Source organism: Nocardia sp. GP40, assembly GCF_050434125.1.
GTDB lineage: Bacteria > Actinomycetota > Actinomycetes > Mycobacteriales > Mycobacteriaceae > Nocardia > Nocardia albiluteola.
In genome coordinates, this window is the sequence record NZ_JBNPVW010000010.1 from 1 (window position 1) to 115343 (window position 115343).

Annotated in this window: 95 protein-coding genes, 3 tRNA genes and 2 pseudogenes; 60 read left to right on the top strand and 40 right to left on the bottom strand. The window is 68.6% G+C overall.

Features of this window, described 5'->3' with window-relative positions; all coding sequences use genetic code 11:
- A partial coding sequence (locus ABH933_RS27540) for a transposase (RefSeq protein ID WP_429412871.1) occupies window positions 1–396 on the top strand: 396 nt, incomplete at its 5' end.
- Between the two features lie 1045 nt (window positions 397–1441).
- Here ABH933_RS27540 and ABH933_RS27545 read toward each other — a convergent pair.
- A complete protein-coding gene (locus ABH933_RS27545; RefSeq protein ID WP_429412873.1) occupies window positions 1442–1804 on the bottom strand; it encodes a hypothetical protein in 363 nt (120 codons plus the stop codon).
- Window positions 1805–2156: 352 nt separating this feature from the next.
- On the opposite strand from ABH933_RS27545, the gene ABH933_RS27550 reads away from it, so the two are divergent.
- The 7 genes from ABH933_RS27550 to ABH933_RS27580 all read left to right on the top strand — a co-directional run bounded on the left by ABH933_RS27550 (window position 2157) and on the right by ABH933_RS27580 (window position 10867).
- A complete protein-coding gene (locus tag ABH933_RS27550) occupies window positions 2157–4031 on the top strand; it encodes a DUF2235 domain-containing protein (RefSeq protein ID WP_429455143.1) in 1875 nt (624 codons plus the stop codon).
- Window positions 4032–4673: 642 nt separating this feature from the next.
- Window positions 4674–5960 carry a PucR family transcriptional regulator gene (locus ABH933_RS27555; RefSeq protein ID WP_429412877.1) on the top strand — a complete coding sequence of 429 codons (1287 nt, stop codon included), beginning with the start codon at window positions 4674–4676 and terminating at the stop codon, window positions 5958–5960.
- 268 nt (window positions 5961–6228) lie between these two features.
- Window positions 6229–6378 carry a hypothetical protein gene (locus tag ABH933_RS27560; RefSeq protein WP_429412879.1) on the top strand — a complete coding sequence of 50 codons (150 nt, stop codon included), beginning with the start codon at window positions 6229–6231 and terminating at the stop codon, window positions 6376–6378.
- 50 nt (window positions 6379–6428) lie between these two features.
- A complete protein-coding gene (locus tag ABH933_RS27565) occupies window positions 6429–7382 on the top strand; it encodes a 3-hydroxyacyl-CoA dehydrogenase (RefSeq protein WP_429412881.1) in 954 nt (317 codons plus the stop codon).
- A gap of 266 nt (window positions 7383–7648) precedes the next feature.
- Entirely contained in the window at window positions 7649–9037 is a 1389-nt protein-coding gene (locus tag ABH933_RS27570) for a DUF1254 domain-containing protein (protein ID WP_429415525.1), read from the top strand.
- 172 nt (window positions 9038–9209) lie between these two features.
- Complete coding sequence (locus ABH933_RS27575) at window positions 9210–10121, top strand: hypothetical protein (protein WP_429412883.1); 912 nt, start codon at window positions 9210–9212, stop codon at window positions 10119–10121.
- Between the two features lie 155 nt (window positions 10122–10276).
- Window positions 10277–10867, top strand: a complete 591-nt coding sequence (locus ABH933_RS27580; RefSeq protein ID WP_429412885.1) for a hypothetical protein — start codon at window positions 10277–10279, stop codon at window positions 10865–10867.
- A gap of 144 nt (window positions 10868–11011) precedes the next feature.
- Here ABH933_RS27580 and ABH933_RS27585 read toward each other — a convergent pair.
- A tRNA-Arg gene (locus ABH933_RS27585) sits at window positions 11012–11085 on the bottom strand.
- 184 nt (window positions 11086–11269) lie between these two features.
- Here ABH933_RS27585 and ABH933_RS27590 point away from each other — a divergent pair.
- The 5 genes from ABH933_RS27590 to ABH933_RS27610 all read left to right on the top strand — a co-directional run bounded on the left by ABH933_RS27590 (window position 11270) and on the right by ABH933_RS27610 (window position 21779).
- Window positions 11270–13309: a cytochrome c oxidase assembly protein gene (locus ABH933_RS27590; protein ID WP_429412887.1), complete on the top strand. Its 2040-nt coding sequence runs from the start codon at window positions 11270–11272 to the stop codon at window positions 13307–13309.
- Window positions 13306–14250, top strand: coding sequence for a threonine/serine dehydratase (locus tag ABH933_RS27595; protein WP_429412889.1), 945 nt, complete (start codon window positions 13306–13308; stop codon window positions 14248–14250). The genes ABH933_RS27590 and ABH933_RS27595 overlap by 4 nt, the downstream gene beginning before the upstream one ends.
- Window positions 14251–14423: 173 nt before the next feature.
- Complete coding sequence (locus ABH933_RS27600) at window positions 14424–14918, top strand: single-stranded DNA-binding protein (protein WP_429412891.1); 495 nt, start codon at window positions 14424–14426, stop codon at window positions 14916–14918.
- A 10-nt stretch (window positions 14919–14928) separates the two neighbouring features.
- Window positions 14929–16605 carry an energy-dependent translational throttle protein EttA gene (gene ettA, locus ABH933_RS27605; RefSeq protein ID WP_429412894.1) on the top strand — a complete coding sequence of 559 codons (1677 nt, stop codon included), beginning with the start codon at window positions 14929–14931 and terminating at the stop codon, window positions 16603–16605.
- A gap of 281 nt (window positions 16606–16886) precedes the next feature.
- Entirely contained in the window at window positions 16887–21779 is a 4893-nt protein-coding gene (locus tag ABH933_RS27610; RefSeq protein ID WP_429412896.1) for an NAD-glutamate dehydrogenase, read from the top strand.
- 451 nt (window positions 21780–22230) lie between these two features.
- On the opposite strand, the gene ABH933_RS27615 is transcribed toward ABH933_RS27610, so the two are convergent.
- Both ABH933_RS27615 and ABH933_RS27620 read right to left on the bottom strand, forming a co-directional pair.
- Complete coding sequence (locus tag ABH933_RS27615) at window positions 22231–23028, bottom strand: alpha/beta fold hydrolase (protein ID WP_429412898.1); 798 nt, start codon at window positions 23026–23028, stop codon at window positions 22231–22233.
- An 8-nt stretch (window positions 23029–23036) separates the two neighbouring features.
- Entirely contained in the window at window positions 23037–23447 is a 411-nt protein-coding gene (locus ABH933_RS27620; protein ID WP_429412900.1) for a hypothetical protein, read from the bottom strand.
- 119 nt (window positions 23448–23566) lie between these two features.
- Here ABH933_RS27620 and ABH933_RS27625 point away from each other — a divergent pair, with 119 nt between their 5' ends.
- The 3 genes from ABH933_RS27625 (at window position 23567) to ABH933_RS27635 (ending at window position 25728) form a co-directional block, all read left to right on the top strand.
- Window positions 23567–24424 carry a MerR family transcriptional regulator gene (locus ABH933_RS27625; protein ID WP_429412902.1) on the top strand — a complete coding sequence of 286 codons (858 nt, stop codon included), beginning with the start codon at window positions 23567–23569 and terminating at the stop codon, window positions 24422–24424.
- A gap of 127 nt (window positions 24425–24551) precedes the next feature.
- The gene (locus ABH933_RS27630) at window positions 24552–25013 is read left to right on the top strand and encodes an acyl-CoA thioesterase (RefSeq protein WP_308166606.1); all 462 of its coding nucleotides are present in this window, start codon (window positions 24552–24554) and stop codon (window positions 25011–25013) included.
- A 13-nt stretch (window positions 25014–25026) separates the two neighbouring features.
- Window positions 25027–25728: a hypothetical protein gene (locus ABH933_RS27635; RefSeq protein WP_429412905.1), complete on the top strand. Its 702-nt coding sequence runs from the start codon at window positions 25027–25029 to the stop codon at window positions 25726–25728.
- Between the two features lie 22 nt (window positions 25729–25750).
- Here the strand turns inward: ABH933_RS27635 and ABH933_RS27640 are convergent, their stop codons facing one another.
- From ABH933_RS27640 to ABH933_RS27650, 3 genes and pseudogenes are all read right to left on the bottom strand, one after another.
- Complete coding sequence (locus ABH933_RS27640; RefSeq protein WP_429412907.1) at window positions 25751–26512, bottom strand: phosphatase PAP2 family protein; 762 nt, start codon at window positions 26510–26512, stop codon at window positions 25751–25753.
- Window positions 26513–26589: 77 nt separating this feature from the next.
- Window positions 26590–26904, bottom strand: coding sequence for an AzlD domain-containing protein (locus ABH933_RS27645; RefSeq protein ID WP_429412909.1), 315 nt, complete (start codon window positions 26902–26904; stop codon window positions 26590–26592).
- Between the two features lie 356 nt (window positions 26905–27260).
- Window positions 27261–27923 (bottom strand): annotated as a pseudogene (locus ABH933_RS27650) (AzlC family ABC transporter permease); the annotation flags it as partial.
- A gap of 76 nt (window positions 27924–27999) precedes the next feature.
- Between ABH933_RS27650 and ABH933_RS27655 the strand changes: the two are divergent.
- A complete protein-coding gene (locus ABH933_RS27655; RefSeq protein ID WP_429415528.1) occupies window positions 28000–28572 on the top strand; it encodes a helix-turn-helix domain-containing protein in 573 nt (190 codons plus the stop codon).
- 161 nt (window positions 28573–28733) lie between these two features.
- On the opposite strand, the gene ABH933_RS27660 is transcribed toward ABH933_RS27655, so the two are convergent.
- Together ABH933_RS27660 and ABH933_RS27665 are read right to left on the bottom strand one after the other, a co-directional pair.
- On the bottom strand, window positions 28734–29675 hold the full coding sequence (locus ABH933_RS27660; RefSeq protein ID WP_429412911.1) for an NAD-dependent epimerase/dehydratase family protein: 942 nt from the start codon (window positions 29673–29675) through the stop codon (window positions 28734–28736).
- Window positions 29676–30220: 545 nt separating this feature from the next.
- Window positions 30221–30928, bottom strand: coding sequence for an HNH endonuclease (locus ABH933_RS27665; protein ID WP_429412913.1), 708 nt, complete (start codon window positions 30926–30928; stop codon window positions 30221–30223).
- Between the two features lie 461 nt (window positions 30929–31389).
- Here ABH933_RS27665 and ABH933_RS27670 point away from each other — a divergent pair, with 461 nt between their 5' ends.
- From ABH933_RS27670 to ABH933_RS27695, 6 genes are all read left to right on the top strand, one after another.
- Window positions 31390–31758 carry a globin gene (locus ABH933_RS27670; protein WP_429415531.1) on the top strand — a complete coding sequence of 123 codons (369 nt, stop codon included), beginning with the start codon at window positions 31390–31392 and terminating at the stop codon, window positions 31756–31758.
- A gap of 232 nt (window positions 31759–31990) precedes the next feature.
- Entirely contained in the window at window positions 31991–33529 is a 1539-nt protein-coding gene (locus tag ABH933_RS27675) for a glycoside hydrolase family 13 protein (protein WP_429415534.1), read from the top strand.
- 78 nt (window positions 33530–33607) lie between these two features.
- Window positions 33608–33880: an aa3-type cytochrome oxidase subunit CtaJ gene (gene ctaJ / locus ABH933_RS27680; RefSeq protein WP_429412915.1), complete on the top strand. Its 273-nt coding sequence runs from the start codon at window positions 33608–33610 to the stop codon at window positions 33878–33880.
- The gene (locus ABH933_RS27685; RefSeq protein ID WP_308166607.1) at window positions 33867–34343 is read left to right on the top strand and encodes a DUF5130 family protein; all 477 of its coding nucleotides are present in this window, start codon (window positions 33867–33869) and stop codon (window positions 34341–34343) included. Before ctaJ ends, ABH933_RS27685 begins: the two co-directional genes overlap by 14 nt.
- A gap of 646 nt (window positions 34344–34989) precedes the next feature.
- A complete protein-coding gene (locus tag ABH933_RS27690; protein ID WP_429415537.1) occupies window positions 34990–35286 on the top strand; it encodes a helix-turn-helix domain-containing protein in 297 nt (98 codons plus the stop codon).
- Between the two features lie 419 nt (window positions 35287–35705).
- A complete protein-coding gene (locus ABH933_RS27695) occupies window positions 35706–36155 on the top strand; it encodes a hypothetical protein (RefSeq protein WP_429412918.1) in 450 nt (149 codons plus the stop codon).
- A 433-nt stretch (window positions 36156–36588) separates the two neighbouring features.
- On the opposite strand, the gene ABH933_RS27700 is transcribed toward ABH933_RS27695, so the two are convergent.
- The 3 genes from ABH933_RS27700 to pepN all read right to left on the bottom strand — a co-directional run bounded on the left by ABH933_RS27700 (window position 36589) and on the right by pepN (window position 40694).
- Entirely contained in the window at window positions 36589–37179 is a 591-nt protein-coding gene (locus ABH933_RS27700; RefSeq protein WP_429415540.1) for a ClpP family protease, read from the bottom strand.
- On the bottom strand, window positions 37176–37781 hold the full coding sequence (locus ABH933_RS27705; RefSeq protein ID WP_215917645.1) for a ClpP family protease: 606 nt from the start codon (window positions 37779–37781) through the stop codon (window positions 37176–37178). The genes ABH933_RS27700 and ABH933_RS27705 overlap by 4 nt, the downstream gene beginning before the upstream one ends.
- 282 nt (window positions 37782–38063) lie before the next feature.
- Entirely contained in the window at window positions 38064–40694 is a 2631-nt protein-coding gene (gene pepN, locus ABH933_RS27710; RefSeq protein ID WP_429412920.1) for an aminopeptidase N, read from the bottom strand.
- A 499-nt stretch (window positions 40695–41193) separates the two neighbouring features.
- Between pepN and ABH933_RS27715 the strand changes: the two genes are divergently transcribed.
- Window positions 41194–42051, top strand: coding sequence for a phosphoribosylaminoimidazolesuccinocarboxamide synthase (locus ABH933_RS27715; protein ID WP_429412922.1), 858 nt, complete (start codon window positions 41194–41196; stop codon window positions 42049–42051).
- A 6-nt stretch (window positions 42052–42057) separates the two neighbouring features.
- Here the strand turns inward: ABH933_RS27715 and ABH933_RS27720 are convergent, their stop codons facing one another.
- The 4 genes from ABH933_RS27720 to ABH933_RS27735 form a co-directional block, all read right to left on the bottom strand.
- Entirely contained in the window at window positions 42058–42453 is a 396-nt protein-coding gene (locus tag ABH933_RS27720; protein WP_429412924.1) for a DUF1801 domain-containing protein, read from the bottom strand.
- Entirely contained in the window at window positions 42450–44000 is a 1551-nt protein-coding gene (locus ABH933_RS27725; protein ID WP_429412926.1) for a sigma-70 family RNA polymerase sigma factor, read from the bottom strand. Before ABH933_RS27725 ends, ABH933_RS27720 begins: the two co-directional genes overlap by 4 nt.
- Window positions 43993–44394, bottom strand: coding sequence for a YciI family protein (locus ABH933_RS27730; protein WP_215917650.1), 402 nt, complete (start codon window positions 44392–44394; stop codon window positions 43993–43995). The genes ABH933_RS27725 and ABH933_RS27730 overlap by 8 nt, the downstream gene beginning before the upstream one ends.
- A gap of 124 nt (window positions 44395–44518) precedes the next feature.
- The gene (locus ABH933_RS27735) at window positions 44519–45739 is read right to left on the bottom strand and encodes an NAD(P)/FAD-dependent oxidoreductase (protein WP_429412928.1); all 1221 of its coding nucleotides are present in this window, start codon (window positions 45737–45739) and stop codon (window positions 44519–44521) included.
- A gap of 148 nt (window positions 45740–45887) precedes the next feature.
- Here ABH933_RS27735 and ABH933_RS27740 point away from each other — a divergent pair, with 148 nt between their 5' ends.
- The 3 genes from ABH933_RS27740 to ABH933_RS27750 all read left to right on the top strand — a co-directional run bounded on the left by ABH933_RS27740 (window position 45888) and on the right by ABH933_RS27750 (window position 48007).
- Window positions 45888–46535, top strand: a complete 648-nt coding sequence (locus ABH933_RS27740) for a DsbA family protein (protein WP_429412930.1) — start codon at window positions 45888–45890, stop codon at window positions 46533–46535.
- Window positions 46536–46614: 79 nt separating this feature from the next.
- On the top strand, window positions 46615–47088 hold the full coding sequence (locus tag ABH933_RS27745; RefSeq protein ID WP_215917653.1) for a ribose-5-phosphate isomerase: 474 nt from the start codon (window positions 46615–46617) through the stop codon (window positions 47086–47088).
- Window positions 47089–47191: 103 nt separating this feature from the next.
- Entirely contained in the window at window positions 47192–48007 is an 816-nt protein-coding gene (locus ABH933_RS27750) for an Fpg/Nei family DNA glycosylase (protein ID WP_429412932.1), read from the top strand.
- Here the strand turns inward: ABH933_RS27750 and ABH933_RS27755 are convergent.
- A complete protein-coding gene (locus ABH933_RS27755) occupies window positions 47995–48975 on the bottom strand; it encodes a helix-turn-helix transcriptional regulator (protein WP_429412934.1) in 981 nt (326 codons plus the stop codon). The two genes, ABH933_RS27750 and ABH933_RS27755, sit on opposite strands and share 13 nt — an antisense overlap.
- A 63-nt stretch (window positions 48976–49038) precedes the next feature.
- On the opposite strand from ABH933_RS27755, the gene ABH933_RS27760 reads away from it, so the two are divergent.
- From ABH933_RS27760 to ABH933_RS27770, 3 genes and pseudogenes are all read left to right on the top strand, one after another.
- Window positions 49039–50199 carry an epoxide hydrolase family protein gene (locus tag ABH933_RS27760; protein ID WP_429412936.1) on the top strand — a complete coding sequence of 387 codons (1161 nt, stop codon included), beginning with the start codon at window positions 49039–49041 and terminating at the stop codon, window positions 50197–50199.
- A gap of 21 nt (window positions 50200–50220) precedes the next feature.
- On the top strand, window positions 50221–51333 hold the full coding sequence (locus ABH933_RS27765) for a winged helix DNA-binding domain-containing protein (protein ID WP_429412938.1): 1113 nt from the start codon (window positions 50221–50223) through the stop codon (window positions 51331–51333).
- A gap of 76 nt (window positions 51334–51409) precedes the next feature.
- A pseudogene (locus ABH933_RS27770) lies at window positions 51410–51742 on the top strand (zinc finger domain-containing protein); the annotation flags it as partial.
- A 23-nt stretch (window positions 51743–51765) separates the two neighbouring features.
- Here the strand turns inward: ABH933_RS27770 and ABH933_RS27775 are convergent.
- The 3 genes from ABH933_RS27775 to ABH933_RS27785 all read right to left on the bottom strand — a co-directional run bounded on the left by ABH933_RS27775 (window position 51766) and on the right by ABH933_RS27785 (window position 54289).
- Entirely contained in the window at window positions 51766–52368 is a 603-nt protein-coding gene (locus tag ABH933_RS27775) for a class I SAM-dependent methyltransferase (protein ID WP_429412940.1), read from the bottom strand.
- Between the two features lie 25 nt (window positions 52369–52393).
- A complete protein-coding gene (locus ABH933_RS27780) occupies window positions 52394–53194 on the bottom strand; it encodes a DUF1542 domain-containing protein (protein WP_429415543.1) in 801 nt (266 codons plus the stop codon).
- Between the two features lie 90 nt (window positions 53195–53284).
- Window positions 53285–54289 (bottom strand): diguanylate cyclase domain-containing protein, encoded by a 1005-nt coding sequence (locus ABH933_RS27785; RefSeq protein WP_429412941.1) that lies wholly within the window; start codon window positions 54287–54289, stop codon window positions 53285–53287.
- A gap of 476 nt (window positions 54290–54765) precedes the next feature.
- On the opposite strand from ABH933_RS27785, the gene ABH933_RS27790 reads away from it, so the two are divergent.
- The 7 genes from ABH933_RS27790 to ABH933_RS27820 all read left to right on the top strand — a co-directional run bounded on the left by ABH933_RS27790 (window position 54766) and on the right by ABH933_RS27820 (window position 61866).
- A tRNA-Gly gene (locus tag ABH933_RS27790) sits at window positions 54766–54836 on the top strand.
- A gap of 44 nt (window positions 54837–54880) precedes the next feature.
- Window positions 54881–54957: transfer RNA gene (locus ABH933_RS27795), tRNA-Pro, on the top strand.
- 119 nt (window positions 54958–55076) lie between these two features.
- Window positions 55077–55571: a VOC family protein gene (locus tag ABH933_RS27800; RefSeq protein ID WP_429412943.1), complete on the top strand. Its 495-nt coding sequence runs from the start codon at window positions 55077–55079 to the stop codon at window positions 55569–55571.
- On the top strand, window positions 55568–56041 hold the full coding sequence (locus ABH933_RS27805) for an NUDIX domain-containing protein (protein ID WP_429412945.1): 474 nt from the start codon (window positions 55568–55570) through the stop codon (window positions 56039–56041). The genes ABH933_RS27800 and ABH933_RS27805 overlap by 4 nt, the downstream gene beginning before the upstream one ends.
- 489 nt (window positions 56042–56530) lie before the next feature.
- Entirely contained in the window at window positions 56531–57973 is a 1443-nt protein-coding gene (locus ABH933_RS27810) for a sensor histidine kinase (protein WP_429415546.1), read from the top strand.
- Window positions 57974–58091: 118 nt separating this feature from the next.
- Complete coding sequence (locus ABH933_RS27815; protein ID WP_429412947.1) at window positions 58092–59420, top strand: glycosyltransferase; 1329 nt, start codon at window positions 58092–58094, stop codon at window positions 59418–59420.
- Window positions 59421–59883: 463 nt separating this feature from the next.
- The gene (locus tag ABH933_RS27820; protein WP_429412949.1) at window positions 59884–61866 is read left to right on the top strand and encodes an ArnT family glycosyltransferase; all 1983 of its coding nucleotides are present in this window, start codon (window positions 59884–59886) and stop codon (window positions 61864–61866) included.
- Between the two features lie 40 nt (window positions 61867–61906).
- Here ABH933_RS27820 and ABH933_RS27825 read toward each other — a convergent pair whose 3' ends face one another.
- The gene (locus ABH933_RS27825; protein WP_429412951.1) at window positions 61907–62599 is read right to left on the bottom strand and encodes a TetR/AcrR family transcriptional regulator; all 693 of its coding nucleotides are present in this window, start codon (window positions 62597–62599) and stop codon (window positions 61907–61909) included.
- A 98-nt stretch (window positions 62600–62697) separates the two neighbouring features.
- On the opposite strand from ABH933_RS27825, the gene ABH933_RS27830 reads away from it, so the two are divergent.
- Entirely contained in the window at window positions 62698–63399 is a 702-nt protein-coding gene (locus tag ABH933_RS27830; RefSeq protein WP_429412953.1) for an NAD(P)-dependent oxidoreductase, read from the top strand.
- A 1-nt stretch (window position 63400) separates the two neighbouring features.
- Here the strand turns inward: ABH933_RS27830 and ABH933_RS27835 are convergent, their stop codons facing one another.
- Entirely contained in the window at window positions 63401–65884 is a 2484-nt protein-coding gene (locus tag ABH933_RS27835) for a phosphoketolase family protein (protein WP_429412955.1), read from the bottom strand.
- Window positions 65885–66000: 116 nt separating this feature from the next.
- On the opposite strand from ABH933_RS27835, the gene ABH933_RS27840 reads away from it, so the two are divergent.
- From ABH933_RS27840 to clpX, 4 genes are all read left to right on the top strand, one after another.
- A complete protein-coding gene (locus ABH933_RS27840) occupies window positions 66001–66579 on the top strand; it encodes an FKBP-type peptidyl-prolyl cis-trans isomerase (RefSeq protein ID WP_429412957.1) in 579 nt (192 codons plus the stop codon).
- A 129-nt stretch (window positions 66580–66708) separates the two neighbouring features.
- On the top strand, window positions 66709–68094 hold the full coding sequence (tig, locus tag ABH933_RS27845; RefSeq protein WP_429412959.1) for a trigger factor: 1386 nt from the start codon (window positions 66709–66711) through the stop codon (window positions 68092–68094).
- A 382-nt stretch (window positions 68095–68476) separates the two neighbouring features.
- Window positions 68477–69145: an ATP-dependent Clp protease proteolytic subunit gene (locus tag ABH933_RS27850; protein ID WP_215917910.1), complete on the top strand. Its 669-nt coding sequence runs from the start codon at window positions 68477–68479 to the stop codon at window positions 69143–69145.
- 324 nt (window positions 69146–69469) lie between these two features.
- Window positions 69470–70750, top strand: a complete 1281-nt coding sequence (clpX, locus tag ABH933_RS27855; protein ID WP_215917668.1) for an ATP-dependent Clp protease ATP-binding subunit ClpX — start codon at window positions 69470–69472, stop codon at window positions 70748–70750.
- Window positions 70751–70820: 70 nt separating this feature from the next.
- On the opposite strand, the gene ABH933_RS27860 is transcribed toward clpX, so the two are convergent.
- From ABH933_RS27860 to ABH933_RS27875, 4 genes are all read right to left on the bottom strand, one after another.
- Entirely contained in the window at window positions 70821–71420 is a 600-nt protein-coding gene (locus tag ABH933_RS27860; RefSeq protein WP_429412962.1) for a TIGR03086 family metal-binding protein, read from the bottom strand.
- 875 nt (window positions 71421–72295) lie between these two features.
- Window positions 72296–72667 carry a nuclear transport factor 2 family protein gene (locus ABH933_RS27865; protein WP_215917670.1) on the bottom strand — a complete coding sequence of 124 codons (372 nt, stop codon included), beginning with the start codon at window positions 72665–72667 and terminating at the stop codon, window positions 72296–72298.
- Window positions 72668–72784: 117 nt separating this feature from the next.
- On the bottom strand, window positions 72785–73651 hold the full coding sequence (gene fdhD, locus ABH933_RS27870; protein WP_429412964.1) for a formate dehydrogenase accessory sulfurtransferase FdhD: 867 nt from the start codon (window positions 73649–73651) through the stop codon (window positions 72785–72787).
- A gap of 219 nt (window positions 73652–73870) precedes the next feature.
- A complete protein-coding gene (locus ABH933_RS27875; protein ID WP_429412966.1) occupies window positions 73871–76174 on the bottom strand; it encodes an FdhF/YdeP family oxidoreductase in 2304 nt (767 codons plus the stop codon).
- A 161-nt stretch (window positions 76175–76335) separates the two neighbouring features.
- On the opposite strand from ABH933_RS27875, the gene ABH933_RS27880 reads away from it, so the two are divergent.
- Complete coding sequence (locus ABH933_RS27880; protein ID WP_429412968.1) at window positions 76336–76797, top strand: Ig-like domain-containing protein; 462 nt, start codon at window positions 76336–76338, stop codon at window positions 76795–76797.
- A gap of 76 nt (window positions 76798–76873) precedes the next feature.
- Here ABH933_RS27880 and ABH933_RS27885 read toward each other — a convergent pair whose 3' ends face one another.
- Together ABH933_RS27885 and ABH933_RS27890 are read right to left on the bottom strand one after the other, a co-directional pair.
- Window positions 76874–80188, bottom strand: a complete 3315-nt coding sequence (locus tag ABH933_RS27885) for an arabinosyltransferase domain-containing protein (RefSeq protein ID WP_429412970.1) — start codon at window positions 80186–80188, stop codon at window positions 76874–76876.
- Between the two features lie 128 nt (window positions 80189–80316).
- Window positions 80317–81750, bottom strand: a complete 1434-nt coding sequence (locus ABH933_RS27890) for an MFS transporter (RefSeq protein WP_429412972.1) — start codon at window positions 81748–81750, stop codon at window positions 80317–80319.
- 100 nt (window positions 81751–81850) lie between these two features.
- On the opposite strand from ABH933_RS27890, the gene ABH933_RS27895 reads away from it, so the two are divergent.
- Window positions 81851–82288, top strand: a complete 438-nt coding sequence (locus tag ABH933_RS27895) for a MarR family winged helix-turn-helix transcriptional regulator (RefSeq protein WP_215917676.1) — start codon at window positions 81851–81853, stop codon at window positions 82286–82288.
- A 30-nt stretch (window positions 82289–82318) separates the two neighbouring features.
- Here the strand turns inward: ABH933_RS27895 and ABH933_RS27900 are convergent, their stop codons facing one another.
- Both ABH933_RS27900 and ABH933_RS27905 read right to left on the bottom strand, forming a co-directional pair.
- Window positions 82319–83365, bottom strand: coding sequence for an S-adenosylmethionine:tRNA ribosyltransferase-isomerase (locus tag ABH933_RS27900; RefSeq protein ID WP_429412975.1), 1047 nt, complete (start codon window positions 83363–83365; stop codon window positions 82319–82321).
- Between the two features lie 54 nt (window positions 83366–83419).
- Entirely contained in the window at window positions 83420–84109 is a 690-nt protein-coding gene (locus ABH933_RS27905; RefSeq protein WP_429412977.1) for an SDR family NAD(P)-dependent oxidoreductase, read from the bottom strand.
- A gap of 152 nt (window positions 84110–84261) precedes the next feature.
- Here ABH933_RS27905 and ABH933_RS27910 point away from each other — a divergent pair, with 152 nt between their 5' ends.
- Window positions 84262–85059: a VOC family protein gene (locus ABH933_RS27910; RefSeq protein WP_429412979.1), complete on the top strand. Its 798-nt coding sequence runs from the start codon at window positions 84262–84264 to the stop codon at window positions 85057–85059.
- Between the two features lie 57 nt (window positions 85060–85116).
- Here the strand turns inward: ABH933_RS27910 and ABH933_RS27915 are convergent, their stop codons facing one another.
- The 3 genes from ABH933_RS27915 to ABH933_RS27925 form a co-directional block, all read right to left on the bottom strand.
- On the bottom strand, window positions 85117–85686 hold the full coding sequence (locus tag ABH933_RS27915) for a DinB family protein (RefSeq protein WP_429412981.1): 570 nt from the start codon (window positions 85684–85686) through the stop codon (window positions 85117–85119).
- 228 nt (window positions 85687–85914) lie between these two features.
- Window positions 85915–87456, bottom strand: coding sequence for a glycerol-3-phosphate dehydrogenase/oxidase (locus tag ABH933_RS27920; RefSeq protein ID WP_429412983.1), 1542 nt, complete (start codon window positions 87454–87456; stop codon window positions 85915–85917).
- 28 nt (window positions 87457–87484) lie between these two features.
- Complete coding sequence (locus tag ABH933_RS27925) at window positions 87485–88123, bottom strand: TetR/AcrR family transcriptional regulator (RefSeq protein ID WP_429412985.1); 639 nt, start codon at window positions 88121–88123, stop codon at window positions 87485–87487.
- 151 nt (window positions 88124–88274) lie between these two features.
- On the opposite strand from ABH933_RS27925, the gene ABH933_RS27930 reads away from it, so the two are divergent.
- Both ABH933_RS27930 and ABH933_RS27935 read left to right on the top strand, forming a co-directional pair.
- Complete coding sequence (locus ABH933_RS27930; protein WP_429415549.1) at window positions 88275–89852, top strand: FAD-binding oxidoreductase; 1578 nt, start codon at window positions 88275–88277, stop codon at window positions 89850–89852.
- Complete coding sequence (locus ABH933_RS27935) at window positions 89849–90736, top strand: YegS/Rv2252/BmrU family lipid kinase (protein ID WP_429412987.1); 888 nt, start codon at window positions 89849–89851, stop codon at window positions 90734–90736. The genes ABH933_RS27930 and ABH933_RS27935 overlap by 4 nt, the downstream gene beginning before the upstream one ends.
- Before the next feature lie 12 nt (window positions 90737–90748).
- Here ABH933_RS27935 and ABH933_RS27940 read toward each other — a convergent pair whose 3' ends face one another.
- Window positions 90749–91111, bottom strand: a complete 363-nt coding sequence (locus tag ABH933_RS27940; RefSeq protein WP_429412989.1) for a hypothetical protein — start codon at window positions 91109–91111, stop codon at window positions 90749–90751.
- A gap of 340 nt (window positions 91112–91451) precedes the next feature.
- On the opposite strand from ABH933_RS27940, the gene ABH933_RS27945 reads away from it, so the two are divergent.
- The 9 genes from ABH933_RS27945 (at window position 91452) to proB (ending at window position 104342) form a co-directional block, all read left to right on the top strand.
- Window positions 91452–94154 (top strand): valine--tRNA ligase, encoded by a 2703-nt coding sequence (locus tag ABH933_RS27945; protein WP_429412991.1) that lies wholly within the window; start codon window positions 91452–91454, stop codon window positions 94152–94154.
- Between the two features lie 11 nt (window positions 94155–94165).
- Window positions 94166–95608 carry a bifunctional tetrahydrofolate synthase/dihydrofolate synthase gene (gene folC / locus ABH933_RS27950; protein ID WP_429412993.1) on the top strand — a complete coding sequence of 481 codons (1443 nt, stop codon included), beginning with the start codon at window positions 94166–94168 and terminating at the stop codon, window positions 95606–95608.
- A 2-nt stretch (window positions 95609–95610) separates the two neighbouring features.
- Entirely contained in the window at window positions 95611–96018 is a 408-nt protein-coding gene (locus tag ABH933_RS27955) for a DUF4233 domain-containing protein (RefSeq protein WP_429412995.1), read from the top strand.
- 84 nt (window positions 96019–96102) lie between these two features.
- Complete coding sequence (gene ndk, locus ABH933_RS27960) at window positions 96103–96519, top strand: nucleoside-diphosphate kinase (protein ID WP_215917686.1); 417 nt, start codon at window positions 96103–96105, stop codon at window positions 96517–96519.
- Window positions 96520–97003: 484 nt separating this feature from the next.
- Entirely contained in the window at window positions 97004–100336 is a 3333-nt protein-coding gene (locus tag ABH933_RS27965) for a translation initiation factor IF-2 N-terminal domain-containing protein (RefSeq protein ID WP_429412997.1), read from the top strand.
- A gap of 404 nt (window positions 100337–100740) precedes the next feature.
- Window positions 100741–101052 carry a 50S ribosomal protein L21 gene (gene rplU / locus ABH933_RS27970; protein WP_215917688.1) on the top strand — a complete coding sequence of 104 codons (312 nt, stop codon included), beginning with the start codon at window positions 100741–100743 and terminating at the stop codon, window positions 101050–101052.
- 40 nt (window positions 101053–101092) lie between these two features.
- Window positions 101093–101359 carry a 50S ribosomal protein L27 gene (gene rpmA, locus ABH933_RS27975; RefSeq protein WP_215917689.1) on the top strand — a complete coding sequence of 89 codons (267 nt, stop codon included), beginning with the start codon at window positions 101093–101095 and terminating at the stop codon, window positions 101357–101359.
- A gap of 144 nt (window positions 101360–101503) precedes the next feature.
- Window positions 101504–102964 carry a GTPase ObgE gene (gene obgE / locus ABH933_RS27980; RefSeq protein ID WP_429413000.1) on the top strand — a complete coding sequence of 487 codons (1461 nt, stop codon included), beginning with the start codon at window positions 101504–101506 and terminating at the stop codon, window positions 102962–102964.
- A 250-nt stretch (window positions 102965–103214) separates the two neighbouring features.
- The gene (gene proB, locus ABH933_RS27985) at window positions 103215–104342 is read left to right on the top strand and encodes a glutamate 5-kinase (RefSeq protein WP_429413002.1); all 1128 of its coding nucleotides are present in this window, start codon (window positions 103215–103217) and stop codon (window positions 104340–104342) included.
- A gap of 261 nt (window positions 104343–104603) precedes the next feature.
- Here proB and ABH933_RS27990 read toward each other — a convergent pair whose 3' ends face one another.
- The 3 genes from ABH933_RS27990 to ABH933_RS28000 form a co-directional block, all read right to left on the bottom strand.
- On the bottom strand, window positions 104604–105578 hold the full coding sequence (locus ABH933_RS27990) for a hypothetical protein (RefSeq protein WP_429413004.1): 975 nt from the start codon (window positions 105576–105578) through the stop codon (window positions 104604–104606).
- Window positions 105575–105949: a hypothetical protein gene (locus tag ABH933_RS27995; RefSeq protein WP_429413006.1), complete on the bottom strand. Its 375-nt coding sequence runs from the start codon at window positions 105947–105949 to the stop codon at window positions 105575–105577. Before ABH933_RS27995 ends, ABH933_RS27990 begins: the two co-directional genes overlap by 4 nt.
- 202 nt (window positions 105950–106151) lie before the next feature.
- The gene (locus ABH933_RS28000; protein ID WP_429413008.1) at window positions 106152–106856 is read right to left on the bottom strand and encodes an ESX secretion-associated protein EspG; all 705 of its coding nucleotides are present in this window, start codon (window positions 106854–106856) and stop codon (window positions 106152–106154) included.
- A 362-nt stretch (window positions 106857–107218) separates the two neighbouring features.
- Between ABH933_RS28000 and ABH933_RS28005 the strand changes: the two genes are divergently transcribed.
- The gene (locus ABH933_RS28005; RefSeq protein ID WP_429413010.1) at window positions 107219–107698 is read left to right on the top strand and encodes a DUF4254 domain-containing protein; all 480 of its coding nucleotides are present in this window, start codon (window positions 107219–107221) and stop codon (window positions 107696–107698) included.
- 190 nt (window positions 107699–107888) lie between these two features.
- A complete protein-coding gene (locus ABH933_RS28010; RefSeq protein WP_429413012.1) occupies window positions 107889–108317 on the top strand; it encodes a pyridoxamine 5'-phosphate oxidase family protein in 429 nt (142 codons plus the stop codon).
- 6 nt (window positions 108318–108323) lie between these two features.
- On the opposite strand, the gene ABH933_RS28015 is transcribed toward ABH933_RS28010, so the two are convergent.
- Together ABH933_RS28015 and ligD are read right to left on the bottom strand one after the other, a co-directional pair.
- Window positions 108324–109253: a D-isomer specific 2-hydroxyacid dehydrogenase family protein gene (locus ABH933_RS28015; RefSeq protein WP_429413015.1), complete on the bottom strand. Its 930-nt coding sequence runs from the start codon at window positions 109251–109253 to the stop codon at window positions 108324–108326.
- 725 nt (window positions 109254–109978) lie between these two features.
- Window positions 109979–110956: a non-homologous end-joining DNA ligase gene (ligD, locus tag ABH933_RS28020; protein WP_429413017.1), complete on the bottom strand. Its 978-nt coding sequence runs from the start codon at window positions 110954–110956 to the stop codon at window positions 109979–109981.
- Between the two features lie 440 nt (window positions 110957–111396).
- Between ligD and ABH933_RS28025 the strand changes: the two genes are divergently transcribed.
- Together ABH933_RS28025 and ABH933_RS28030 are read left to right on the top strand one after the other, a co-directional pair.
- Window positions 111397–112032, top strand: a complete 636-nt coding sequence (locus ABH933_RS28025) for a maleylpyruvate isomerase family mycothiol-dependent enzyme (RefSeq protein ID WP_429413019.1) — start codon at window positions 111397–111399, stop codon at window positions 112030–112032.
- 167 nt (window positions 112033–112199) lie between these two features.
- Window positions 112200–112679, top strand: coding sequence for a DinB family protein (locus tag ABH933_RS28030; protein WP_429413021.1), 480 nt, complete (start codon window positions 112200–112202; stop codon window positions 112677–112679).
- Between the two features lie 16 nt (window positions 112680–112695).
- Here the strand turns inward: ABH933_RS28030 and ABH933_RS28035 are convergent, their stop codons facing one another.
- A complete protein-coding gene (locus tag ABH933_RS28035) occupies window positions 112696–114783 on the bottom strand; it encodes a RecQ family ATP-dependent DNA helicase (RefSeq protein ID WP_429415552.1) in 2088 nt (695 codons plus the stop codon).
- Window positions 114784–115343: the final 560 nt, after the last annotated feature.

The window sequence follows — 115343 nt, forward strand, 5'->3', positions numbered from 1 at the left end:
TCGCAGCGAGCCACGCGAGGGCAGAGACCGCATAAGCTACACCCCGCCGTCCTGGGTGTCCGGACATCAGCCCCGGACAAAGATGACCTTAGGGAAGACCGCATCCGCACCGCCAAAGACACCGGTCTACGCAACCTCCCGTTCCATGGTTTCAACGCCAACCGGATCTGGCTGGCCATCGTCACCCTCGCGCTCGACCTGATCGCCTGGCTACAGACGATCGCCCTGCACGACCAGCCCGCCCGCCGATGGGAACCGAAAACCCTTCGCCTGCACCTGTTCTCGATCCCCGCCCGGATCGCCCGCCACGCCCGCCGGGTCCACCTACGACTATCGCGCACAGCATCGGCCACCAACCTCGCGCTCACCGCGATCGACCGGCTACAGGCCACCTGACCAGGCCGAACCCGCCCCAACAACCAACGAAAGGACCACCCCCGGGCCCGTGGAACCCGGCAGCCAACCCGCGGCACGGGCCGACCCTTCACACCGTTCTGCGGCCACACCGGCCACAGACGCGCCACCAAACCCCATCAGGCCAGCACGTCACCGCCGCGAAATATTGAGGTTAGCTGTCAGCAACCCCATAGGGCGCGAACCCGCGCGGCGTGACCTGCAATTTTCTGATGCCCGGATAACAGCTGTGGTGGCGTATTGCCTTTGACCTGCGCAAACGCGGCGCAGGTAAAGCGCCTCCGGCTGGCCTGGTATCGCCTGTACCAGATGCGGCCACGGCGGCGCGGCGCCCGCCTCGCCCAGATGTGAGCCTGCTCGCTGAGCACACCCGCAGGAGCCCCTGCTCGCCTGCAATTCCGCAGATTACGGAAAGTACCGGTACCGTGAGGCGATATACTCGATGTTGATTATTGGGGTTTTCAGTGCCCTGAAACTGAACCCGCCAACGGTGGTGGAAAGTACATTGCGCATACTGACCGGGTCGTCGCCCCGGACGCAATTGCTGGCCCAGTTCGACCAGTATTGCTCGACGTTCCAGCTCCGGTACCCGAATGTCGTGCAGCAGTTGGTGCCACATTTACCTCCGGTCTCGCACAGGTCACTGATCTCGCAGCCCTGCGTTCCCGGGCAGCTTCGGCTTCAGTCAATGTCGCCGGTGGGTTGACGTTCAGTTGTACGGCTTGTACGACGGAGCCGTGCCCGACGCCATACTGCGACAGTTGGTTAACGTATTGCCCTGCGAGGAGGTCTTGGCAAAGCCGCTTCGCGGCATCCAGGCCGGCGTTGATCGGTGTACCGGCGCCGAGACGAATCACCGGGTGGTAGTAAGTGCCCCAGCAGATGACGGCGACTGCAGGGTGGGCGATGACAAATTTGGTGTTTTCGTCGGCGGCAACTCCACTCGTGTCGCAGTGGCATACGGCGTTCGTGCTCCCAGCATCAGTAGATCCGAGTGCCGAGGACACCCGTGCCCGCGAAAGACTGGTCAGGTGATCGTTATCGGGGCCGCGTCGGCGTCGACCTTGCAGTAAACTCGGCCGATCAATGCAATATCCGCTCGTTTGGCGTCGGAGATCTGCTTATCGAGCACAATGCCCGGCCTGCAGTCGCCCGCGCCCGAGATCACACCCGCGACCTTTGTGTCGTATGGTCTGCAGCTTGGTTCCAAAGTCTTCCCGCTAGAGCTGATAACCATCACCGTTCCGGGTTCTGATTGCCCAACTGCGGAAATCTCGAACTGCTCGGCGCAGTCTCCGCCGGTCAGATAAACATCGCCGGTGACCCGAATGTCACCTTGAAATAATCCCGCTAGGATGCCGCCGGTCGAGACCAGGCCGATCCCGTTCACGCTTTCCGCACTTACACCTATGCCCCCGTTACCTGCGCTCTGGTTCTTTCCGTAAACGCCGCTGGCCGTTGTGTTGTCGACCTGACCGAAAACGCCTTCTCCTCCGGCGATTCCGCCTCTCCCAAATACGCCGATACCTGTTCCGGTATGCTCGCCGTAGACCGCACTGTCACTCGGACTCGTTGTAGTCGCGTGTACCGCGTTACTACCAGGGCCGGCACCAGTGGCCGTAGCCAAAACCGGAAACTGTCAAGGGGTATGCAGGCCGCAGTTCAATTTCCCCGGATACCGGTGGTGGCGACCACCGGCCGATTTCCGGGCCCGGGCGGAGTCGCGGCCCTCCCGCGCGGTCGTGGTCTTCACCGGGGCGAGGTTGGTGAGCCGCCGCAGTACCGCAGTGCGTGACGGTGGCGAAAGCCTGCTTACCGTGCATTCCCGATCGATTCCCCGGCAGATCGATGCCCACCCCAACTCGCGCCGCGTCTCGATTGCGTCGTTTCGAAGCCTAATGACCAGTGACAACCGCCCACCCTCGAGAGCAGCATGGATGGACCGCCCGTGCAGGGCTGTCATCGACACGGATGGATCCAACACGCGTTGGCTGGGGTTTCACCGCTTCATGAAAGTTATCCGCCTGGTCGAGGGAGGTTCAACGATGCGTCGTCTCATCATGTGCTGTGACGGCACGTGGGATACACCTAGCCAGTTGGCGGTCACGAATGTGCGCCGCATGTACAACGCTCTGGCAGATTCCATGAGCAACGGGGAGGAGCAGCTCGCGCAGTATCAGTCTGGGGTGGGTACCGAGAGCGGTGAGCTGCTCGGCTGGCTGCTGGGAGGGACCACCGGGGCGGGATTATCGAGCAACGTGATGGCCGCCTATCACTGGCTGACCTCTAAGTACCGACCCGGAGACAAAATCGCCCTATTCGGTTTCAGTCGTGGCGCGTACACGGCGCGCAGCACCGCGGGCATGATCGCCGCGTGCGGATTGATCGATACCCGATGCGTGGATGAAGACACGGTCCGGCGTCAGATCCGGCAGGTCTACCAGCGGAGGTACCACCTAGGGCAGGCCGCAGATCCCAGGTGGAGCGACGGTCTCCGATTCAGCTACGCCCCTGAGCGGGATCCGATGCCGGTGGACTTCATCGGCGTGTGGGACACCGTCGGGTCACTGGGCATCCCGGACACCCTCGGCGGGCTCAGCCTGCTGGACCCCGCCCGTCGCTATGCGTTCCTCGACGTGAAGCTCAACCCAGCCGTGCGTCACGGCCGCCACGCGATAGCGCTCGATGAGCAGCGGAGTGAGTTCACCCCGACGTTGTGGTCCGAGCCGGAGCCGGATCAGGACGTCAAGCAGGTCTGGTTCCCGGGAAGCCACACCGACGTGGGCGGCGGCCATCAGGAGAAGGGGCTGAGCGATGGCGCGCTGAAGTGGATGATCGAGGAGGCGCGTGCCGCGATCGGAGTCGAATTCCGCAAGCAGGTGGAGGACCAGATCCGGCCCAACGCGCTCGATACACTGCACGACGACAACCAGGGGATCTACGGCCTGTTCGAGCCGTTGTACGAGCCGCTGCTGCGCCCACTTCTCGAACCGATTTTCCAACCGCGGCCCCGTGCCACCCCGATGATCGACAACGACGGGAACAATCCCTTGCTGCACTCGTCGGTGTACGAGCGTCACCAAACTCCACCGATCGTCACCGGACCGTACCGGCCCACCAAGATGCTGACGCCGGGCGAGTCCAGCACCGTCACCGTGTCCGCCCGTGATCCGTTGAACTGGACGGGCCTCTACCTCGAAGCCGGCGACTACACCTTCGCCGCGACCGGTGAGTGGACCGATCTCGGCATCCGGTCCGGGCCCGCGGGCCCGGTGGGCTGGAGGCGGTTCCAGCCGGGAGGGGCCATCCATTTGGTCGGCACGCTGATCGGCCAGGCGGAGCGACTTTTCCGGCGCGTGACCCGGAACCCGAGTGCGTACTTCCCGCTGTCCCGCCGCGACGAGGATATGCCGTGGATGTCGCTCGTCGGCCTCGTCGCCAACGACGCGATCCCGCTCGAAGGAGCACAGGCCCTGCACGAGCAGATCGCCATCGGCGCCGGCACGAACCACCGGGTATGCCGCCCCGGGTACCTGTACGCCTTCGCCAACAACGCGTGGGGCTTCTACGGCAACAACCAGGGCAGTGTGCAACTCGAAGTGACCAGGAACAGCTGAGCGATCAGAGCCGCTCCCTCGGTCCGACGGTCACCCGCCGGTTGCGACCACAAGAAAGTTGGGCTGGCGCGCGCATACCTCGACACCGGGCGCGGTGCGAGGAACCCGCTCGGCCGCGGCGGCGTCCAGATATCGCCACACCGTCGCCGTGTTTGCGCGAGGTAGCCCAAAGCTGTTCGAACACCGGATGATCGACCGAAAACACGAACCGCCCCGAACCGGTCCGCAGCATGTAGCGAAGCCTGCGGCGTCGTTAGAGGTCCGTCTCGTGTGGGGCGGGTGAAGAGAGTGCCGAGCCGCCGAAGAGAGGGCCTGATGAGTGTCGTTGATGGCTAGTTCCACCACGTCGGGGTCCGGTCTGGACCAGGTTCGAGCTTTGCAGCATGCGCTTTACCGGGCGGCCGAAGCCGATCCTCGGCGACGGTTTCATGCGTTGCGGGACAAGGTCTTCCGCAGAGACGTCCTGTGGCGGGCGTGGGTCGCGGTGCGCGCAGTACGGGGTTGACCGGCTGACCGGATGAATTGGCCGTCGAACTGCGGGCAGGACGGATGACCGGACCGTAGGTGTGGGCGCCTCCACCCGCTCGTACGACGGCGCCAGCACCCGGGCAGTTGTCGTCCCGCGACAGTAAGGTGCGCGGTATGGAGTCGGGTTGGCCACCTCTACAGGAACCGGAGTCGAAGCGCATCTGGGACGACGTGGTCACCGGAGTCGCCACCGACCTGGGTGCCCATGCCGCCGACCTTGCCGTCCGGGTGGCTGACCTGATGCTTGCGGAGCTACCGGAGTTCATCTCCGACGCCGAGGCTTACACACAGGAGGTCGCTTCGGTGGAGGCGTCCCTGCGCGCGATCTCGGGTCAGCTCCAGCGCGGGGGTGACCCCCGAGCGGTGATCCTGCCCGAGGCTACGGTGGCGGTAGCGAGAACTGGGGTGCACCGGCTGGTGGCGCTGACCCCGATGCTGCGCTCGTACCGGCTGGGCCACCAGGTCGTGTGGCAGTGGTTGCTGGCGCGGATCTCTGAGCGGACCCTGGAGCCTGTTGTGCTGGCCAGGGCTGCAGATCTGCTCTCGGCATGGTTGTTCGCTTTCATCGATGCCTCTTCGAGCCTGGGGGAGCAGCTGTACGAGACCGAGCGTGACCAGTGGATGCGCAGCGCGATGGCGGCGCGGGTCGAGGCGGTCGAGGCGATCCTGTCCGGTCGTGAGCGTGACGCGCGACGGGCCTCCGCGCGGCTCGGCTACGAGCTGGGGCGCCACCACGTCGGCGTGGTCGCGTGGGTGGAGTCGGCACCGGAGGGATCGGATCCGCAGCCGGCGCTCAACCGGCTTCTGCAGCAGCTGGGCCGGCTGGTCGGTGCCGATGCCGTGCTGGTGTGTCCTCGCGGTGCGAAGAGCAGCGTTGCCTGGATCAGTCGGGCTCGCGCGTTCGACGACGGCGATCTCGGCGGGATCGCCGTCTCGGTTGAGGCGACCACGAACGAGTTCGCCCCTCTGCTGGCGGTGGGCAACCCGGGCCACGGGTTGTCGGGCTTCCGGCTCAGTCAGGTGCAGGCCGGCCATGCCCGGCGCGTGGCGACCATGACCGGTGCAGCGACCGGCTCGGTGACCCGGTACGACGAGGTCGCGGTGGTCGCGATGGCCACGGTGGACCCTGAGCAGGCCAGGGCGCACGTTGTAGGTGTGCTGGGCGGTCTGGCCGCCGACGACGAGGCGACTTATCGGGTAGCCGAGACGCTGGCGGTCTATCTCGAGGAGAACCACAGTCGCAACCGTGCCGCCGCGCGGCTGCACATCCACCCGAACACGGTCAACTACCGGGTCCGGCAGGCCGAGAGCATCCTCGGTCACGTGATCGGGGGTAGCGATCTCGATCTCCGCGTGGCGCTGGCCCTGCTGCCTGCCATGCGCGGGCTCCTCTCCAGCTGACCCCACCTGTGAGTTGCCGACTGTTGCGGCTGCACAGTGAGGCGACCGAAATCTGTCGCGGCTGACCGAGACGGCACATGCCTGCGGTTCGTAGTGTCCTGCATCACAGGGCCACATGGCCCACCGAAGATTGCCCAGGAGACTGCCATGACCATTGAGTTATCCGTGTAATTCGAGCCCGACCGACGTCGCCCTGCGCGAGGACGCCCGCGCCGATGCGCCCGCGCCGCGCAGCCATCTGGGAACCGAGTTCGCCAAGCCACCGTAAATGGCGTTGACCTTCTTCCCCGCCGCCGCGACCACAGGCCGGCCCCACCCGACCCAGGAGGCGATGGCTGCCGAGCACGGCAAATACGACAAGAAGCGCCTGCGACGTACCCACGCCGACGGAGGACTCGACGTCATCGAGCTGGCCTGACGGCGCCCCGCCACGGTGGAAGCACACCCATTCAATCGAAGGAGATCTTCATGTCCACTCTCGACAAGGTCGCGGTGCTCGGCGCCGGAGTGCTCGGCGGGCAGATCGCTTGGCACTCGGCTGTCAAAGGGAAAACCGTCACCGTCTATGACATTTCAGTGGAGGCCCTGGATCGCTGCCGGGCCGCTCATGAGCAGTACGCGGCTATCTACCTCGCCGAGGTCGGCGTGTCGGTTCACGACATCGCTGACACTCGCGCGCGGCTGACCTACGCGACCAGCCTCGCCTCAGCGGTATCGGGCAAGGATCTGGTAATCGAGGCCGTCCCCGAGATTCCCGAGGTCAAGACCCAGGTCTATCGGGAAATGGCGCCACTGCTTTCCCCGCGCACGCTCATCGCCACCAACTCCTCGACGCTGCTGCCCCGCGACTTCGCGGAAGTTACCGGACGTCCAGCCAAGTATTGCGCGATGCACTTCGCCAACATGATCTGGGCGATGAACGTTGTCGAAATCATGGCCCATCCCGGAACAGCGGACGACGCCCTCGCCGCGGTGACCGAGTACGCCATCGAGATCGGCATGATCCCGATTCCGGTCCGCAAAGAACAGAACGGCTACATCCTCAACACCTGGTTCGTGCAACTGCTCAACGCGAGTCAGACCCTCGTCACGAACGGCATCGCCACACCCGAGGACATCGACCGCACCTATTTGATCGTCAATCCCGGTGCACCCCGCGGCCCGATGGGAGCCTTCGACATGGTGGGCATGCAAACGGCGTATAACGTTGTCGCCCATTGGGGTTCGGTGACCGGCGACGAGCAGATGCTCGCCAACGCCCGTTACATCAAGGAGAACTTCCTCGACAAGGGCAAGCTGGGCATGCAAACCGGCGAGGGCTACTACACCTACCCCGATCCCGCTTACGCCGACCCCGGATTCCTTGCGGTGCCCGCCATTTCCCAGGCAGCCGAGATCGCCGCGTTGGCGCGGCTCACCTAGAGAAGCGACCCAGGCAGGGCGGCTACGGCGACCCGCACCTACCGGCGCCCTTCACCTCGGACCGACCCCGTTCGATCGAAAGGTACTCCGACGATGTCAACCCATCCAGCACCAAATATCGCACCACCCGATGAGCGTGTCGCGCACCCGAATCGGTTCGCCGCGTCCCACGACGACAGGCGCGGCACATCACGAGGACAGAGGTGAACCGAGTGAAGAGCAGAACCCTGGCGAGCGTAGTTGCCATCCTCGCTCTGGTCGTCGGCATGCTCGCCGCATGCGGCCGTGACAACACCGAGACAGGCGGGCAATCCGCTACCGAGCTCGCGGCCACCGCAGTCGATGCCTACACCTACGCGTACCCGCTGGTGACAATGGAATACACGCGGCGGGCGTTCACCAACGTCGCATCGCCCGACGCCGGCCACGCCCCGCAGGGGCAGTTCGTCCGCAAACGCGAATACCCGGACGCACAATTCAGGGCCGTTACCGCACCCAATGCCGACACCCTTTACACGACGGCATGGTTCGATGTCGCCAAGGAACCGTGGATCGTCAGCGTGCCCGACATGGGAAATCGCTACTACCTGTTGCCGATGCTCGACGGCTGGACCAACGTGTTCGCCTCTCCGGGCAGCCGCACCACCGGCACCAAGGCCCAAACATTCGCGATTACCGGCCCCGGTTGGAAGGGCACGCTGCCCGCCGGTGTCACCGAATACAAGTCGGACACCGACATGGTGTGGCTACTCGGCCGGATCTATTCCACCGGCACCCCCGAAGACTACGCAGCCGTGCACACGTTGCAAGACCAGATCACCGCAGTGCCGCTGTCGTCCTACGGCAAGCCCTACACCCCCACACCCGGCACGGTCGACCCGTCGATCGACATGAAGACCGCCGTCCGCGATCAGGTCAATGCACTGGACGGGGCGTCCTTCTTCAAGCTGTTCGCGAGCTTGCTCGCGACCAACCCGCCGTCCGCCGCCGACGCCCCGATGCGCGCCCAAGTGGGCAAACTGGGCATCGTGCCCGGCCGGGACTTCGGCGCGACCACGCTCGATCCGGTGGTGACCAAAGCCATTGCCGACGCACCGAAAACTGCGCAGAGCAGGATCATGGCCTGGGCGAAGGCCGGTGTGGCCGCCGGTGACAATTCGTTGCAGGACGGCTGGCTGTTCACCACCAAGACCGGCCAGTACGGCACGAACTACATCCAACGCGCCTACATCACCGCCGTCGGGCTGGGCGCCAACCTGCCACAGGACGCCATCTATCCGATGTCCCAGGGGACGAGCCCGACACAGACATACAGCGGCGCCAACAAATACGTCATGCACTTCGACAAAGGACATATGCCGCCGGTCAAGGCCTTCTGGTCGCTGACAATGTACGACGCCGACTACTTCTTCGTCGCCAATCCACTCAAGCGATACACCCTGAGCCAACGCAACCCGCTGAAGGAGAACCCCGACGGTTCGGTCGACCTGTACATCCAGGCCGACTCCCCGGGTGCGGACAAGGAATCGAACTGGCTACCGGCACCCAAGGACCGGTTCAACCTCATGCTGCGCATGTACTGGCCGACAGACAATCCGCCATCGCTTCTCGACGGAAGCTGGAAAATCCCAGCGGTCAAACAAACCCCCGCCTGACCACTCGCCACACATTCGATCGTCCCCTCCTCAGTAACTGGATGCTCCACCGCTGAGCGGGGTACGTGGCTTCGGCCTGCACCCCCCGCTGGCAGGCCGCCGCTCAACCTTGGCCGAACTGGTCTCGCACACAAAGCCTTCCACCACGGAAGTACAACCGAGGAAACAACCGATGAGGAAAACCGCCACCGCCGTGCTCGCCGCGACCGCCCTCGCGCTGACCGCGGCGACCGCCGACGCGACCCCACTACCCCACTACACCGAAAATGCCGGCGTCCACTACGAAGTCACTCGGCTAGGCGATGCCGCGCAACTGACCATCAGCGGCGGAGCCCTGAGAGTCGCCGCAGGCCAACTCGTCCTCACCGATCCCACCAACCAGCCGATCGCGGCGATCCCGCTCACGTACCGCGTCGACAACACCGCCTACCCGATCGCTGCCCGAATCGACGGTGACACAGCAACACTCACCCCCGACAAGACCGCCGGACAACCCGTGCCAGCAGCACAGGCCGTCACCAGCGACCAGACCATCACCACCGATCGGGCCGCCGACCAGATCGCTGAATCCTTCAACCCCCGTGACGCCCAAGCCCTCGGCGTGTTCGCCCAGCGCGCCGCCGTCGCAGCCGCCGTCAGCGCGGTCCTGGGCGCTGTACTCGGCGCGGGCGCCGGGTGCCTGGTCGGTGCGGCTGCCGGTGCCGCGCTCACCAGTCCCGTTCTGGCACTACTGGTCCCCTTCGTCGGCGCCACCATCGCGGGCTGTGTCTTGGGTGCCGCCACCCTCGGCGCCGTCGGAGCGATGGCCGGCCTCGTCGTCAAGAATCTGCGGCCGAACCGCCTGTCGCCGATCGTTGCCGGCGGCGCCGGCAGGCGGCGCCCGCTGCATAAGGTCACCGCCACCGATGCCTGTGCCGGGCAAGGCCCTGCGGATGGCTTCGGCATAGGTGGCCGACCCATCGCGGACGACACGTCGACACCGGGGCTGGTCCGTAGCCAGGCTGCGAGAGTTTCGGAATTCCGGTCGGCCAGGGTCGTCATCCACATCGCATGGCAAGCACTCGTTACCTCCGCGACGAGGTGATGCCGGTCCGCCCCGCGGGATCGAACAGACCCGGCCACCGCTGCGGACCTTCCCCTGCCCGTATCGAGGCACTGCCCGGCTCGAACAGCCGCCGAGATCACACGGACACAACCCATTTCGCAACGCCAACTGCAACAGAAAGAGAAGGAACCATCGTGGACCGATTCGACATCACCATGACCAACATCGCCGTGCGGCGCTTGATCGAGACCACCGACAACCCGCGGCACCGATACCTGCTGCAAGCCTACGACCGGCATCGCAATCTGGAGATGGCTGGACGATGGAAGGAGATCTTCGCCCCGGACATGACCATCGAACATCCCGTCTACCACTTCAACGTATTCGGAATGAACACCGTCCTCGATGGCGCCGAGGCGGTGCAGGCCGTCTACAGCGAGTGGACTGGCACCGGCCAGTGCATCTTCTATGCCGCTGACGAGACGCTCGCGGTCGGCGACAACATGATCTGCTCGACCGCGGCGATCTACCAGCAGACACCCGGTTCGATCCTCGCCGCAGGCGGAGTCGACGTCGACCCGGACGCGACCTACCTCGTCAAGAACGTCGAGCACATGATCTGGCCCTACGACGACCAGGGCCGACTGGTCGGCGAGGACGTGTGGGAGATCGACGAATCCCAGCGCGAGATCATCACGCTGGATCCCGCGCAGGTCCTCACCGTCGAGCGTTCGGGGGAACTGCTCGCCCCGCTCATCAAGCCGCTGCCGCCCCGCCCCTTCTGATCCCCCAGCCTTCCGGACGCTCACCGAACCGGTGAGCGTCCGGAAGCTGAGCGCACTCTCTGGAAGAGTTCCTTGGTGTTTGAACGTTGTGCGGGCGGGGAATCTCTGAACCCGACGACGTTGTCGCAGTTCAGAGCCCTAAAGCGCCCCCGGCAGGAATCGAACCTGCGACCTAGGGATTAGAAGGCCCTTGCTCTATCCAACTGAGCTACGGAGGCAGTGCGGCACCAAACACCATGCCTGGTCGGAGGCATGCTGTCCAGCGGGTTGATTATAGCGACCGTCCAGGTCCATCCGAGTTGATGGTGAGCAACCAACGGGCCTGTCAGCCACGTCACAGCGGTTGCCGCCGGGGTCGGGGCGGGGGCGCCGGGGCCCTCGAACGGCATTAGGCTCGACGGCATGTCGTCGCCGCAAGACCCGTCCGCCGAACCTGTCAGCCAGGCCACCCGGTCGGATTCCGCGGCGATGTTCCCGGTACTCACCACCATGGCGGTGGCGCTGGCGGCATTCGTCGCACCGCTGGTCGTGGGTCTGTCCGCGGCGCAGGCGCTGACCCTGCTCGGCATTCCCGATCCCGGGCCGCTGACCACCTACGGGCTGCCCGCGCTGCGGGCGATCACCGATCTGTGCGCGGCTCTGACGATCGGATCGTTGCTGTTCGCCGCGTTCCTGACCCCGCCGCAGCGCGACGGCCTGCTCGATGTGGGCGGGTACCGCGCGCTGCGGCGCGCCGGGATCTGCGCGCTGGTCTGGGCGGGCGCCTCGGCGCTGCTGGTGCCCCTGACGCTCTCGGACACCACCGGGCAACCCGTGCGCACCATCTGGCGCCCCGACCAGGTGTGGCATGCGATCGGTCAGGTCGAGGTCGCCGGGGCGTGGCGGTTCACCGCCGTCATGGCGTTGGTGCTCGCGATCGGGTGCCGCCTGGCACTGCGCTGGGGATGGACGCCGCCGCTGTTCGGCTTGTCGCTGCTGTGCCTGCTGCCGATCGCGCTCACCGGGCACTCGTCGGCAGGCGGGGCACACGACGTCGCGACCAACAGTCTGATCCTGCATCTGGCGGGGGTCACGGTGTGGACCGGCGGGCTGTTCGCGGTGCTCGCGCACGCGGTCCGCGGCGGCGCGCACACCGATCTGGCCGCGCGCCGGTTCTCCGCCGTCGCGGCCTGGGCCTTCGGCATCGTCGCGATCAGCGGCGTGATCAACGCCTGGGTGCGGGTGCCGTTGAGCGATCTGTTCACGACCACCTACGGACAGTTGGTCGTCGCGAAGACCGCGGCGCTGTGCGTGCTGGGCGTCATCGGATTCGTGCAGCGGCGCAAGGCGATTCCCGCGCTGGCCGCCGATCCGTCCGATCGGGGCGCGCTGATTCGCTTCGCCGGTGTCGAGGCGCTGATCTTCGCGGCCACCATCGGGCTCGCGGTGGGGCTGGGCCGCACGCCGCCGCCGGATCTGAAGACGGTGCCGACCCCCGTCGAGGTGGAGATCGGGTATTCGTTGCCCGGGCCGCCGACGATCACGCGGGTCCTGTTCGACTGGCGCTTCGACCTGATCTTCGGAACGCTTGCGATCGTGCTGGCGACGCTGTACCTCGTCGGGGTCCGGCGGCTGCGGGCCCGCGGCGACGCGTGGCCGGTCGGGCGCACCGTCTCCTGGATGTGCGGGTGCGCGGTGCTGCTGTTCGCCACCAGCTCCGGCGTCGGCCGGTACGCCCCCGCCATGTTCAGCGTGCACATGGCCCAGCACATGATGCTGGCCATGCTGGCGCCGATCCTGTTCGCGCTCGGCGGCCCGGTGCTGCTGGCGCTGCGGGTGTTGCCCCCGGCAGGCAAGGACGGCGCGCCCGGGCCGCGCGAGTGGATCCTCGCGGCGGTGCACAATCCGGTGTCGCGGTTCCTGACCCAGCCGGTCATCGCGGCGGTCATTTTCGTCGCTGGTTTCTACGCGCTGTACCTCGGCGGGATCTTCGACGCCTCGCTGAATCTGCACGGCGCGCACCTGGCGATGAATCTGCACTTCCTGCTCTCGGGCTACCTGTTCTACTGGGTGGTGCTCGGGATCGACCCGAAGCCGCGCCAGGTGCAGCCGATGACCAAGGTCGGCATGGTGTTCGGTTCATTGCCCTTCCATGCCTTCTTCGGCCTGGCGCTGATGAGCCTGACGACCACGGCCATGGGCGGCTGGTTCTATCGAGGTCTGGGGCTGAGCTGGGATCACGATCTGCTCGGCGATCAGCACACCGGCGGCGGCATCGCGTGGGCCAGCGGTGAGATCCCGCTGGTGGTGGTGATGCTCGCGTTGCTGATCCAGTGGTCGCGCAGTGATTCGCGCGAGGCCAAGCGCATCGACCGGGCCGCCGAACGCGATCACGACGCCGAATTGGCCGCGCACAACGCCATGTTCGCCGAATTGGCCCGGCAGGACCGGGAGCAGCGGTGACGATCAGCGGGGTGGCGCGCCTGTATCGCTCCGACGTGCGCGCGGCGCGGATGCGCCTCGGCGATCACATCCGAGTGACGCCGGTGTTCCACACCGAGATCCTCGGGCCGCACGGGCCGGTCAAGGTGACGCTCAAGCTGGAGCATCTGCAGCACGGCGGCACCTTCAAGGTGCGCGGCAGCCTCAACGCCCTGCTGTCGGCCGGTGCCGACGAGCGTCCGGTGATCATCGCCTCGGGCGGCAATGCGGGCATCGCGGCGGCGCTGTCCTGCGCGATTCTGGGCCGCCCGTGCACGGCCGTGGTGCCCGAGTCCGCACCCCACACCAAGGTGGCCGCCATGTGGGCCTACGGCGCCGAAGTGCTCTGGTACGGAACGACATACGCGGACGCCCACCGCCACGCCGACGAACTCGCCGCCGAGCGCGGCGCGGTGCAGCTGCACGCCTACGACCTGCCCGCGGTGGTTGCCGGGGCGGGCACGCTCGGGCTGGAGATCGAGCGGCAGGTGCGGGGGCGGCCGCCGGTCTTGGTGGCGGTGGGGGGCGGGGGCCTGGCCGGGGGCATGGCCGCCGCGCTGGGCCCGCGCGGGCGGGTGATCGGTGTCGAACCCAAGGGCGCGCCGACGTTGCACGCCGCACTCGCCGCGGGCCGCCCGGTCGACGTGCATGTCAGCAGTATTGCCGCGGATGCGTTGGGCGCCACCAGGATCGGTGCCATCGCGATGGAGCTCGCGCAGCGGTACGCCATCGGTTCGGTCCTGGTCGGCGACGACGCGATCGCGATGGCGCGGGAGTATCTGTGGCGGGAGTTCCGGATCGTGGTCGAGGCGGCGGGTGCGACAGCGCTGGCCGCGATTCAGAGCGGGGTCTACGTGCCCGAACCGGGGGAGCGGCCGGTGGTGGTGCTGTGCGGTGCCAATACCGATCCGACGACGCTGTAGGCGAGATCATCCGGAACAGTGGATGTTCACATCCGGAAAGTTATCCACAATTTCGGATTCTCGGTGGCGGGACGGTCCGGGATCGACAACGCTGGGTTTCGTCTCCAGGGCCGCAGGGCTCGCGGAGTGGGGGCTGAATTCGCGTGCAATGTCGAACATCGAGGGGTGGAATCATGTACGAGGCATATACGGCCCTGATCGGCAATGTGGTGACACATCCGGTGCGGCGCACGCTGGCCAGCGGGGAACAGATGGTGACGTTCCGGATGGCCAGCAATGCCCGCCGGCTCGACCGCGACCGTGGCGAATGGGTCGACGGCGGCTCGCTGTTCGTCACCATCAACTGCTGGCGGCGGCTCGTCGACGGAGTCGACGCCTCGCTGCGGCTGGGCGACCCGATCATCGCCTACGGGCAATTGCGCTCGAACGAGTACCACAGCAAGGACGGCGTCGCCAGGCATGATCTGGAGCTGCGGGCCAGCGCCCTCGGGCCGGATCTGGGCCGCTGCACCGCGACGGTGCAGCGCCGCAACCGGAACTCCCCGCAGGTCGCGAGCGTTACCCCTGCGGCTGTCCCGTACGCTGCCCCACTCGATGCCGAAGGCGTCGTGCAGGCGCCCCCCGATACCCCCACCACCCTCGACGAAGACGCTCCGCGTCACCGATAGGATCCCGAGCATGGCTGAGTTCATTTACCAGATGAGGAAAGTTCGTAAGGCACACGGCGACAAGGTCGTCCTGGACGATGTGACCTTGAACTTCCTGCCCGGCGCCAAGATCGGTGTCGTCGGTCCGAACGGCGCCGGTAAATCGAGCGTGCTGAAGATCATGGCCGGACTGGATCAGCCGAACAACGGCGAGGCCTGGATCGCGCCGGGCTCGACGGTCGGCATCCTGCAGCAGGAGCCGCTGCTGAACGAGGAGAAGACCGTTCGCGGCAACGTCGAGGAGGGCCTCGGCGAGGTCAAGGTGAAGCTGGACCGCTTCAACGAGATCGCCGAGCTCATGGCCACCGACTACTCCGACGAGCTCATGGACGAGATGGGCAAGCTGCAGGAGTACCTGGACCACGCCGACGCGTGGGACGTCGACTCCCAGCTCGAGCAGGCCATGGACGCGCTGCGCTGCCCGCCGCCGGACGAGCCGGTCACCAACCTGTCCGGTGGTGAGCGCCGCCGCGTCGCGCTGTGCAAGCTGCTGCTGAGCAAGCCCGATCTGCTGCTGCTGGACGAGCCGACCAACCACCTGGACGCCGAGAGCGTGCTCTGGCTCGAGCAGCACCTGGCCTCCTATGCGGGCGCCGTGCTGGCCGTCACCCACGACCGGTACTTCCTGGACAACGTCGCGGAATGGATCCTCGAGCTGGACCGCGGCCGCACCTACCCGTACGAGGGCAACTACTCCACCTATCTGGAGAAGAAGGCCGAGCGGCTCGAGGTCCAGGGCAAGAAGGACCAGAAGCTACAGAAGCGCCTCAAGGAGGAGCTGGCCTGGGTGCGTTCGGGCGCCAAGGCCCGTCAGGCCAAGAACAAGGCCCGCCTGGGCCGCTACGAGGAGATGGCGGCCGAGGCCGAGAAGCACCGCAAGTTGGACTTCGAGGAGATCCAGATTCCCGCGGGTCCCCGCCTGGGCAACGTGGTGGTCGAGGTGGGGCACCTGGACAAGGGCTTCGGCGACCGCCAGCTCATCAAGGATCTGTCGTTCACGTTGCCGCGCAACGGAATCGTCGGCGTGATCGGCCCCAACGGCGTTGGTAAGACCACGCTGTTCAAGACCATCGTCGGACTGGAGTCGCCCGACAGCGGCACCGTCACCGTCGGCGAGACGGTCAAGCTGAGCTACGTCGACCAGAACCGCGCCGGCATCGACCCGAACAAGAACGTGTGGCAGGTCGTGTCGGAGGGGCTGGACTTCATTCAGGTCGGCAGCCAGGAAATGCCCTCGCGCGCGTACGTCAGCGCGTTCGGCTTCAAGGGGCCCGATCAGCAGAAGCCCGCCGGGGTGCTCTCCGGTGGTGAGCGCAACCGCCTGAACCTGGCGATGACCCTCAAGCAGGGCGGCAACCTGATCCTTCTCGACGAGCCGACCAACGACCTCGACGTGGAAACTCTCGGCTCGCTCGAGAACGCGCTCGAGCAGTTCCCCGGTTGCGCCGTGGTCATCTCCCACGACCGCTGGTTCCTCGACCGCACCTGCACCCACATCCTCGCGTGGGAGGGCGACGACGACAGCGAGGCCAAGTGGTTCTGGTTCGAGGGCAACTTCGAGGCATACGAGGCCAACAAGATCGAGCGGCTCGGACCGGAGGCGGCCCGTCCGCATCGGGTCACGCACCGCAAGCTCACCCGGGATTGATACCCGGCAAGGCTTCGGCTACCAAGGAGTAACAATCCGGCGAAACGTGTGATTCGCCACATTTCGTCGAGGCGCCAAATGATCTCCGGCGCAACATTTGTCGGGCTTCACCTGCTTTTTCGGTGACGCCCGGGCGTGGTCGTACCAACCGGGCCGTTCTGGTGGTTGGGCGCCGTCCTCGCATTGGGAGTAAATCCGCCCCCGACGCGTACGGCGCCCAGCTACTCTCGACTCCGGCGTCACTTTGTTACGGAACCGAGTCCGAGGAGTTGGCGAAGAAAATGACCGTCTCGTCCGAATTGTCCAGTGCCGCGTGGGCGGCGGGTTTGCCGGAGCCGCTGCGAAGTGAACTCGCGGCGCTCGAAGAGGCGTACTTCCGCCACGTGGACGCCGGCGATGTGGACTGCGCTATCACAGGAAGCTCGAGCCAGGTGTTCCGCCGACACCTCGAGCTGGGTATGCAACGCCGTGCCGGGGAGCGCCGGGTACTGGTGCACAATCCGGACGACGGTTCCGGACTGGGTGCCGCGGTGCAGCTGGTCACCGACGACATGCCCCTGCTGGTCGAATCGGTGACCGCCGCCCTGACCCGCATCGGGGTCAGCGTCAGCGAGGTGATCCATCCGATCTTCGAGGTCATCCGCGATGCCGATGGCCGGCTCGAATCCGCCGCCGCTCACGAGGTCGACAGGAACGGCGTGTCCGGGCTGCGTGAATCGTGGATGCACGTGCAGTTGCACCCGTCGACCAGCCGCGAGCTACTGACCCGGGTCGAGAACGAGATTCCCGACGTACTCACCGACGTGCGCCAGGTCATCGGCGATACCGAGGCCATGCGCGCCATGCAGGACAGCCTGGCCAACGAGCTGAGCCGCGCGGCCAAGAAGGGCACGCCGCCCTTCTCTCCGACCGATCTGGTCGACTGCGCGAATCTGCTGCGATGGCTCGCCGCCGGCAATTTCACCGTGCTCGGCTACGCCCGCTACGAACGCGACGCCTCGGACTCGAAATCGGTTGTGGTGCCGGATAGTTGCCTCGGCGTGCTGCGCCCGGATGTCGGCACGGACTTCCGGGTACCCGTCAACGGGGCCGACAAGCCGCTGCTGCTGCTGACCCAGGGCCTGGTCCCGGCGACGGTGCACCGGTCGGTCTATCCGTACTTCGTGGGCGTCGCCGACTTCGACGACGCGGGCAAGCTCATCGGCAAGCACGTGTTCATCGGCGTCTTCACCGTGAGCGCCCTGCACGCGAACGTGCTGGACATCCCGGTCATCGAGCGCCGCGTGCGGTCGGTCATCGAGGCCAGCGGGTTCGACCTGGATTCGTTCTCCGGCCAGGGCATGCTCGAGGTGATCCAGTCCTTCCCGCGCACCGAGCTGTTCTCCTCCGACGTGGACACGATGCGCCGCACCGCCAGCGCGGTGCTCAACGTCAGCATGCGCCGTCAGGTGCGACTGTTCATGCGCTCGGACTCCTATGGCAGATTCGTGGCCTGCCAGGTCTACCTGCCGCGCGACCGCTACACCACCAGGGTCCGTCTCGAGATGCAGGACATTCTGGTCCGCGAACTGGGCGGCGTCTCGATCGACTATTCGGCACGCGTGTCCGAAAACGAGCTCGCCAGTGTGTATTTCACGGTGCGTCTCGCGCAGCCCGGCACCCCGGTGGATTCCTCCGAGGCGAACCGCGTGCGCATCCAGGATCTGCTCGCGCGGGCCAGCCGCACCTGGGACGACGATCTGCGCGAGGAGGTTTCCACCTCCGCCGTGCTCGATCCCGCTGTCGTGCAACGGTATTCGTCCGCACTGCCCGAGGCGTACAAGGAGGATTTCGAGCCCGTCCGCGCGCTGGCCGATATCGTCCGGCTCGAGCGCCTGGGCGAGGGTCGCATCGACCAGCATCTGTACCGGCGTCCCGAATCCGAGCCCGGCTCATGGCGTTTCACCCTCTATGTCAGCGGTGGGATCTCGCTGAGCCAGGTACTCCCGCTGCTGCAGAGCCTCGGCGTGGAGGTGGTCGACGAGCGCCCCTATCAGCTGACGTTCGAGGACGAACAGGTCTGCTGGATCTACGATTTCGGCCTCCAGGCACGTCCCGACCTGCTGCGGCTGTCACTGGACCGCAACATGGACGCGCAGCTCGTCGAGACCTCCGCCCGGCTCGACGAGCTCGAGGCTCGGGAACGCGGGCTGCGCGAGCGGTTCACCGACGCGTTCCGCGCGCTGTGGTATGAGCGCGCCGAGGCAGACGCGCTGGACGAACTGGTGCTGCGCGCGGCGCTGGACTGGCGCACGGTGTCGATCCTGCGGGCGTACTCGAAGTACCTGCAGCAGGCCGATTTCCCCTACAGCCAGGCCAACATCGCGCGCGTGCTGCTGGGCGCGCCCGATGTGGCGCGGCTGTTCGTGGAGCTGTTCGCGGCGATGTTCGACCCGGACTCGGCCTCGGCGGAGCGCGCGGCCGAGCTCGAGGCCGCGGTGGCCGAGCGGATCAACGAGGTGGTGAGCCTGGATGCGGACCGCATCCTGCGCGCCATCCTGAGCCTGGTGAAGGCGACGCTGCGGACCAACTACTACCGCACCGACGACAACGGCGATTCGCGGCCGTATCTGTCGATGAAGGTGGAGCCGCGCGAGATCACCGAATTGCCCAAGCCCAGGCCGCAATTCGAGATCTTCGTGTATTCGCCCCGGGTCGAGGGCGTCCACCTGCGGTTCGGCCCCGTGGCGCGTGGCGGGTTGCGCTGGTCCGACCGCCTGGAGGATTTCCGCACCGAGATTCTGGGCCTGGTGAAGGCACAGGCGGTGAAGAACGCGGTGATCGTGCCCGTGGGCGCCAAGGGCGGATTCGTGGTCAAGCACCCGCCGGCCACCACCGGGGATCCGGCGGCCGATCGCCAGGCGCTGCAGGCCGAGGGCATCGCGTGCTATCGCACATTCATCTCGGGTCTGCTCGATGTGACCGACAATGTCGATCACGCCTCGGGCACGGTGGTGCCTCCAGCGCGGGTGGTGCGCCGCGACGGCGACGACACCTACCTGGTGGTCGCTGCCGACAAGGGCACCGCGACGTTCTCCGACATCGCCAATGATGTTGCGCAGCAGTACGGTTTCTGGCTCGGTGACGCATTCGCCTCGGGCGGTTCGGCGGGCTACGACCACAAGGCGATGGGCATCACCGCCAAGGGCGCCTGGGAGAGCGTGAAGCGTCACTTCGCCGAGATGGACATCGACACGCAGGCACAGGATTTCACCGTGGTCGGCGTCGGCGACATGTCCGGCGACGTCTTCGGCAACGGCATGCTGCTGTCCCGCCATATCCGCCTGGTGGCCGCGTTCGATCACCGGCACATCTTCCTGGATCCGAACCCGGACGCCGCGACCTCCTATGTCGAGCGGGAGCGGATGTTCGCCCTGCCCCGGTCGTCGTGGGCCGATTACGACGCCTCGCTGATCAGCGAGGGCGGCGGGGTCTGGGACCGCACGGTCAAGGCCGTGCCTATCAGCGCCCAGGCGCGCGCGGTGCTGGGCCTGGGCGACGGGATCACCTCGTTGTCCCCGCCGGAGCTGATGCGGGCGATCCTGCTGTCCCCGGTGGACCTGCTGTGGAACGGCGGTATCGGCACGTACGTCAAGGCCAGCACCGAATCGAATGCCGACGTCGGCGACAAGGCCAACGACGCGATCCGCGTGAATGCGAACGCGATGCGGGTCAAGGTGATCGGCGAGGGCGGTAATCTCGGCGCCACCGCGCACGGCCGGATCGAGTTCTGCGCCAACGGCGGCAAGATGAACACCGACGCGCTGGACAACTCGGCGGGCGTGGACTGCTCGGACCATGAGGTCAACATCAAGGTTCTGCTCGACGGCGTGGTGACCAGTGGCGAGCTCGCGGCCGCCGATCGCAACCCGCTGCTGGCCTCGATGACCGACGATGTGTCCGCGATGGTGCTGGCGGACAATGTCTCCCAGAACTTCCTGATGGGCATGTCCCGCGCCGAGGCGTGCCGGATGCTGAACGTGCACATGCGCGTCATCGACGAGCTCGAGGCGCAGCGCGGCCTGGACCGCGAGCTCGAGGCGCTGCCCACGGACGCGCAGATGAAGCGCCGCGCCGAGGAGGGTCGCGGACTCACCTCGCCCGAACTGGCGAACCTGATGGCGCACGTGAAGCTTTCGCTCAAGGCCGACCTGCACCAGACCGATCTGCCCGACAGTCCCTACTTCTCCGCGCGGCTGCCGCAGTACTTCCCGGCTCCGTTGCGCGAGCGGTTCGGGGCGGCGATCAAGCGGCATCGACTCAGCAGTGAGATCGTCACGACGATGGTGGTGAACGAGATGGTCGATCTCGGCGGCATCACCTACGCGCATCGCCTGAACGAGGAGATCGGCGCCAGCGCCAGCGATGCGGTGCGGGCGTTCGCCGCGGCCGGTCAGATCTTCGATCTGCAGTCGATCTGGGATCGCATCCGCACCGCGGACACCTCCATCGCGGTCAAGGACGAGCTGGAGCTCGAGACCAAGCGCACCCTGGACCGTGCCTCGCGCTGGCTGCTGACCAACCGCCCGCAGCCGATCGCTGTGGGCTCGGAGATCCACCGCTACAGCGATGGGGTGCGTGAGCTGGCGCCGAAGGTGCCCGGCTGGCTGCGCGGCCACCACATCGACACGCTGCAGGAGCAGTCGACGACGCTGATCTCGCGCGGCGCGCCGGAGGAGCTGGCGACCGAGGTGTTCGGCCTGCTGAACCTGTTCCCGCTGCTGGACGTGATCGACATCGCCGACATCACCGAACGCGACGGAGCCGAGGTGGGTGCGCTCTATTACGCGCTCAACGAGCACCTCAAGATCGACTGGTTGCTGCAGGCGGTCAGCCATCTCGAACGCGGTGACCGCTGGCACGCACTGGCCAGGCTCGCGCTGCGCGACGATATGTACTCATCGCTGCGCTCGCTCACCCTGGACGTGCTCTCCGGCGGCGAACCGGAGGAGACTGCCGAGGAGAAGATCGCGTACTGGGAGTCGAAGAACCAGGCCCGCCTCGGCCGCGCCCGCGCGGCCCTGTCGGAACTGTTCGAATCGGGCACCCATGATCTGGCCACCCTCTCGGTGGCCGCTCGCCAGGTTCGCAGCATGGTCAGCGGCGTCGGCGCGCAGTCGGAGACCATGCGCTGAGTGATCCGTGCCGGTGCCTTCACGCGAGGCACCGGCACGGACCGGACTTCCCGGTCCGGGGTACCGACTCTGCTGCTCCAGGCCATGGCTCGGGTATCCGGGGTTGTCCCGGCGATCGCGCGAGTCGAGTTCACAGGGCCCGTCCACCCCGGCGGTCGGACCTCGGCGTGCTCCGTGTATCAATGCTGCCGCGGCGCAGCGCGATTCCTGTCGATGGGGCGCAAGTCCACTACCAGCGGGGTACCGCCCTCGAACCAGGTACGATGCAGCTCCAGGATTCTGGTGCGGTTCGGGACGCCCCCGCGGTGAAAGACATTCTCCGGCAGGACATCACAATCCCCGCGCCGAATCCACTGCAAACACCCGCCGTCGCCCGGCCTGATCGTGCCCCTGTACCCGCGTGCCGTAGCCGGTTGTGGTGGCACGCGGCTACTCGGCGGCAAACAGCCGCCTATGAGGCTGCGAAGTCCAGCAGGTCCCGGCCTAGTCGGGGGCGATGGGAGAGATGGAGCATGTGGGATCCGTTCTCGTAGATCAGCAGTTTGCTGTCTGCGATGAGGTCCGCGGAGCGCTGTCCGCAGGTGTGCAGCGGGGCGAATACATCGTGGTCACCGTGGATCACCAGCGCCGGCAGCGTAATTCGGCGAGCCTCGGTACGGAAGTCGGCCGCCACATTCGCCCGCATGCATTCGACGGCGGCGTGCAGCGACACTCGCATCCAGTCGCGGACAGTGGCCTCCCGCTCGAGCTGTGAAATGGTGCAGCCGGGTAGGTGGTCGCCGAACGACAGCCCGGCGTTGTCGGCGACCCAGTCGCCGTACTCGGTGCGGATCCTTTCCACCTGTGCCGCCGCGGCACTCGCGTCGACATCGAGGTACGGGGCCGTCGCGCCGACCAGCGCGATGCGTGAGACGCGCTGGTTGCCATGGCGGGTGAGATACCGGATGACCTCGCCGCCCCCCATCGAGTGGCCGACGAGCATGACGTCGGTCAACTCCAGCTGGTCCAGCAGCGCGGCCAGATCGTCTGCGAGAGTGTCGAATTCGTATCCGGTACCGGGATCGTCGGAACGCCCGTGCCCACGTCGGTCGTAGGCGACGGTCCGGTAGCCGTGCTCGGCCAGGTGCAGCATCGAGTGCTGCCACATGTCGCTGCTCATCAGCATGCTGTGCACGAATACGATCGGCCGGCCGGCGCCGTAGTCTCGATAGAACAGATCGGTTCCGTCGGGCGTGGTCAGGTAAGACATCAGCGGGCCTACGCGGCAGCCAGGGGGCGTGTGGTGAGCTGGTAGTCTTCCCGGATCCGGCCGTCACCGTCGAGGATCAGGAAAACGCGTGCCGCCCAATCGATCTCACCGGTACCGGTGACCAGCTGAATGGTGAAGCTGACGATGTCGCCGGAGCGGCGCGCGTCATCGGCGTGGGTCACCCTGTACTTCCCGCTGCCCACGAACTCGTCGTAGGCCTCGGTGATCCGGGTGTCGAGCTCGGCGAGCCCCTCGAAGCGAGCACCCTCGACGTACTCCACGCCGTTGTCGACCCACAATTCGGCGATTCCCTGACGGCGCACCAGCGCGTCGCGCTGGTTCCAGACCGCCGTGTAGCGGGCGACGACCGCGGTGTCTTCGTCGCCGGTGCGCTCGGTCGATTCGATCATGTGCCTCATGGCTGCGAGTGTCCTTTCCGCGACCCCCGATGAGCCGCTGACACCAGCCTCGGTGCTGCCGCCGCGGGACGGTCAAGTCGCAAAGAGGTGCGAACTCTCCCGTAGGGGGAGGTTGCACAATGGTGCTCGTGTCCGCCTACATGTCGATCGGGGATTTCTCCCGTGCCACCCATCTGACGGTCAAGACGCTGCGTCACTATCACCAGATCGGACTCCTCGCACCCGCCGATGTCGATCCGCACACCGGTTACCGCAAGTACTCCACCGACCAGCTGGCCACCGCGCAGATCGTGCGGCGATTCCGCGATCTGGACATGCCGCTCGAGCAGATCCAGGAGGTTCTCGAGGCGCCCGATCCCGGCACACGCAACGCACGCATCGAGACGCACCTGGAACGCCTGCACCAGCAGCTCGACCGCACCCGTCGCGCCGTGGACCAGTTGCGAAATCTACTGGGTGCAAACCCATCCGACGATGTCCCGATCGAGCTGCGTGCCACTCCGGTGACCACAGCCGCGGCCGTCACCGAGACCGTCTCCGCCGAGGATGGCCCGGCATGGTTGCAGGGCGCGCTGGGGGAACTCCATGCCACGCTCACCGCGCAGAAACTGGCACCGTCCGGTCCCGCCGGTGGCATCTACTCCGACGAGGTGTTCACCGACCATCGTGGTGAAACGACAGTGTTCGTACCGTGTACCGGCACCGTCCGCCCCATCGGCCGGGTGCGTCCGGCCGTGATTCCCGCGGCCGAACTGGCGGTGATATGCCATCCGGGCTCGCCGGTCGACGTCGACCGCACCTATGCGAACCTGGCCGACTACGTTGCCCGCAGTGCGCTCGGAGTGCCGGGGCCGATCAGGGAGTACTACGTCGTCGGCCCGCGCGAGACCATGGACGCTTCCCGATGGCGCACCGAAATCGGCTGGCCGGTATTTCTCACCAACACCGCGACAACCACCGCCGTTCCGGAGCGGTGACGCGACACAGGCATACTGGATAGCCGGATCGGTCCGAACGCAGCGGCGCGGCGGGTCGGCCGAGCCCATGCTCATCGCGCCCGCGCTGCCGTGGCGGGTGGGCGGTAGCCCGATCGGGAGGTATTGCGTGACGAGTATCGGTTCGCCCAGCGGCGAGGGAGCGCAGGATGCCGTGCTACCCCGGCGTTTCCACACCAAGGTGGAGGTTCGCTGGTCCGATATGGATGTCTTCCAGCACATCAACCACGCCCGAATGGTGACGCTGCTCGAAGAGGCGCGGATTCCCTGGCTGTTCGAGGACGACCGGCCGACCAAGGGCCTGCGCGCCGGCTGCGTGCTGGCCGATCTGCACGTGCAGTACAAGGGCCAGCTCCGGCACGAGGACACCCCGCTGGACGTGGCGATGTGGATCGAACGGCTGCGCGCGGTGGACTTCACGATCGGCTACGAGGTGCGCGCCGCGGGCGCGGCGCCGGATTCCCCGGCCGCGGTGCTGGCCACCACTCAGATGGCCGCCTTCGATATCGACACCCAGCGCCTGCGCCGCCTGACGTCGGTCGAGCGCGACTATCTGGCGCTCTGGAAGTGAATCGCGTACGTCCATGATGCCCGGATCACCGACACCCGAACCGCTCGCGCCCGGGCAGGGGACGCTGCGGATCCCCGATCCCGCCGAACGAGAGAATCTGGCCACCTTCGTCGCACGCGCTGTGCGCCTGGATCCGGCTGCCGTGATCCGGCTGCGTCGGCGCGGTGATCGATACGTATCGGCGTGGGCGGCGACGGGCTTCGAGGCGCTCGCGGTGCGCACGGTGGTCGGCGAGCTGGGCGTCGACGACGTCACCGCCGCGGGCGACGTCCTGCTGTCGGGTCTGCAGGGGCCCGCCGCGAACGGCCGCGTAGACCTGGGATTCTCGATGGACTCGGCCTGGCGCACCGCGCTTCCGCCGACGTCGGGATTCGCTCACATCGACGATGTTCCGGCCCGCACGCTCGTCGAATTGGCCGAGCGCGGTGCGGAATTGGCCAGCGAGCACGGCAGCGGTCACGGCCCGCCGGCCTCGTTGCTGGATCAGACGGTGCTCACGGTCACCGGCGAGGGGGACCGGGTCGAGGTCCCGATGCGGGTCGTATTCGCGCTGACCGCAATGGATTTCATTCCGCATGCGGGTGAACGCGCGGAAGCGCGGCGTATTGCCCCGGGCGAGATCGTCCGCGTGCGCGCCACCCGCACCTGGCTCCGCCTGGACGCCCGCTACGGCTCGGTGGCCCGCCGCCGCGGTCCCGCGCTGCTCGCGCGCTGACATTCGGGCGCGGCATCGACGTTCATGCCCGACCGATGTGGTCCGGAACGGTTCCGGCGTGATCCTCGGCGCTGTTCCGACCGGACGAGGTCGTCGTGAGCAGGGGCCGCAGGGGACCCGTCGAGAGCTTGGCGACCAGGGGAGTGGCGTACCGGCGGAGCAGGACCGCGGACACATAGCCGACGACGAGTCCCACGACGGCACCCACGGCGACATCGTGCGGGTAGTGCGCGCCGACGTAGACGCGCGAGACGCCCATGACCGCCGCGGCGATCAGCGCCCAGATCCCGAGCGCGCGGCTGACCAGTAGCAGCGCCGCGGCCATGGCGAAGACCACCACGGTGTGATTGCTGGGGAACGAGTAGTCGTCGATGGCGGGGCACTTCTCGAGCAGGAATGCGTGCGGGAAGCGGTAGCACGGCCGATGTTCGGCGAATATCAGCTTGATGGAGTCGTTCACCAGGTACGCGATGACCGCCGCGGCGGGCACGGCCAGCGCGGCGGTCATCGCCGTCGCGTCGCGTCGCCGGGCGATCCACCAGCCGATGAGGATGAGCACCACGAACAACCCGAATCCGAGGGTGCTGTACGCCGTCATCGGCGTGTTCAGCCACGTGGTGTCCCGCGCGAACCGGGTCATGTCGACATACCAGGATCCGTCGATGTTCGATACGTCCAGGCTCAGGATGGAGCCTGGCGACGGTGCTGCGGGCGCGGTCATATCCTCGATTCCTCGGTCGGGGCGCAGGTCCGCGCCGTCGTGGCCGACAAACCACAGTGACATACCGTCGCTGAGAATTCACTGAGCGATGTGGTGCCCTTGGCTTGACCTACGGCGCAGTTGTGTGCCCGAGTCTCGGCTCAGGCGACGCCGAGTAGCCGAAGCAGCGCGGTGGTGGCGGCCGCGGCCAGTGCCACAACGACAAGCGGGGCGCGCCGCCAGGCCAGGATCAAGGCGACCAGGACTCCGGCAGGGAGCGCGAAGTCGGTCCTGTGATGAGCGGGGACGAGCGTGGTGACCGCCAGCGCGATCAGCAGCACCACCGAGCCGATCTCCAGCAGTTGGGCGATGCGCGGCGCGAAGGTGATGCGACGGCGCAGCGCCGGACCCGCGAAACGAATTGCGTACGTACCGGTGGCGAGTGCGACCGCACCGGCGATCAGCGTGACATTCACGACGCCACCTCGCCGGTGCCGGACCTCACGGTCAGCACCGCATGTGGTGTTGCGGATTCGCGGATGCGCCCGCCATCCGTCGACGATTCGTGCGGCGTCGACGGCCCATGCTGTGTTGATGGCACACACTGCGTGGACACACGGCGCTCGGTCGACGATTCCCGCCGGGACGAAGGCCCGCACTGTGTTGACGGCCTGTGCCGTGTCGATGATCCGCCCGCGGTGCTGAGCGACGCCACGGACACCTCGGTCTGGACGCGCTGCACCGCTGGCATGCCGGAGGTTTCGGGCTGCGCCGACGCGTCGTTGTCCTGACTGCTCCGCCGACGCCTGTCCCGCAGTCTGCCGATGACGTCCCCCGCGGTCAGCGCCACATACGCGGCGGGCAATGCCAGCAGTACCGGCAGCCCCGCCGGCAGGAACGGTGTGGCGATCGCGGCGGCAGCGGCGCCCGCCAGGGCTGCGCGCCGTGTGTCCGGCTGGCGTAGGGCGGGGAGCGCCAACGCGATCAGAATCGCGGGGAAGATCGCGTCCAGGCCGAATTTGCCGGGATTCGGCACTGCGGTCCCGATGCCGACACCGAGCAGCGCGCCCAGCGGCCAGGCCAGCAGCACGCCCAGGCCGCACATCCAATACGCGGCGCGGCTGCGGGTAGGGTCGGATTCGCCCATGGCCAGTGCCACCGACTCGTCGTTCATCACGTGCGTGCCGATCAGGCGCCGCCAGCCGGTGCCCAGCACGTCGGGCAACGACAGCCCGTACGGCAGGTGCCGGGCATTGACCAGCAGCCCGGCCAGCACCGCGGGTGCGAGCCCACCACCGGCGGCAACGATGCCGACGAACAGGAATTCCGATCCGCCCGCGAGCACCAGCACGCTCAGCACGATGGGCAGCCAGGCCGGCAGGCCCGAGGTGACCGCGGTCGCGCCGTAAGACGCGCCGGTGACACCGACCGCCAGGCAGACGGTCGCGATACCGGTGAGGTCACCCCGATCCAGTGTTCGCCATATCGAACGCATGATTTCTATAATGAACACGGTCGGGACGGTTCGTCAACTGGGTGCCGGGCCCGCCCGGGTACCCTCTGAAGTCACCATGATCGAGCAGGGAAGTATCCAGGAGCCGGCACCGCAGGAAGTAATTGCCGCGGCCTTGCGCCGCGAACGCGGTCGATCCGGGCTGTCACTGACCGAGGTCGCCCGCCGGGCCGGGGTCGCGAAATCGACTCTGTCGCAACTGGAATCGGGCACCGGCAATCCGAGTATCGAGACCCTGTGGGCGCTGTGCACCGCCCTGGGCATTCCGTTCTCCAGTCTGCTGGAGCAGCCGCAGCCGCAGGTCAAGGTGATCCGGGCGGACGAGGGGCCGGTGCTCGCATCCGCGCGCTCGGAGTACACCGCGACGCTGCTGGCGGCCTGCCCGCCCAGTCCCCGTCACGACATCTATCGGATCGCCGCGGAGCCCGGGCAACCGCGCGATTCGGATCCGCATCAGCGTGGCGTCGTCGAGCATGTGGTGCTGGCCGCCGGCCGCGCCCTGGTCGGTCTCGCCGAGTCGCCCGTGGAGCTGAATCCCGGTGATTACATCAGCTATCCGGGAGATGCCCGGCATGTGTTCAAGGCGCTGGAGCCGGGTACGTGGGGGACGATGATCAGCGATTACATCTGATTCTCAACGGATTCGAGACGATAGACCCGTATTCGTTCGAGTGGCAAAGGATTCCGGAGATGTCAGCGATGACTGTCCGGGCCGCCCCATCCGCCCGGCGTCGGTGACGGGCGGTGTTGGGTCGGTGATGCGCTGTGCTTCAAGGATTTCCGGCAACGGTCTCAGTTCGACTCGGCGACAACGGTTTTCCACCAGGCGACTGTCCCGGCCGCAACCTCCGGCAGCGGGGTCGGCTTCAGGCCCAGCCGGGCCTCGCTCGCGGTGGAGTCGAAGAGGAACGGCCGTGCGAACTGGTAGTTCATCTCGGCCAGTTCGCGCATCGGCTCGTTGAACACGCCCATCCCACGCAGCGCCCAGCCCGGGATCCCCATGACCTTCGGCGCGGGCTTGCCCGCCGCGTCGGCCAGCAGCTGCACCAGCTCGCGGATCGACACCGCCGGTGCGGTCGGCGCGTGCAGGAAGCTGTTCCACAGTGTGCGGTCCTGCGCCGCGCGGATCATCGCGGCCGCGAGGTCGGGCATGTAGGTGAACGAGTGCGGCAGATTCACGTTGCCGAGGGCCTGAACGGACTTGCCGGTCAAGATGTTCGGCACCATGCGCTCACCGGCGTGTGAGTTCCGCACGTGCGGGCCGATGAAGTCCGCGGCGGCGACGCTGATCGTCGGGGTGGCCGACTCCTCGCGGGCCTTCAGCAGCGCCACTCGCACCGCAGGCTTGCCGAAATCGGCCTCGCGGGGTGTGTTTTCGGTCATCGGCCCGTCGACGGGGCCGTAGGCGTAGAGGCTCTCCGGGAACACGACCACGGCCCCGGCCTCCCCGGCGACCTCCATGACGGTCTTCTCGGTGGAGGGAAGTTCCGCCCACCAGGTGCTCGCGGCATACTTCGAGCCGTGAGTGCAGTGGTACACGGCCACCGCGCCGTCGACGGCGGCGGCCAGCTGCTCGCGCTGGGTCACATCCACGCGCCGGCGCTCGACCAGCGGGTGCTCGGGGCCGCTGCCGGAGCGGGTCAGGATGCGGACGCTCTTGCCCTCGGCGGCCAGTTGCTCGGCGACGGTGGTGCCGACGGGGCCTGCGCCGGTGACTACGTGCAGTTCGGACATTGTGCTCTCCATTTTGTTTTAGAGAGCGTTGCTCTCTGCTGATGAAGAGCATGCTCCTCTCGTGCCCGCTTGTCAAGAGCAGTGCTCTCATTTGTGAGCGCCGATCTGGAAGATGGCCTACCGGTCGCCAGGAAATGTGGTCCCACCAGCGGAAAGTTTCTCCTGCCGCGCAGCTGGGACGGCCGACCAGCCCCGCCCACGGACATCGCCGCGACATCACAGCTCGCGATTCGGAGCGGGCTGACGACTCTGTGCCGAGTGCCGATCCGCGGTGCGGTGCCATGCGGACGTGCGGCCCCGGCATCGGCAACTCCACCGTTCCCACGCGGCAACGTCGCAGCCTTGCGCCCAACCGGGGTACGACCGCAGGCGCGGACGGGTCGGCCCGTTCGCATCCGGTGCCTGGAATCATTCCGCCCGGCGAGCCGCAACCCCTCGCGGACCCCGGGTACGGCGATCGACCCGCTACCGCCACGACGTCGGGCTGTCATGGTGGGTGTCTTCGAGATGCCGGCCGCTCGGCAGCGGGGCGAGTCACCGCCCGATCAGGCGGCACCCTCCCCGAGATACTGCAACCACACCGGATCCAGGTCCGAGCTGGTCGACAGCAGCCGCCAATGCGGTCCCTTGGGTGCCACCATCGGATGATGCAGCGTCCAGCCCAGCTCGCTGAGCAGCTTGTCGGCCTTGCGGTGGTTGCACGGGGCGCAGGAGGCCACGCAGTTCTCCCACGAGTGCGCGCCGCCGCGGCTGCGCGGAATCACGTGGTCGATGGTCTCGGCCTTGCCGCCGCAGTACGCGCAGCGATTGCGGTCGCGGTGCATGAGTGCCGCGCGGGTCATCGGCACCCGCGCGCGATACGGCACATGGACGTAGTTGCGCAGGCGGATCACCGATGGCAGCGCGACGGACGCCTCGGCGGAATGTACGACGGGTCCCTCGGCATTGTGGTGGACGGCATCGGCCTTGTCGCAGATCAGCAGCACGATGGCGCGGCGTGCGGACAGGGCGGTCAGCGGCTCGTAGGTGGCATTCAGAAGCAACACCCGGCGCTTGACCCACGCGGCCGGTGGGGGATTTTCCAGGGTTCGATGCACGGGCGCATCGGGATGGGGGTGGTGATGGTCTGGTGTCGAATTGGCGGACAAGATGTGCAGCGGAGTAGCCCCCGACCCACGATTGTGGACGTCGGCGGGCTGGAGTTGTCGGTGCGCTCTCACCTCGTGTGACCGGGCGCCGTGCCGCTGCTTCATGGGGACCCCGAGTTCGTATAGTCCGGTTCATGTGGTATCTGGGCAGACACTGCCACCCAGTTGACCATGGAACTCGTACGAATGCACGGTGATTTCGCACATTGTCGGGCACGTTCGGGTTAACGGCAGATGTTGGGGTGGTGGTAGGCCCCGAGTCCCGGTCGGTACTCCCAGGATCCCGGAGCGGCGCCGGACCGTGGGATACGGTCCGATCTCGATTGCGTGCCGTGTTGGCGGGGGCGCCCGCGGCTCCGCGAGCGCGACCGGGGCGGACCGGGGCGGCGACTATGCTGCGAGTACGGCAGGTATTGCGCCGCGGCGGGGCTGTCGGCGCGTGCGCCACCGGGGTGATCCCGGAACCAATGCGATGAAGGAGCGAGTACGTGGCGGTTGAGCGTGGAGCCCTCGGGGCGGCGAGCACATCGAGCCAGGCGTCCCCGGCCGAGCCGGCGTCGTTCTACGTGGCGGTCGGCGGGGCCGAGACGTTCCACAAGCTCGTGGCGACGTTCTATCGCGAGGTGGCCCGCGACGAGGTGCTGCGGCCCCTGTATCCCGAGCAGGATCTCGGCCCGGCCGAGCGCCGGCTGCGGATGTTCCTCGAGCAGTACTGGGGCGGCCCGCGGACCTATTCCGACCAGCGCGGGCATCCGCGATTGCGGATGCGGCACATGCCGTTCCGGATCGGTCCCGTCGAGCGTGACGCGTGGCTGCGCTGCATGCACATCGCCGTGGGCGAGATCGATTCCGCGGCCATGGATGATGCGCATCGCCGCGCGCTGCTGGATTATCTGGAAATGGCGGCAAATTCGCTGGTCAACTCCCCGATCTAACGGTCGACGCGCAGAATCCGCTGCAACTCGGAGCTTTTCCGTATGACGGTCGGCGTCTGCCGATGATTTGCCAAAACTGGTCAACACTGCCGTGTTCGGGACCGGCCACCGGAAACCTTTGGCAGTATTGCAGGTTGTGACACCTTCATCACCTGGAGATCCGGCCGCGGCAGCGCCGGAATCGGGGGCCTGCGAGGTTGCGGACGCGGACGGGGAGTGGTGGCGGTCGGCGGTGTTCTACCAGGTCTATCCGCGCTCGTTCGCCGATTCCAACGGTGACGGCGTCGGCGATCTGGGCGGGCTCGTCGATCGGCTCGGCTATCTGGAACTGCTCGGCATCGACGCGTTGTGGATCTGCCCGGTGATGCGCTCACCGATGGCCGACGGCGGATACGACGTCGACGATCCACGCGATATCGACCCGCTGTTCGGCGATCTCGCGGTGTTCGACGAGCTGATCGCCGAGGCGCACGACCGTGGGATCCGGGTCACGATGGACCTGGTTCCGAACCACACCAGTTCGCGACATCCCTGGTTCACCGCGGCCTTGGCCGCCGGGCCGGACAGCCCCGAACGTGCCCGCTACATCTTCCGCGACGGACGCGGGCCCGGCGGCGACCAGCCGCCCAACAACTGGCCGAGCATCTTCGGCGGCCCGGCCTGGACCCGGGTGACCGAGGCGGACGGCAGGCCGGGGCAGTGGTACCTGCACATCTTCGCCGCCGAGCAACCGGATCTGAACTGGGACAATCCGGAGGTCATCGCGGATTTCGAGCAGACCATGCGGTTCTGGCTGGACCGCGGTGTCGACGGATTCCGTATCGACGTCGCGCACGGCATGGCCAAGCCGTCCGGCCTACCGGATATGGAGCGCGTCGAGACCAAGATGCTGGTGCACGACGACACCGATCCCCGGTTCAACAATCCCGCGGTGCACGACATCCATCGCCGGCTGCGCAAGGTGCTCGACGAATATCCCGGCGCGGTGTCCATCGGCGAGGTCTGGGTCGACGACAACACCCGCTTCGGGGAGTACGTGCGCCCGGACGAGCTGCATCTGGCGTTCAACTTCCGGCTCGCCGAGGCCGCCTACGATGCCGCGGAAATCCGTGCCGCGGTGAACAATTCGATCGAGGCGGTGCACGCCGTCGGCGCCGGTCCCACCTGGACGCTGTCCAATCACGACATCGAGCGCGAGGTCACCCGTTATGGCGGCGGCGCGGTCGGGCCGGCCCGCGCGCGGGCGATGATGCTGCTGGAGCTGGCGCTGCCCGGCGCGGTATTCGTGTACAACGGCTCGGAGCTGGGGCTGCCGAACGTCGACGATCTGCCCGACGAGGTGCTGCAGGATCCGGTGTGGGAGCGCTCCGGGCACACCGAGCGTGGGCGCGACGGCTGCCGGGTCCCGATGCCCTGGGAGGGAAAGCGGCCGCCGTTCGGCTTCACCACCGGCGAGCGGTCCTGGCTGCCGATGCCGGCGCAGTGGGCCGAGCTCACCGTGGAGGCCCAGCTCGAACGGCTGGATTCGATGCTGTCGCTGTATCGGATGGCCATCGAGTTGCGAAGTTCGCGACCGGAATTCGCCGGTTCGGGGCTGGACTGGTACGGCAGTCCGGCGGACTGCCTGGCGTTCCGGCGCACGGGCGGGCTGGTGTGCGCACTGAATGCCTCGGGCGCGCCGATCCCGCTGCCGCCCGGGGAGGTGTTGCTGGCCAGCGCGCCGATCGAGGGGAACATGCTGCCGGTCGACGCGGCCGCGTGGCTCGTGTAGGCGCGCGCACCCCGACACGGACCCACCACATGCTCACCAGTCGAACCGTCGCTCGGACGCATCGTCTACCGTTGGGCCGTGAGCATTCTCGAGACAGTGCTGATCTTTGTCGGCATCCCACTGGTGATCTACGGGGTGATCGCGGGGTTGTCGTTCCTCGGCAAGCCGTTCCCCGGGGAGAAGCCGGCCCACTACAACCTCGGTGAGAAGTGGACCGCGGATCCGGTGCTGTGGAGCGCGACCGACGAGGTGACCGGTTCCGGACACCACGAGACCTCGCACGGCACCCACGCGGCGATCGAAGCCGCCGAGTCGGACCTGATCGGAGGCCGGGCAAGTGGCAAGTTCTAACTGGAATTGGCCCGCGGTGGTCGAGGCCGACCTCCCGCACGGATACGTCGTGACGACGAGTGGACGCGTTTCCGGAGTCCACGAATCCGGCGACATGTTCCGGGAGGCGCCGTTCAGCGACACCGAGCGGCTGATCATGGACAACACGCTGACCGAGGTCACGCGCTCCACCAAGGTCAGGTTCAACATCTACATCGGCGACCTCGGCGCGGATGCCGCCGCCGGCGCGGACGCGATCTTCCCGGGTACCCCCGAGGCGGCGCGTTCGGTGCTCATCGCCGTCTCCCCGAACGACAACGCCGTCGAGGTCCGTTCGGGCCGCGACGTCGCCGATCGGGTCAACGACCGCATCTGTGAGCTCGGCGCGTCCGCCCTGCTCAGCTCGCTGCGCCAGGGCCAGCTGATCGACGGCCTGGTCTCCGCGGTCCGCGTCATGGGCGCGGCCATCGGCCGCCCGAGCTGACGTAGCGCCCGGCACAACCGAACAGCGTCGTGCACCCCGTGCGCCGATCGGCGCTCGCTCCAGTGACATGAGACGAGCGCAGGTCCGGGCACAGGGTGCGCGTGTGTTCTGCGACTGTTCCTCGAAGGTCGCCGAACCGGGTGCCGGGACACCTGGTCTCGCCGTGCAGGCGGAACCAGGTGCGCGCACCTGGGCCCGGGCGGCACGACCCGGTGGTACCGATGAGCGCCAACAGGATCACTCGGGCGACGGCCAGGCCTGGGCGCGGTCCCGCGCCGAGCCGGATGCGCGTTTCAGCGCTATCTGCTGTGAGCAGAATCGGGCCGTGAATCCGCTGGCGTGCTCGTAGGCTCAGGGCATGGCCCAGCACCCGCGACTCCATGCGATCCCCGGCGGACGGGACGATCGTCCGCGGCCGGACTCGGCTCGGCTCGGTGCGGAACCGGCATCGCCGCGGCCGGAATCGCCGCAACCGGATTCGGTGCGCGAGGCCCGGCCGGGTTCGGAACGGCCGCGGTTGCGTCTGGAACCCGCACAGCCGCAGTCCGATTCAGCCCACCGTGACTCGGCGCGGTCGCGGTCGGAGTCGGTCCGGCAGGCCCCAGCCCGGTTTCGAGCCGAGCCGGCGTCGGCCCAGTCGGAGCCGCTGTGGCGGGAGGCGCTGGGGCGCAGGCTGCGGGCGCTGCGGGCCGAACAGCGCGAGACGCTGGTCGAGACGGCGGGACGGGCTGGAGTCTCGCCGCAGTACCTGTCCGAGGTTGAGCGCGGGCGCAAGGACCCGTCGAGCGAGATGATCGCCGCCTTGGCCGGCGCCCTCGGCACCACCCTGATCGGCCTCACCGAACAGGTGGTCCGAGACCTGCACCAGCAGGGCCCCACCCCATTCGCCACCCCGGCTCCCCCACGCCGCTCCGGCCCGACGATGCTGGCCCTCGCCGCCTGATCGCTGTACACCCCGGTCGCTGCCCGCTGCCCGCTGCCCGCTGCCCGCTGCAACTGAGCCCGGGAATCCTGAAGCTGGCCCCAGCCCCAAAGTAGAACTGTCATGGTCCTGGATGGCGAGCGACAGCCACACGATGAAATGGCCGAACCAGACGCTGTATGTGATGGTCCGGCGCCGGGCACTGTCACGACCGGCGTCGACCTGGCGGCGGGCCAAGGTGGTTCCAGCGATGCCCACCCAGTTGAGACTGCTTAACAGCCGAGATCGATCAGCGTCGCAGGATGATGTGGACGGCGGCCATGCCGAAGCAGGCGAGTCCGAGGTCGGCGTTGCGATCGGCACAGAGATACGCCACCGGGCATATGATCCAGGCAGTGCTCTTGCCGCGATGTTGATGGGGTGGCTGAGGAGACGGAAGCATGCCCGCTTTGGTTGACCTTGCCATGGGGATCGCGCCCATCGCTGGTGGATTGGCTCTCGGTGCAGCGGCGGGATATCTGAAGGGCCCGGACGTCCGCAAGACGATCAAGCAGGATATGGAACTGCTGGACCGCATACCTCCGGAGGAAGTGGAGCGGCGCGCCGAACTCCAACGGACCATCGATAATCGCATCGACGACCTGGTCGCGATCGTCAATCGATACCGGCCGCTGCGCAGAGCGGCCGCCTCCTATCGCGGCGGCTTGCGCGACATCCTGCTGTTCATCTGCACGATTCTGTTTACGGCGGTCTGGTGGGGTGTCGATCATCATAAGAGCAGCTGGCTACCGATGTTCGTTGTGCTCGTTTTGATTTCAGTGTGGGCGGCCGTCTATGCATTCAGCAGTCTGCGCAGATCCCTACTCGCTTACCGGCGCATGAAGGACTGATCGACAGTGTGCGTGCCAGCCGGCGCCCCTGAGTCGCGCAGTTCCTTCCAGACAGCGACTCCTGCCAACGAGCCGCGTCAATCAGACCAAGGATGCACCTATGCCCGCTGATGACATGTCGATGCCCGATCCGATGGATGCTGCCGCGGCAGGCGACGCGGCGGCATATGCGTGCCGCGCTTGCGGCTGGAGCGACGCGCTCGGAAATACTGTTCGTGATCAAGAGCGCGCGAAGCTACTTTGGGGCTGGGGCCAGCTTCAGGATTCCAGGGCCAACTGGTCGTGTGGACTATCGCCGCGGCGGGTGACGAGCGGCCGTGGCGGGTGCTCCTGGCCCTGGACGAGAGCTCACCCGGATCGCCGGCGCCGACGGGCGGCTCGCCTTCCAGGCGGCCCACCCCGTCGGCGGCTGGGCGGATCGGGCCCGCGCCGATCAATCGGTTGCGGCGAGAATCTGATCGGCCAGGCCGTATTCCACGGCCGTGCGGGCGGTGAAGACGCGGTCGCGGTCAGTGTCGTGGCGCAGGGTTTCCACCGGTTGGCCGGTGTGTTCGGACAGGATCGCCTCGATTTCCGCCCGCATCCGGACCAGCTCGTCGGCCTGCAGGATCAGGTCGGGGATGGCGCCCTGACCGCGGCCCGCGGGCTGGTGCAGGACGGCGCGGGCGTGCGGGAGCATCGAACGCCGTCCCTTCGCGCCGCCCGCCAGCAGCACCGCGCCGACCGCGATGGCCTGGCCCACGCACGTGGTCACCACGGGGGAGTGCACGTGCTGCATGGTGTCGTACACCGCGAGCATGGCGGGCAGATCGCCACCCTCGCAATTGATGTAGAGGTGGATGTCCTGCCCGGGGCTGTCCGCGTCCAGGTGCAGCAGCTGCGCGATGAGCGCGTTGGCAACCCCGGAATCGATCGGCGTGCCCAGGTAGACAATGCGTTCGGTGAGTAGATGCGAGTAGACGTCCATGATCCGCTCGCCCCGCGGATGCTGGGCGATGACATTGGGAATCGTGTACGTCATCAGCTGATCCCCACTCGCTGGCGCTGCGGCACGACCTGACCGAACGACTCCACGATGTGATCGATGAAGCCGTACTCCCGAGCCTGCTCCGCGGTGAACCAGCGGTCGTGCAGGGAATCCTCGTAGATGCGGTCGAAGGGCTGCCCGGTGTCCGCGGAGATCAGGCCGAGCACGGTGTTGACCGTGTGCCGCAGGTCGTCGGCCTGCACCTCGACCTCGCCCGCGCTGCCCCCGATGCCCGCCGAACCCTGGTGCATCAGGATGCGCGCGTGCGGCAGGGCGAACCGCCGCCCCGGCTCGCCCGCCGACAGCAGGAACTGCCCGGCGCTGCACGCCAGTCCCAGCGCCAGCGTGGACACCTCGCACGGCACCAGCCGCATGGTGTCCCGGATGGCGAGCATCGAGGGCACCGAGCCGCCCGGCGAGTGGATCCACAGCGAGACCGCCCCGTCGGGATCCTCGGCGGCGAGCGTGAGCAGCTGCGTCATGAGCAGCGTGCCGTTGTCGTCGTCGAGCGCCCCGTCGAGCACCAGAATGCGCCGGCTGAGTAATTGCTCGCGCATTCGCCAGCTGAACATCGGAATCTTGTTGTCGTCGTGAGCCATACGTCCACGGTGCGCCGGGACCGTGCCCATTGTCGTCCGACGCTGCTCACGGCAGATCTGCCCACAGCAGCGAGACTCGCCGGAACCAGTGCCGCATGGTGTGATTCGGATCCTTTGCGCACAACCGCCCGTACTACAGGTTCGTGCGGACGGGTACCGGTGCGGTGCGGCGGTTCGGCGAGTCATTGTGACACTGCGCTCGTTTTGTACTGGTGCGCAATGCAATACGGCCGCATTCCCCCGGGTCCCGGAGGGAATGCGGCCGATTGTGCGGTCCCTGGGCTAGCGGGCGTCGAAAGCCCTTGCACGCAAGGAGCGTTCGACACCCGCCTTGCCCTCACTCACCAGGCGGTGCAGGGCCGGGGGATGACCGCCCGCGAGGAACTTGTCGGCCACGGCGACCGCCTCGTCGGTGATCGCCCAGTGCGGGTAGAGGCCGACGACGACGGTCTGAGCGACCTCGCTCGACCGGCGCTCCCACACCGCCGGAATGTCGGCGAAGTAGCGGTCCACGTACGGGGCCAGGAGATCAGCCTGACCGATGGGGGCGAAACCGGCGACGATCGCGCGGGTGGTGATGTTCGGCAGCGTGTCGTCGTTGATCACCGAGTTCCAGGCGTTCTCCTTCACCGCGGCCTGCGGGCGGGTCGTGGCGGCCGCGGCCGCCTGACGACGGCCCGCGGCGGTCGGATCGCGATCCAGCTCGGCATCGATGACCGGCGTGGCGATCCCGTCGGCGTCGATCACGCCGGCCGCGGCCAGCGCCTGCACGACCCGCCAGCGCAGATCGGTGTCGACCACCAGCCCGGCCAGGCCCACCTGCGCCGGATCGCCTTCGAGCAGCGCGCCCAGCACCTCGGTGTGCGCGGGCGAGAGGCGCGCGCCGGTCAGGGCGTTGACGAAGGCCAGCTGATGGTCCGACCCCGGCTCGGCCGCCCGGGCCAGCTCGATCAGGCGATCGGCGAACTCGGCCCAGCCCTGCGACTGCGCCCAGCCGGGATCGGCGTAACTGCCCAGCGCGGTCTGGGCCTGCATCAGAAGGCGCTGCACCACACCGATTTCCGACTCCGCGCCGACACCGCGCTGCACCAGCGCGACGAAATCGCGGGCCCGCAGCTCGGCCTGGCGGGTCATCTCCCAGGCCGCCGACCAGCACAGCGTGCGGGGCAGCGATTCGGCGATGTCGGCGATGCGCGTCGTGACCGTCGTCAGCGATTCCGGATCCAGGCGGACCGAGCAGTAGGTGAGATCGTCGTCGTTGACCAGCACCAGCTTGCCGCGCTCGACGCCGACCAGCTCGGGCACCTCGGTGCGCTCGGCGGCCGCGAGGTCGATCTCGACGCGCTTGGTGCGCACCAGCTTTCCGTCCTGCTCGTCGTACACGCCGATGGCCAGGCGGTGCACCCGGTACTCGCCGGCACCCGGCTGCGCACCGGATTGCACCACCGAGAACGAGGTGAACTTCCCATCGGACACCTCGAACTCCGGCCGCAGGATGTTCAGGCCCGTCGTCTTGAGCCACTGCGCACCCCAGCCGGAAAGGTCACGGCCCGAGGACTTTTCGAGGGCGCCCACGAGGTCGTCGAAGGTGGCGTTCCCGTAGGCGTGCTCGGTGAAGTAGTCCCGCAGACCCGCCAGGAACGGCTCGCGGCCCACGTAGGCGACCAGCTGCTTGAGCACCGAAGCACCCTTGGCGTAGGTGATTCCGTCGAAGTTCACCTCCACCGCGTCCAGGTCCGGAATGTCGGCGGCGATCGGATGGGTGGAGGGCAACTGATCCTGCCGGTACGCCCACGACTTCTCCACATTCGCGAATGTGGTCCAGGCGCTGGTGTATTCGGTCGCGGAGGTCTGGCACAGCACCGAGGCGAAGGTGGCGAACGACTCGTTCAGCCACAGATCGTCCCACCACTTCATGGTGACCAGGTCGCCGAACCACATGTGCGCCATCTCGTGTAGCACGGTCTCGCAGCGCCGCTCGTAGGAGGCGCGAGTCACCTTGGAGCGGAACACGTAATCTTCGAGGAAGGTGACCGCGCCCGCGTTTTCCATTGCGCCAGCGTTGAATTCGGGCACGAATAACTGGTCGTACTTGCCGAACGCGTACGGCACACCGAAATTCTCGTGGTAGAAACCGAATCCCTGCTTGGTCTCGGTGAACAGCCGCTCGGAGTCCATGTGCTCGGCGAGCGAGGCACGGCAGTAGATGCCCAGCGGGATGCTGCCGTGCGAGTCGGTGTAGGCGTCGGTCCACTTCGCATACGGGCCCGCGATCAGCGCGACGAGGTAGGTGCTCATACGCGGGGTGGTGGCGAAAGTGTGCCGGACGACCGTTCCGGTCTCCGGGGGTGGTGAGCCGGCGGAGCTGGCGGGGTGGCTAAGCACAGCAGCCTCGACCGTGGCACCGTTGGAAATCACCTCCCAGTCCTGGGGCGCGGTGACCGTGATGTCGTAGGTGGCCTTGAGGTCCGGCTGGTCGAAGCAGGCGAACATCCGCTTGGCGTCGGCGGTCTCGAACTGCGAGTACAGGTAGACCTTGTTGTCGGTGGGGTCGACGAACCGGTGCAGACCCTCGCCGGTGTGCGAGTACTCGCAGTCGGCCTCGACGACCAGCTCGTTGCGCTCGGCCAGGCCGGTCAGCGCGATCCCCTTGGACTCGTCGTAGTCGCCGATCTCGACGGGGGTTCCGTTCAGCGCCACGGAACGCACCCCGGCCGCGACGATATCGACGAAAGTCTCTGCGCCGGGTTCGGCCGTGAAGGTGACCGTCGAGCGGGAGACGAAGGTTTCGCCCGAGCCGGCCTCGGGGTTGGTCGGCTGGCCCGTCAGGTCCAGCTCGATGCGATAGTTCTCCACGCTGATCGTCGCGGCACGTGTGATGGCCTGCTCACGGGTGAGGTTCGGTGCGGACATCCAGACTCCTTCGCTGGTCGAAGAACATACCGGCGGGCCGCCCACTCCGGGGTGGGGAACGAGCGGCGGCGTCGGCTCGGTGCGTGGTGCGGACCGCGCCCCGCGGTGAGAGCGGCGACCGGCCGGTCTGACACGGTCCCGCGCGCCTGCGGGTGCGGATGCAACGATGCCCAGCTTGCCACGCCGCAGGGGAGTCGGGTGCGGGCATGCTGCGTGCGGGCCGTTCGCCGCAGTGCCCCAGGTGGCGGTGCCGTCCGCCTGGGCGCTTCGGGACGTGGGCATCGCCGACTCGGGATAGGGCACCGGATGCGGTGCGGGGGCGCGCTGTGTCGATGAGCGTCCGAATTGTTCCCGCGTCGCGCCAGTGGCATGGCGGTGTGCGAACGGACTCGGGGGGCGGCTCGGTAGGCTGTGCGGCGTCCGCGCCCTTCGGTACGTGCCGACAGGATGATCGCTGTCACCGCGCGTGGCAGCCCGAGCGGGATCGGACGTTTCATCGATGCGCAGACCAGGAGGACAGTTGAAGCACATCCACGCGGGCAAGGTGCGCGATCTGTACGAGGACGGCGATTCGCTGATCCTGGTCGCCTCGGATCGGGTGTCGGTCTACGACGTGGTGCTGCCGACGCCGATCCCGGACAAGGGCGCGCTGCTGACCCAGCTGTCGAACTGGTGGTTCGGCTATCTGTCCGACATTCCCAACCACGTGGTGTCGGCCACGGATGTGCCCGCCGAATTCGCCGGCCGCGCCGTCCGGGTCAAACCGCTGAAGATGGTGCAGGTGGAGTGCATCGCCCGTGGCTACCTGTCGGGCTCGGGCCTGAAGGAGTACGAGCGCACCGGCACGGTCTCCGGCATCGCCCTGCCGCCCGGCCTGCGAGAGGGCGACCGGCTGCCCGAGCCGATCTTCACCCCGAGCACCAAGGCCTCCGAGGGCCACGACGAGCCGATCACCTTCGACGATGTCGTGCGGCAGGAGGGCCGCGAGGTCGCCGAGCGCCTGCGCGAGCTGACCCTGGAGATCTACAAGCGCGGCGCCTCCTACGCCGCCGGGCGCGGGGTCATCATCGCCGACACCAAGGTCGAATTCGGCTGGGACGGTGAGGTTCTCACCCTGGGAGACGAGGTCCTCACCTCCGATTCCTCCCGCTACTGGCCCGCCGCCCAGTGGGAACCCGGCCACGCCCAGCCGTCCTTCGACAAGCAGTTCGTCCGCGACTGGTCCACCTCGACCGGCTGGAACAAGGAATACCCGGGCCCGGAGATCCCCGCCGACATCGTCGCGGCCACCCGCGAAAAGTATCGCGAGGCATACGAATTGATCACCGGTATCGAATGGGCGGGCACCCCGGCCTGAGCCGATTCAGCCCGCGCCCTTCAGTTTTCGCCAGCCGCCCGCGCGGTTGTTCGCGATGATCCCGCGGAACATCTCCGTCAACGCGGGGACATTGATCTTGTCGCCCTCGTAGACGGCGATGGTGCGGCCGGTCTTGTTCTCGTGCCCGCCGGTGATGATGCCGTGCGGATCGGGAACGATGCCGCCGTCGTAGAGGAATATGTTCACGTGGTCCTTGGTGGCCAGCAGGGCGCAGATATTGCCCTGTAGCACGAAATACGGCTGGACCGTGCGCTTGATCGTCTCGAGGACCTCGGGGTCGGCGTCGTGGACGATATCGCGCACCTGCCGGCAGATGTCGCGCTGCCACGGGGGCAGGGGATCGATGTAGGTGTCGACTCGCGGATCGGTCACGTACGTCATGCGGTGTCTCGGTTCCACAGCCGGGCGGCGCGCAGGGTGAGGTAGTCGCGTTCGGGGGTGCTGGCGGTGTGGTGGGCCGCGGCGGTGTAGCCGGCGATGGCGGCCTGCCGGTCGCCCGCCATGTCCTGCAGGTGGGCGCGGACGGCGTCGAGACGGTGGTTGCCGGTGAGGACGTCGGCGACGGTGTCGGTGACGGACAGGCCCGCGGCCGGGCCGTGGACCATGGCGGTGGCGACCGCGCGGTTCAGCGTGACCATCGGGTTAGGGGTCAGGCACTCCAATCTGGTGTACAGCAACAGGATTCGGTCCCAGTCGGTGTCCTCGGCGTGCCGGGCCTGCGCGTGCAGGGCCGCGATCGAGGCCTGGATGCGGTAGGGACCCTCGAGGCCGGCTGAGATCGCCGCGGTGGTGAGCCGGATGCCCTCGGCGAGCTGGCCCCGGTGCCAGCGGGTGCGGTCCTGTTCGGGGAGCGGGATCAGTTCGCCGCTGGTGCCGGTGCGGGCCGCGCGGCGGGCGTCGGTGAGCAGCATCAGCGCCAGCAGCGCGGTGACCTCGGGGTCGTCGGGCAGCAGGCGATGCACCATGCGGGCCAGGCGGATCGCCTCGGCCGACAGGTCGGTGCGCTGCAGGCTGGGGCCGCCCGAGGCGGTGTGTCCCTCGGTGAACATCACATACAGCACCTGCAGCACCGATTCGCGGCGATCGCGCCAAGCCGTGGCCGCCAGCGCGGGCGGCATGGCAAAGGGGCGCTCCAGGGTGGACAGGCGCTTCTTCGCCCGCGAGATACGCTGTGCCATCGTCGATTCCGGAATCAGGAACGCGCGCGCGATCTCCTCGGTGGACAGGCCGCCGACCGCGCGCAGCGTGAGCGCGATGGCGCTGGCGGGCGAGAGCGACGGATGGCAACACAGCACGAACAGCGTCAGCGTGTCGTCGCGCGCGGGCTGGACATCGTTGTGCTGCTCCATGTCTCGCACCGCGACCGCGATCTCGCGATGGCGCCGGGCGGCATCGGCACGCACCGTGTCGGCCATCCGCCGCTGCGCCACCTGAATCAGCCAGCCCCGCGGATTGTCCGGCAGTCCCGCGTCTGGCCACTGCGTCGCTGCCGCCAGCATCGCCTCCTGCACCGCATCCTCGGCCGCGTCGAAATCGCCGAATCGCCGCGCCAGCACGCCCACCACGATCGGTGCCAGCTCGCGCAGCAGGCAGGCGACCTCGGCGTGGGCCCCGGTTGTGGTCTCCGGCTGATGTGGTGTGCCCGCCGGGCCGTTCGAAACTCGGCTCGAATCCAGCTGAGCCTGGGGTGAACTCGCGTCTCGTCCCGGATCCGAGCCAGTTGCCCGCTCCGGGTCCGGCGCGGACGCGCCGAGCCCCGTGGCGGGCGCGTCGTGCCCTGGCCGCTCGGGCAGCGGTGTGTCGCGTCGGTCCGAGGGAGCGGAGTGTGTGCCCGCGGCCGGAGGCTCCGATTCGGCGGTACGGGCGCGGACCGAGCCGCCGGCCGGTGCGGCGGGCGATGGGGTGCAGGTGCCGGGTGCGTCAGGCATCGGCGGGTGGGGCATCCATGACCTGGCGCACCTCGATGTATTCGCCGATCGGCTTGCCCCCGGGGCCCGGGGCGGCCGAGGCCTGGGCGGCGATCTCGACCGCGCGCGCGGGGGTGTCGACGTCGATGATCCAGTACCCGGCGAGGAATTCCTTGGTCTCGGGGAAGGGGCCGTCGGTCACCACGGGGGCCGAGCGGCCGTCGGAGCTCACGATCCGCGCCTGGTCGGGGAAGGCCAGGCCCTGGGCGTCGACGAGTTCGCCGGACCCGCGCAGCTGTTCGCCCAGCATGCGCTGGAAGTCGATGTGCGCGGTGATCTCCTCGGGCGTCCACTCGCCCATCGGGGTGTCGCAGTAGGCGGCGGGCGTGTAGGTCTTCAGCAGCATGTACTTCATTTCCGGCTCCTCGCGTTCGTCGTCCGTACCGCTCCGGCCGCGACGGACGCGGCCCGGGCGGTGCGCTTACCGAGAGGTCGGAGCCCGCCGCGCGAAATCGACGTACCCCCGATGGTGAGCCCCGTCATAGCTCGGCCGACGTATCGGCCAAGCGCCGCGGGTCGACCGGATCACCGGACAGAATCAGCTCCTTGATGCGATCGCCGACGTCCCAGACGTTGACGTTCATCCCGGCCAGCACCCGGTTGCCCGAGTCGAGCCAGAAGGCCACGAACTCGCGGGCGCCGACGTCCCCGCGGGTCACCACCGTGGTCTGCTGGCCGGGCGCGACGTAGCCGGTGTATTCCATGCCGAGGTCGTATTGATCGGTGAAGAAATAGGGCAGCCGGTCGTAGGTGGCCGGTTTGCCCAGCATCGTGAGCGCCGCGACCGCGGGTTGATTGAGCGCATTGGCCCAGTGCTCCACCCGGACGCGCCGCCCCAGCACCGGATGCTGCTGATCGGCGATGTCGCCGACGGCGACGATGTCCGGGTCGCTGGTGGACAGGCTCTCATCGACCAGCACCCCGCCCTCGACCGCGAGCCCGGCGTCCACGGCCAGTTCGGTATTGGGCCGCGCGCCGACGCCCAGGAGCACCGCATCGGCCTCGATCACGGTGTCGTCGCCCAGCCGCACCCCGGCGACGCGGCCCTCGGCGGTGCGGATCTCGGCGACCGTCACATCGCATCGCAGATCGACCCCGTGCGCGCGGTGCAGGTCGGCGAACACCACACCCATCTCCGGCCCCATCGCGGCCAGTAGCGGCGCGGACATGGCCTCGAGGACCGTGACCTCGACACCGGCCGCGCGGGCCGCGGCCGTCACCTCTAGCCCGATCCATCCCGCGCCGATCACCGCCAGCCTCCGGATCGAGCCGAACAACTCGACGAGCGCATCGGACTCCTCGATGGTCCGCAGCACGTGTACGCCCTGCGCATCGGCGCCCGGAATTCGCAGCCGCCGCGCCCGCGACCCGGTGGCCAACGCCAGCTTGTCGTACGGCAGTGTCGAACCATCCGGCAGCGCAACGGTTTTCGAGGCCCGGTCGATCGTTGATACCGCGGTGCCGAGCATTACCTCGACGTGGTGGTCCCGATACCACTGCGCGGGCTGCACCGTGAACTCGGCCAGCGCCTTCTTACCCAGCAGGTGTTCCTTGGACAGCGGTGGCCGCTCGTACGGCAGTTGCTCCTCCGCCGCGAGTAGCGTGAGGGAACCCTCGAAGTCGTTGTCGCGTAACGCCTCGGCGAGCTTGGCCGCGGCGAGACCGCCGCCGACGATGACGAACCTGGAATCTGTGGTCATGAAAACCCTCCGTGCGCCGGGAACCAGGCTGTCCTCGACCCTACTGCGACCAACCGACACGGTTCGGGAAATATCCGGAACTTTCCGTCGTTGATGAGAATTGACGGCGGCAGTGTCGCCGCTTCCCGCACTTCGAGAGGATATTGACGTGAGCGATGCGACGAACGGCGCCAAGGACCGGGTGGACTTCTGGTTCGATCCGCTGTGCCCCTGGTGCTGGATCACCTCCCGCTGGATTCTGGAGGTCGAGAAGGTCCGGGACATCGAGACGAACTTCCACGTGATGAGCCTGGCCGTGCTCAACGAGGGCCGCGATCTGCCCGAGCAGTACGCCGAGATGATGAAGACGGCCTGGGGTCCGGTGCGGGTGGCCATCGCCGCCGCCCAGGATCACGGCGACAAGGTCCTGGCCCCGCTCTACACCGCGATGGGCACCCGCATTCACAACCGCAAGGAGGAGTACGCGCGCGAGGACCGCGCCGAGATGTTCGCCCTGGTGGTCGCCGAGGCGCTGGCCGAGACGGGCCTGCCCGCCGAGCTGGCCGCGGCCGCCACCAGCGCCGAGTACGACGAGGCGCTGCGCGTGAGCCACCACGCGGGCATGGACAAGGTCGGCCCGGACGTGGGCACCCCCACCATCCACATCAACGGCGTGGCGTTCTTCGGCCCGGTGCTCTCGCGCATCCCGCGCGGCGAGGAGGCCGGAAAGGTGTGGGACGGTGCGGTCGCCCTGGCGTCCTACCCGCACTTCTTCGAGCTCAAGCGCACCCGCACCGAGGATCCGCAGTTCGACTGAGCGCACCCACCCGGATTGCACCGGTGGAGGTGTCGGCCCCGCGGTTCCGCGGCTCGCGGGGCCTGACACAATCGCTGCCATGCGCGTATACCTGGGTGCCGACCATGCCGGCTTCGAGCTGAAGAACCACATCAAGGATCACCTGGAGAAGGCCGGACACGAGGTGTTCGACTCCGGCGCCCACGAGTACGACGCCGTGGACGACTACCCGGCGTTCTGCATCGACGCCGCGCGCCGCGTGGTCGCCGACCCGGGCAGCCTCGGCATCGTGATCGGCGGCAGCGGCAACGGCGAGCAGATCGCCGCGAACAAGGTGCCCGGCGCCCGCTGCGCGCTGGCCTGGAGCATCGAGACCGCGCAGCTGGCCCGCCAGCACAACAACGCGCAGCTGATGGGCATCGGCGGCCGCATGCACCCGCTCGAGGACGCGCTGGCCATCGTCGACGCCTTCATCACGACCCCGTGGTCGGGCGAGGACCGGCACCAGCGTCGCATCGACATCATCTCCGAGTACGAGAAGTCCGGCGTGGCGCCGGAGGTTCCCGTCGCCTGACAACCGTCCGCGGGCGGGCGCGGATCGTCGGTCGTAGCGCCGATGTCGTCCGCGCCCCGCACCGTGCGGTCGTCGGGTCCGGGACAGGAGGTACGCGGCGCTCATGCCGGAGGGACATACGCTGCATCGCCTGGCGAAGGCGCATCACGCGCGGTTCGCCGGCGGTGTGGTCCGGGTATCCAGTCCTCAGGGTCGCTTCGCAGACGGGGCAGCGCTGGTGGACGGGCGGGTGCTCGTGCGTGCCGAGGCGTGGGGCAAACATCTTCTGCACCACTATGATTCGGGGCTCGTGGTGCACGTGCACCTCGGGCTGTACGGGAAGTTCACCGAATCGACAGGGCCGCTGGGGGATCCGGTCGGGCAGGTGCGCATGCGGATGGCCGGGGCCGGCAAGTCCGGAGCGGAGCTGTACGGGGCCGACCTGCGCGGTCCGACCGCATGCGAGGTGCTGCACGATCCGGAGGTCACCGCGCTCACCGCGCGGCTGGGCCCGGATCCGTTGCGCCGCAACGCCGATCCCGGCCAGGCCTGGCATCGCATCCACCGGTCTGCGCGCTCGCTGGGTGCGCTGCTGATGGACCAGAGTGTGCTGGCCGGGGTCGGCAACGTATACCGGGCGGAAGTCCTTTTCCGCCACGGCATCTCACCGTATCGTCCCGGAAAATCGTTGAGCCGCACCGAATGGGACGCCATGTGGGCGGACCTGGTGGAGCTAATGAAGGTAGGGGTCCGCCGCGGCAAGATGCACGTCGTCCGCGCCGAGCACGACCACGGCGCCCCGTCCTACGCCGCGGACCGGCCCCGCACTTACGTCTATCGCCGCGTCGGTGAACCCTGCCGGTTGTGCGGCACCCCGGTCCTGCATTCGGTGATGGACGCGCGAAACCTGTTCTGGTGCCCTACCTGTCAACCTTCTTGAGCTGGCGGAATGGCGATATCGGAGATGCCGCCCGCCGCCGCCGTGAACCGGGCCGCGGTGGCACGGAGTTCGCGGGCCAGGTCGGGTGCGTCGAGGACATCGAAGTCGACGGTCAGCGCGCCGAGCAGGAAGGTCAGGGCGCGGGGGTCTTCCGAGCCGATGTGCAACAGGCAGTACCGATCGTCGAGGGGTTCGAGGCGACCGTAGGTGGCGGTGGCGCGCGCCGCGTCGGAGTCGGCGGGGGCGTGTAGGCACAGGGTGGCTCGGTAGGGCCAGCGCTGGGCGATGCCGCGGGCGACGAAGGCGGCGGCATCGTCGCCCGGCAGGGCGCGGGGCGGAAAGCGCGGGCCCGCAGGGGTTTTCGGCTCCATGCGGTCTACCCGGAAGGTGCGCCAGTCGTCGCGGCCGAGGTCCCAGGCCACCAGATACCAGCGTCGGCCCCAGCTCACCAGCTGGTGGGGCTCGACGGTCCGTGTCGAGTCCGAGCCCGCGTATCGGAAGCGCAACTGCTGCTCGTCGCGGCAGGCCGCGGCGATCGTGGTGAGGACATCGGCGCCGACGGTGGGGATGGTCTCGGGGGTCCGCACGATGGCGATCTGCAAGGCGTCCACCCGGTTTCGCAGCCGGTCGGGCAGGACCTGCTCGAGTTTGACCAGCGCACGTAGCGCGGTCTCGCCCTGCCCGGCGACGCCGCTGCCGGTGGCGGTGCGCAGGGCGATCGCGATGGCCACCGCCTCCTCGTCGTCGAGCAGCAGTGGCGGCAGCTCCGCGCCCGCGCCGAGCCAGTAGCCGCCGGTGATGCCCTTGGCGGCCTGCACCGGATAGTCCAGGTCACGGAGCTTGTTGATGTCGCGCCGCACCGTGCGGGTGGTGATGCCCAGCCGATCCGCCAGCTCCTGACCGGACCATTCGCGGCGCATCTGCAGCAGGCCGAGCAGGCGCAGCAGGCGGCCGGAGGTTTCTTTCATACCGAAAATTGTGCCAGGACTATAGGACCAAAGGTGTCCTATAGTGCTTCTAGGGTGAGTGTTATGAACAACGAGGCCATCACCCCCTTTCACATCGACATCCCGCAGTCCGCGCTGGACGACCTGGCCAACCGGCTCGCCGGGGCCCGGTGGCCCGACGAGCTGCCCGGGGTCGGCTGGGAGTACGGGATTCCGCTGGAGTACGTGCAGGAGCTGGCCGAGTACTGGCGCACCGGCTACGACTGGCGTGCGCAGGAGGCGGAGCTGAACAAGATTCCGCAGTTCACCACCGAAATCGACGGGCAGAACGTGCATTTCCTGCATATCCGCTCGCCGCAGCCGGATGCGTTGCCGCTGATCCTGACCCACGGGTGGCCTGGGTCCATCGTCGAATTCCTCGATGTCATCGGCCCGCTCACCGATCCGGCCGCGCACGGCGGCGATCCGGCGCACGCCTTTCACGTGGTGATTCCGTCGCTGCCCGGGTTCGGGTTCTCCGGTCCCACCACCGAAACCGGTTGGAACACTGGTCGGGTCGCGGCTGCCTGGGCCGAACTGATGCGGCGCCTGGGCTATGAGCGCTATGGCGTGCAGGGCGGCGATATGGGCGCGTTCGTCTCGGCCGAGCTGGGCCGCATTGCCGCCGATCGGGTGGTCGGCGTGCACCTGAATGCCGCCACCTTCGGATTCATCCCGTTCGGGAAGGTCTCCGACGCCGAGCGCGCCACTCTCACCGAGTCCGAGCAGGCGCGGCTGGAACGGCTGGCCGACTTCCTCGGCGACGACAACGGCTACTTCCAGCTCCAGGCCACCCGCCCGCAAACCATCTCCTACGCCCTGACCGACTCCCCGATCGGCCAACTCGCCTGGATCATGGAGAAGTTCAAGGCTTGGACCTTCCCCGTCGCGGCGCTGCCCGAGCAGGCCATCGACCGAGATCGCTTGCTCACCAACGTGATGCTGTACTGGCTCACCGGCACCGCCGGCTCGGCCGCGCGCATGTACTACGAGAACATGCACGTCCGGAACTACCACGCCACGCCGTCGCCAACCCCGATCGGCGTCGCGGTCTTCGCCCTGGACATCGCGATCCGCGGTTACGGCGAGCAGCTCAACAACCTCGTCCACTGGTCGGAATTCGACCGCGGCGGCCACTTCGCCGCCCTGGAGGCCCCGGACCTGCTGACCGCCGATATCGTCGCGTTCTTCACTGCACTGAACTGATCCACGGAAAGGCTTCTCCCCATGCCCGCGCTGCTCGACCGGCGAGAACTCAACCGCGCCACCTTGGCTCGCCAATCCCTGCTGGCCCGCAGCGGTATGTCGGTCGAGCAGACCGTGCGGCATCTGATCGGCCTGCAGGCGCAGACCCCGCACAGCTGGTATCTCGGATTCTGGTCGCGACTGGCGGATTTCACCCCGGCGCAGGCGGCCGAGCCGCTGGCCGATCGCAGTCTGGTGCGAATCGCGTTGATGCGCTCCACGATTCACCTCGTGACACCGGACGACGCGATCGCGCTGCGCCCGCTGATCCAGCCGACGCTGGACCGCGACCTGTACCACAACCACGTGCGTGGCAAACCCATCGCGAATATCGACATGACCGCGCTGATCGAAGCGGCAATCGATCTGTTGGGCGAAAAGCCGCGCACCAACAAAGAACTCGGTCTCCTGCTCGGCGAGCGCTGGCCCGAGTGCGCACCCGCCGCACTCGTCTATGCGGTCCGCAATCAGGTGCCGCTGGTTCAGGTGCCACCCCGTGGCCTCTGGGGACGCAGCGGATCGATCGCGCACACCACGCTGTCGTCCTGGGTGGGAACCGGTTCGGCGGCAATGCTTTCGCTGGACGAGATGGTGCTGCGGTACCTGAACGCGTTCGGCCCGGCCACCGTCCAGGATGTGCAGACCTGGTCTGGTCTGACCCGCCTTCGCGAGGTGATCGACCGACTTCGCCCCCGCCTCATGGCCTTCCGCGACGAGCAGGACCGCGAACTGTTCGACCTGCCCGACGCCCCGCGGCCGGGCCCGGAAACCCCTGTGCCACCACGATTTCTCTACGACTACGACAATCTGCTGCTGTCCCATGCCGACCGCAGCCGGGTGATCACCGACGACCACACCCGCCTCGACTACCGCGCCCAGCGCCCCACCCCGCAACTGCTCCTGGTCGACGGCTTCACCGCCGCCGACTGGACCATCACCCGCGACGCGGACACCGCCACGATGACCATCCGCCCCTTCCGCCGCCCGTTCACCCCCGGTGACACCGCCGCCATCACCGCCGAGGCCGCACGCCTCCTGGAATTCACCGACCCAGCAGCGGCAACCCGCCCGGTGGTCTTCGGCCACCCCATCTAGCGGCGCTTCTCCGCCATCTCCGATCGCTCTGGCTGCCAGCCGGGTTTCTGCAGGTCAGCTAAGGTGAACTAATTCGATGTTGACCGGGGTCGGCAACGTCTACCGGGCGGAAGTCCTTTTCCACCACGGCATCTCACCGTATCGTCCCGGAAAATCATTGAGCCGCACCGAATGGGACGCACTGTGGGTCGACCTGGTGGAGCTCATGAAGGTCGGCGTCCGGCGCGGCAAGATGCACGTGGTACGTCCCGAGGACGATCATGGCGCGCCGTCCTACGCCGCCGATCGTCCTCGCACCTATGTGTACCGCCGCGTGGGGGAGTCGTGCCGCCTGTGCGGAGCTACCGTCCTGCATGCCGTGATGGAGGGTCGAAACCTGTTCTGGTGCCCCAGCTGCCAGCCGCGCTGAATGCTCATCGGGCCCGTGACCTGTCACAGTGAGCCGGTGCGGCGGAGCCGGTAGAGGTGGATCGGGCCCGGCCAAGGCGTCAGGAGTGAGTCGTCGGTGATCTCCCACCCGGAAAATGCGGCGGTGATGTCGGCGGCGCTTGCACCCCGGGGCAGCGGCCCGCGTTTGGCCGGTGCGAAGGCGACCATCAGCAGGGTGGCATCGCCGGCGGCGACAGTGTCGACTTGCCGTGCCTCTGCATGGCGTTGTGGGGCGGTCAGGCCGTGGAACGCACCGAAGTCGAGTATGAGCTTGTAACCCGTACCGACCTCGGCGGGCAGGTCGGTAACATCCCCTACGAGCCAACGGATTTGAACGCCAGCGGCATCCGATCGTGCTCGGGCGGAACGGATTGCGCCGGGGACGAAGTCCACGCCGGTGACCTGCCAGCCTCGGCGCGCGAGGTCGACGGAGTGGACGCCGGTCCCGCAGCCCAGATCGAGCGCCCTGCCGAACGGGGGCGCCAGACCCTCCTGCTCCCTGTCGAACGCCGAGCCGAGAATTCGAGGCGAATCACCGCGTCGGGCCGCGCTTTCCCACGGTCGCACGCGAAGTCCATGTAGCAGGCGGTACCGGAGCACGTTCATGTCAGGCCTCCTTCATGTCGGGCCATCAGAAATTCCCGTCGAATCCGCCGCCGCCGTCCCAGCCGCCGCCGTCGAATCCGCCGTTGTCCCAGCCGGATTGGTCGTACCCGCCCTGGTCGAAGCCACCCTGGTCGTAACCGCCTTGGTCGTAACCACCCTGGTCATACCCGGCCTGGTCGTATCCCGCCTGATAGTCCTGTCCCGCATCGAATCCCGCGTCGTAGCCCGAGCCGTACCCGCCCTCGAATCCGGCGGTGTCGTACCCCACGCCCGACATCCCGTGGAACAGCGTGTCGAACAGCAGCGCCGAACCCACACCCCAGGCCCCGGCCACGAGCGCGGTCTTCCACCACGGCTCGGAATACCAGCCGGCCGGGACCGGCCGCCCGGCGACACGGCCGCCCGGGTAGTAGTTCGGGGTCTGGGGTGAGGGCATCGGGGAGGCCTGCACCTGACGACCCTCGAAGTCGATGGCCCGCTGCTCCGAGACGTGTCCGGCCGAGCGCTGCCCGTCTAGTTCGGGGACCGGCGGCCCGGGGTCCAGGCCCATCGCGCTGCGCGCGGCCCGCACGTAGTACAGGCCCTCCAGGGCGGTTTCCTTGGCCAATCGGGCCTGGGCGACGGTGGTCGCCTGGTCGATCTGCGATCCGGCGGCATTGAGCCGTTCTCCGGCGTCGGCGAGCGCCTGGGTGGACGCCTCGTCCCGGCCGGTCAGGTTGTACACCTGCCCGCCGAGCCGCTCGATGATCCGCCGGGCGTCGGCCTTCGCGTCGGCGAGCTGAGCCGCCTGGTGGCCGCGGGCGGTATTGCGGCCCGCCAGGCTCATCGCCAGGAAGACGATCAGCACGACGACCAGGATGACCAGAAGTATCGCCACGCAGTCAGCCTACGCGGATCGATAGCCGACCAGTTGCTGTCAGCCCGCGGCGGCCGCGTCGTACTGGAGCTGGGCGGGGAAGAAGCCGCTAGGCTCAGACTCCTCGTCGTCCAGCTCCGACACCGCGAACCGACGCTTGCCCGCCGTCTTGGCCGAGTACATCGCGCGATCGGCGCTGCGAAGCAGGTCGGAGAAGTCGCACGCGCGCCCCGCCGGGCAGTACGCGGTGCCCACACTGGCCGAGACCGGCACCGGCCCGGAGGACGTGGGGACCGGATTGTGCAGCGCGGTCAGCACCCGCATGGCGACCTCGCCGAGGGTGTTGCGCCGGGCGGGGAGGGCCAGCACGAATTCATCGCCGCCGTACCGGCACACCACGGTCTCCTGCGGGCAGGCCGCGCGCAGCCGGCGCGAGATCTCCACCAGGACCTCGTCGCCGACGCTGTGGCCGTAGCCGTCGTTGATCTGCTTGAAATCGTCGACGTCGATGAGTAGCAGGCCGACGCCGCGGGACCGGTCGGCCGCCATCAGGCGCACCTGCTCCTGCAGCAGCGAGCGGTTGGCCAGATCGGTCAGCGCGTCGTGGGTCGCCTCGTGCCGCAGCTGGGTCTGCAGGGCCGCGATTTCCTGGACCCGCACCGACACCGCGGCCTCGAGGCTGGCCTCCTGCTGGGCCAGCGCCCGCTGCTGCAGCGCCTCGGCATAGCTCTCGATCGCATGGCTGGCCACCAGCGGCCAGCGGGTGAAGACGAGCGATCCGGGCTCGCCGGGCGCGAAGCCCAGCAGGGCCCGCGAGGTCGGTGCCAGCATCCGGGTGCGATCGAACGGCTCCTCGGCCAGCCTGCGGCCGATCCGGCGGGCCGTGGGCACCGGGAAGGGTTCCGAGCGCGCCAGATCCATCAGCTCGTTGATCAGCGCGGTGAACACCCGCTCCAGATGCTCGCGCGGAACCGTCAGGCCGGTGTCGCGGTACACCGCGGCCACCCAGTCTCGCGAGGTGAGCGTGACCGCCGCGGCGGTCACCGTGTCCAGCTTGGTGAGCATGCCGCTCACCTCACGCAGACGGTTGTCGCGTACTCCGGACTACAGCCCTCCGGATCGTGCCTACTGCTATGCGGTCCGCTCCACCTAGCTCGGTGCATGCTCACCGCCCCCTTTCCAGATACCCCCGTCCGGCAAAAAGGATCCTAGCAAGCCTCTCGACTTCGAAAAATAATGTTTTACAACCTGTTCCGAAGTTCCGCGAGTGGCAACTGTCAGAGCTATCGTGCGGCGAGCTGCGGCGTTACACCTCTCGTCAGCGTGTCTTCGGCGACGCGCCGGGGCAATCCGAACCCGCGTGACCCTCGGTTAACGGTCGGCTCCCGCGCGGCGCGAGGACGGCTGATCCCGGGGCCGCCGAGGGCCCGCCGACCGGGCGAGACACCCCTCGGGCGGGGCGATTGGCGTTCGGCGAGTGAGATTCGGTACAGTCTCAGGCGCAGACGACATCGAGGCGATCCCGTCGGTGTCGTGTGCCTGCGGGCGTAGTTCAATGGTAGAACCTCAGCCTTCCAAGCTGATGGTGCGGGTTCGATTCCCGTCGCCCGCTCTGGTGGTCCTCAGCCCCCTTGTCAAGGAGTAGCGGACCCCCTACGGGGTGTAGCGCAGCTTGGTAGCGTACCCGCTTTGGGAGCGGGCGGTCGCAGGTTCAAATCCTGTCACCCCGACCACATTTCGCCATCTCTCACCCTCGATGCCGAACCGAGAACCCGGACCACTGCCGGGGTTTCTCGGCGCGCCCCAACTGGTAAATGTGGGCGGTTGCACCTCCGGGGTATTGAATCGTCGCATGGTAGATGCCCTCGCACCCGGGCCGATCACCCAGATCGCCTGGGTGGTCACCGACATCGCGGCGACCGAACAGTTCCTGACCGCCTCCTTCGGCGTGCGGAAGTGGGCGCGCCTGCCCGATGTGCACTTCGGCCCCGAAAACTGCACGTACCGAGGCGAACCCGCGGATTTCACCGCCCACATCGCGCTGTCCTACCACGGCGAGATGCAGTTCGAACTGATCCAGCCGGTGCGCGGGGTATCGATCTACACCGAATTCCTGGAGCACAGCGGCCCGGGGCTGCACCACATCTGTTCCGAGCCCGCCGATTTCGACGCCGCGATACGGGCCGCGGCGGATCGCGGCATCGATATCGTGCAGCAGGGCGACATGTCCGGGCAGATGCGATTCGCCTATCTCGACGGCGCCGCATCGGGGGTTCCGTTCCTGGAGCTCGCGGAGATCGGGCCGAATATGCGCACGATGTTCGAACAGATCAAGGCGCAGGCATGAAATACAGCGCCGGAGTCCTGCTGTTCCGCCGCACGGCGGAAGCCGAGGTGTTGCTGGGGCATATGGGCGGCCCGCTGTGGGCCCGCAAAGACCTTGGCGCATGGTCGATTCCCAAGGGGGAGTACGACCCCGGCAGCGAACGGCCCGAGGCCGCCGCGCGCCGCGAATTCCACGAGGAACTGGGACTCGCGGTGCCCGACGGGCACTGGATCCCGCTGGGCGAGGTCCGCTACGGCAGCGGCAGCCGCGCCAAGGAGCTGACAGTCTGGGCGGTCGAGGCCGATCTGGATCCCACCCTCGTCGTCCCGGGTACCTTCGAGATGCAGTGGCCGCCGCGCTCGGGCAGGATGCAGCGGTTCCCGGAGATCGACCGCGCCGAATGGTTCGATCCGGACACCGCCCGGGACAAGCTCGGCGCGGGTCAGCGCCCGTATCTGGACCGGCTCGCCGATCGTCTTTCGGCCGGATAGTCCCTGGGAGCAAACGCTCAGACCGCATGCAGGGATTTCCCAGCTTGGCTCGGTAAACGTAGGCCGCATGGGCGAGCGACCAATTGACGCGGCCGAGCTGCTCGCTCGCGCCGGTGCCGAGCCTCAGCGAGGCGCAGGCGAGAGAGGGCGAAGCGAGCGGACATCGAAGCGGCGGCTCGTGAAGATCGCGGGCTGCGCTCATGTCGGAGCCGACCGCGGCCGGACGCGCCTGGAAAGGGCACGTTCGGGCTTCGGCGAGGAGCGAGCATGAGTGACGTTGCGACCGACATGACTCCTGACGAGGCGTCCTCGGATGACACGCCGAATGGCATTGCGGCGCCCGCCCAACTGCCCGTGCCCGCCGATGGTGCCGCATGTGGGACGCGGCAGCGCCGGCCCGCCGCGGTGACGCGCGGTTATCACCGTGTCTGGGCTGCGCTGGGGCGTCGCGTGTCCGCCATACCGCTCCGGGTCACCCTGGTCGTGGCGATGGTGACCCTGGCCGGGCTGGCGCTGGCGGTCTCCGGGTTCGCGGCGACCTCGGCACTGTCGAAATCGCTCACCGATCGCACCGACGAGCAGCTCTACGACGCCGCGCACACCTGGGCACGTCCCGGCCCGATGAAGCTGATCAGCACTCCCGCCGGGGGCACCTCCTGGGTGCCCGCGGACATGCCCGTCCAGCCGGAGAAGGCGACCTCCTGGGATCAGCCGCGCCACTTCTTCGAACTGCGCCGCGGTCCCGAGGGGGAGCAGTATCGCCTGCAGACCGATCGCGGCAAGCCGGCGCCGAACTTGACGAATCTGCCCGCGCACACCCCGGTGACGGTGCCCTCGGTGGGCGGCTCGTCGATCCACTGGCGAATCCTGGTGGTCTCCAACAGTTATGGCACGACGACGATCGGGCTGCCGCTCACCGACAACGCCGACACCGTGTCGGAACTGATCGGATTCGAGCTCGCCACCGGCCTGGGCGCCCTGGTGCTGCTCGGCGTCGGCGGCTATCTGGTGGTCCGGCGCAGCCTGCGCCCGCTCCGGCACGTCGAGGAGACCGCCGCGGCGATCGCCGGCGGCGACCTGAATCGCCGCGTCCCGGTGCGCAATGTCGACACCGAGGTGGATCACCTCGCCCAATCGGTGAACGCGATGCTCGCCCGGATTCAGCACGGTGTCACCGCCACCGAGGCGTCCGAGGAGGCGGCGCGACGCTCGGAGGAGGCCGCCCGGCGCTCGGAGGCGAAGATGCGGCAGTTCGTCGCCGACGCCAGCCATGAGCTGCGTACCCCGCTGACCACCATCCGCGGCTTCGCCGAGCTGTATCGGCAAGGGGCGAGCCAGGATCCGCGACAGGTGCTCGAGCGCATCGAGGCCGAGGCCGGGCGCATGGGCCTGCTGGTGGAGGATCTGCTGATGCTGGCCCGCCTCGACGCGCAGCGCCCGCTCGAGGTCCGTCCGGTGGATCTGCTCGCGCTGGCCGGCGATGTGGTGCACGGTGCCCAGGCGCTGGCCGCCAGGCAGGCGGGCGCGGATCATCCTGTCGCACTGGAGGTTCGGCCCGGTGCGGGCACGCTGGAGGTGTCCGGCGATGCCGCCCGGCTGCGGCAGGTGCTGGCGAATCTGGTCGGCAACGCGCTGAACCACACCCCGCCCGGCACCCCGGTGACCGTGCGCCTGACGCCCAGCGAGGATCAGGTGCGGATGGAGGTGTGCGACGAGGGGCCCGGCCTGTCGCCCGAGGCCGCCGCCCGCGTGTTCGAGCGGTTCTACCGCACCGACTCCTCCCGCGCCCGCGCCAGCGGCGGCACCGGGCTGGGCCTGTCGATCGTGCAGGCGCTGGTGACCGCGCACGGCGGCACGGTCGGCGCGGACAGCACCCCCGGGCGGGGGACCACGTTCACCGTTGTGTTGCCGAGGGGACACGGGGACGGTTAGCCGACGGAGCTTGCGGAGTCGGCGGGGTGGGTGAGTGCAGCGGCTGTTCCGGGGCCTCCCAGGGATCTCGCAGCTGCGATCCAGTGCCCGCCAAGCCTGGGCCGCGAATCTTGGTGACATGACCGAGACTTCGATCGTTACCGCAACGAACCGCAATGGCGCGGCGGTGGCGCGCCCGAAGCGCCATGATGCGGCACAGCCCGCTCCTGTACTGGATGTGGTGATTCCCGTCTACAACGAGGAACGCGATCTCGGCGTGTGCGTGCGCCGCCTGCACGAGTTCCTCGGCGACGGTTTCCCGTTCTCCGCGCGCATCACCATCGCGGACAACGCCTCCACCGATGCCACCCTCGATGTCGCCAACTACCTGGCCGGCGAGCTGGACGGCGTACGCGTGGCGCACCTGGACCGCAAGGGCCGCGGCCGCGCGCTGCGGGCGGTCTGGGAGGCCTCCGACGCTCAGGTCGTCGCCTACATGGACGTGGATCTCTCGACCGACCTGAACGGCCTGCTGCCGCTGGTGGCCCCGCTGGTGTCCGGCCACTCGGACCTGGCGATCGGCACCCGGCTGGCGAAGTCCTCGCGGGTCGTGCGCGGACCCAAGCGCGAATTCATCTCCCGCTGCTACAACCTGATCCTCAAGGCCTCCCTGCAGGCGCGCTTCTCCGACGCCCAGTGCGGCTTCAAGGCCATGCGTACCGATGTCGCACGCAAGCTGCTGCCGCTGGTGCAGGACGGAGAGTGGTTCTTCGACACCGAGCTGCTGGTGATCGCCGAGCGCGCCGGGCTGCGCATCCACGAGGTGCCCGTCGACTGGATCGATGATCCCGATTCGCGCGTCGACATCGTCGACACCGCCCGCAAGGACCTGCTCGGGGTGTGGCGGGTCAGCAAGGGACTTGCCTCGGGTGCGCTGCCGGTGAACGAGCTGCGGGCCGCGATCGGCCGCGAGCCCCTGGTCGACGGCGTGCCGCTGGGCATGGTGGGCCAGCTCGTGCGGTTCGGCATCATCGGCGTGGTCTCGACGCTGGCCTACATGGTGCTTTACATGCTGCTGCAGCCGCTCACGGGTGCGCAGCCGGCGAACTTCCTGGCGCTGCTGATCACCGCGATCGGCAATACCGCGGCCAACCGGGCCTTCACCTTCGGGGTGCGCGGCTCGACCAAGGCGGTCTCACATCAGATCCAGGGCCTGCTCATCTTCGCCTTCACCTGGGGGCTGACCAGCGGTTCGCTGTTCGCGTTGCACCACTGGGCGCCCGCGGCCGCGGTGCACCTCGAGCTGACGGTGCTGATCGTGGCGAACCTGGTGGCGACGGTGATCCGGTTCGTGGCGCTGCGCTGGGTGTTCCGTGACGCGGTGCCCGCCGCCGCGATCGACAACGAACTGGCCGCCGCCGAGCTGCGGCTGGCCGCTCAGGATGAGCGGCGGTACGCGGAACTGTAAGCGCCACAACACTTTCGGTCATCGAATGTGGCCGGGATCCCGGTGGGGTCCCGGCCGCTGTCGTGTCCGGCCTGCACCGGAAGCAGCAGAGGTCGCGCCGTATACGATTCGCGGCGCCTCGGCGGTCCTGTCCGCGGGCCGGGCGCGGGAACCCGCGTGTGAGCCGAGGCATCCGGAGGTTCTGTGCGGAGGACAGGTGCGTGCGGCCGCGTACGATTCGCGGCACCCAGGTCCCGTACGCGGGCCCGGCGCGGGAACCCGCTTGCCAGCGGCGGCATGCGGAGATCTTCCTGCACCGGGCCGGCGCGCGGAGGGGTAGCCGAGCCGTGCACCTCGAGGAGGCCTGTTCGCGGGCCAGGCATGTGCAGCGTGACGTGGCTCATCGGCATCCTGTGTCCGCTCCCAGATTGTTCCCAGGCTCGGCTCAGGTCGGGCTGGGGTGGATCGTGAATGATGTTGCACCATGACCGACACTGCGATCGCGCCGAGTCCGGCGATCCCCGCGCCCGAAACGGCAGACCGGCGGCTCGAGCGCTGGGAAATCCTGTGCGTGGCAGGGCTGTTGATCGGCACCGCGGTCGCGTATCTGTGGAATCTGGGCATCAACGGGTGGGCGAACTCCTTCTATGCGGCCGCGGTCCAGTCGGGTGCGCACTCGTGGAAGGCGTTCTTCTTCGGCTCCTCGGACTGGGGCAATTCGATCACCGTCGACAAGACCCCGGCCTCGCTCTGGCCGATGGAAATATCGGTGCGGCTGTTCGGCATGCACGCCTGGAGCATGATGCTGCCGCAGGTGCTGCTCGGCATCGCGTCGGTGGCGCTGGTCGTGGTGACGCTGCGGCGTACCCACGGCACCGCGGCCGGGCTGCTCGGCGGGCTCGCGCTGGCCGTGACTCCCGTTGCGGCGCTGATGTTCCGGTACAACAACCCCGATGCGCTGCTGGTCTTCCTGATGATCGCCGCGGTCTGGGCGATGACCCGCGCCCTGGACGACGGGCGCTGGCGGTGGCTGGTGCTCTGCGGCGCGCTGGTCGGATTCGGCTTCCTGGCCAAGCAGTTACAGGTGCTGCTGGTGCTGCCCGCGCTCGCGCTGACCTATCTGTTCGCGGGCCCGCCGCGGCTGGGCAAGCGCGTGGCGCAGCTGTGTGCGGCCGGGGCGGCAATGCTCGCGGGCGCGGGCTGGTGGGTGCTGACCGCCCAGCTCTGGCCCGCCGCGTCGCGACCGTATTTCGGTGGATCCCAGCACAATTCGATCATCGAGCTGACCATCGGCTACAACGGTCTCGGGCGGCTGGGCGTGGGATCGTCGAGCCCGTTCCCCGGCCCGCCGCACGGTGGAGGTGGCCACCTGGGCGGCTTCTTCGCGGGAAACGAGCCCGGCATCACCCGGATGTTCCAGGCGACGGTGGGCGGTCAGATCGGCTGGCTGATCCCCGCCGCACTGGTGCTGCTCGTTATCGGGATCATGCTGCGCGGCAAGGTCTCTCGCACAGACCCGCAACGCGCGGCCCTGCTGCTGTGGGGCGGCTGGATGCTGGTGACGATGTTGGTGTTCAGCTTCATGCAGGGCCTGTTCCACCAGTACTACACCGTCGCGCTGGCGCCGGCGGTCGCCGGAACGGCGGGCCTGGGCGCGGTGACGGCTCGGCGCCATTGCGACCGACTGTGGGTACGCGTCGCCCTCGCGGTGGCAGTGGCACTCACCACCGCCACCGCTGTGCTGTTGCTCTCGCGCACAGCCGATTTCGTGCCGTGGCTGCGTTGGACGGTGCTGGCGGTGGGTATCGCCTCGACCCTCGCCCTGCTGATTCCCGCCGGCCGAGCGCTCACCCCGGCGGTGGCTGTCGCCGCCGTTCTGGCCGCGGTGGCAGGCCCCGTGGCGTACTCGCTGGAGACGATCGCCACGCCGCACGACGGAGGAATCGTGCTGGCGGGCCCCAAGATCCCGGGCGGCACCTTCCCCTTCGGTCCACCGCCTGGACCGGGTAAGCCTGACGGCACGAATCCGTCGGCCGGTCAACATCCGTCAACGACAGCGGGAACGCCTGCCGCGCAACATGATCAGAACCACCCGATGCCCCCCTTCGGCGGTCGGCCCGATCCCGCCCTCGTCGCCCGCCTACGGGACGGCGGCGCGAACTGCACGTGGACCGCAGCCTCGGTCAGCTCGATGATGTCCGCCAACCTGCAACTCGAATCCGGTCACCCGGTCATGCCGCTCGGCGGTTTCGCGGGCATGGACCCGTCCCCGACGCTGCGGCAATTCCAGGACGACGTCTCCCGCCGCCGCATCCACTACTTCGTCGCACGTCCGGCGGGCGAACGCGGCCCCGGCTTCGGCAACAGGAAGACCGAGGCCGCCGACATCACCCAGTGGGTGGAGAGCCACTACACCGCCACCATCATCGGCGGAATGTCGGTCTACGACCTCACCACCCCGAAGTAACCCGGGGCCGAAGGTGTTCGGGTAACGGCCGCGGCCTGTCTCACAGTCCGAGACCGCGGATCATCTCCTCGACCTCGGAGTGGTACAGCTTGTCCGGCTCGGTCGTCAGCGTGCGCATGTGACCGAGGATCTCCAGGGATACCAGGCCGTGCAACCGTCCCCACATGCGCAGGGCCATCGCCAGCATGGCGGGAGACAGGTCGGGAAACAGCGCGCGCACCTCGGTGACCAGCCCGGGATCGAAGTCGCCCCAGGCGAATTCGTCCGTGGACGGGTCGGGCGCGGGCGCCGCGGCGGCGAGCCCGGTGAGGATCGCGCACACCCGCTGCTCGGCCTCGGGGGCCGGCCCGCCCTCGGGCGGGCGGTACCCGGGGATCGGGTCGCCGTAGATGAGCCGGAAGCCCTCGGTATTGGCCAGCGACCAGCTGCGAAAGGCCTTGGCCCAGGCCATTGTTCGCCCGGTGGGGTCGTCGCTCGGGCGGGAATCCCGCGCCGCCTGTAGCGCGTCGGCGAGATCGTCGTACACATCCCGGATCAGCGCCGTCACCAGATCGTCGCGCGTGGGGAAGTAGCTGTAGACGGCGTTCGCCGTCATGCCCATCTCGCGCGCGATCGCTCGCAGCGTGATCGCTCCCGGACCGTTCGCCGCCATCAGCCGCAGCGCGGTGTCCTTGATCTCCGCCGTCGTCTCCGCCCGCCGCAGCTGCCGCCTGGTCGGCACATCGGTACCCACGGGCCCAACCGTACACGCCTGTGAAATTTCTAGACGGCATGTATAAACTGCACGGCGTATAGTTTTCTCACGCCATGCAAATCTCTTCAGGGAGCATCATGTTCATCGGCATAATCGGGGCCACGGGCAATATCGGCCGGCATGTGGTCACCGAGGCGCTCGAGCGCGGCCATCACGTCCGGGCCTTCACTCGGGACCTCGCGGGCGTCACCGCCACGCATCCGAACCTGACCTGGGCGCAGCTCGTCGTCTTCGACAGCGCCGCCGTCGCCGCGCAGCTACCGGGTCTCGACGTGCTGGTGAGCGGATATCAACCCGGCAATTCGTCCATCGACTTCGACGACACCGTCGCCAGGTCCATCGCCGATCCGACGGGCTACGCGACCGTGGCGCGATCGCTCTTACAGGCTTTGGCCACCCACCCGCGCACCCGCCTGATGGTGATCGGCGGCGCCGGCAGTCTCGAGTACGCGCCCGGACGCGTGACCGCGGACGACGATGAGCGGGTGCACCGGATTCTCGACACGATAGGTCTCCCGCGGGAGTATGCCGCCGCCGTGCGCGGCGCCCGCGACGCCCTGGACCTGCTGCGCACCTCCAACCGTCGCTGGACCTACCTGAGCCCGGCCGAACAGATCGGCCCCGGCGAACGTACCGGCCGCTACCGTGTCGGCGGCGACCAACCGGTCCTGGACGCCGACGGCAACAGCCGCGTCTCCTATCCCGACGCGGCCGTGGCGCTGCTCGACGAGATCGAGGAGCCGCGATACCTCCAGCGCCGCTTCACCATCGGCTACTGAGTCACGCCCGCGAATACGGCCAGCGCCACTCGGCGACCTCCGGGATGTCCTGGCCGTGTTCGCGGGTCCAGGCGCGGGCCGCGGCGCGGGCATCGGACATGTCCTGGCGCAGGGCCGCCGCGCGCTCGCCCAGGCCGGGCACCCGGTCGACGACATCCATGACCAGGTGGTAGCGGTCCAGGTCGTTCAGCATGACCATGTCGAAAGGTGTTGTGGTGGTGCCCTTTTCCTTGTAACCGCGCACATGCATGCCGTCGTGGTTGGCGCGGCGGTAGGCGAGACGGTGAATCAGCCACGGGTAACCGTGGAAGGCGAAGATGACGGGACGATCCGCGGTGAACAGGGTGTCGAATTCGCTGTCGGGCAGGCCGTGCGGGTGTTGGTCGCTCGGTTGCAGGCGCATCAGATCCACGACGTTCACCACGCGAATCCGTAACTGTGGCAGGCGCTCTCGCAGAATCGCCGCGGCGGCAAGGGTTTCCAGCGTCGGCACGTCGCCGGCGCAGGCCAGTACCACGTCGGGGCTGGTGCCCACCTCGTCGTTGTGCCCGGCCCACTCCCAGATGCCGATGCCGCGAGTGCAGTGCGCGATGGCGTCGGGAACCGAAAGCCAGTCCGCCTGTGGCTGTTTGCCCGCCACCACGACATTCACGTAGTGTCGCGAGCGCAGGCAGTGATCGTAGGTCGACAGCAGGGTGTTCGCATCCGGCGGCAGATACACCCGCACGATCTCCGGGCTCTTGTTCAGCACGACGTCCAGGAATCCCGGATCCTGATGGGTGAACCCGTTGTGGTCCTGCCGCCACACATGGGAGGAGAGCAGGTAGTTCAGGCTCGGAATGGGCCGCCGCCACGCCACCGCCGAACTCGCGTCGAGCCACTTGGCATGCTGGTTGAACATCGCATCGACGATGTGGATGAACGCCTCGTAGCAGGTGAACACCCCGTGCCGCCCGGTGAGCAGATACCCCTCCAGCAGGCCCTGGCACATGTGCTCGGACAGCACCTCGATCACCCGGCCGGTGCGGTCCAATTTCACGTCGTACTCGCCGATTTCGGCCTGCCAGTTGCGCCCGGTCACGGTGAGGATGTCCTGCAGCCGGTTGCTGGCCAGTTCGTCGGGGGCGAGGGTGAGGAAGTTGTCCGGATTGGCCGCGGTGACATCGCGCAGCCACCCGCCCAGCACCTGCGTCGCCTCGTGATCCGTTGCGCCGGGCGCGATGACCTCGACGCCGTACTCGCGCCAGTCGGGCAGCTTCAGATCCCGCACCAGCGCGCCGCCGTTGCTGACCGGGTTGGCGCTCATCCGCCGGTCCCCGATCGGCGACAGCGCGAGCAGGCCCGGCACCGGCGCGCCCGCCTCGTCGAACAACTCCTCCGGGCGGTAGGACCGCAGCCACTGCTCGAGCACCGCGCGGTGACAGGCATCGGTGCGTGCGGCGGGCAGCGGCACCTGATGGGCACGGAACGTGCCCTCGACCGGCTCGCCGTCCACCACCGGAGGGCAGGTCCAGCCCTTGGGGGTGCGCAGCACGATCATCGGCCAGCTGGGCCTGGTCGTGTCGCCGCCCGCGCGCGCGGCCCGCTGGAATTCGGCGATGCGGTCCAGGCAGCCGTCCAACGCCGCGGCCATCGCCTGGTGCACGCTGGCCGGATCGCTGCCCGCGACGATGACCGGGTCGTACCCGTATCCGCGCAGCAGCGACACCAGCTCGCCCTCCGGGATCCGCGCCAGCAGCGTCGGATTGGCGATCTTGTATTCGTTCAGCGCCAGGATCGGCAGCACCGCCCCGTCCCGGCCGGGGTTGAGGAACTTGTTCGCATGCCAGCTGCCCGCCAGCGGACCGGTCTCCGCCTCGCCGTCGCCGACGACGCAGAACACCGTCAGATCGGGATTGTCCAGCGCCGCCCCGAAGGCGTGCAGCAGCGAATAGCCCAGCTCGCCGCCCTCGTGGAAGGAGCCGGGCGTCTCGGGTGCGCAGTGGCTCGGCACCCCGCCGGGATAGGAGAACTGCGCGAACAGCTCGCGCATGCCGTCGCCGTCGAACGAGATATGGCTGTACAGCTCGGAACAGGTGCCCTCGAGCCAGCCGCAGGCGTTGGGCCCGGGGCCGCCATGGCCGGGCCCGGCCACGAAGACGGCGTTCAGGTCGCGGGCGCGGATCGCGCGATTGGCATGCGCCCACACCAGATTCAGCCCCGGGACCGTGCCGAAATGCCCGAGCAGGCGCGGCTTGACGTGCTCGGCCTCGAGCGGCCTGCGCAGCAGCGGGTTGGCCATCAGATAGATCTGCCCGACCGCCAGATAGTTCGCCGCGCGCCACCAGGCATCGAGCCCGGCGAGTTCCTCGCGCCCGAGCGGTCCGGGGGTGTCGGAGAGGTGATAGGGGCGGGGTGCGAGAGTCTCGCCGCCGCGTCCGCCCACGTTGTCGGCGGAGGTATCGGTGGCGGCGGCAGTGCCGCCCGCCGGTGCCAGCTGGGTCATTGCGCAGACTCTCCTCGCGTCGAGGTGGTGCTCGCGGAAAGTGCTGACGTGCGGTAGTCGGTTGTCAGGCTACCCGCGCGCGGGTGGCGTCGGTACGCCCGATTAGGGTGCGGCGCATGCAGACACTGGCCAGAATCATCGGTTCGACCGTCGTCGTGGCCGCCGCGGTCGCGCTCACCGCATGCGGCAGCAGTGAGACCAAGTCCTCGTCGTCCTCGAGCACCACCACGGTCGCGGCCGCGTCGAGCGCGCAGACCCAGTCCGCCGCGCCGGCGCCCGCGGGCCGCGCATGCACCGCCGACGACATCAAGGTCACCGGCGGCTTCGGCCAGCCGCCGGCCATCACCATCCCCGACAACTGCACCCCGCCCGCGCACCTGATCACCAAGGATCTGGTCACGGGCACCGGCCCGGCCGCGAAGACGGGCGATCCGGTCACCATGAACTACACGCTGGTCACCTGGTCGGACAAGAAGAAGCTGGACAGCTCCTTCGACCGAAACCAGCCCTTCCCGCTGACCCTCGGCGCGGGCCAGGTCATTCCCGGCTGGGATCAGGGCCTGGTCGGCATCAAGCAGGGCGGGCGCCGACTGCTGATCATCCCGCCGGACCTGGGCTACGGGCAGGGCGGAAACGGCATCAAGCCGAACGAGACGCTCGTCTTCGTGACCGACGCGGTGAAGATCGGAAGCTGATTCCGGCGAAATCGGCATCCTAGGCGGTTTCTACTCGGATGCCGGGGTCGACTAGGCTGTTCAGGATGCGATCGGGGGGACCGATACACGTCAATACCGAACAACGAACCACTAACAAGGAGCATGTCCGTGAAGAGCACCGTCGAGCAGTTGAGCCCGACCCGGGTCCGCATCAACGTCGAGGTGCCTTTCGAGGAGCTGAAGCCGGACTTCGATCGGGCCTACAAGACGCTGGCCGGACAGGTGCGCATCCCGGGTTTCCGTCCGGGTAAGGCCCCGGCCAAGCTGCTCGAGGCCCGGCTGGGTCGCGGCGCGATCCTCGAGCAGGTCGTCAACGATGCGCTGCCCGCCCGCTACAGCGAGGCCGTGAGCGCCGCCGAGGTCAACGTCATCGGCCGCCCGGAGATCGAGATCACCAAGATCGAGGACGGCCAGGAGCTGGCCTTCACCGCCGAGGTCGACGTCCGCCCGGAGATCACCCTGCCCGCCTTCGACACCATCGCGGTCGAGGTCGACCCGATCGCGGTCGAGGACGAGGACATCGACCAGCAGCTGCAGTCGCTGCGTCAGCGCTTCGGCACCCTGACCGCCGTCGAGCGCGCGGTCCAGGACGGCGATTTCGTCTCCATCGACCTGTCCGCGACCGTCGACGGCGAAGAGGTCGCCGACGCCTCGACCACCGGGCTGTCGCACGAGGTCGGCTCCGGTCAGCTCATCGAGGGCCTGGACGAGACCCTGATCGGCATGACCGCGGAGGAGTCCAAGGACTTCACCTCCGCCCTGGTCGCCGGCGAGTACGCCGGTAAGGACGCGGTCGTGACCGTCAAGGTGAACTCGGTCAAGGAGCGCGAGCTGCCCGAGGCCGACGACGAGTTCGCTCAGCTGGCCAGCGAATTCGACACCATCGACGAGCTGAAGGCCGATCTGCGCACCCGCGTCGAGCGGGCCAAGAAGGTCGAGCAGGCCGGCGTGATCCGCGACAAGGTGCTCGAGGCGTTGCTGGAGCAGACCGAGGTGCCGCTGCCCGAGGGCGCCGTGCAGGCCGAGGTCGACGCCGTGCTGCACGACGCGGTGCACGGCTTCGACCACGACGAGGCCAAGCTCGCCGAGGCGCTCGAGGCCGAGGGCTCCTCCCGCGAGGAGTTCGACAAGGACACCAAGGAGGCCGCGGAGAAGTCGGTGAAGACCCAGCTGCTGCTGGACGCCATCGCCGAGTCCGCGAACACCCAGGTCGGCCAGGACGAGCTGACCGAGCGGATCCTGTTCCAGGCCCAGCGCTACGGCATGTCGCCCGAGCAGTTCATCCAGCAGGTGCAGGAGGCCGGCCAGCTGGGTGCGATCTTCGCGGACGTGCGCCGCGGCAAGGCGCTGGCCACCGTCGTGGGCCAGGCCAAGGTCACCGACACCGCCGGCAATGCGGTCGACACCTCGGAGATGTTCGGCGCCCCCGCCGACGCCGACGCCGAGGAGCAGGACGACACGGCGGCCGAGCCGGCCGCCGCGGCCGCCGAGTAAGTAAAAGGCTGCGGCGCAGCGGGTTTGCGTCGCGCGCGGAGCTTGCGAGCGCGCCGTACAGCACAGCGCGTTTCGCTTACAGCGCAGTTGAGCGGTTCGAAAGTTGCGCTGTAAGCGAAGACAGGGCGGTACCGGGAGATCGGTGCCGCCCTGCTTCGTTAGGGTTTGTGTCAGCGAATCAGGAATGGCTGCGTGCTTGCGAGTGGCGAGCCGGGTGAGAGAGGGCAGGTATCCGTGAGAATCAATCGGGCGGTCACCGCGAGGGGCGAGCCGGTCGGGGTCGTCCGGACCGCGTGACAGGCGATGCCTGACCAGCACCACCCGGGCCGCCGATGACGGCCGGTAGCGAACAAGCACACCCACAAGGACTTTGGAGACGATGATGGCCAATCTTTTCGACCCACGCACAGCACCGGGCGGTATGGCGCCGCAGGGTGCGCAGTCGCGCTACATCCTGCCGTCCTTCATCGAGCACTCGAGCTACGGTGTCAAGGAGTCGAATCCGTACAACAAGCTGTTCGAGGAGCGCATCATCTTCCTCGGCATGCCGATCGACGACACCGTCGCCAACGACGTCATGGCGCAGCTGCTGGTGCTGGAGTCGCTGGATCCCGACCGCGATATCACGATGTACATCAACTCGCCCGGCGGCGACGTCACCGCGCTGATGGCCATCTACGACACGATGCAGTACGTCCGGGCGGACGTTGCCACAGTCTGCCTCGGCGAGGCCGCCTCCGCCGCGGCGGTGCTGCTGGCCGCGGGTACCCCGGGCAAGCGTGCGTGCCTGCCCAACGCCCGCGTGCTGATTCACCAGCCGCGCACCGGCGGTGTGCAGGGCCAGGTTTCGGACCTGCAGATCGCGGCCGCCGAGATCGAGCGCATCCGCTCCCAGATGGACAACATCCTGGCACTGCACACCGGCAAGGACACCGCGACGATCCGCAAGGACACCGATCGCGACAAGATCCTGACCGCCGAGGAGGCCAAGGATTACGGGATCGTCGACCAGGTCTTCGACTACCGCAAGCTGAGCGCCCAGAAGAAGTGAGGACCTCGTGGTGGGCCGTCCCGGTGGTCGTGACCTGCGCCGGGACGCGCTCGCTGTGAGAACCCGGACACGATGGGCCCGCGAAACGGGCCAAGTTATCGACCTGTATCACGCCGAGCAGGTACGGTCTTTCCAGGGACCTTTGCTCATGGTTGCCGACAAAGCCATACAACTCTCGGATGACGTTCGTGCGTAGCGCTTCGAAGCGAACATTCCTCCGTGGTGAACACCGACCCGGATTGGGCGGGTAGCGTTGTTTGAAGGCGGCTTGTCGGCAATCGGAACAGACGGTTGCACGCGGACAAGGAAGTAGGGACCCACGAGATGGCGCGCATCGGTGATGGCGGCGACTTGCTCAAATGCTCGTTCTGCGGAAAGAGTCAGAAGCAGGTCAAGAAGCTCATTGCGGGGCCAGGTGTGTACATCTGCGACGAGTGCATCGACCTGTGCAACGAGATCATCGAGGAGGAGCTCGCCGAGTCGAGCGAGGTCAAACTCGATGAGCTGCCCAAGCCCGCCGAGATCCGTGAGTTCCTCGAGAACTATGTGATCGGCCAGGACACCGCCAAGCGCACCCTGGCGGTCGCGGTCTACAACCATTACAAGCGCATCCAGGCCGGCGACAAGAGCCGTGACGGCCGCGGTGAGCCGGTCGAGCTCACCAAGTCCAACATTCTCATGCTCGGCCCCACCGGCTGCGGTAAGACGTACCTGGCGCAGACCTTGGCGAAGATGCTGAACGTCCCGTTCGCCATCGCCGATGCGACGGCGCTCACCGAAGCGGGATATGTCGGCGAGGATGTGGAGAACATCCTGCTCAAGCTGATCCAGGCCGCCGATTACGACGTCAAGCGCGCCGAGACCGGCATCATCTACATCGACGAGGTCGACAAGATCGCCCGCAAGTCCGAGAACCCGTCGATCACCCGCGACGTCTCCGGCGAGGGCGTGCAGCAGGCGCTGCTGAAGATCCTCGAGGGCACCCAGGCCAGCGTGCCGCCGCAGGGCGGGCGCAAGCATCCGCATCAGGAATTCATCCAGATCGACACCACGAACGTGCTATTCATCGTGGCGGGCGCGTTCGCGGGCCTGGAGCGGATCGTGCAGGACCGGGTCGGCAAGCGCGGCATCGGATTCGGCGCCGAGGTGCGCTCGAAGTCGGAGATCGACACCAGCGATCACTTCGCCGACGTGATGCCCGAGGATCTGATCAAGTTCGGCCTGATCCCGGAGTTCATCGGCCGCCTACCCGTCGTGGCCTCGGTGACCAACCTGGACAAGGATTCGCTGGTCAAGATCCTCTCCGAGCCGAAGAACGCCCTGGTCAAGCAGTATGTGCGGCTGTTCGACATGGACGGGGTCGACCTGGAGTTCACCCAGGACGCGCTCGAGGCCATCGCGGATCAGGCGATCCTGCGCGGCACCGGCGCCCGCGGTCTGCGCGCCATCATGGAGGAAGTGCTGCTGCCGGTGATGTACGACATCCCAAGCCGCGACGATGTCGCCAAGGTGGTCGTGAACGCCGACACCGTCAACGACAACGTGCTGCCGACCATCGTCCCGCGCAAGGCCCAGCGTCAGGAGCGCCGGGAGAAGTCGGCGTAGGTTCCCCACGAACACATCGGGGCCGGGAGAGCAATCTCCCGGCCCCGATTCGTATTCAGGGGTTTTCAGGTCAGGGCTGCCAGGCCGGGTTGCGGCCCAGGTGCAGCAGGATGTGGTCGAGGGGATCGGTGTTCGGGGGGACGGGGAGTTCGGCCGCGAAGGCCTTCGACGGGGACGCCGCGCGCTCCTCGCCGGTGGGGACCATCTGGATGATCTCCAGGGAGGGCGCCACGAAGTCGTCGTCGAGGTGGTACTGGACGCCCAGCGCGCGGGCGATGTCCCAGCCGTGCACGACGTAGTCGATGAAGTGGGCTCGGATGGCCATGGCGCCCGGGGCCTTGACGCCCGGGCCGAACTCGGGGAGTTCGAAGAGCTGGTCCAGGGAGTCGAGCTCGGCGTAGGCGGCGATGACGTCCGCGGCGGCCTCGGCGTAGTCGCGGACGGGATCCGCGGCCAGCGGCTGCACCTTCCAGACATCGAGGTCGGCGCCGTTGCCGCGGGCCGAGGCGGCGAAGCCCCGGTGCTGAACGGTCATGTGGGCCAACAGGTCTGCGACGGTCCATTCGGAGCAGGGGGTGGGGCGGTCGAGATCGTCGGCGGTCAGCTTGGAAACGATCTTGACGCTGTAGTCGACGACGCGGCGGTTCAGGTCTCGGATATCGGTAGTCACAACGCGATAATAAGCTGATACATACGGTATGTCCATGCCCATTGTCTGACGGGTGGATGCTGCGGCGGGGTACGTACCTCGAGGTTGCCTCGGTAGCCGGTAGCCGGTAGCCGGTAGCCGGTAGCCGGTAGCCGGTAGCCGGTAGCCGATGGGAGATGGCCGGAGGTCGGCGGAATGCGGGGTCGCTGCACGGCTCACGGTCGATCGTCGGCCGCGGATGGGGCATACGCGGACGCGCGATGAGAGCTGGCGCGCTACTGGGCGGAAAGGGTGAGGGATCGCCGCCGGATGGGCGGTTCGAAACTCGAGGACCAGGATCTGCTCTGCGGTGCTCGGCATTTGCGCTGCGCAGGCACTAGGCCCTAGTGGGGCCTGGTGGCCGTGAGTCGGGGACTTGGCGCTGGAGCGCGGGCCTCGGCTGTCGTGAGCTGGGTACCTGGCGCTGGAGCGTGGGGCCCGACCGCTGTGAGCTGGGTACTAGGCCCTGGAGAGTGGCCCGACTGGTCTGACTACTGCGGGAGCGGGCAGGATCGGAGGTGGCGGCCCCTTTCGCCACGGATCCCGAATATGCTGCGCCGGTGCGGCTTACGCTGGACCGATGCTGCGGTGGCAGCTCGTGCCGCGTCGGTACAACACTCGTATCGGACCGGTGACGAACGGTGTAGCTGTTCGCGCCCGCGGTCGGAGATCGCCGTTGATCTCCCCTGGTTCGCCGTTGAACCTTTGTCCGATATTGGGGAATCGCCACCGGGATGTGTGCCGTTACGTGGCGTTCTCATTTATTACGACGGCCCTGCGGCCGAAAACTCATCGGTGCCGAACGCCCCTGGTGGTCACGATAATTCGGCCGACGGGCAGGGGCGTTCGGGGTGGTCCTAGGCCGACTCGGTCACCATGTCGTCCGGGCCCCAGTAGGCCTTCATGCTGACGATGCGGCCCTGCTCGTCGAACTCCATCACGTCGATCGGCGAGAGCGTCATCTTGTGCTCGCCGAAGCGGGTGACCAGCGTGAAGCCGACGATCGCATGGGAGCCGACCACGCGCACGATGTCGATGCTGGTCTCGCGCTGTGCGGCCTCCAGCGTCTGGTACATCTCCCGGATGGCGTCGTGGCCCCGGCGCGGGGTGCTGCCGATCGGATCCTCGACCACCGCGTCCGGCGCGTACAGCGCCACGATGTCCTCGGTCGGGCCGGTGGCCACCAGCTTCACGTACTGCTCCACCACGTCCCGGATCTGCGCCGCCATCTGTACTCCTGCCAGAATTGAAACCTGTTCTATCGGGGAGCGTAACACCGCCGATGCGGCCCGGGGCCCGGCCGTCGCGGTGACTGAGACCGGCCGTCCGCAGAGTGAGCCGGGGCGCTAACCGCCCGCGCGGGCCGAGTCGTACTGCTCGGGCAGTGACTCGGGGGCGGCCGCCTGCCGGATGCGGTGCAGGCCGCTGTAGATGTTCATGCTGCCGCCCCGGACGAACGCCGCCAGAGTCAGGTCCGACTCGACGGCGAGGTCCACGGCCAGCGAGCTGGCAGCCGAGACCGCGGCCAGCATCGGAATGCCCGCCATGACGGCCTTCTGGACCAGTTCGAACGAGGCCCGGCTGCTGACGACCAGGATCAGATCGTGGGCGGGGATACGGTCCTCCAGCAGCGCCCAGCCGATCACCTTGTCGACCGCGTTGTGCCGCCCGATGTCCTCCCGCACGACGAGCAGGACGCCGTCGGCGGTGAAGAGCCCGGCCGCGTGGAGTCCGCCGGTGGATTCGAAAACCGCTTGGCGGGAGCGCAATTGATCCGGCATCGCCGCCAGGACGGTGGAGCCGACGATTGGTCCGGCCGTCGGCGGCGCGAATCTGCTGCGGGTGCGGACCTCGTCCAATGCGGTCTTGCCGCACAGTCCGCACGAGCTGTTGGTCAGGAAGTTCCGGGTGGAAATCGTTGCGGACGTTCGTAATTGGATGTCGAGCACGTTGTAGGTGTTCTGCCCGTCGGCATCGGTTCCGGCGCAGTAGCGCGCGGACAGGACATCCTGCGCCGAGCCGATGATGTTCTCGCTCAACAGGAATCCGTGCGCCAGATCGATGTCGTTGCCCGGCGTGCGCATCGTGACGGTCAACGACCGCCCGTCGACGCGTAGCTCCAGCGGCTCCTCGACGGTCAGCGTGTCCGGCCGCTGAATCCGCTCCCCCGGGGTGATCCGCACCATCTTGCGCCGCGCGGTCACTCTGCTCACGACACCGCCTCGCTGCCGCTCGGCTCCGTCGTGCGCAGGGCGCGCTGGCTTATTGGTTCACTCCGCTTCGCTCCGTTCACGACACCGCCTCGCTGCCGCTCGGCTCCGTCGTGCGCAGGGCGCGCCAGCTTATTGGTTCACTCCGCTTCGCTCCGTTCACGGAAATACCTCGATCCTACTGTCGGACAATGGCATCGTCGGCGCCGGGGATCCGGCCGCTCATCGGGTGTGCACATGCGGTTCCAGCCGGACGGTGACCGCCTTGGAGGCTGGGGTGTTGGAGCGCTCGGCCACGTGGTCCAGCGGGACCAGCGGGTTGGTCTCGGGGTAGTAGGCGGCGGCGTTGCCGCGCGGTGTGGAATAGGACACCAGCCGGAAGCCGGTGACCTTGCGCTCGACGCCATCGGTCCACTCGGAGATCACGTCCACCAGATCGCCCTCGGTGAATCCGAGCGCGGTGATGTCCTCGGCATTGACCAGTACCACCCTGCGGCCGTTGTGAATACCGCGGTAGCGGTCGTCCAGGCCGTAGATCGTGGTGTTGTACTGATCATGGCTGCGCAGCGTCTGCAGGATCAGCCGCCCCGACGGCACGGGCAGCCAGCGTAGGTCGTTGACCGCGAAATTCGCCTTGCCGGTAGAGGTCCGGAACTCGCGGGCGTCGCGTGGGGGATGGGGCAGCTGGAAACCGTTGCGGTCGCGGACTTTCGCGTTGTAGTCCGCGCAGCCCGGGATAACCCGGGAGATCGAATCGCGGATCGCGTCGTAGTCGTCGCGCAGGCGCGCCCACGGCACGGGGTGGTCGGCCCCGAACAGCTCCCGCGCGAGTTCGCAGACAATCGCCACCTCGCTGCGCAGCTGGTCGCTGACCGGGGTCAGGCGGCCGGTGGACAGGTGCACCATCGACATCGAATCCTCCACCGACACCTGCTGTTTCACGCCGGCAGGGGACAGGTCCAGATCGGTGCGCCCGAGCGTCGGCAGAATCAGTGCGGTCTGCCCGTGCACGACGTGGCTGCGGTTCAGCTTCGTCGAAACCTGCACGGTCAGAGCGCAACCGCGCAGCGCGGCCTCAGTGAGCTCGGTGTCGGGGGTGGCCGAGACGAAATTGCCTCCCATGCCCAGGAATACGCGCGCCCGGCCCTCGTGCATCGCGCGGATGGCATCGACGGTGTCGTAGCCGTGCTCGCGCGGGCTGGTGATGCCGAACTCGGAATCCAGTGCGGCCAGAAAGGTTTCGGGCATCTTCTCCCAGATACCCATGGTGCGGTCGCCCTGGACGTTGGAGTGCCCGCGCACCGGGCACACGCCCGCACCCGGCTTGCCGATCATGCCGCGCATCAGCAGCAGATTCGTGGCCTCCTCGATGGTGGCCACGCCGTGCACCTGCTGGGTCAGGCCCATAGCCCAGCAGATGATGGTGGACCTGGACCGCGCCAGTAGTCGTGCGGTGCGCTCGAGCTGTTCGCGCGTCAGGCCCGTGGCCTCCAGTACCACGTCCAGATCGACTGCGCGCATCTGCTTTTCGTATTCGGCGAAGCCCGCGGTGTGCGCGTCGACGAACGCGCGGTCGACCACGGTGCCGGGCGCGCGGTCCTCGGCCTCGAACAGCAGCTTGGCCAGGCCCTGGAACAGCGCCATGTCCCCGCCGAGGCGGATCTGCAGGAAATCGTCGGCGATGGCGATGCCGGTGGTCAGGCCCCGGACTGTCTGCGGATCGCGGAAGCCCAGCAGCCCGGTCTCGGGCAGCGGATTGACCGCGATGACCTGTGCGCCGTGCTCCTTGGCCTGCTGCAGCGCCGATAGCATCCGGGGATGGTTGGTGCCGGGATTCTGCCCCGCCACCACGATCACCTCGGCCGCGGAGAAGTCGTCGATGGTCACCGAACCCTTGCCGATGCCGATCGAGGAGCTCAGCGCCGCGCCCGAGGATTCGTGGCACATGTTCGAGCAGTCGGGCAGGTTGTTGGTGCCGAAGCTGCGCACCAGCAGCTGATAGACGAATGCGGTCTCGTTCGCGGTGCGGCCCGAGGTGTAGAACAGGGCCTCGTCGGGGGAGTCCAGGCCGCGCAGGGTGTCGGCGATCAGCCGGTAGGCCTCGTCCCAGTCGATGGGTGAGTAGTGGGTATCGCCGGGCCGCAGCACCATCGGGTGCGTCAGGCGACCCTGCTGGCCCAGCCAGTAGCCGGATTTCTCCGCCAGCTCCGCGATCGAATGCCGGGCGAAGAACTCCGGGGTGACCGTGCGCAGCGTCGCCTCCTCGGCGACGGCCTTCGCGCCGTTCTCGCAGAATTCCGCGGGCCGCCGGCGACCGGTGGGCTCGGGCCACGCGCAGCCGGGGCAGTCGAAGCCGTGCCGCTGATTCACCCGGGCCAGGGTGCGGGCCGTGCGGACCACACCCATCTCCTCCACGGCGCGCTCCAGCGCGACCGTCACCGCCGTGACGCCTGCGGCCTGCTGTTTCGGCGGGGTGATCGAGACCTTGGACTCGTCGATATCGCGGGCCGGGGCGTTGCGGTGCATGGTTCCATCGTCCTCTTGTGCGCGGGGACCCCGTCGGCCGACCCGGAACATGCCGGACAACCGAAGCGGCGATTCGCCCCCATTCTTCCGGCCGGGGCGCAATTATCGATGCCACGTTCCGGGATATGGGACCCGGAAGCACGGATCGGAACAGGAACCGGATGGACATCAGAGTCAGGACCGCACACCGTCGCCCGGGGGCGCATCCCCACCGCCCGGCGCTCGCCGCCGGGTTCGCAACCGCAGCCGCGGTGCTGGGTATGGTTCCGGCGGCCCTGCTCGCCGCGGCGCCCGCGGCACACGCGACCGCCACCCGTGTCGGCGTGAACGCGGATATGAACTACGGCCTGGGTACCAACTACGGCGCGGGCTGCCAGTACACCGTCGAGGTGTCCGTCACCGACGGCGCGCAGCCGGTCCAGGTCTTCGACAACAACACCCCGATCGGCTGGTTCCGCCCCTCGGGCGCGCAGGCGATCGTGCCGTGGACCCCCGCCACCGTCGGGCAGCATCGCATCACCGCGGTACAGGCGGGCACCCCACCCGGCGCCCCGACCCCCTACGTCGACGTCCGCGTCGCCAACGGCATGCACATGGGCTACAACTGCGCCGTCGTCGGCTGAGCGGCCGAGGGGGGTAGCAGTTACCCCACCCCGGGCCCTGGCGCTGCCGGACCCGGGGTATATCCACGGTCCGCTCCTAGCGGATGTCGAGGTTCATCGGGCCCGGCGTCCACCGCGCCGAACGCTTCTGGGTCACCGTATCCACTTGTGCCGGAACCGCATTCAGATCCAGCGGCACCAGCCGCTCGATCTCGCCCCAGTTGCGCTTCCAATCGTCCTTCAGGTAGGAGGGCATGACCTGGGTGCTGGTGAGCAGCTGGATGTAGCCCAGCGGGCCGCCGGAGGTGTGGCTCTCCCAGTTGGTGGTCATGATCGCGGCCGCGAGGTCGGGTGTGATGCGGTACTTGGGGATCTCGGCGACGCCGGCGAAGTGGTCGAACGGACGCTGGCACGGGAACTCCAGGCCCACAAGCCAATCGAGCAGCACCGGATCGGAGTGCCCGACCAGCTGGTCGACGGTCTGCAGCTTGGGCACGCGCGGCGGGGTCACCGCGACCCACTGCAGCGGATCCGAGCTGTCCACCGACGCCACGATCCGCACCACGTTCGCCTGCGCGGGCAACTGCCGCAACGGAACTCGCAGATTGCGCCAGGACGGCTGCAGCACGCTGACATCGTCCGGGGTCACCTTGCCCAGGGCCTGCACATCGTCGCCCGTCCCGGCGACGCCGTATTCCAGCTGCACGCTCTGACCGGCGACCGGCAGGTTGTCGATATCGGTGGAGGCGATGCGCCCGGCGGCGGCGATGGAGACGATGTCCCCGCGGCTGCCGCTCGCGTCCGGGTCGGGCAGCCGGTACCAGCCCGACGTGAGCGACTTCTGCGCGCCCGGGCTGCCGTAGCTGCCGAGCATCGGCGTCGTCGCGGGATTCAGGCCGTACGGCAGCGGAATGCTGCTGCCGTTGATGCCGGTCTGCGCCGTCCCGTTCGGGCCGCCGGTGCTGTCCGTACCGGTCTTGGTGGTGGTGCCCACGCTGCCCAGCGACTGGCCGACCGAGGCCGCCGCGGCGGCCGAGGAGTCGGGCAGCAGGTCGTTGAGGTTGAGCCCGTCGGGGGTGAAGCCGCTGTTCGTGCCGCCGCCCAGGGCGGTCGCCGGGCTGCCCGACAACGGGTGCAGCACACCGGTGTTCGCGTCCGGCTCGACCAGCACGTCGTTGGCCATGCCGCACGCATTGCCGCCCAGGGCCGCGAGATTCGAGGAGGCCAGCGAGAAGGCGGGGTACTGCGCGACGGCGCCCTTGACGAACGATGCCACCTCGAACAGCACGACCAGTGCCGCGGCGACCGTGATCATCGGGACCGTCCGGCGCGGCACGGCCTGCTGTGTCCGGAACGGTTCCCGGATATGGAACCAGCCCGCCAGCACGACCAGCAGCAGTGCCAGGGCCAGCAGCACCGTGCCCGCCCCGATGTGGTGCACCGAAATCGGCTTGTCCCACCAGGAGATCCGGTAGCTGGCCACGTACCACCAGCCGTTCGAGCTGGTGAACGAGATCGCCAGGATCCCGACCACCCCGGCCGCGGCCAGGGTGCGGTTGCGGGCCGAGCGCATCGCGTGCGGGGCGACGGCGACCGCGGCGACGACCGCGACCGCGCCGCCGAGTCCGGCGAACACACCCAGGTGGTGGCTGAACTTGGTGGGGGAGAACGCCATCAGCGGCACCGCGGCGATCGTGGTGCCCACGATCCGCCGGGCCGGGCCCGCCGCCAGTCCCGGAATCCGGCCGTTCTTGCGCAGCAGTGCGACCACCGCGATCGCCAGCGTCAGGAACATCATCACCATCGCGAACCGGCGCGCCAGCGACCCGTCCGGGGTCGGCTGGAACAGGTCCTGATAGACGAGATAGTCGGTGTACCACGGCATATCGGGGCCCACCGCCTTGTGCGCGGCCTGCATCGTGCGGACCTCGGAGATCGGCTGACCCGCGAACACGATGGTGAGTACCACCAGTCCCGAGGCCAGCGCGGGCGCGATCAACGCGGTCCAGCCCGCGGTGCGGGCGCGCTCGACGATGATCTGCACCAGCGGGCGCGCCCCGGCCAGCAGCGCGGCGAAGCAGATGAGCCCGGACGGGTTGGTCACCACGGCCAGCGCGGCGGGAATCAGGGCGAGTGCGGCCGGGGTCAGCCGCCGGGTGGCCAGCGCGCGCTCCATCGAGACCCAGGTCAGCAGGACACCCAGGGCGATGGCGGGCTCGGGTCGCAGGCCGTTGTTGTAGGGCAGCCAGAACGCCAGCAGCATCAGCCCGCCCGCCCAGATCGCCGCGCGCTCGCGGCGGGCGGCGACGCCCAGGCGCGGCACCACCTCACGGCTGATCAGGAACCAGCACGCGATGCCCAGGAGCAGTTCCGGCAGCCGCACCACGATGCTCGCGGTGGACAGGCGCGAAAGCAGTTCGAACAGGTTGTCGTAGGGGATGCCGATGGGGGTCTCCGGCACCCCGAAGTAGGCGAAGTAGTTCGCCAGATAGCGGGCGTGCCCGGCGGTGCGGGCCATGCCGAAGATGTAGCCGTCGTCGGAGGTGCCCGCGCCGATGAAGTACCAGACGATGAGCGTGCCGACGATCACGCCGTCCACCAGTCGCGGCCGCCACCAGCGGCGCGGCAGCACGCGCCGGTTGCCGCGACCGTCGGCGCCGTCCAGGCGGTGCAGGGCGTACAGGGCCACGGCCGTCGCGAGCAGCGCGCCGATGATCGCGATCAGTTTCAGCGCGGTCGGGGACGTGGTGAATCGCGAATCGATCACCACGTCGGCGTGCATTCCCGCCGGGGCCGCGCCGGTCAGATCGGTGAACAGGCCGACCAGTTGCGGTCGGTGGTCGCCCGCCAGCACGACGGGGTCGCCGCCCGCGGTGACCGTGGTGTTCGAGCTGTCGGAGGTGATCGTGATCACGCAGCCGTGCGGCAGCGCGGAGATCGGGGTGTCGATCATCGTCTGGTCGCGCAGCACCACCTGCAGGCGGGTGCCGCCCGGCTGCGGCGGGTGCGACGACGCGGGACCCGCAGGCGTGCCGCCCTCGACAGCGGGCGTCACCAGGACGTTCAGGCCGTAGTGATAGGCCGATCCGGACGCCTGCGGGACGGTGTCGAGCAGGGTGCCGCCGCGGGGGCCCAGCGCTGCCGCGGCGGAGCACGGGATCTCGGCGTGCACGCTGGTCGGCGAGTAGGACACCAGGGGCGCGGTGATGTTTGCCGCCCGGCCCGCCTGCGGCCAGCTCAGCGACGACTGCTGCTGATGGACCGGCAGCAGGGGCACCGCCACGGCCAGCAGGGCCCCGGCGATCCCCGCCACGATGGCGATGATGCGCCACAGCCGCACACCCCCACCTAGCTGGGCGGGAGTGGTCAACGGCCGTTCTTCGGCCGGTGGCCGGCTGAGCGTCAGGTTCACGGTCCGGCATGCTATCAACCGGACTCGAGACCCCGATCCGCTCGCCGACCGGGCGGTGAGCGAATCGGGACCATCCTGCGGCGGGGTTGGGGAACCACTACGGGATGCCGGGCCGGGCTCGGGCCGATTCAGGAAGCGGTGGTGACCAGTTCCGCCGCGGCCGTTTCGGGTGCGTGGGTGCGGGTTTCCGGTCGCAGACCGACCAGGGCCGCGAGAATCGTCGCGGCGCAGGCTCCCGCTCCGACCCAGAACGCCACCGTGAACTGGCCCTCCTGCGGAAGCGGCAGGTGCGGAAGGAGTTTGGCGGTCAGCAGGGTGGTGATGATGGCGCTGCCCAGCGCGCTGCCCACGGTGCGGGAGATGGAGTTGATGCCGTTGGCGACGCCGCTCTGGTGATGCGGCACATTGGCCGCGATCAGGGCGGGCATGGCCGCGTAGGCGAAGCTGATGGCGACGCCGATGACGACGCTGGCCGCGATCACCGCCGCGGTGGCATCGTGTGCCAGGGCCATCCAGGCGAATCCCGCCGTGCCGACGATGCCGGACAGCGCCAGCACCCAGCGCCCGCCGATCATGCCCACCAGCAGGCCGCCGATCGGGGCCGCGGCCATCGACGCGAGGGTGGTGGGCAGCAGATATTCGACCGAGGCCCGCAGGATCGAGGCCGTGAAGCCGTACCCGGCGAGGCGAGCGGGCATCTGGGCCAGATACGACACCCCCATGAACAGCAGGAACATCGCGAATCCGATGAACACCCCGGACAGGTTCGTGAACAGCACCGGCCGGTGGGCGAACATCGTCAGGTCGACCAGGGGCGCGGACGCCCGGCGTTCGACCAGTACCCACAGCACCGCCAGCACGATCGCCCCGGCGAAGCAGCCCAGCGTCGCGGCCGAGGTCCAGCCCCAGGTGTGACCCTGGGAGATCGGCAGCAGCAACAGCACCAGGAACCCGCCCAGGGTGAGCGCACCGGGCAGATCCACGCTGCCGGGATGCCGCTTACCCGTGTTCGGGACAGCCGCCGCGGCCAGCGCCAGTGCCAGCACGGCCAGTCCCGCGGTGAACCAGAACACCACGTGGTAGCCGGGGTTGCTGCCCTGGGTCAGCAGGCCGGTGGCCACCAGGCCGATACCGCCGCCGAAGGCGAGGGTGCCGCTGACGATCGCCATCGCGCCGTGCAGCCGTTCGGCGGGGATCTCCTCGCGCAGCACCGACAGCGCCAGCGGGAAGATCGCGGTCGCCACGCCCTGCAGGGCCCGTCCGACCAGCAGCACGCCCAGCGAGTCCGCCATCGCGGAGACGGTCGAGCCGGCCACCGCGACCGCGAGCACACCCAGCAGGGTGGGCTTCTTGCCGTAGAGGTCGCCGATGCGTCCCAACAGCGGGGTGAACACGGCCGCGGACAGCAGCGTCGCGGTGGTCACCCAGCTCACCGATGTGGTGGATACGTGCAGTTTCGTCGCGATCAGTCCCAGGATCGGCACCGCCTGGGTCTGCATCACGGTCACGATCATCGCGGCGAACGCCAGCACGCCGGTCAGCAGCGCCCCTCTCCGGGCCATGCCACACCTCCAGAAATTTGATGACAGATATATTTGAAGACCTCAAGCATTTAAGGCTTCAAAGATAACCGTTGTCAATCGAACCGGTACGATCGCGACTATGAGTGAGGCCACAACACCGAGTCCGCTCGCATTGCTGATCGGGCGATTCGTGTCGGCCTACCTGCAGGACTTCCTGGATGCGGCCCAGGAGCACAACCTGACCTGGACCCAGGCCAAGCTGCTGCTGGCGCTCAACGAGCCGCCCGAGGAACTGCCGATGCGCGAGCTCGCCTGGCGCCTGGCGTGCGATCCGTCGAATCTGACCGGCGTCGCGGACCGGATGGAGACGCGTGGGCTGGTCCGGCGCACGGTCAATCCGGCCGACCGTCGGGTGAAATACCTGGCCTCGACCCATGAGGGCACCGAACTGGCCGGCCAGATCCGGGCCTCCCAGGTGCGAGCCTACAAGGCGCTGGCCGAGCTCACCCCCGACGAGGAGTTGCAGCTCGAGGGCATGCTGGAGCGGCTGGTGCCGAAACTGGAGGCGGCGGAATAGGGTGCACGCGCGGGAGATTCGGCCCTCGCGCTACCGGTCGACCGTCGGAGCCGGTGGGGCGAAAAGCAGTGCCGTGTCGCCGAATTCGTGCCACAGGTAGCCGGTATCCAGGGCCGTGCGATAGGCCTGGCCGACGCGCTCGGCGCCGGCGATCGCCTCGAGCAGGCGCAGATGGGAGGCGCCGGGTTCGTGCCAGCCCGTGATGAGGCCGTCCACCGCGCGGGCCGGGCGATCGGGGCCCAGCGTCAGGTTCGTCCAGCCGGCGGCGGGGTGGACCCGTCCGGACCGGTCGGTGGCCGACTCCAGGGCGCGGGTGACCGTGGTGCCGACGGCGACGACCCGGCCGCCGGCGGCGTGGGCCGCGTTGACCAGCCGGGCCGTGATCGCCGGTACCGCATAGCGTTCCGGGCTCGGTGGCTCGCCCTTTTCCGGGGAGGAAAGGCCCGTGTGGAGCGTGATCGGGGCTACGGTGATGCCCGCGGCCACCAGCTCGGTCACCAGCGTCTCGGTGAACGGGCGTCCGGCGCTGGGCATTTCGGCGCTACCGGGCTCGCGCCCGAATACGGTGCGGTAGTAGTCGGGCGACCAGTGCTGTGTCACATAGGAATAGGTGATCGGGCGGCCGTGCCGGGCCAACAGGGCGGGGACATCGGTATCGATGTCGGCGACCCACAGCCGGGCCGCGGGCGGCAGCCAGGGTGCGCGCAGCGTCGCGTTGGCTCCCGGAAGCTCCACGCGTGCACCGGATTCCGGTGCGACGGCGGTGAAGGGAACGCCCTCGGGGGAGCGCAGTTCCACGACCCAGCCGCCGTCGTCGAGCCAGGTGGCGAAGTGCAGCACGGCCGCCTCGCCGCCGTACCGGGCCTCGACCGCCGCGGACAGGGTCGCGGAATTGTTCACCACGACGAGATCTCCCGGTCGTAGGAAACGCGGAAGTTCACGGAATCGGGCATGGGTGAGGATTCCGTTGTCCGACACCAGCATTCGGACAGCATCACGCGCGAGGCCGCGGGCCTCGGGCGGGGCGGTGGCGGCCCGGTCGGCGGACAGCGTGAAATCGTGCAGGACGGCGGTCATTGCGCGTACCTTCCTTCTCGCCCGGGTTCCCCGCCGGGCGGCGTTCCTGAGCCGTCAGTGCGAGACGGTGAGCTCCGAGGCGATGTATCGCCCGCTGGGCGGGCGGGTATCGATGAGATGCAGCAGCGCGGGCACGACCGTCTCGGGCTCCGGGCGGTCGGAGATGTCCTCGCCCGGAAATGCTGCCTGGTGCATCGCGGTACGCATATCGCCCGGATCGAAGCTGTAGACGCTCAGCTCCGGATTCTCGGCGGCGAAGATCGCGGTCAGCTGGTCCAGCGCGGCCTTGGACGCACCGTAACCGCCCCACCCCTCGTAGGGGGCGATTGCGGCGTCCGAGCTGATGTCGACCGCGATGCCGTTGCCGGCCCGCAGTTTCGGTGCCGTGATCTGCAGAATAGCCAGGGGGGCAACGATATTGGTGGCCAGCACCGCGGTGAACTCGCCGAGCGGATAGTCGGCCAGGCGCGGCATCGGACTCGGGCCCAGGGCGCTGGCGTTGTTGATCACCAGATCCAGCCGGTCCGGCTCGGCGAGCGCGGAGGCGAGCTGCGCGCGGTGCGCCGGATCGGCGACATCGCCGGCCAGGGCCATCGCGCCGGTCGCCTCCCGCACCCGGGCCAGGGGCTCGAGGCCGCGGGCTGTGATGATCAGATCCCAGCCGCGCGCGGCCAGTGCCAGTGCCGTCGCGCGTCCGAGCCCGGCGGACGCGCCGGTGATGAGGGCGGTTTTCGTATCGGACATGCACCCATCGTGAAACCTGAAGGCGACTTCAGGTCAAGGATTGGGATTCCGCCTCGAGTGAACCTGTGAAAGTGTGGCGCGCGGCGATGAATTTCGCGGCGCGGCGTCGTCCGAAGGGTTGTCAGTCTCCACAGCCACCGACAGGAGCCACCATGACCTACACCTTCAAGCCCGGAGATCCCTGCTGGGTCGAGCTCTTCACCTCCGATCCGGACCGCTCGATCGCCTTCTACGGTGAGCTGCTCGGCTGGACCGCCGAGCGCGGCGGCCCCGAGTACGGGGGTTACATCACCTTCCGCAACGACGGCAATGCCGTGGCGGGCGGCATGCACAACGACGGCACCTCCGGCGGTCCGGATCAATGGACGATCTATCTGCACACCGCCGACGCGGAGGCGACCGCCGCCAAGGCCGCCGAGCAGGGCGGCCGCGTCGTGGTGCCCGCGATGCGGGTCGGCGAGATGGGCAGCATGGCGATCCTCGGCGACCCCAGCGGTGCCGGGGTGGGGGCGTGGCAGCCGGGCGTCCACACCGGATTCGGCGCGATGGGCACCGTCTCCGACGGCAAGTGGAGCGAGCACGCCGGCAACCCGTCCTGGTTCGAATTGCACACCCCCGCCTACGCCGACGCGCTGCGGTTCTACCGCGAGGTCTTCGGCTGGCAGGACCCGTTCACCGTGTCCGACGCCCCGGAATTCCGCTACACCACAATCCACTCCACGTCCCCGATGCTGGGTGGCGTGATGGACTCCACGGCCTTCCTGCCCGCGGGCGCGCCCGGCGGATGGCGTCCCTACTTCGGCGTCGAGGATGTCGATGCCGCGGTGAAAACCCTGGTGTCCCTCGGTGGTTCGGTGGAACGCGAGCCCGAGAACACCCCCTACGGCCGCATCACCTCCGTCGTCGACCCCGGCGGCGTGCGGTTCAGCCTGGGCGGCAACACCATCTGAGCGCCGGGTACCTCGGGACGGCCGGGTGTTTCTCGCAGCGCCGGGCCGTCCCGATTGTCAGAGGCCCACCGCGCCGTCGATCCGTTCGCGCAGCAGATCCGCATGGCCGTTGTGCCGGGCGTATTCGGCGATCATATGGGCCAGCACCCAGCGCAGCGAGACCTCCCCGAGCCACTTGTCGTCGCCGGTGATACCCAGATCCGGCGCCGCGACGGTGAACCGTTCGGCGAAGGCGACCTCGGCGCGCCAGGCACCCCAGGCCGCGGTGATCGAGCCCGAATCGGTGCTCGCCCCGTCGAAATCGTCGTCCGGGCGTTCCTCGGAGGTGAACAGCGGCGGGGCCGGTTCGCTCGCCAGGACCCGGCGGAACCAGCGGCGCTCGACATCGGCCAGGTGCCGCACCAGTCCCAGCAGCGACAGCGTCGAGGGCGCGACCGCACGCCGAGCCAGTTCCGTGCCCAGTCCGGCGCACTTGAGTTCCAGGGTGGCGCGCTGACCTGCCAGGATCTCGGTCAGCACGGCGCGCTCGTCCCCGGTCGTGTGTAGGTGGGTGCGCGGATCATGTTCCGGGGCAACGAACATCTCGGCCCTCCGGGTATCGGTCGGCGTCTGCTGGGTGTCGGCCACTCCGCCTCCTTCACATCGCGGCTTCCGGCCGGCTCACAGCGGGCTCGACCGATCGGGCACGATCCGGACGATATCGCGTGCGGCCGTTTGCCGGAACTCCTCGGCGGTACATCGACCTTCCTACGAAGTAAGGATATGCGGTATGTTTGCGCGCCGCAGCCCACTTGGCGCCGAGCGGGGCGGCAGTCCCGCCGGGCGGCCCGATACGCGCCCGGACGGCACGGTATTTCAGCCGAAGGCGGCCTCCGCGGCGGACAGGGCGGCGGCGCGGTCGGTGGCCACCAGGCCGATCCGGGTGCGCCGGTCCAGCAGATCATCCGCGTTCAATGCACCCTCGTGGGTGATGGCATGGGCGAATTCCGCTCGCAGCACATCTATTCCGGGGGCGACGGCCTCGGCCAGGGCGGGATCCCGGTGTGCGAGTTCGGCGATCGCGGGCGCCTCGCTGCCGTAACGCTCGATCAGCCGCGTCGGGGCGTCGAGGTGGTCGCGGGCGGCGCCGGTCACCGCGCCGGTCAACGGGATTCGGCGCGTCCGGCACGGCCCCGCGGCCAGCCCGGCATGGGCGACGGCCGCATCGACGGCGTCCTGGGCCATCTTCCGGTAGGTGGTCAGCTTGCCCCCGACGATCGTGATCGGGCCGCCGGGGGAGTGCAGCACCGCGTGCTCGCGGGAGATATCGGCGGTGCTGTCCCCGCCGGTGCGCAGCAGCGGGCGCAGGCCCGCAAAGCTGCCACGAATATCGCTGCGGTGCAACGGCTCCCGCAGCACCGTGTTGACGGTGTCGAGCAGGAAGTCGATCTCGGTGTCGGTGGGCTCGGGCCGATCCGGCACCGGACCGGGGGCGTCCTCGTCGGTCAGGCCCAGGTACACCCGGTCGTGCGCGGCAGGGAAGGCGAAGACGAACCGGCTGGTGCTGCCCGGAATCGGGACCGTCAGCGACGCGCCGAGCCCCCCGAACGCGGCGGCGTCGAAGACCAGATGGGTGCCCCGGCTGGGCCGCAGCTCGATACTCGGATCGAGCCGGTCGGCCCACACGCCCGTGGCGTTGACGACCGAACGTGCTCGCACGGTGAGGGTTTCGCCGGACAAGGTATCGCGCAGCACCGCCTCGTCGCCGCTCACCCGCTCGGCCTCGACACGAGTGAGGATCGCGGCGCCGTGCGCGGCGGCGGTGCGGGCGATCGCCACCACCAGGCGCGCATCGTCGACCAGCTGACCGTCCCAGGCCAGCAGGGCGCCGCCCAGGCCCTCACGGCGCACGGTGGGAGCCATTCGCAGCGCCTCGGCGGCCGCCGCGCGCCGCGACCGCGGCAACACCGCGGCGGGGGTTCCGGCGGTGCGCCGCAGCACATCTCCGGCCACGAATCCGGTGCGGATCAGCATTCGCTGTGCCGCACCGACTTCCGGCAGCAGGGGCACCAGCTGCGGGATGGGCCGGGTCAGATGCGGTGCGGTGGTGGTGAGCAGCACGTGCCGTTCGACGGCGCTCTCGTGCGCGATCCCCACTCCGCCGCTGGCCAGATAGCGCAGCCCGCCGTGCACCAGCTTCGAACTCCACCGGCTGGTGCCGAAGGCCAGATCGTGCTTCTCCACCAGGACCGTTCGCAGTCCCCGCGCGGCCGCGTCCAGCGCCACCCCGGTCCCGGTCACTCCGCCGCCGATCACCAGCACGTCGACGACGCCGCCGTCGCCGAGTGCGCGCAGCTCCCGCTCGCGCCGCGCCGCATTCAGCGCCGAATCTCCGAAAGCCTGTGCGGATCCGTTCATTTCACCATTCCCATCGGGTATCGGGCGGTCACTGTTTCTCGCATTCCGGGGTCGGGTCACCGGGGCGCAGGTAGCCCTCGATCGCGCGGGTCAGCTCCGCGTCCAGCCGGTGCTCGGGCAGCAGATCGCCGACCATGGCGGCGGACTGCACGGTGGACTGGGCGATCAGCAGCAGCATGGTGGCCAGCTCGTCCGGGGCGCCGGCGCGGATGGAACCGTCCTGCTGGCCCTCGCGGATCAGGCCGGCGAACAGCTGGATGAGAGCGCGCTGATTGCGGCCGAGGCGGCCGAACACATAGGTCAGCATCAGGTCGGTGTCGGTGCGGAAGATCTTGGCGAACAGCGGATTCGCGCGCACGGTCGCCGCGCCCGCGACCACGCCCCCGACGAGGCGGTCCCGAGCGCGCCCGGCGCCGGGCACGGTCCGCCCGATGATGCCGTGCAGCTCCTGAACCAATAGCTCGGCCACCAGCGACCCGGTGTCGGGCCAACGGCGATACACCGTCGGGCGGCTGACACCGGCGCGGCGTGCCACCTCGGTCAGCGTGGTCCGGCGCACCCCGAACTCCTCGACGCAGGCGCGGGCGGCGTCCAGGATGGCTCGGTCGATGGAGCTGGCGCCGTCGGGCGCCGCTGAAGCGTCCTCGGAGCTGGATGGCACGGACATCGATCACCGCCGGGTCGGGCGCGGACCACTGCGAACCGCGCGTCTTAGTCGTTACTACTTGACACTATATGTCAAACTGTAACGCATGACCGAAAACCGACAAGACGCGTCATCCTTCGAAATGCCGGGCGAGTCGTCGTCGCGGCCGAGTATGGTGTGGGACGCCTGGGGCATTCCGTCGGAGCATGCGCCGCTGCCGGAGAAGATCCGGACGTTGCTGGCGCAGGTTTTCGGAGTGTCCGGCGAGTCGGTGTCGCGTCGCGATGAGGGCAGCGTGCCACTACGCACCTCGGCGTTGTCGCAGGCGCATCTCGCTGGGTTGTCCACGGTGGTCGGCCCGGACCAGGTCCGCACCGACCACCGTGCCCGGCTCTTGCACGCCGGTGGTAAGAGCACCCCCGATCTGTTGCGCCGTCGTCTCGACGGGCCGCAGGACGCGCCGGACGCGGTGCTGTTCCCGGCCGATCACGACCAGGTACTCGCCGTCCTGGAGTACTGCACCGAGCAGCGCATCGCCGTGGTGCCCTTCGGCGGCGGCACCAGCGTGGTCGGCGGCGTGGATCCGGCTCGCGACGCATTCGATGCCGTTGTCGCCCTGGATCTTCGGCGTCTGGACAGCCTCACCGACCTGGATCCGGTCAGTGGCACCGTCACCCTCGGCGCCGGGCTGACCGGGCCGCAGGCGGAGAAACTGCTTGCCGCGCACGGTCTTTCGCTGGGGCACTTCCCGCAGAGCTTCGAATTCGCCAGTATCGGCGGATTCGCTGCCACCCGGTCGTCCGGCCAGGCCTCGGCGGGATACGGCCGCTTCGACGACATGATTCAGCGCCTGCGCGTGGCCACCCCCGGCGGCACCCTGGACCTCGGTCGTGCCCCGGCCTCGGCCGCGGGACCCGATCTGCGCGAGCTGTTCTCGGGGTCCGAGGGCACGCTGGGCGTGATCACCGCGGTCACACTGAGGGTGCATCCGGTTCCGGAGACCGTGGGCTATCAGGCCTGGTCGTTTCCCGATTTCGGCACCGGCGCCGCGGCCCTGCGATCCGTGGTGCAGGCCGGGGCCGCCCCGACCGTGCTGCGGCTGTCCGACGAGGCCGAGACCGGCCTGAATCTGGCCCGCGCCGGAGACATCGGCGGTAACCCGGTGACCGGCTGTCTGGCCATCACGACGATCGAGGGATCCGCGGCCCAGGTCGAGGCCCGCGGCACCGAGGCGGCCGCGCTGCTCACCGCCGCGGGCGGCACCGCGCTCGGGGAGCAGGCGGCGCGGGACTGGGAACACGGCCGCTTCGCCGCGCCGTATCTGCGCGATGCGCTGCTGGACGTCGGAATCCTCTGCGAGACGCTGGAAACCGCGACCAGCTGGTCCAATCTGGCCGAGCTGAAGGCGAAAGTCACCGCGGCACTGACGGATTCCCTCGCCGGACAGGGAACTCCGCCGCTGGTTATGTGCCACATCTCGCACACCTATCCCACCGGCGCCTCGCTGTACTTCACCGTGGTGGCCAAGCAGCTCGACGATCCGATCGCCCAGTGGCACACCGCCAAGCACGCCGTCGGCGACGCCATCGCCGCGGCCGGGGGCACCATCACCCATCACCACGCCGTCGGCGCGGACCACCGCCCGTGGATGACCGGCGAGATCGGCGAGTTGGGCGTGCGGGTGCTGCGCGCGGTCAAGCAGGCCGTCGACCCGGCCGGAATCCTCAACCCGGGAAAGCTGATTCCATGACGGGGTCGGTGCTGTTGGTGACGAATCCGCTGTCCGGTCACGGACGGGGATCGGCGGCGGCCGCCGAGGCCGCGGCCCGGCTGCGCCAGCGTGGCGCGGAGGTCACCGAGGTGAGTGGCGCCACGGCCGCGGAATCGCTTCGCCTGGTGCGGGATCGGTTGTCCGGAGACCAGCGGCCCGATGCGGTGGTCTGCGCCGGGGGCGACGGTCTGGTGTGTCTGGTGCTGCAGGCGCTGGCAGGGACCGGGGTGCCCCTCGGGCTGGTGCCCGGCGGCACGGGCAACGATCTGGCGCGTGAATTCGGTGTGCCGCAGCACGATCCGATTGCGGCGGCCGACATCGTGTGCAACCGGTCGGTGCGCGACATCGATCTCGGCGAGGTACACGGCACCTTGCGGTTCGCGACCGTGGCGGGGACCGGATTCGACGCCCGGGTGACGTTGCGCGCCAACCGGATGCGCTATCCCCGCGGCCCGCTGCGGTATTCCGTCGCGGCGCTGGCGGAACTCGCCCGGGGGCTGGCGGTTCCGTATCGCATCGAGCTGTCGGACGCCACGATCGTCGAGACCGAGGCGATCATGGTGGCGGTCGGCAACACCCGGACCTACGGCGGCGGCATGATGATCTGCCCCGACGCGGTCGTCGACGACGGCCAGCTGGATCTCACGGTGGTGGGCGCGATGTCCAGGCGGGAGATGCTGCGCATGCTGCCGGCCCTGTCGTCCGGCAAGCGCATCGATCACCCGGCGATCAGCCAGTATCGCGCGGCCGAGATCACCCTGACCGCGCCCGGCGCCCCCGTGACCGCCGACGGTGACCCGGCCGGCGCCCTGCCCGCGCACTTTCGCGCGCTGCCGGGCGCACAGCCGGTGATCGTGCCGTAACCCGGCGTGGCCCTACCAGGCCTGCACGACGACCAGCCGCGGGCCCGGGGCGACAACGAGGGCGAACCTGCCGTCGGGGTGGCTCGCGGCCTCGTTGATCACACCGGGCATATCCGCGTAGACGTGATTGCCGATCGCGCGCAGCTGCGAATCCGGCCGGATGGACACGCTGATGGCGCTGCGGGGCACGACCTGCTCGAGCAGCGCGGGAACCGGACCGTTGGCCAGCGACTGCGTCTCGCCGTGGTCGAACTCGATCCCGATTCCGCCGATCTTCGGATTGACGACCGGTGCGGCCGCGGCGGCCGAGCCCGCGCCCACCATTCCCGCGACGGCGGCCGCCGCGGCGGCGACGACCAACGTTCGAGTACGCATGGATACCCCTCTTTCGTGCGTGGCCGCCGCACGGCGCGGCCCGGCTTTCCGGGGAGTAAGTGCAGCAGACGTTTCGACTTTTCGCCAGTCCAGTGCGCGATTCGACGGGCGACTACCTGAGGGGCGCCTGAGCAGCAAAGCTGCACCAACACAATGGGTTCGGGAAAAACCTGAGAATTCCATATGGAAAAGGGATTATGGCCCGAAACGGCGGTAATCTGAATCTCGTGGGCGGGGTTTTCGGTGTCCCTCATCCGCCGAAAACCCCGCCCTTCGGGTTTCTCCCACTACTCCGCCGGGCCCCCGGCTCGGGCGCAAAGTCAACCCTTAGAATCACACGGTGACCAGCACAGCCCCTGAGAACCCGCGAAATCGTGCCGACGTACTCCCCAAGAGCTGGAATCCCGGCGAGGTAGAGGCCGACCTGTACGAGCACTGGGTAGCCGCTGGTTACTTCGCGGCCGACGCGAGCAGCGACAAGCCCCCCTACTCGATCGTGCTGCCCCCGCCCAACGTCACCGGCAACCTGCACATGGGCCACGCCTTCGATCACACGATCATGGACCTGCTCACCCGCCGCAAGCGGATGCAGGGCTACGAGGTGCTGTGGCTGCCCGGCATGGACCACGCCGGCATCGCCACCCAGTCCGTGGTCGAGAAGCAGCTCGCCGCCGACGGCAAGTCCAAGGAGGACTTCGGCCGCGAGCTGTTCGTGCAGAAGGTCTGGGACTGGAAGCGCGAATCCGGTGGCGCGATCCAGGGCCAGATGCGGCGCCTCGGCGACGGCGTGGACTGGAACCGCGACCGCTTCACCATGGACGAGGGCCTGTCCCGGGCCGTGCAGACCATCTTCAAGCGCCTGTACGACGCGGGCCTGATCTACCGCGCCGAGCGCCTGGTGAACTGGTCCCCGGTGCTGGAGACGGCGATCTCCGACGTCGAGGTGAAGTACGAGGACGTCGAGGGCGAGCTGGTCTCGCTGCGCTACGGGTCGCTGAACGACGATGAGCCGCACGTGATCGTGGCCACCACCCGGGTGGAGACCATGCTCGGCGATACCGCGGTCGCGGTGCATCCGGAGGACGAGCGCTACGCCGCGCTCGTCGGCAGCACCCTCTACCACCCGATCACCGGTCGGCAGATCCCGGTCGTGGCGGACGACTACGTCGACCCCGAATTCGGTTCCGGCGCAGTCAAGATCACCCCCGCGCACGATCCCAACGACTTCGAGCTCGGCCTGCGTCACGGCCTGCCCATGCCCACCATCATGGACAAGACCGGCAAGATCGCCGACAGCGGAACCGAATTCGATGGCATGGATCGGTTCGAGGCCCGCGTCAAGATCCGCGAGCGCCTGGCGCAGGAGGGCCGGATCGCCGCGGAGAAGCGGCCGTACGTGCACAGCGTCGGGCATTCCGAGCGCTCCGGCGAGCCGATCGAGCCCCGCCTGTCCATGCAGTGGTGGGTGAAGGTGGAATCCCTCGCCAAGGCCGCAGGGGACGCTGTTCGCAACGGGGACACCACGATTCACCCCGCGAGCCAGGAACCGCGCTGGTTCGAGTGGGTGGACAACATGCACGACTGGTGCATCTCGCGCCAGCTGTGGTGGGGCCACCGCATTCCGATCTGGTACGGCCCGGAGGGCGAGATCGCCTGTGTCGGACCGGACGAGCAGGCCCCCGAGGGCTGGGTGCAGGACCCCGACGTGCTGGACACCTGGTTCTCCTCCGGGCTCTGGCCCTTCTCGACCATGGGCTGGCCCGACGCGACCCCGGAGCTGGCGAAGTTCTATCCCACCAGCGTGCTGGTGACCGGCTACGACATCCTGTTCTTCTGGGTGGCGCGGATGATGATGTTCGGCACGTTCGTCGCCGACGATGCGGTCCTCACCGCGGGCAAGCCGGCCGGCGAGCCGCAGGTGCCGTTCCGGGACGTGTTCCTGCACGGCCTGATTCGTGACGAGTTCGGCCGCAAGTACTCCAAGTCCAAGGGCATCGGTGTCGACCCGCTGGAGTGGATCGACGAATACGGTGCGGACGCAACGCGATTCACCCTCGCGCGCGGCGCCCAGCCGGGCAGCGACCTGTCCGTGGGCACCCCGCACGTGACGGCCTCGCGCAGCTTCGTCACCAAGCTGTTCAACGCCACCAAGTTCGCGCTGATGAACGGCGCGGCGCCGGGCGAGCTGCCCGATCGGGCCACCCTGACCGATACCGACCGGTGGATCCTGGATCGGCTGGAAGCCGCTCGGGCCGAGGTCGATTCGGCCTTCGATCGCTACGAGATCGGCAAGGCATGCGAGGGGCTGTACCACTTCGCCTGGGACGAACTGTGCGACTGGTACCTGGAATTGGCGAAGGTGCAATTCGCCGAGTCCGACGAGCGTGCCGCGAGTACCCGCATCGTGCTCGGCAATGTGCTGGATTCCGTACTGCGCCTGCTGCATCCGGCGATCCCGTTCGTCACCGAATCCCTGTGGCAGGCGCTGACCGCCGGGGGCGAGGGTGATTCCATTGTCGTCGCGAGCTGGCCGCAGGCCTCGGGCGTCGCGGCCGATGAGGTTGCCGCGCGCCGCATTTCGGATGCCCAGCGCATGATCACCGAGATCCGGCGGTTCCGCAGCGACCAGGGCCTGACCGACAAGCAGAAGGTCGCGGCCAGGCTGATCGGCATCGAGGCCGCGGATCTGGTTGCGCAGCAGGCCGAGATCGCGAACCTGGCCCGGCTCATCGAGCCCGGGGACGACTTCACCGCCACCGCGTCGCTCGAGGTGCGCCTGTCGGGCGCGACGGTCACCGTCGAACTCGACACCTCCGGCACGGTCGACCTCGACGCCGAACGCCGCCGCCTCGAGAAGGATCTGGCCACCGCGCAGAAGGAGATGGCCGGTACCACGGCCAAACTCGGCAACGAGGCCTTCCTGGCCAAGGCCCCGGACGACGTGGTGGCGAAGATCCGCACCCGCCGGGACGTCGCGGAATCCGAGGTGGCGCGAATCACCGTGCGTCTCGAGGAGATCGCGCGGCCGGCGGCCGGGAAGTGAACGGAGAGCACGTGAATTCGCCGGATTTCGGAGCACCCGATCGCCTGCATTCCGGGCCGTCCCCCGTGGATCTGGCCGAGATGGCACTGGTCGAGGCCGAACTCGACCAGCGCTGGGGTGAGCGGCAACTCGAGCCCTCGCTGACCCGGATCGTGGCCCTGCTGGATCTGCTCGGCTCCCCGCAGCGCACCTATCCCTCCATCCAGATCGCGGGCACCAACGGCAAGACCTCGGTCACCCGGATGATCGACGCGCTGCTGACCGCGCTGCATCGGCGCACCGGCCGCATCACCAGCCCGCACCTGCAGCTGGCTACCGAGCGCATCGCGATCGACAACGAGCCCATCACGCCCGGCAAGTACGTCGAGATCTACCGGGAACTGCAGCCCTACCTCGAGATGATCGACAAGCGGTCCGAGGCCGCGGGTGGGCCGCGGCTGAGCAAATTCGAGGTCCTCATCGCGATGTCCTACGCGGCGTTCGCCGAGGCGCCCGTGGACGTCGCGGTCGTGGAGACCGGCATGGGCGGCACCTGGGACGCCACCAACGTCGTCGACGGCCAGGTTGCGGTGATCACCCCGATCGGCATGGACCACATGGACTATCTGGGCAACGATCTCGCCTCCATCGCCAAGGAGAAGGCCGGGATCATCAAGAAGGCGCCCGAGGATCCGCTGTCCCCGCGCGAGACCGTCGCCGTCATTGCCGAGCAGGAGCCCGAGGCGATGGATGTGCTGCTGCGCCGGACGGTCGAGGCCGACGCCGCCGTTGCCCGCGCGGGGTCGGAGTTCCGGCTGCTCTCGCGCCGCATCGCGGTCGGCGGGCAGGTGCTCGAGATCCAGGGCCTGGGCGGGGTGTACGACGAGATCTTCCTGCCCCTGCACGGGGAACATCAGGCCCGCAATGCCGCGCTCGCGCTGGCGGCGGTCGAGGCGTTCTTCGGCGCGGGCGCGGACCGGCAGCTCGACATCGACGCCGTCCGTGCCGGATTCGCGAGCGCGATCAGTCCGGGGCGGATGGAGCGCATGCGCAGCGCGCCCACCATCTTCCTGGACGCCGCGCACAACCCACACGGCGCGAAGGCCCTGGCCGCGACGCTGACCGACGAGTTCGATTTCCGCAAGCTGATCGGGGTGATCGCGGTGCTGGGCGACAAGGATGCGGCGGGCATCCTGGAGGCGCTCGAGCCGGTCTTCGACGAGATCGTTGTGACCACCAACGGCTCCCCCCGGGCGCTGCCCGTCGACGATCTGGCGAATATCGCCGTCCAGCGATTCGGCGACGAACGGGTCGTCACCGCGGACACCCTCGCCGATGCGGTCGAAACCGCCATCGCCCTGGCCGAGGAGGCGGGCGATGCGGGCGAGCCGGTGTCCGGGGCGGGAATCGTGGTCACCGGATCGGTCGTCACCGCGGGCGCTGCCCGCTCGCTGTTCGGAAAGGATCCTGCTTAGCCATGTCCGATGACGCAGCCTCCAACAAGGAATCCGTGCCGCCCCCGGCCACCGACCCGTGGAAGGGCTTTCGCGGGGTGATGGCCGGTGCGCTGGTGCTCGAGGCCATCACCGTGCTGCTGGCCCTGCCGGTGGTCGCCTCGGTCGGCGGCGGGTTGAGCTGGTGGTCCATCGCCTATCTGGTGGGCTTGGCGGTGCTGATGATCCTCGGCGCCGGGCTGCAGCGGCGCCCGTGGGCGCTGGGATTCAATGTGGCGATGCAGGTGCTGCTGCTGGTGGGGACGTTCATCCACCTGTCCATCGGCATCATCGGCATCGTCTTCGTCTCGGTGTGGGCGTTCATCTTCATCCTGCGCGCCGATGTCAAAAAGCGCATGGATCGCGGCCTGCTGCCGAGTCAGCGGGCTTAGCGGCGCCCGGCGTCACCGCGGGCCGGACGACGATACGACCCGGTGGTTCGTGGTGCCACGGGCGTGCCGGTTAGAGTTGCCCGCGTGACTGAGCAGACGTTGGTACTCATCAAGCCGGACGGCGTGGCCCGTGGCCTGGTCGGTGAGATCATCACCCGCATCGAGCGCAAGGGCTTGAAGATTGCCGAGCTGGAGCTGAAGCAGGTGCCGCAGGAGCTGGCGGCCGCCCATTACGCCGAGCACGCCGAGCGGCCGTTCTACGGCTCGCTGATCGAGTTCATCACCTCGGGGCCGGTTGTCGCCGCGGTCCTCGAGGGCCCGCGCGCCATTGCCGCCTTCCGCCAGATCGCCGGCGGCACCGACCCGGTCGAGAAGGCGGTCCCGGGCAGCATCCGCGGCGACTACGCCCTGGAGACCCAGTACAACCTCGTGCACGGCTCGGACTCGCCCGAATCCGCCAAGCGCGAGATCGCCCTCTGGTTCCCGCAGTTCGCCCAGTAGTCGCTGGTCCCGCACACTCTCGCCCCGCTCGTCCCGGATGGCCGCAATGCCATCCGGGTGCTGGTCGTGCGGTCGCCCGGGAGTCCGGCGGCGGCAACTCAGGCACAGTGAAGGCAAGGTAACTACCTCGGGTGTGGGATACTGGCTGTGGATGTGCTTCGATATCGGCCGTATATGCTGGTGAGGAGCGCAACCGCATGGCACCGCGGCTCGACGCCGATCATCGCTGCCCCGGACGGTTACCAAGACTCGGCTGTCCGGCGCACGCTGGATGAGCGCTCGGGCCCTGGTGTTGGAAGCCAACAGCCAGGCGCCGCGTGATCGGTTACCCGAACGACGACAAACACCGTGATAACGGGTTACGCGGAGCGAAGACCATATGGCCTGACGTCCACGGGGCGGCAGGCGAACAGACAGTGCCCCCGCGTCGGCCGCGTCACTCTCGCATGTGAGTGGGACGCGCCCGGGGGTCCGAGGAGATTTCGTGGCCGATCAAGAGCCGCAGGAAACGTCGCAAGAAACCAATGGACGCGCGCCGGCGTCGGCGCCAGGGGTAGGGGAGGCGGCGCAGTTGCCGGAACGTATCCGGGTGCACGCGCTGGCGAAGCTGCTGGGAACCACCAGCAAACGCATTCTGGCCCATCTGACAGACATGGGGTCCGAGGCACGCAGCGCCCAATCGAGCCTCGACCGTACGGTCGCCGAATCCGTGCGGGAGGCGTTCGTACCCGCCGAACCGGCCGAGGCCGCAGCAGCGCAAACCACACCGGCCGAGACCGCGCCCGCGGAGCCGGTCGAGCAGTCGGCTCCCGAGCCGGTGACAATTGCCGCCCCGGAGGCAGCGGTCGCGGAGCAGGCCGCCGAGGAGTCCGCCCCCGACAAGCCCGCCGAACCGGCCGAGCCGCGTCGGCAGTCGCTGTTCACCAGCCCCTTCCAGAGCCACCAGCCACAGACCGTCGAGCCGGTCACCTTCGAACCGCCCGCGGTGGTTGCCGCGCCGCTGTTCCTGTCGCCGGATGCCGCGGCCGCCGAGGAGGCCCGCCGTCAGCGCCGGGCGGCCCGGCAGGCCAAGGCCGAGCAGGAGCGCGCCGAGGAGCGCACGGCGGAGGAACCGGTCGTCACGGGCTCCACCGCGCAGGACAAGCCCGCTCGGGCCGAATCGGCCCGGGGTTCCGAGGCCGTCGCGGCCGAGTCCGACGATTCCGCCGAGACTGAGGACGCCGCCGCGACCGGCGACTGGGACGACGATCAGTCCCACGACGATACCGATGACGGCGGCCGTTCGCGCCGCCGCCGCCGGGGTCGCCGCGGCCGGGGCCGGGGCCGGGGCGAGCAGTCCGCGGACAACGACGGCGACGAGAACGACGAGTCCGACGAGATCGACGAGCCGGCCGAATCCGCCGAGGATTCCGCCGACACCGAGGGCGAGGAGAGCGCGTCCGAGGGTGAAGCGGAGCCGGAGGGCTCGACCCGCCGCCGTCGTCGCCGTCGCCGCCGCAAGGCCGGTGAGGATGCCGAGTCCGAGCCGTCGGACGACGATCCGCCGAACACCGTCGTGCACGAGCGCGAGCCGCGCAACAAACGGCGCGCATCCGCCTCGGTCGACGAGGTGCAGGGCATCAGCGGCTCGACCCGCCTGGAGGCCAAGCGTCAGCGCCGTCGCGACGGCCGCGAGGCCGGGCGCCGTCGCCCGCCGATCCTGACCGAATCCGAGTTCCTGGCCCGCCGCGAGTCGGTGGACCGGGTGATGGTCGTGCGTGAGAAGGACTTCACCGACCACCCGAGCGCGGTCACCCAGGTGGCGGTGCTCGAGGACAACATCCTGGTCGAGCACTTCGTGACCAGCACCGGTTCGGCGTCGATGGTCGGCAACGTGTACCTGGGCAGGGTGCAGAACGTGCTGCCGAGCATGGAGGCAGCCTTCGTCGACATCGGCCGCGGTCGCAACGGCGTGCTGTACGCCGGCGAGGTGAACTGGGAGGCCGCCGGGCTCGGCGGCAAGGAGCGGAAGATCGAGCAGGCGCTCAAGCCCGGCGACACCGTGCTGGTGCAGGTCAGCAAGGATCCGGTGGGGCACAAGGGTGCCCGCCTGACTACTCAGATCAGCCTGGCCGGTCGCTTCCTGGTGTACGTACCCGGCGGCACCTCCACCGGCATCAGCCGCAAGCTGCCCGATACCGAGCGCAAGCGCCTCAAGGAGGTGCTGCGCGACATCGTGCCGCAGGACGCCGGGGTGATCATCCGCACCGCGTCCGAGGGCGTGGCCGAGGCCGAGCTGGCCCGCGACGTGGAGCGGCTGCAGGCCACCTGGAAGACCATCGAGGAGCAGTCCAAGAACGGCTCGGGCGCGCCCAAGACGCTCTACGAGGAGCCGGACCTGCTGGTCAAGGTCATCCGTGACCTGTTCAACGAGGACTTCTCCAAGCTCGTCATCGAGGGCGAGCGGTCGTGGACGACGGTCGAGAACTACATCCGCACCGTCGCGCCGGATCTGCTGGCCCGCGTCGAGCAGTACGACAACCAGAGTGTCGACGTCTTCGGCAGCTTCCGCATCGACGAGCAGCTGGCCAAGGCCCTGGATCGCAAGGTGTGGCTGCCCTCGGGCGGCACGCTGGTGATCGACCGCACCGAGGCGATGACCGTCATCGACGTCAACACCGGCAAGTTCACCGGCGCGGGCGGTAGCAACCTCGAGGAGACGGTCACCCGCAACAACCTGGAGGCGGCCGAGGAGATCGTGCGCCAGATGCGGCTGCGCGACATCGGCGGCATGATCGTCGTCGACTTCATCGACATGGTGCTCGAGTCCAACCGGGATCTGGTGCTGCGCAGGCTGACCGAGGCGCTGGGGCGCGATCGCACCCGGCATCAGGTGTCAGAGGTGACCTCGCTGGGTCTGGTCCAGATGACCCGCAAGAAGCTGGGCACCGGACTGGTCGAGGCGTTTTCGACTACCTGCGAGCACTGCCACGGTCGCGGCATCCTGGTGCACGACTACCCGGTCGAATCCGCACCAGCCGAGGAGGGCGCGGGCCGGCGTGAGGGCCGGCGTCGCCGCAAGGACAAGGAGAAGCCGGCCGCACCGGCTCCGGTCGTCGCGATCCCCGCTCCGGTCGATGCGCATGCCGCGGAGGAGGAGGCGGCCGCCCGGCGGGCGCATCCGGTGGCGCTGGCCATGGCGGCGCATCACGGCGAGGATGTCGAACCGCACGAGGTCGAGGCCCACGGCGCGCAGGCTGCCGAGGCCGAAGCGGTTGAGTCGGCGGCACAGCCGGAGGCGGCGGAGGTGTCCGGCGCGGCGGCTCAGGCCGGCGAGGGCGTCCGCACCCGTCGGCGCCGGATGCGGTCCGGTCGCGAGGCGGGCCGGGAGCATGCGGCATCGGAGTCGGCATCGACCCGGGAGCCGGATGGATCTGCCACCGCTGCTTCGACCCCGGCGGAGAGTGCGCCGGACCGTGTCGCGGCGGGTGAAAATGGCACCGCCCACCGCGAACCGGCTGCAGCGCATGCCGACTCGGGCGCCGATACCGCGCAGCCGCATCGTGACTCCGATCGGTCGCAGGCGGCCCCGGCCCACGCCGCCACGGCGACATCCGCGTCGGCCCCGGTGCGTCGGGAGCGTCGTCGGGTGGCCCGTACCGTGGCCGCACCGAGCACCGACAACACCGCGGCGGTGTTCGTGCTGAACAGCTCGGACCAGTCGCAGGCCCCCGAGGTCTCGCTCACCGATTTCGAGCCGCCGGTCGTGGTGCCGCGCAGTCGCCCGCGCCGTCGTGGTGCGGGTCGCGCCGCAGGCGCCCCGGAGCAGAACGACTGAGTGATCGATCACAGCCCGTGGCCCCGCCGTTTCGACGGCGGGGCCACGGGCTTTCCTGAGCCCGCGCGCGGTTGCGGCGAGTTCACCCCTGCGTATCGGCGGGCGTGGCGGGCCGGAGCTGGGCGGGGCCGCCGAGCGCCGAGTCGGTGGGTGCGTGCGGCCCGGGCCCGATTAGGTACAGCAGGCCGCGTCCTGTAATCTTGGACAGTCGCTGCTCGGCGACAGCACTGTCTTGTGCTGTGCCCGTGGCCCCGGTTCGAACGAGCTCCCAAGGCTCCGCAAGGGCCACCGGGCGCTGAGGCGGCGTGATTACCAGACCAGTCGTACGGTGGTTTTCCGGTGTGAACCGGCAGACCGCCGCGAGCAGAGTGCCGAGCACTAGCAGAGAAGAGGGCAGCCGACCGATGGCAACGTACGCGATCGTCAAGACCGGCGGAAAGCAGTACAAGGTCGCGGTCGGTGACCTGGTGAAGGTCGAGAAGATCGAGGGTGAGCTGGGCAGCGCGGTGTCGCTGGCGCCCGTGCTCGTCGTCGATGGCGCTGAGCTGACCACCGATGCGGACAAGCTGGCGAAGGTTTCGGTCTCCGCCGAGATCATCGACCAGACCAAGGGTCCGAAGATCCGCATCCACAAGTTCAAGAACAAGACCGGCTACCACAAGCGTCAGGGCCACCGTCAGAAGCTGACGGTCCTGAAGGTCACCGGCATCAAGTAGTCCGACCAGGGGTTCGCACCCCGGCACGAGGAGTTCTGAAATGGCACATAAGAAGGGTGCATCCAGCTCGCGCAACGGTCGCGACTCGAATGCCCAGCGGCTCGGCGTGAAGCGCTTCGGCGGTCAGGCCGTCAAGGCCGGCGAGATCCTGGTTCGCCAGCGCGGCACGCACTTCCACCCCGGCGTGAACGTCGGCCGTGGCGGCGATGACACGCTGTTCGCCCTCGAGGCGGGCGCGGTGCAGTTCGGCACCAAGCGTGGCCGCAAGACCGTGAACATCGTGGTTCCGGAGCCGGTGCAGGCCTGACCGGCGCACCGGAGTTCGCTCCACAAGCTTTTTCCGAAGCGGGTCAGGGTTTGTCAGAACCCCTGGCCCGCTTTGCTGTCTACAGGTGCCGCTCGTCCGGGTGGCGTTGCAAACGAACAGTCCTGAAGGAGGATGATCACCGATATGTCCAAGTTCATCGACCGTGTCGTCTTGCACGTGCACGCGGGCAAGGGCGGCCACGGATGTGCCTCGGTGCGTCGTGAGAAGTTCATGCCGCTGGGTGGACCCGACGGCGGTAATGGTGGCAACGGCGGGGATGTGATCCTCGAGGTCGACCCGAACGTGCACACCCTGCTGGACTTCCACTTCCATCCGCACGCCAAGGGCGGCAACGGCAAGCCCGGCGAGGGCGGCAACCGCGACGGGAAGCAGGGGCAGGATCTGCTGCTGAAGGTGCCCGACGGCACCGTCGTGCTGGACCCCGACGGCGAGGTGCTCGCGGATCTGATCGGGTCGGGCGCGACGTACGTGGCGGCGCAGGGCGGACGCGGCGGGCTGGGCAATGCGGCGCTGGTGTCCAAATCGCGCAAGGCGCCCGGTTTCGCGCTGCTCGGCGAGGACGGGCAGGAGCGCGATCTCGTCCTCGAGCTCAAATCGGTAGCGGACGTGGGGCTGGTCGGCTTTCCGTCGGCCGGCAAGTCCTCGCTCGTCTCGGTGCTGTCGGCGGCCAAGCCCAAGATCGCGGACTATCCCTTCACGACGCTGGTGCCGAACCTCGGCGTGGTGCAGTCGGGTGACACGACCTTCACCGTGGCCGATGTGCCCGGTCTGATTCCCGGTGCGAGCGACGGCCGCGGCCTCGGGCTGGACTTCCTGCGGCACATCGAGCGGTGCGCGGTGCTCGCGCACGTGGTGGACTGCGCCACCCTGGAACCCGGGCGCGATCCGGTCTCGGACGTGGACGCGCTCGAGGCCGAGCTGGCCGCGTACCAGCCCGCGCTGAAGGGCGACGCCGGTCTGGGCGATCTGGCCGATCGGCCGCGCGTGGTCATCCTGAACAAGGCCGATGTCCCCGATGCCGACGAGCTGGCAGACTTCGTGACGCCCGAGTTCGCCGAGCGCGGCTGGCCCGTCTTCAAGATCTCCGCGGTGAGCCGGGAAGGCTTGCGGCCCTTGACCTTCGCCCTAGCCGAGATGGTGGCGCAGTACCGAGCCGCGCATCCGAAGGCGGAGCCGAAGCGGCAGGTCATTCGCCCGGTCGCCAAGGGCGACAGCGGTTTCCGGGTCATTCGGGATCCCGAGGTCGAGGGCGGGTTCATTGTGATCGGCGAGCGGCCCGAGCGCTGGGTGCACCAGACCCAGTTCGACAACGACGAGGCCGTGGGCTACCTGGCCGACCGGCTGGCCCGGCTCGGTGTCGAGGAGCAGCTGGTCAAGATGGGTGCCGAGCCGGGCGCGTCGGTGACCATCGCGGATTACTGCTTCGACTGGGAGCCCGCGATTTCCGCCGGGGTCGAGACGCTGCTGACTCGTCGCGGCGTGGACCCGCGCCTGGATCAGAGCGACCGCATCTCGGCTGCCGAGCGGAAGCATGCCTCCCGGGTTCGCCGTGGTCTGGTCACCGAGGACGAAAACTCCGAATGATCGCAGCGCGTCGCATTCGTGGCAGGGACCCGCATTCGTTGCCGGGCCTCCGAACGGACGCGGCGGTCCGGGCAGCGGGTGGCCCCGGCCTGCCCTCGATGCCCTCCGCGTTTCGTCAGCGAGATGCGTTCTCCCGCCTGGGTAGTCCGCCGCGGCGCGGTGTGATCTGCGCGACGGACTCGTGCGGGCGACGGGATGCGGAAACTATTGTGGTGCTGATCGGTTCGGGTGAAGGTTGATGAGTTCCGGTATGACACAGGTGGATTCGGACAGCGAGTTGAGCGAGGCGCGCCGGGCGATCGCGTCGGCGCGCAGCGTGGTGGTGAAGATCGGGTCATCGGCGCTCACGAGCCTCGAGGGCGGGCTGGACACGGGCCGGCTCGATCGGCTGGCCGATGCCGTCGAGGCGCGAATGCGCGCGGGATCCGATGTTGTCGTGGTGTCCTCCGGCGCCATCGGGGCGGGCATCGCCCCGCTCGGGTTGTCCTCGCGGCCGAAGGACCTGGCGACCAAGCAGGCGGCGGCGAGCGTCGGGCAGCTGGCCCTGGCGCATGCGTGGGGGACCTCCTTCGGGCGGTACGGCCGCACGGTGGGGCAGGTGCTGCTGACCGCCGGTGACTTCTCCCGGCGCGAACATCACCGCAACGCTCAGCGCACCCTGGACCGGCTACGGGCGTTGCATGCGATCGCGGTCGTCAACGAGAACGACACCATCGCCACCGACGAGATCCGCTTCGGCGACAACGACCGGCTGGCCGCGCTGGTCGCGCACCTGGTCGGCGCCGACGCCCTGGTCCTGCTGTCCGATGTGGACGGCCTCTACGACGGCGACCCGCGCAAGGGTTCGGCGACCTTCATTCCCGAGGTGCGCAGCAGCGCCGATCTGGACGGGGTGATCGCGGGCAGCGGCGGCGCGCTCGGCACCGGCGGCATGGCCTCGAAACTGTCCGCGGCGCGGCTGGCCGCCGACGCCGGGGTGCCGGTGCTGCTGGCCGCCGCCGCCGACGCCGAGTCCGCGCTGAGTGGCGCGAGCGCCGGGACGGCGTTCGCCGCGCGCCCGGTTCGCCTGTCCGCCAGGAAGTTCTGGGTCCGCCATGCCGCCGACAGCCGCGGCGCCGTCCTGCTCGACGACGGTGCGGTGCGCGCGGTGGCCGAGCGCCGCCACTCGTTGCTCGCCGCCGGCATCACCGGCGTACGCGGCCGCTTCTACGGCGGCGACGTCGTCGACCTGATCGCCCCCGACGGCGCGGTGGTCGCCCGTGGCGTCGCCGAATACGACAGCACCGAACTGCAGACCATGATCGGGCGTTCCACGAACGAACTCCCGGAAGGCATGCAGCGCCCCGTTATTCACGCCGACGACCTGGTCAAGGTGTAACGGGTATCCTGTTCTGGCAGCCTGTGCCGGGACGGCATCCGGACGGGATGGCCGCGCATCGTGGGATCGGCAAGATTCGCGTGCGGCCGATGCGGTACACGGGGGTAGGGATTCGGCGGCTCCGGGCTGGATTAACGTGCGGCCGATGCAAGGCCGAGTGAAGGGACTCGGCCGTACCGGAAGCCGACGCAACCGGCTCGCGGAGGGGCGGATGGCGAGCAGGGCTGGATATGTTGGTGGATAGGTGCCGCACCGCCAGGTTCAGTGGTCGGGAGTGACGCCGGACTGGCCCGGGGCGGGTGTCGCCGTGCTGTTCGGGATGGGACCGGTGATGCCCGGCTGACCGCCCGGGTCGTTGAGGGGTGGGCCCGCCGGTGTCGCGGGCGCCGGAGGTGCTGGGGGGCTTGATGATTCGGGTGCTGCGGGCGCAGGCGCTGCGGGCGCCGGTGCCTGCGGGGCGGGGGCAGGTGTCTGTGGGGCGGGGGCCGTCGACTGTGGGGCGGGTGCGTGGGTGGTCGGTGGTGGTGCCGTGTTCGGGGTCGACTGTGACGGCGCGGGGGTTGCTGGGGGAGTGGGGCTTTGCGAAGGCTGCTGTTGGTGGGGGGTGGAGGGTTGCTGCTGGGGCAGATGTTGTTGCGGCGCAGGGGTATTCGCGTGCTGGGTGCTCGGGGTGGTGGCGCCCGGGAGCTCGGGGGGGTCGGGTAGGGCCGGAACGCCGGTGCCCGCCACCGAATATGCGGGTTTGTAGATCATGTTCATCGCCATCAGCGCCTCTTGGCGCAGCGTCTCCTGGACCTGCTGGGCATCGATGACGCGTGCGCCCTCGAGGACGCGGGCAATGGCGCCGATCGGTCCGGCCTCGCCGGGCGGGGCAACGGCAAGCTTCACCGCCTCGGCCGCGGCGGCCACCGCACCCAGCCGACCGCCGACCTCGGCCATCACCTCGGCCATTTCGTCCAGGGCGGCGGCGAAGCTGCGGGCGCTGGCGCGCGCGGCGTCGGCGGCCGCGCCCTCCCAGCCCGCCGAATTCATCACCTGGTCACTGGAATTGCCGGTGATCGGCATCGACCCGGCGATGGCGGCGGCGCTCTCCAGCCACACCGTCGACGCCTGCAGAATCTGCGCGGCATCAATCTGCTGGGCCTTCGCGCAGATCTCCTGCGGCGGCATCGACTCGAAATGTTCCATCGCACTGATGTATTCGGGGTCGCTGCGGCGCGGTTGCGCGGCGCTCATCGGGGTAGCCTCGACGAGATTGCCCGCAGGGCAGCGGCATTGGCGGCGTCGGCCTCCGCGTACAGTCCGCCGCTGATCAGGAAGGCCTCCTTCATCCGGTAGGAGGCCGCGATGTACCGGTCCAGCGCCTCGGCGGCGTCGCGGGCCTTGCGGGCGAACCCGGCCTGCAACTGCTGCGCGGAGAAGAAGCCGCCGAAACCCTCCAACCGCGACGCCGACTCCAGGTTCTGCTGTAACGACAGCAACCACTCGGCCTGGTCCTCGTACAGCGCGGCGCAGCTGCGCGCCGCGTCCATGTCGAAACGTACTGTGCCGGTCCGTGCCGCCTGTAGGAATCGGGCGATGTCGGCCTGGCTGGTATCGGTCGTCACTGCGCACCCCCTCGGGCTCTCCTCGGTCGTGCCCAGCCTAACGGCACCGGGGCCGGGCCGGGATGTGAAACGATGTCGTTGCACTTCAGCACAGCATACGTTTGTGCAGGTGTGCCTCGTTTTCCGGATCGCGCGGACGCGGCAGATCGGCGCTGTGCCGGGCCCGGCGCGGTATGCGCGGCCGCCGGGTAATCGGTCGTCGTCATCGCGGAATGCGCTTCTGCAGGTGGGCGGCGATCTGCGGGACCGAGGCGGGCGCCAGATGAACCTGATCGCCCGCGCGGATCAGGTAGCGGCCGTCCCCGGCGACGTCGATCCAGGTGTAATAGACCGGTGCGGGCGGAGTCTCGCGGTCCAGCCGCGGTTCGATGCGGATATGCCCCTCGGCGGTATGGGCTTTGAGCAGCAGCCGCCGGATGCGGGGCGCCACCGGGTCGGCGGCGACCACGGTCTCCTCGTCGCGGATCGCCTCGGCGGCGGCCGTGCGTGCGGGCTCCCGTCCCGGCGGGGCGTCCGGCAGCAGCGCGGCGATCCGGTTGCCCAGCTTGGCACTGTGCCCGATCGAAATATGTACGTGTCCACCGAAATCCGCGGACGGCCCGGAGTCCTGCACGGCCAGCACCGCATGGTCGTAGACGGTGGCGCCCAGGGCTCGGATCTCGCTTCCGGGCGTGTGCCCGCCGCCGATGGCCACCACCCGGGTGTGCGGGCGGGCCAGAATGCGCAGGCACGCAGACAGATCCGGGTCGTAGCCCGACGGCAGGCGGCCCTGGAGCTCTCGGTGCAGCGCCTCTGCCTGTGCCTCGGTGTGCGGGCTTTCCAGGATCCGGATCGGGAACGGGTGGCGGTCCAGGCCGGTCTCGCGCCAGATGTGTGCGAACTCATCCGGGGTGAAAGACCAACTCACGCTGAAACACACCCTTCACCCGATATCCCCCCGACCCTGAACAAGCCTAACGGTGTCCCGCACCGGCGGCCAAGCGGTGTGCGATCCCGGTCCCGACGGTCACCGCTGGGCCACCGAAAGGGCAGTGGGAGGGCCGCCGGGAACGTGCATGCTGGAATGTGCACCCGGTGCCGCAGTAGATGTCCCTTCGCGATTGCGGCGCACCGGATCCGGCGCGGCCCGCCCTTGCCGCGCCGGGCTCGCGGTCCGGTACCCGTGTGTGCGGTGCCGGGTGCGCACACAGAGTGATAGCGGGCGCGGTGCGGTCTGCAAGGGGTTGTGCAGACCGCTCCCGCACGCCGCAGTCCTGGGAGGTACACGAGGTGTACGTACCGCAACCCGGCGATCCGCAGAGTTGGGCCGGTGGTCCCGGCGCCGCTCTGCCCGATTGGCACGAGCTGCTCGCGGCATTCTGCGGGCACATCGGCGACGAGCCCGACACCCATCCGGTGACCGGCTGGGCCCGCGCACTTGCCGAACTGCATCTGGCCAGGCGTGACTTACCGCTGCGCACCGCCGAAATCGACAGCCGCCGAGCCGAACTCATCGTGCGAATCGACGACTGGGTGGGTCGGTACATCCGCGGTCCGCACGCCCAATCGCTGGGCTCGCTGGTCGACGGCATGGCCGCCGCGCAGGTACGCGCGATCGCGCTGCTGCGGACGGCGGACGACGCCGCCGACGAGCGGGTGCACGCGGCCTGGTTCGCGCTGGCCGAACTCGCCGACGGCTGGACGGATTCAACTAATAAGCCCGATTCCGCGGCGCGCCGGATCGGACGGTTCCGCGCCGCGGGACAGTGATCCGCGCGCAGTCGCCGGTCGCCACCGTAACTTCGCCCGTTCGGATACCCGGGGTTTGATCGGGGCTGCTTTCGGGAATCTTCATGTGACCCGGAACAACAGGTTCATGATCAGCGGGGCGGACATCGCAATGAACAGCCGAGCCGAGGAGTACCCGAGGCCGTCCAGCGCAACCGGGCCGGGCGGGATCATGTCCGATGGGGGTCCCCGTGCGCCACAGTCCTCCCGCGACCTGACATCGGCGGAATCGCTGCGGCGGCTGGCCCTGGTGCCGTTCGGCCGAATCGTGTTCTCGCGGTACGCATTGCCGACCATTCGCCCGGTCAACCATCTCGTCGACGGCGAGACCATCGTGGTGCGCACGAATCACAGCGCGACCCTGTCCGCGGAGCGGCAGGTGGTCGCGTACGAGGCCGATCGCATCGACGAACACACGCGCCGCGGTTGGTGCGTGATCGTCACCGGGACAACCGAAATGATCGAGGATCCGGTCGAGGCGCAGCGCTACCGCGAGCGGCTGCGGCCGTGGCTGCCGGGGCCGGGGGACCACATCGTGCGGATCGTCCCGGACATGATCACCGGGCTGGAGTTCATCGATCCGGACGGCGCGGTTTCCTAGGCGCCCTCAGTAGCCGGCCGCAACGTCGATACGGGCGAGCAGCTCGCGGCCCTGGACGAAGCGGGACACATTCTCGGTCACGTGCTCGGCGAAGGCGACGCTGCGCAGCTGGTGGGGATTCGAATCGTGCGGGGTCACCATCGCATTCGGCAGATCCCACAGCGGGTGGCCATCGGGCAGCGGTTCCGGATCGGTGACGTCCAGCCCGGCCCCGGCAATCGTGCCCGCGCGCAGCGCCTCGACCAGCGCGTCGGTGTCGACCAGGCTGCCGCGGGCGATATTGATCACCCAGGAGGTCGGCTGCAGCCGGGCCAGCTCGGCCCTGCCGATGAGATGGCGGGTCTCCCGCGTGGCGGGCGCGGCCACCACCACATGATCGACGCGCGACCAGATCTCCGAGAGGCGATCGGCGGGAACGGTTTCCACCACGCCGGGCCGGTCGATCGGTGCGCCGGAGCGGTTCACCGCGATCACCCGCGCGCCCAGCGGCGCGAGCATGTCGATCAGCTCGCGGCCGATCCCGCCCGCGCCGACGACGGCCACCGTGGCGCCGCGCAGGGTGCCCATCCGCGGGGCCAGCTCCTTGTGGCGCCAGCCGCGGGCGGCCAGGTGCGCGGGCAGCTGGCGCACGCCGGCCAGCAGCAGCATCAGGGTGTGCTCGGCGACGCTGTGGGCGAAGGCGCCTGCCGCAGAGGTGAATACGACGTCGCGATGGCAGTCGAAGACGGGTGTGCCGAACCATTCCTCCACGCCGGCCGAGAACAGCTGCACCCACTCGATGCCCGCGGGCAACCGGTCCGGAAATCCGGCAGGGCCGCCGTTCCAGATCAGCGCGCGGGCGCGGTCGAGCTCGGCCGGTTCCCCACCTGCCGCGGTGATCGCCTTCTCCAGCAGCGGGGTGCGGGTCGGGCCCAGCGCGATGGGGGTGGGCGTCATGGTGTCTCCTGTACGTGCTCGGGGCGGTCGGTTTCGACGGTAGCGGGTGTGATCGGCGGCGGCACACCGGTGGCTGATCGGCGTCGGACGCATCGTGCGGGGCCGAATGCCGGGGTGAGGCGAACCGGTGTGCGACCGTCCGGCGGCGCATGGCGTGGGGACCGGTGCCGTGGTGAGCTGAACCGGTGAGCGACCGTCGGGCGGTGTATCGCGTAGGGACGGATATCCGGTTGAGGTGAACCGGTGAGCGACTGCCGCGCGGCGGGATGGCATGGGACCGATGCCGGGGTGAGCTGGGTCGGTGTGTGACTGTCGGGCGGTGTATCGCGTGGGCCGGGTGCCGGGGTGAGCTGAACTAAGCGCGACTGTCCGGCGGTGTATCGCGTGGGGACGGATGTCGGGGCGAATCGGTGTGCGACTGTCGGGCGGCGCGTGGCGTGCGGACGGATGTCGGGGTGAGCTGGGTCGGTGTGTGACTGTCGGGCGGTGTGTCGCGTGGGGACGGATGTCGGGGCGAATCGGTGTGCGACTGTCGGGTGGCGCGTGGCGTGCGGACGGATGTCGGGGTCAGCTGGGCCGATGTGCGACCTCGGGTGGCGCGCAGCGTGGGACGGATGCAGGGTGGTGAGCTGGATCGGTGCGCGACTGTACGGCGGTGTACCGCGTGGGGACGGGTCCCGGGGTGAGCGGCGTCCAGGGATGCGATTGGCCGTGGGGGTGGCGGGCTAGACCCGGTCGGCCGTGTCGGGGTCCTCGTCGAGGTCGACCTCGACGTTCTCGCGGTCGGCCCATTCCAGCAGGGGGGTGATGTCGAAGACCGCCTCATCTATCCCGGCGTGCAGGTCGCCCAGCTTCGCATAGCGCGCGGGAACCGTCGTGATGGTGAAGTCGCGGGGTTCGATGTCGGGGACCTCGTCCCAGTGCACCGGGGTGGAGACCGTGGCCTGGGGATTGCCGCGCACCGAGTAGGCGGCGGCGATGGTGTGGTCGCGAGCGTTCTGGTTGTAGTCGACGAACAGCAGCGAGGGGTCGCGGTCGCGCCGCCACCACGTGGTCGTCACGTCCTCGGGGGCGCGGCGCTCGACCTCGCGGGCGAAGGCCAGTGCGGCCCGGCGCACGTCCTGGAAGCCGTACTCCGGCGCGATGCGCACGTAGACGTGCAGGCCCTTGCCACCCGAGGTCTTCGGCCACCCGACCGCGCCGAGCTCGTCGAGCACCTCGTGCACGACCCCGGCCACCCGCTGCACCCGGGACCAGGGGCAGTCCGGCATCGGGTCCAGGTCGATGCGCCACTCGTCGGGCTTCTCGGTGTCGAAGCGGCGGGAATTCCAGGGGTGGAACTCCACGGTCGACATCTGCACCGCCCAGATGACATCGGCGAGTTCGCGCACGCAGAGTTCGTCCGCATGCCGCCCGTAGCGTGGAAAGTACACGCGCACAGTGGGAATCCACTCCGGTGCGCCCCCGGGCAGCCGCTTCTGGTGGACCTTGCCCCCGGGCAGTCCCTTCGGGAATCGGTGCAGCATGCACGGCCGGTCCCGCAGCGCGTTCACGATGCCGTCGCCGACGCTCAGGTAGTACTGCACCAGGTCGAGCTTGGTGGCCCCGGTATCGGGGAAGTAGACCCGATCCGGATTGGACACCCGCACCGAATGATCGCCGACCGTCAGCTCGATCGCCGGCGACGCAGACTTACTGGCCACCCGTCCGACAATAGCGACTCGATCATGTTCGCATCGGCGCTAACACGGAACCGGGGCGAGGCGGGCGGTGCCCGACTCGGTTGTGGCGGCAGAGTAGCTCAGGGCACGATCGCCTCGACGCCGGTGGCCCATCGGGCGCCACCGGGCCAGGTGCACGGCTGCGCGCCTAGCCGAGTCGCCGGTGCATGGTGGGCACCTGGACTGCGGACAGGCCGCTGTTGAAACGACCTTGGCCGCCTGATCGACTGTCTGGATGCCCTGCGGCGTTTGATGTCCGAGTCCGGGCCCGGGCGCTCGCGCGAACCGAGTAGGGCAGTCGCCGCGGTCGATGAGTTTGCAGGGGCGGCGCCGTCTGCCTTCTGAAGCACAACCGTGTGGCCGCTGGGCCGCGCGGCTAGGTTATCGGCGGGCCGGCTGGCTCGGATCAGGAGGATTCTCGGGTGTCGGATGTCGTTACGAGCGATGAGCTCTGGGCCATGGCCCATGCCGAACGTGCGGCCCTGGCCGACGATCTCGCCGGCCTGGACGACAGCGAGTGGGCGCGGCAGTCGCTCTGCGGGCGCTGGACGGTCGAGGAGGTGGTGGCCCACCTGACCGCGGCGGCGAGTACGGGCCGGTTGGCCTGGCTGGCCAGTGTCGTCCGGGTCCGGTTCGATTTCGACAAGCACAACGAGCGTCAGCTGGCAAGACATCGCGGCGCCACCCCGGCCGAGACGTTGGAGCGGTTCAAGGCGATCCGTACCAGCACCACGGCGCCGACCGGGCACACGGCGGCGTGGCTGGGGGAGGTTGTCGTGCACGCCCAGGACATTCGGCGACCGCTGGGGATAGCGCGCCAACCCTCGATCGAAGCCGCGACCGAAGTCGCACGTTTCTACGCCGGTCGCAACTTCACTGTTCCCAGCCGGACCATGATCGAGGGGCTGCGCCTCGAAGCGACCGACGGTCCCTTCGCGGCCGGATCCGGTCCGGTGGTGAGCGGCACGGCGATCGCGCTGACGATGGTGATGGCGGGCCGCACCGCCTATCTCGACGATTTGACCGGGCCGGGTGTAACTACGCTGCGCGGACGTTAGGCGGAGTGAATGGTGTGTCACCCCAACGGGTGTGCGCCATGCACTCGGGGCCACGCTGTGCTGTGATTCGAGGGTGCCGAGTGTTCGGCAGCCACGTGGTCCCCTCCGCGTCGGCACCAGCCCGAGCACTGTGGCCCCTCGGCCCGCCGCATGACAGGAGACCTCTGATGGGTTCGTTCGATGTGCTGCTGGACGACGAGCGTACCCAGCTCGACGCGTTCATCGAGGACTATCGCACCGCGATCGAGGCGACCCTCGACGGACTTACCGAGGAGCAGGCTCGCTGTCGGCTCGTTCCTTCGGCGACGACCTTGCTCGGGTTGCTGAAGCACGTCACGTGGATGCAGCGGGTGTGGTTCGAGGAGTGCGTGGGTGGCACGTCTCGCCGGGAGCTCGGGCTGGTGCAGAGTCCGGACGAGTCCTTCCGGCTCGCGCCGGACGACACCATCGCCTCGATCACGGCGGCCCACCAAGAGGCCTGCGCCACGGCCCGGAAAGTGGTCGAGGGCCTGCCGCTGGACACCGTCGTGACCGGCCACCGGGGCGGGCCTCGCACGCTCAGCTGGGTGTACCTGCAAGTGTTGCGGGAGCTCGCCCAGCATTGCGGGCACGCCGACATCCTGCGCGAGCAGATACTGGCCGAGTGAATTCTCCCGGCCTGGTCTAACTGGGTGTGGCCAGGGCGAAGGGCAGGACCGCGGGTGCTCCGGCGAGCCGGAGGCTGTGGGCGGCGAGGGTGAAGGTCCACCCGGTGTCGGTGAGGGCGTCCACCAGCAGGATCGGGCCGTCGAGCTCCGTGAGGTCCGGGGCCTCCCAAGAATCGAGGAGGGCCGCAACGCGGTGGGCCGAATTGGCGGCCGAGACCGGCGGGCGCCCCGGGCGCGGGGGCAGGGTGCCCAGGTCGCGCAGGCGGCCGATGCGAGCCAGGCGGGCGGCCAGATCGGCGGTCAGGCGCGGATGCGTCGGCGATGGCAGGGCCAGCACCGCGGTGGGGCGCTGGGCCCAGGTCCACTCGCGCAGCACGGCGATGCAGGCATCGACGATGTGATCGGGGACCGGATCGTCGGGGCCGTCGAGCAGGGGGCGCAGCCGCTGACCCCAGCCCAGGTCGCTCAGGCGGCCCAGCACCCGGCCCGTCTCGGCGCCCTCGGTGATCTTGCCGGACAACGGAACTCCCAGCTTCGCCATGCCGGACGGCCATTGTTTGCGCGGGGACAGGTCGATGCCGGGCCGATCCAGGCGGGTGCGGATGGAGGCCAGATCGTCGGTGTCGACCGTCGTATCGGCGCGGCGGCCCGTGCAGTTGTCGCAGCGGCCACATACCGAATCACCCTGCAGGGCTGGGTCGTCCAGCTGGCGGCGCAGGAAGCTCATCCGGCATTCGGTCGTCGACTGGTAGTCGATCATCGCCTGCTGCTCGACCTCCCGGGCCGCCGAGAGGCGTTCGTAGCGCTCGGTGTCGTAGTCCCAGGGCCGTCCGGTCGCGAGCCAGCCGCCGCGCACCCGCCGCACCGCGCCGTCGACGTCGAGCACCTTGAGCACCATCTCCAGCCGGGACCGATTGAGCTCGACCAGCGGTTCCAGCGCGACGGTCGACAGCGGGCGTTCGGTATCGAGGGCCTCCAACACCGCACGGACGATGTGTTCACGCGGAAAGGCAACGGAGGCAAAGTAACTCCAGATGCGCCTGTCCTCAGGGCCCGGCAGGAGTACCACTTCGGCGCGGGCGGTGGCGCGGCCGGCGCGGCCCACCTGCTGGTAGTAGGCGATCGGGGAGGAGGGCGCGCCCACGTGCACGACGAAACCCAGATCGGGCTTGTCGAAACCCATCCCGAGCGCCGACGTGGCGACCAGCGCCTTCACCTCGTTGTCCAGCAGGGCCTGCTCGAGGACCTCGCGCTCGGCCGGATCGGTCTGGCCGGTGTACGCCGCGACCCGGTGGCCGTGCGAGCTGAGCACATCCGCCAGATCGTGCGCGGCCGCCACGGTGAGGGTGTAGATGATGCCCGAGCCGGGCAACTCGTGCAGATATCGGCTGAGCCAGGCGGTGCGGCGCACCGCATCCTCGATGCGGACCACCGAGAGGTGCAGCGACTCGCGATCCAAGCTCCCGCGCAGAACCAGTGTGTCGGTGCCGATTTGGGCGGCCACATCGGTGACGACCCGGTCGTTCGCCGTTGCGGTCGTGGCCAGCACCGGGACATCGTCGCCCAGATCCGCGATGAGAGTACGGATGCGGCGGTAGTCGGGCCGGAAGTCGTGTCCCCAGTCCGAGACGCAGTGCGCCTCGTCGATGACCACGAGCCCGGCATCCGCGGCCAGCTTGGGCAGCACCGAATCGCGAAAATCCGGATTGTTCAACCGCTCCGGGCTGACCAGCAGCACATCGACGTCGCCGGCGGCGACCTGGGCGTGGATATCGTCCCACTCGGTCATGTTGCCCGAGTTGATCGTGGCGGCAACGACGCCCGCCCGTCGCGCGGCGGCCACCTGGTTGCGCATCAGTGCCAGCAGCGGCGACACGATCACCGTCGGCCCGCGCCCGGCCGCCCGCAGCAGTTTGGCGGAGATGAAATAGACCGCCGACTTGCCCCAGCCGGTGCGCTGCACGACCAGCGCCCGGCGCCGCTGCCGCACCAGCGCCTCGATGGCGGTCCACTGGTCTTCCCGCAGCCGGGCGCCCGCCCCGGCCAGCTCGCGCAGCAGCCCCTCGGCGGATTCCCGCAGCTCGGTCGTCGTCATGCCGCCCATCGTGCCCGACCCCACCGACATCCGTCCGCCACCCTGCACATCCGCACCTTTTCGGTCGTCGTGTTCAATGTATTCGCAGCGGACGGTTCCGGCTGCTGACCGGCCGCGGTGTCCGGTCCGGCGCCCGGCGTTGCGAAGAATGCGACATCTCGCCCGCGGGTGCGGCCGTGACCTGGTCATATGACTACGGAACCGGATCGGCGAACCCCACGTCGAACTAGACGAAACGATCTGCAGCCACTTTGTATGGGGAGGTCGAGCGTGAAAAAGAGTCAGGGATGCCGCATCTCGTGGCGCAACGGAATCAACCCCCGCCCGCCGCGGGGAGGCCGCGGCCATCGGCCCGGTGAGCTCTGCGAACGGCTCACCCCGCGGCCCACTCGGCGCCCACCGAGTCAGGAGGGGTGCGAATGAACGCCACCGCGCCGCGGTCGGCGCCCTCCTTGTGCGCGCACGGTCCGCTCGCTGCTCCGGACAGGACGCGTTCGGATGCGCCGGGCTGTGGCGCCGAGAGATCGACAGGTCGCTGCAGTGACGCCGTTCCGGCGGCAAGTGCCCGG

What these genes read in the sequence shown, in the direction of transcription:
- ABH933_RS27575 (WP_429412883.1), top strand. Translation starts at nt 9,210, where the DNA reads ATGAGGAAAACCGCCACCGCCGTGCTCGCCGCGACCGCCCTCGCGCTG.
- rpmA (WP_215917689.1), top strand. Translation starts at nt 101,093, where the DNA reads ATGGCACATAAGAAGGGTGCATCCAGCTCGCGCAACGGTCGCGACTCG.
- ABH933_RS27640 (WP_429412907.1), bottom strand. Translation starts at nt 26,512, where the DNA reads ATGTCACTGTGGTTTGTCGGCCACGACGGCGCGGACCTGCGCCCCGAC.
- ABH933_RS27930 (WP_429415549.1), top strand. Translation starts at nt 88,275, where the DNA reads ATGGTGTGGGACGCCTGGGGCATTCCGTCGGAGCATGCGCCGCTGCCG.
- ABH933_RS27555 (WP_429412877.1), top strand. Translation starts at nt 4,674, where the DNA reads ATGGAGTCGGGTTGGCCACCTCTACAGGAACCGGAGTCGAAGCGCATC.
- ABH933_RS27785 (WP_429412941.1), bottom strand. Translation starts at nt 54,289, where the DNA reads ATGCTCACCAAGCTGGACACGGTGACCGCCGCGGCGGTCACGCTCACC.
- ABH933_RS27805 (WP_429412945.1), top strand. Translation starts at nt 55,568, where the DNA reads ATGAAATACAGCGCCGGAGTCCTGCTGTTCCGCCGCACGGCGGAAGCC.
- ABH933_RS27935 (WP_429412987.1), top strand. Translation starts at nt 89,849, where the DNA reads ATGACGGGGTCGGTGCTGTTGGTGACGAATCCGCTGTCCGGTCACGGA.
- ABH933_RS27775 (WP_429412940.1), bottom strand. Translation starts at nt 52,368, where the DNA reads ATGAACGTGCTCCGGTACCGCCTGCTACATGGACTTCGCGTGCGACCG.
- ABH933_RS27900 (WP_429412975.1), bottom strand. Translation starts at nt 83,365, where the DNA reads ATGACCGCCGTCCTGCACGATTTCACGCTGTCCGCCGACCGGGCCGCC.
- ABH933_RS27955 (WP_429412995.1), top strand. Translation starts at nt 95,611, where the DNA reads ATGTCCGATGACGCAGCCTCCAACAAGGAATCCGTGCCGCCCCCGGCC.
- ABH933_RS27780 (WP_429415543.1), bottom strand. Translation starts at nt 53,194, where the DNA reads ATGAGCCTGGCGGGCCGCAATACCGCCCGCGGCCACCAGGCGGCTCAG.
- ABH933_RS27735 (WP_429412928.1), bottom strand. Translation starts at nt 45,739, where the DNA reads ATGACCACAGATTCCAGGTTCGTCATCGTCGGCGGCGGTCTCGCCGCG.
- rplU (WP_215917688.1), top strand. Translation starts at nt 100,741, where the DNA reads ATGGCAACGTACGCGATCGTCAAGACCGGCGGAAAGCAGTACAAGGTC.
- ABH933_RS27810 (WP_429415546.1), top strand. Translation starts at nt 56,531, where the DNA reads ATGGTGACCCTGGCCGGGCTGGCGCTGGCGGTCTCCGGGTTCGCGGCG.
- ABH933_RS27620 (WP_429412900.1), bottom strand. Translation starts at nt 23,447, where the DNA reads ATGAGGCACATGATCGAATCGACCGAGCGCACCGGCGACGAAGACACC.
- ABH933_RS27660 (WP_429412911.1), bottom strand. Translation starts at nt 29,675, where the DNA reads ATGTCCGAACTGCACGTAGTCACCGGCGCAGGCCCCGTCGGCACCACC.
- ettA (WP_429412894.1), top strand. Translation starts at nt 14,929, where the DNA reads ATGGCTGAGTTCATTTACCAGATGAGGAAAGTTCGTAAGGCACACGGC.
- ABH933_RS28010 (WP_429413012.1), top strand. Translation starts at nt 107,889, where the DNA reads ATGTCCGATGGGGGTCCCCGTGCGCCACAGTCCTCCCGCGACCTGACA.
- ABH933_RS28035 (WP_429415552.1), bottom strand. Translation starts at nt 114,783, where the DNA reads ATGGGCGGCATGACGACGACCGAGCTGCGGGAATCCGCCGAGGGGCTG.
- ABH933_RS27695 (WP_429412918.1), top strand. Translation starts at nt 35,706, where the DNA reads ATGCCCGCTTTGGTTGACCTTGCCATGGGGATCGCGCCCATCGCTGGT.
- ABH933_RS27705 (WP_215917645.1), bottom strand. Translation starts at nt 37,781, where the DNA reads ATGGCTCACGACGACAACAAGATTCCGATGTTCAGCTGGCGAATGCGC.
- ABH933_RS27615 (WP_429412898.1), bottom strand. Translation starts at nt 23,028, where the DNA reads ATGTCTTACCTGACCACGCCCGACGGAACCGATCTGTTCTATCGAGAC.
- ABH933_RS27720 (WP_429412924.1), bottom strand. Translation starts at nt 42,453, where the DNA reads ATGACGTACGTGACCGATCCGCGAGTCGACACCTACATCGATCCCCTG.
- clpX (WP_215917668.1), top strand. Translation starts at nt 69,470, where the DNA reads ATGGCGCGCATCGGTGATGGCGGCGACTTGCTCAAATGCTCGTTCTGC.
- ABH933_RS27820 (WP_429412949.1), top strand. Translation starts at nt 59,884, where the DNA reads ATGACCGACACTGCGATCGCGCCGAGTCCGGCGATCCCCGCGCCCGAA.
- ABH933_RS27600 (WP_429412891.1), top strand. Translation starts at nt 14,424, where the DNA reads ATGTACGAGGCATATACGGCCCTGATCGGCAATGTGGTGACACATCCG.
- ABH933_RS27880 (WP_429412968.1), top strand. Translation starts at nt 76,336, where the DNA reads ATGGACATCAGAGTCAGGACCGCACACCGTCGCCCGGGGGCGCATCCC.
- proB (WP_429413002.1), top strand. Translation starts at nt 103,215, where the DNA reads ATGACACAGGTGGATTCGGACAGCGAGTTGAGCGAGGCGCGCCGGGCG.
- ABH933_RS27895 (WP_215917676.1), top strand. Translation starts at nt 81,851, where the DNA reads ATGAGTGAGGCCACAACACCGAGTCCGCTCGCATTGCTGATCGGGCGA.
- ABH933_RS27655 (WP_429415528.1), top strand. Translation starts at nt 28,000, where the DNA reads ATGATCGAGCAGGGAAGTATCCAGGAGCCGGCACCGCAGGAAGTAATT.
- ABH933_RS27715 (WP_429412922.1), top strand. Translation starts at nt 41,194, where the DNA reads ATGCGCAGACCAGGAGGACAGTTGAAGCACATCCACGCGGGCAAGGTG.
- pepN (WP_429412920.1), bottom strand. Translation starts at nt 40,694, where the DNA reads ATGTCCGCACCGAACCTCACCCGTGAGCAGGCCATCACACGTGCCGCG.
- ABH933_RS27760 (WP_429412936.1), top strand. Translation starts at nt 49,039, where the DNA reads ATGAACAACGAGGCCATCACCCCCTTTCACATCGACATCCCGCAGTCC.
- ABH933_RS27925 (WP_429412985.1), bottom strand. Translation starts at nt 88,123, where the DNA reads ATGTCCGTGCCATCCAGCTCCGAGGACGCTTCAGCGGCGCCCGACGGC.
- ABH933_RS27590 (WP_429412887.1), top strand. Translation starts at nt 11,270, where the DNA reads ATGTCGTCGCCGCAAGACCCGTCCGCCGAACCTGTCAGCCAGGCCACC.
- ABH933_RS27610 (WP_429412896.1), top strand. Translation starts at nt 16,887, where the DNA reads ATGACCGTCTCGTCCGAATTGTCCAGTGCCGCGTGGGCGGCGGGTTTG.
- ABH933_RS27850 (WP_215917910.1), top strand. Translation starts at nt 68,477, where the DNA reads ATGGCCAATCTTTTCGACCCACGCACAGCACCGGGCGGTATGGCGCCG.
- ABH933_RS27800 (WP_429412943.1), top strand. Translation starts at nt 55,077, where the DNA reads ATGGTAGATGCCCTCGCACCCGGGCCGATCACCCAGATCGCCTGGGTG.
- ABH933_RS27725 (WP_429412926.1), bottom strand. Translation starts at nt 44,000, where the DNA reads ATGCCTGACGCACCCGGCACCTGCACCCCATCGCCCGCCGCACCGGCC.
- ABH933_RS27815 (WP_429412947.1), top strand. Translation starts at nt 58,092, where the DNA reads ATGACCGAGACTTCGATCGTTACCGCAACGAACCGCAATGGCGCGGCG.
- ABH933_RS27990 (WP_429413004.1), bottom strand. Translation starts at nt 105,578, where the DNA reads ATGAGCGCCGCGCAACCGCGCCGCAGCGACCCCGAATACATCAGTGCG.
- ABH933_RS27830 (WP_429412953.1), top strand. Translation starts at nt 62,698, where the DNA reads ATGTTCATCGGCATAATCGGGGCCACGGGCAATATCGGCCGGCATGTG.
- ABH933_RS27560 (WP_429412879.1), top strand. Translation starts at nt 6,229, where the DNA reads ATGGCGTTGACCTTCTTCCCCGCCGCCGCGACCACAGGCCGGCCCCAC.
- ABH933_RS27840 (WP_429412957.1), top strand. Translation starts at nt 66,001, where the DNA reads ATGCAGACACTGGCCAGAATCATCGGTTCGACCGTCGTCGTGGCCGCC.
- ABH933_RS27905 (WP_429412977.1), bottom strand. Translation starts at nt 84,109, where the DNA reads ATGTCCGATACGAAAACCGCCCTCATCACCGGCGCGTCCGCCGGGCTC.
- ABH933_RS27745 (WP_215917653.1), top strand. Translation starts at nt 46,615, where the DNA reads ATGCGCGTATACCTGGGTGCCGACCATGCCGGCTTCGAGCTGAAGAAC.
- ABH933_RS27940 (WP_429412989.1), bottom strand. Translation starts at nt 91,111, where the DNA reads ATGCGTACTCGAACGTTGGTCGTCGCCGCCGCGGCGGCCGCCGTCGCG.
- ABH933_RS27890 (WP_429412972.1), bottom strand. Translation starts at nt 81,750, where the DNA reads ATGGCCCGGAGAGGGGCGCTGCTGACCGGCGTGCTGGCGTTCGCCGCG.
- ABH933_RS27875 (WP_429412966.1), bottom strand. Translation starts at nt 76,174, where the DNA reads ATGCACCGCAACGCCCCGGCCCGCGATATCGACGAGTCCAAGGTCTCG.
- ABH933_RS27750 (WP_429412932.1), top strand. Translation starts at nt 47,192, where the DNA reads ATGCCGGAGGGACATACGCTGCATCGCCTGGCGAAGGCGCATCACGCG.
- ABH933_RS27765 (WP_429412938.1), top strand. Translation starts at nt 50,221, where the DNA reads ATGCCCGCGCTGCTCGACCGGCGAGAACTCAACCGCGCCACCTTGGCT.
- ABH933_RS27920 (WP_429412983.1), bottom strand. Translation starts at nt 87,456, where the DNA reads ATGAACGGATCCGCACAGGCTTTCGGAGATTCGGCGCTGAATGCGGCG.
- ABH933_RS27570 (WP_429415525.1), top strand. Translation starts at nt 7,649, where the DNA reads ATGCTCGCCGCATGCGGCCGTGACAACACCGAGACAGGCGGGCAATCC.
- ABH933_RS27910 (WP_429412979.1), top strand. Translation starts at nt 84,262, where the DNA reads ATGACCTACACCTTCAAGCCCGGAGATCCCTGCTGGGTCGAGCTCTTC.
- ABH933_RS27865 (WP_215917670.1), bottom strand. Translation starts at nt 72,667, where the DNA reads ATGGCGGCGCAGATCCGGGACGTGGTGGAGCAGTACGTGAAGCTGGTG.
- ABH933_RS27755 (WP_429412934.1), bottom strand. Translation starts at nt 48,975, where the DNA reads ATGAAAGAAACCTCCGGCCGCCTGCTGCGCCTGCTCGGCCTGCTGCAG.
- ABH933_RS27635 (WP_429412905.1), top strand. Translation starts at nt 25,027, where the DNA reads ATGATGCCCGGATCACCGACACCCGAACCGCTCGCGCCCGGGCAGGGG.
- ABH933_RS27835 (WP_429412955.1), bottom strand. Translation starts at nt 65,884, where the DNA reads ATGACCCAGCTGGCACCGGCGGGCGGCACTGCCGCCGCCACCGATACC.
- ABH933_RS27625 (WP_429412902.1), top strand. Translation starts at nt 23,567, where the DNA reads ATGGTGCTCGTGTCCGCCTACATGTCGATCGGGGATTTCTCCCGTGCC.
- ABH933_RS27730 (WP_215917650.1), bottom strand. Translation starts at nt 44,394, where the DNA reads ATGAAGTACATGCTGCTGAAGACCTACACGCCCGCCGCCTACTGCGAC.
- obgE (WP_429413000.1), top strand. Translation starts at nt 101,504, where the DNA reads ATGTCCAAGTTCATCGACCGTGTCGTCTTGCACGTGCACGCGGGCAAG.
- ABH933_RS27665 (WP_429412913.1), bottom strand. Translation starts at nt 30,928, where the DNA reads ATGAAGCAGCGGCACGGCGCCCGGTCACACGAGGTGAGAGCGCACCGA.
- ABH933_RS28030 (WP_429413021.1), top strand. Translation starts at nt 112,200, where the DNA reads ATGGGTTCGTTCGATGTGCTGCTGGACGACGAGCGTACCCAGCTCGAC.
- ABH933_RS27565 (WP_429412881.1), top strand. Translation starts at nt 6,429, where the DNA reads ATGTCCACTCTCGACAAGGTCGCGGTGCTCGGCGCCGGAGTGCTCGGC.
- ABH933_RS28015 (WP_429413015.1), bottom strand. Translation starts at nt 109,253, where the DNA reads ATGACGCCCACCCCCATCGCGCTGGGCCCGACCCGCACCCCGCTGCTG.